This window comes from Ectobacillus antri (assembly GCF_003852715.1).
Lineage (GTDB): Bacteria > Bacillota > Bacilli > Bacillales > Bacillaceae_G > Ectobacillus > Ectobacillus antri.
In genome coordinates this window covers 1-113,394 of the sequence record NZ_RIAV01000008.1, presented here as the reverse complement: position 1 = coordinate 113,394, position 113,394 = coordinate 1, and the positions used below count along the sequence as shown (strand labels likewise).

Here is a 113,394-nt window from a genome sequence, read left to right as displayed (position 1 = left end):
GAAAATGACATCATCGCTTCTGTCACATCTGCACCACTAGAAGGCTGTACAAGTTTGAAAACACCATCTTCTTCAACGATACGAATCGTTTCACGTGGGGTCCCTAGCCCGATCTCCACTTCTGGGCACACGGGGATGAAATGAACATGCGACATAAGACTTTTAACGACTATATCGGAAATTAAGTCACCGTTGTAACGACATGCATCAAATTCCAAACATTTGCTGACTATAACTGTCGGCTTAGTGAACGTTCTCATAAATTCCTCCGTGCTCTTAAAAGTGATAGAAGTTAGATGTAAAATTTCACATAACTTTATTATATTCTCTCAGGTACTTTACACGCAAATGTATCACCGTGTTAGGACCAAACAAGAAAAATAGAATATGAAAAACGCATCCATACTGGATGCGTTTTTCGTATGTATTATTTTACCGCTTCTTTAAGCTCTTTTCCTGCCTTAAATGCTGGTGCTTTTGTCGCAGCGATTGTGATCTCTGCGCCCGTTTGTGGGTTGCGGCCTGTACGAGCTGCACGTTCGCGAACTTCAAATGTTCCGAAACCAATCAACTGTACTTTTTCTCCTTGCGCCAATGCGTTTGTTACTGCTTCGAATACTGCATTTACAGCTGCAGACGCATCTTTTTGAGATAGTTCAGCTTTTGCTGCCACTTGTTTTACTAATTCTGTTTTGTTCATGTTTTTCACCTCTAATTAAACTGCTAATGCGGGTTTATTATACCTTACTCTCATATACTTATACAAGTCTTACACGTTATTTTCATATAAGATTTGTATTGTAAAGTACAAGAAATACGAAATAATAGGAAAAGAGTGCTCTTTTAACACGTTGAAATTTTCTAAAAATTGAAGTATAATGTGTTACATCTCAGACTTTTTCTGTTACATGTGAATGTTTCATTATCCGACCGGGCATACTATACAAGGTATAAGAGTACTGCTTCATGTAACGTATATTTTATGAAGTGATGCAAGAAACAACCGTAACCCTAAAGGGAAATGCGTGCCAAACCGTAAAAAAGCTGTTAACGGTACAGTTAACAGCCTTTCTTTTTTGGACGTACCACATAAAGGAGTGATTGTATGCACTGGAATAAGAAAAAAGATGCTTTCCAGCAAGAAAAAAAACAAGAGGACGTTGCGGTATGGGAATGCAAATCTGACAACTGCCTTGGTTGGATGCGCAAGGAATTTTCCTTTACTGATGAACCAGATTGTCCTTTATGCGGTACGAAAATGCAAGACGGTACTCGTCTTCTGTATGTGTTGTCAGAGTGATAAAAAGCTCTTGCATATTGCAAGAGCTTTTTACTTTGTTTTCGTTATAATACCATAAGCATCATACATGACGTTTAAGATTGTTTGTCTTTCTTTAACATGTGGTAATACGTAAATAGTAAACACCCAACTGCTGATGCAGAACATGCATATTGAAAAAATTTCAGCATTGTTCCCCTCCTTATAGAATTGTTATCTCTCATAGCATCCCACATTTTTATTCTCTTATTCTCTCGACGTGTAAGACACAATTTTGTAACAGTTCTATTCGTGTTATTGCTCATTTTTGTTTATAATAGAATATAATCATTATAAACTGGAGGTATATATGCTTACATCTGCTGTTGGACGCCTTCGCATCATAGGATTTATTGAAGGTATTTCTTATTTGTTGTTACTAGGAATCGCTATGCCCTTAAAATATTTAGCAGACATGCCAATGGCTGTAACGATTGTAGGAGCTTTGCATGGCTTGCTGTTTGTGTTATTCATATTAGCGTTGTTTCATGCTATGCTTGTCCACCGTTGGTCTATTTTCAAAGGTTTTATGGCTTTTGTATCCTCCGTTATTCCGTTCGGGACATTTTATCTAGATGCACAATTAAAAAAAGAATACTTCTAAAAAAGAGCGCAAATGCGCTCTTTTTTAGAAGATAAAAGATAAAATATAAAGGCTAAATCAAAATGAAAGACTGTTTAGTACAGATTTTTTACTTTAAAATAAATCTTGTTTTGCTACTACCATCGCGAAGTTTACTTACTTCTAAGGAAGCCGGCAAAGCATTTTTTAATTCTTGTACGTGCGAGATTACACCGATTAGTCGACCAGATTGCTGCAAGTCAATTAATGTATCAATTGCTTTTGTTAATGATTCTTCGTCAAGCGAGCCGAATCCTTCATCAATAAACATCGTCTCAATTGAGATACCACCCTCATATGCCTGAATCATATCAGCCATGCCAAGCGCGAGTGCAAGAGATGCGTTGAACTTTTCTCCCCCTGATAATGTTTTTACATCGCGTGTTTGCCCGGTATAAGCATCATATACATCCAATCCCAAACCACTTTGACGATTTCTTTTTTCAACGCGTTCACTACGCTTTAAGAAAAATTGCCCATTTGATAATTTGCGAAGTCGTTCATTTGCAGCTTGTACAATTTGTTCTAAATATTCAATGAGAATGTATCGCTCAAAGGATAGTCTGCTTTCGTTATCACCTTTGATCACTTCATATAAATCTACGAGCTCTTGATAAACTGTCTCTTCTTCTTGAATTGCATCGTTTATCTTTTGAATATGAGACTGTAAATCAGAAATGTGAGCTAACATGTGGCGCAAAGATTGACGTTGTTCTGTTAGTTTTGTAAGAATTTGATTGCCATATTCTATGTCAGTCTGCATCTCGTTCAATTCAGTATATTGCTTACCGCTTAGTTGTTCTCTCAGTTCGTCAATACGCTTTTGTGCCGCTTTTACATCTGCATAATAGGATTGAGTTTGCTGTCGCAATTCTTGTATCTGTACCTGTGACAATTTAGATCTCGTATAATCTTCTTGCGACGCAAATCCTGCTTGTTGCAATTGTATTGAAAAAACTTCTTGTTTTTCAGCTTGCTTTTTCATCGCTTTTTCATATTCCGTTTGCAGATTTTCATACATGGATTGGGTGCGCACCAAATGTCCGGCGCTTTGTTCATACTGCTTTTGTACATCCTGCCATATCTGTTCTGCTTCTTTATACGCTTGCTTGGCCTTTTCCATATACTGATTCCACATAGCAAAAGAAGTAATCTCGTCTGGTAATTTACTGCGATCACTCTCATACAGCATACGCTGTTGCAACTCATCCATTTGTAAACGCTGCAATTCTATTTCTATACTACGCTTTTCATCTGCAAGTTGCTTTCCTTTGGCTTCCAAAGCTTCTATTTGGGGCTGTAACGTTTTACGAATTTGCTCTTTGTTTTGCAAATCTTTTACATATGCGTCTAGTTCTTTTCCTCTCGCGACAAGTTGTTGGTATGCTGTATCAATATCTGTATAGCCCTTACTTCCTATCTCTTGTTGATATTCTGCATGCTGCACCATGTATAATTCGTACGTATTCTTTGCTTCAATATAAGCAACCTCTGCTTCTTTCTGCGCTTCACGAAGTTGCTGTAAATGTTGCTCGGCAACAGTCGTTTGCTGCGCTGATGCTTTATGAGGATGATGTGTACTCCCACACACTGGACAAGGAGAGCCAGGTTGCAGATGAAGTGCTAGTTGCGCAGCTTGCTCTGCAGCCCAACTTTGTTCCACCTCTTCGCATGCTTTTTGCGCTGCTAGGAAAGCATCTTTCGCTTGTTGATATTTCGCTTGGCTTGCTGCTACCACGCCACTTAGTTTTTTATATTGTGTGAGTAGTTTCGCCTCTTCCCGTAGTCTATGCAATTCTGTTACTTTATCTACATAGTCACGTAACTCTCCTTCTAGCTCTCGATATTGCTTTATCAGCAATTCCTTACTCTTTACTTCTTCAACTTCTTGCGTTTCTATACACAACAAGCGGTTTTTGCCATTTTGGATTTCCTGTGTCAGCTGTACAAGGTTCTTTTCTCTATCGGATAACGTTTGTGCAATAAGTTCTAGTTCTTCTAATACACGCATCTGTTGTTTTAATTCTTCGCGAATGGACTCACGTTCTTTTTCTTCACGCAAACGGAAAGCTGCTTTCTCATATTGCTTTTGTATATGTGCATACTGTTCTTTTATTTGACGTAATTGTTCTTCTACCTGTTTGGTATATGCAATGGCTTCTTCATAAGTCTGCTCAAATATTACAATACGAGCTGCTTCTTCACCACTTCGTAAGCGCTGTTCTTGTTCTTGTACAAATTCATTTTTTGTTAACAGTGTTGCAAATTCAGCTTCCTTTACTCGAAGTGTATCAAACTGTTCATTAATAGACTGTGCTTGCTGAAAAAAACGCTGCATATCATGTAGTTTTTGCCGCTGTATATTTTCTTCTTTCGTAATATAATTTGACTGCCTCTCGTAAAATTCATATTCTTCGTTAAGTACGTCAAGGATCTGATAAGTATTATATTGTTCCTGCTGTTGTAGCTGTTCTAAAGCGCTGTCTGGTCTTACCGGTAATTGTTTTACAGTACGAAAATAAATGTCACGCTCTTTTTGCTTTTCCTGCAACACGTCTTTTAGTGCCTTGCGCTTTTCATCTAACTTATCTCGCATTCGTTTATAACGTTCAGTTTTAAAGATACGGCGTAAAATCTCTTCTTTATTTTCCGTTTCAGAGGTTAATAGTTTTCTAAACTCTCCTTGCGGGAGCATTACAATTTGACTGAATTGATGCTTTGTTAAACCAATAATTTCTTCAATTTTACGATTGACGTCTGTAACGTGAAAACGATCTACGCATGGAACCATTTGATCTTCAATCATTTCATGAAACTCTACTGCAGCACCTGTAGCTGTTTTGTTTCCTTTTTTTCGATGTCCCATTTGACGCATCACTTCATATGTCTTATCCTTGATCTGGAAAACCAATCTTACGCCGGTATAGACATCATCTGCTGCAAAATGACTTCGAAGCATGTTCACATCACTTCGCTCTTCACCGCTAGCTTCTCCGTAAAGCGCATAACAAATTGCGTCAAAAATAGTTGTTTTTCCAGCCCCAGTGTTACCAGAAATAGAAAATAAGCGATGAGGACCCAGTTCGGTAAAATCAATTGTTTCTTGGTTTTTATAAGGACCAAATGCGGTCATGGTTAATCGAATCGGCTTCACATTCGCTCCTCCTCATTCACTTCTTCTAATACTTGTATAAATAATTGACGCTGTGCTTCTGATAACTCGTTTCCTTTCATTTCCCTAAAAAATGCTTGCAATAATGTTATGTCGTCCACTTTATGTTTTTGTACAGTGACTTCATTAATTGTTGCGGTATACTGGGTAATTCGCTCCACATGCATCGCATTTGGATACACCGAACGAATTTTCTCCATAGGCTGCATAACAGGTGTAGCATCATGCAATTGTACAAATACATAATCCTCGTTGCGATCATGCTGTAAAATTTCATCTAAAGTGCCTTTAACCGTTCTCATATCACGTCTCGGTGTAAGCTCTCGTTTTGACAACGTTACATCACCAGATGCATCTAACTCTACAATATAGAAACCTTTGTTGTGTTTTTCTTCAGAAATAGAATACTTCATAGGGGAACCCGCATAACGAATTCGTTCAGAGCGGACATAGTGACCTTGATGCAGATGACCAAGTGCTGTATAGTGAAACTCTTCAAAATAAGAGCTGTTCACGTGTTCTGCACCTCCAATGGCAAGCGGTCTTTCAGATTCACTTGTATTTTCTTTTGCCTCTCCCATTGGTGTAACAAAGGCATGTCCGACACATACATGACGCACATTTTGATTTTTTTGTTCATGAATATGATTCAAAAACATACGCATTGCATCATCGTGATTTCGTATATCCTCATTATTCAACACACCACGTACAATACCCGGATCTGCATATGGAATTAAATGAAAATGAACTTCTCCATGTTCGTCTTTTAACACCACAGGCTCATGAGGATACTGTAAACGTCCCACAATGTAAAGTCCTTGTGATCGCATTAACTCGCTTCCAAAATGAACACGATCAGGACTGTCATGATTACCTGCGATTGCTAAGACTGGTGTTTTCAAGTCAATTACAATGCGCTTTAAAGTTTGATTTAGCAAATCAACCGCTTCCGTTGGCGGAATAGCTCGGTCATATAAATCTCCTGCTATAATAACCGCATCTGGCTTCTCTTGTTCGACAGCTTCTACGAATTGATTCAGTATGTATCTTTGCTCTTCTGTCATATATACGCCGTGAATTAATTTTCCTAAATGCCAATCGGCAGTGTGAAATAATTTCATTGTTTCTCATCTCCTTTCTATTAGTTAACAGAATGTAGAGATATTAAGCGATACCATAGAATTGTTTGTCCTGCTTCCCAAGAAATCTTTTCAGGCACGGCTTGTCCGATTGGTTCTTTATCAAATTTCCAAAGTGTCATCGTCTCTTGAAGCGGATAGAGGTGATAACCATCCAACTTCAACTCAAATGTATTGCTAGCAATGTCAACTCGCGTCTCTTTACCATAAGTTACAATGTTCGTATGCATTTCAAATTTCATAACATCATCTCCTTTTATCTTTTCTTTTATAGTAAATGCTAAAGTCGTAATTTACAAGATAACCCAAGGTCCATATATGTACGAGTAGGAAAAATAATATTCTTTCCAAAGCAGATAATGTGTAGCTACATCGCACTTCATCGCTATTATGATAAAATTTTCATAAATATATATAAGGATAAATAGTTTTTTAACATAGAAACAGCAAGAAAATCACAGGTCCAGAACGCTTCTCTACGTATGTATCTTCTTACTTGACACATGTCTCTTAAGCTCTGACCGCAACCTGAAATTTCCCGTTCCTCTTTCTTACTCGAAAACAGAATGTCGGTTTTTCTAGTTATACTTATATAGATGAAACATGTGGATAGGAGAGAAATACGTACGATGCTGGGGACAGCTCTTGAGCAGTTGTCTATAATATCTTATACTTGTTGTTCAAACGTGTGGTATGGTAACATACACATAGTTGGTATTCAGAAATAAGGAGAGAAAATACATGATTCCAATTAGCACTGAAGAACAATTTCGTGAAGTGATTGGCGGAGAGCAACCTGTAGTTGTAAAATTTTATACAACATGGTGTCCAGACTGTGTGCGCATGGACAATTTCATTGGTGATGTGATGAAGGAATTCAATAAATTCGAATGGTATGACATCAACAAAGACGAATTTCCAGAAATTGCAGAAGAATATCAAGTCATGGGGATTCCAAGTTTACTTATTTTCCAAAACGGACAAAAATTAGGCCATCTACATAGTGCGAACGCTAAAACGGAAGCGCAAGTAACAGAATTTTTAGAAGCATACTGATTTTATTTTTCGAAAAAGCCTTGCCCATGAGCAAGGCTTTTTTACACTTATGGACATACTACTAAGTAGTCTACATGATTAAACTCGTTAGAAATATGTTTTTGTATACGTACAACAATCTTACCTTATGTTCAAAAAGCTATCTCAAAACAAAAATGTTTGTATAGACCCACTCAATATTGATTTGATAAGCTATAGAAAGTGTTTAAGAGTGGAGTGATATGGATGGATACCCTTTCTAGAAAAGCCCAATATGGTGCACTTATTAGCATCGGTGCTTACATATTTTTATCATTAACGAAGATTGGATTTAGCTTTTTAACCTCATCAAGTGCTTTACGTGCGGATGGGTTAAACAATTTAACTGACATTGGTGCTTCTTTAGCGGTTTATATCGGCCTGCGTATTTCCAAAAAGCCCCGTGATCCAGATCATCCGTACGGTCATTCGCGTGCAGAGCAAATCGCTTCTTTGGTTGCTTCATTTATTATGATAAGCGTAGGGCTACAAGTTATTTTTCAGGCAGCCAAATCATTTTTTACAGAACGAACAACTGCACCAGATCCCATTGCAGCAGGTATTTCCTTATGTTCTGCACTATTTATGTATATGATTTATAGATACAATCACAAACTTGCACATGAAACAAAAAGTAAATCTCTTGAAGCAGCAGCGAAAGATAATCTTTCGGATGCACTCGTTAGTATAGCAACAAGTGCTGGTATTGTTGCTTCGCAATTCGGTATGCCAATTATTGATCCTATTTTTGCGGTAGTTGTGGGGGGGGTAATTTGTAAAACAGCATGGGAAATTTTTTCGGAAACTTCACATATGCTAACGGATGGTATTGATCCTAATCATATGAAAGAATTCAAAAAAACAGTTCAGTCCGTCGAAGGTGTTGTTTCAGTTGTAGATATAAGAGCCAGAATGTACGGTAACGATACGTTTGTGGATGTTACAATTCAAGTCGACAGCAGGATGAAAGTTTGGGAAAGCCATTGCATTGCGGATTCTGTAGAAGAGAGACTGTTTCATACACACGGTGTGGCAAATTCCCATGTGCATATTGAACCAAGCGATACATTAGTACATTAAAAAATCCCCTGCTACGGGGATTTTTTAATGTACTACAAAAGTCTATTTCCACAAAGGATTGGTAAATCTTTTACTGTGTAAATCGTTGATGAAATAAAACACATAATAATAACCAAGCAATCCCTGCTGCACTTCCTGCTATAATATCGGTTGGATAATGAACCCCAAGATACACACGACTAATACTAATGGAAAGAATCATCAGCGTAGTGAACATGAGCAATATCATTTTCTGCCACAAGCGCAATTGATGCTCTGTTATAATGAGATATGCTATAAATCCTAAAAAAGCTGCGGCATTCATAGCGTGGCCACTTGGAAAACTATACCCCGTCGCAGTTGTTAAGGTATGAATATCAGGTCTTGGTCTTTGATACCATAATTTGAGCAATTGATTGAGGTAACGAGATCCCCATAAGTTTAATAGCAATAAGTATATATTGAGAAACTTTTTTCGCATAGCAAAGTAAACAGACACAATACATAACAAAGGCACATACATACGAATAGATCCTACATAAGTCATACATTGAAAGAAATAAATGCCTAATCTTGTACGAAAGTGTTGAATATACGAGCTAATCACTGCATCAAACGTACCCATTTTTGCATAGGACAGCGAAAGTAGTATGAATAGAGTGAGACAAACAATAAGAATAATTATGATACTTAATTTATTCATTTCTGCACCTCAAAATAACAAAATGGAGAGGAATTATAGTTTTCCTCTCCATTTCCATTATTATGCGCAGAAATGCTTTTCTTTTTCTAAGATTGTGTCTACTTTTGCTGCTTCGATTCCAACACTTGCTAAAAACTTTTGCAACATGTTTCTCGCTCCTTCAGCATGGATTGAATCTGATTACATAGCTCGTCTATTTCTTCATAAGGCTGTTCTATCTGTAGCATTCTTTTTATGATATGCTTACCCTCTTTTGTTAGTATCAACTCTTCAAACCAAGGACGTTCTTCTTTCATTGTAGGCTTATATCCTGCATACAGTAAAAACAATAGAAAATGACCGAGTGCATAAAAGTCGCTTCGATAGTGCACTTCTCGCATAAGTTTTTTCTCATCAGTAAATGCTTCAGCCCGCTCATCTTGTTCTCCTATATAACGAGCCAAGCCAAAATCAATAATATGAACTTGCCCTGCGTGCCACAATAAATTGGGTGTTCGTAAATCGCGATGAACAATTCCTAAACGATGAAAGTAAGCTACCGTTTGTAGAATAGAAAGCAAAATAGTAAATGCTTCATGCTCTGTGAATGTTTGTCCATGTTTAAAAATTAAATCTTCAAACGTAACACCTTGCACATAATCCATCGTAAAAAACAACTGTTTCCCCTGTGAAAAAGCTGCGTGTTTCTTCGGTATCAGCGGATGTTTAAGACGCTCTAATATACTTTGCTCGTACTGAAAAGATTTTCTTCCTGATGCAGTGCGACGCTTGCTGGTTCTTAATTGTTTAATAACAATTTCTTCTTGTGTTTGTAAAGATACAGCAAGGTACGTAAAGCCATAGCTGCCCATACCAAGCGTGTGCTTAATTTGATAATTATTCACAATAGATCCTTGGCGAAGCGGCCTATCAAACCAAGCAAATAAATAGTTCCAATTAATCATTAACTGCTGAAGAAGCTGGATAAGAAGCTACTTTTATGCTTTTTCTTATAATATCCATGACCATGATGGCGATGTACATGACGATCGCTGCTGGAATAACGTTTATAGCTAGGGCGACGATGATAATCACTGCTGGAATAACGTTTATGACTATGACCTAGTAATGCTTTTAAGATTTTTTTTAACACTTCTTTCACCTCTTTTTGAAAGATTCAGTTTTATTATACCAAGAATTTAAATAACATAATGTTACATTTTTATAACTAATTACACGGTATATTAATTGTTTCCATGCTCTACGATAATGAGATATAGACTAATAACTTGCCAAGTAAGTAAAGACGACGAGTTGCCTCGCCGTCACTCTTCTATCATTCCTCTTCAAAAATCTCATCGATCATGCATTTTTCTAAGAGATAGTCGAATGTGATGTCCGCTAACTCTTCCATTTCTTCAAGTGCAGGCACATACCCGCGCTGGACTAGCTGCTTGTAAAAAAACTCCGCAATCTCTTCTGTATCAATGACCACTTCGATTTCTTTCACATTCATCACCCCTTTATTTCTGTTTTATGAGAAAAAGCAAAAATTATGAACACTTATCCTATACATTTTTCTTATCTTTTTTTCTATACGCAGGTCTATGCTACATTGCATATTCATATGTATATAGTACAAGTTGTATCAAGGGGGATTTATATATGAAAAACGTAAAATATATGCAGACAGAAGAAAAGCCGCTTTTGACTAGTTTCGAAAGCGAGCAGTTCGACACTATAATGGACAAGCTGATTTCTATCTTACTTTTATTCTTAACAATCGTGGGCATACCTTACACTGTGTATTTATTACTAGAGCTCATCTTAATTTATTTGTAAGATTTCATGCAATCCGTTACTACTTCTTTTCTGATAACTTTGTTAAGTAATGCATCACTAAATTCATTACTATCATGTACTCTTCATCTTTAAATGTTTCGTACAATTCTCGATAATCATTATAAATATCAAGTAGTCCATCAATAATTTCTTGGCGGTTTGTCTTTGCACCACTTCGTTTTGAATCATTCATAGACTTTAACTTTTCTAAATCCAGTTTATTTATCCCTGTTTTATCGTTTTTTAACTTTTTCAAAATTGAGTTTGCAGTTTGTGCATTTGCAAGTAAGGTTAAATCAGATTCATCCGCTTCTAACCATTCACCATCAGTAATACGTGATAATTCATAAATAGTATCTTCCCAAGCGTCATTTTTATATCTCCATACCTCAGTACGATAGCCGACAACACGAAACACATCTTTTTCATAGCCGGTTACCTGTACAAGATCTCCAAAGGTAAACTTGTAGTTAAGTTCAATCCATTCTTTTTCCACATTACGTCCCTCGTAATCTGTAATTAATTGCAATGTATTTTCTACATAAAGACCATCGTGATTATTTACTTCATATACATAAACACCATCTAGAATTTTTGTGTTTGTAATCTTTCCAACTGTTCCGTATAGCGTAATCACGACTATATCACCAACATTATATTTCGGTTGTTTTTTTCTGGTCATGTTGTTCCCTCCTTTGTAAGTCGTGATTGAAAAATGGCACTTTGACGATATCAGTATATGCCGTAGAAAAGAAAACGCTTATTAGAGACGCGCCTGTTGTAAAAAGAATTTGCAACCAAAAAAGACCTTTATATAAAGGTCTTTTTTGGTTGCGTATTTTTTACCTATACAGCTTGCAGATAATATTCCCAGGCGCTGTCAAATACAGACATATTAGGAAGTATTCCACTTAACTCCAAGTAAGAGCTGATTTCTTCATAATCATTAGATTGCTTCGGAAAGCTATGGTCTTCATATATGATTTGTGCCAAATCACTTAAATCGTCGCGTTGAAATGTATCCCGATATTTCATCATGTAGTGATAAAAAGACTTTGTCATACTTCTATATCCCCTTTTTATAGCGTTAACTTTTTTGTAGTTATTACTTATCCCTACAATATAAGGAGATGTTATATATTTTGCAACATATTTATTTTTTTATTATGGTGCGTGAAATTTAAAACCACAATAAAAGAACGCCGGACAAGACAGCGTCTCACTTTTAGCCTTGTGTAAAGTCAAAATAATTCCGCTTTAATAACCGCGGTTTTGCAATAAGTTCTTCATATGTTAACAACTTTTCCAACTGCTTTGTATTGATTAGAAACAACTGGTCTTCAATATTTTTCACAATCTCCGTTGTTTGATACTCCATGCCGCACTCACCACAGCATATACACGGCGTATCGATAATGCCAATCGTTTTTGTACCATCTGGTAATTCCCAAAACACTGTATTGCTACTCGCTTTTACATGTGTTGAACCACACCATTCACACATTAACATGTTTAAACCTCCTTATCAACACCTTCATGTAACTTCTTCAATTGAGATTGAAACTTCTTTTCCTTCAGCTCATCACGTTTTTCACGTTTGTTTTTCAAAGAAACGTGCTCAGGATTGCTTTCATATTGCTTACGACGATTAATGCGCTGTAGTTCTTCCGGCACCATGTTTTGTTTAATATCGTTCATCAAGCCGGACACACCAATATTCGATTTCTTAGTAGAATAACTCGGATAAACTGTACTAAAATAGTCTTCTGCACGACCTGCTATATAGTTTTCAGGCTCAGGATATGTGGTAATTACGCCTTCAAAATTACGAAGTACTACTTTATCCGGACTTTGAGAAAGCAGATAATTGGGCTGTAGGGTAATTTTCCCACCGCCACCCGGTGCATCGACAACAAATTGTGGATTTGCATAACCCGATGTGTGACCGCGCAACCCCTCAATGATTTCTAAGCCTTTTGAAACTGGTGCTCGAAAATGGCTGATTCCTTCAGACAAATCACATTGATAAATATAGTAAGGTCGGACACGAATTTTTACTAAATCATGCATCAATTTCTTCATAATTGGCACGCTATCGTTAATGCCCGCTAAAATAACAGCTTGGTTCCCCAACGGAACACCTGCGTCTGCTAACATTTCACAAGCCTTTTTTGATTCTTCAGTAATTTCAATGGAAGTGTTGAAATGTGTGTTAAGCCAGATTGGATGATATCTTCTTAAAATAGTGCACAAATTCTCAGTAATACGCTGCGGAAACACGACTGGTGCTCTTGTGCCAATTCGAATAATTTCCACATGAGGAATAGCACGTAAATGTTTTAAAATATATTCTAAAATATTATCATTAATTAACAATCCGTCTCCTCCTGAAATCAGTACATCTCGTACTTCAGGTGTACGAGCAATATAAGATATGGCATCATCAAGCTGTTTTTTGGGTACACCCATACCAATTTGCCCACTGAAACGCCGGCGTGTACAATAGCGACAATACATAGAGCATTGGTTTGTAACTAAAAACAATACACGATCTGGATATCGATGTGTTAAACCCGGCGTTGGCGAATCTTCATCCTCATGAAGCGGATCTTCTTGATCATATTTTGTTTTGTACAGTTCCTTTGAAACAGGTACAGATTGCATGCGAACCGGACAGCGAGGGTCATCTGGATTCATGAGCCAGGCATAATAAGGTGTTATATTTAGAGGAATGGTTTTCGTAGAAATTTTAACACCTTCTTCTTCATCTGGTGTAAGGTGTATCACTTTCTTTAAATCTTCTACTGTTTTAATTGTGTTGGTAAGTTGCCAAATCCAATCGTTCCATTGTGCTTCTGTTACATCTTTCCATAACTCAATATCTTTCCAACGCCTGTTCGGCTTATATAAATCATAATGCATACCATTCTCCTCCTTTGACTTTCATCTATACATAAGCAAAAGTTATGCCACTTGCTCTTTCGCAATTCTCTAAACATCTGCCTACTTCTTTTATATGAACGAGCGCAACAGTCGGTGAAACAGAGACAACATAAAAAGAACTGCTGACTTTTCAGCAGTTCTTTTTCACTTCTTTCGTTTCGTGCCCATGCTTTGGCAGCTTGCTTCACTCGCGTACGAACTGTATAAACATCTTCCATAAGTACCCTACTCATTTATCATGAGTTCTTTGTTTGTCTGTACATAGTATGCACACCATCTCGTTTTCTTTCCACTATACTACAAAACAGCAGCTTCTCTAATTGGTGTTTCTATTTTCTTTACAATATCACGCGCAATCCATACACCGCACGCACTTGCTTGCGCCAACCCACGTGTAACCCCTGCACCGTCACCGCCTAAATACAGGCCGCCGATTTCTGATTCAAAATACTCATTTAGCTTCGGACGCGCTGAATAAAATTTTGCTTCTACACCATAAAATAAAGTATGCTCTGATGCGATACCAGGCGTCACTTTATCTAGAGCTTCTGTCATCTCAATCAAACTTTTCATTGTGTTATATGGCAAAACAAGCCCTAGATCCCCTGGTACTGCCTCTTTTAACGTTGGCTCAAGGAATCCTTCTCGAATTCGTTTTTCAGTTGAACGTCTTCCTTTTAAGATATCACCGTACTTTTGTACAATCACACCGCCCATGGAAATGCGGTTTGCCAATCTTGACACCTCATGTGCATATTCATTCGGTTGATCAAATGGCTCTGAGAATTGATGTGATACAAGCAAAGCAAAGTTCGTATTCTCACTTCCTAATGTTGGATCTTTATACGCATGTCCGTTTGCCGTCATAATGCCAGAGTGATTTTCCACTACAACGTGTCCGGAAGGATTGCTGCAAAATGTACGTACCCTTGTTCCAACAGATGTATTAAACACAAATTTCCCCTCATACAAATGCTTATTGATTTCTTCCATAACCACGTTTGATGTTTCAACACGAACACCAATATCCACTTGATTCGTACTCATTTTTAAACGGCGCTTTTTCATCACTTTCGTTAACCAAGCAGATCCGTCACGTCCCGGTACAATCACTACCTTTTGTGCCGAAATTTCTGTGCCATCTTTCAATAATATCCCACGAACCGCAAGTGTATTCTCAATCTTTTCCGTAATAAGCTCTTCTACTTCCGTTTTGAATTGCATATCAATTTTCGTCTTTAAGTATTCAAATATACTTTGCAAAATCTCTAGGTTTTGCTCTGTTCCTAAATGACGAACTTGAGCGCGTAGCAGCTTTAGGCCAGCAGCATATCCTCTCCGTTCAATATCACGTACTTCTTCCGTTAATGGGTCGGTAATAGACGTTGTAGCCCCGTGTGCTAAATTAATTTCATCCACATAGCGAATAAGCTCCATAACAGTTGAAGGTGATAGATAATCTGTCATCCATCCGCCAAACTCGCTCGTAATATTAAATTTTCCGTCCGAGTATGCACCTGCTCCTCCAAACCCATTTGTAATAGAACAAGCCGGTAAACAGCCTGCAAATTCTTTTTTACCTGCTGCTGGCGGACATTTCGTAATCTTCTTTTGTAAAATAGGACAATTTCTGCGATAAATATCATGTCCTTTATCAATTAACAGTATGTTAGCTTGTGGTATTTTCAATGTAAGTTCATAACAAGTGAAAATCCCGGCAGGACCTGCTCCTACAACAATCACATCATAATCTCGTTTCATTTACGTATCCCCCAGTTCACTTATCTTTCATACTTTCATGTAGTTCTTTCAAAAAAGTCTTTTTTAAAATTACCATACTTGTATTTAAAAGTCAATAAATTAACGAATTATAAAAATAAAAAAACAAAAAATGTTCGTATTAATTTTATAAAATCTCGTTCTTTATAGTTTTTAATCACTCTATAATCTATAAAAAACGAAAAATACCGATCACTGTAGTGTGATCGGTTTAAAAAGAAACAGCGCCCTTTCAAATTACCTCAGTGATACCATGCTGCTCCGATAATTACTAATAAAATAAATAATACAATCAATAAAGCAAAGCCATAGCCGCCGCCGTAACCACAACCGGCTCCATAACCTCCATAACCCCACATAGTTTTCACTCCTTACATACAAAAGTTCTTACATCTACAAGGTATGTCGTACAGCTATACATGCGTTTGTGCATTTGCCCATATCATGAAAAAATCCCTCAATAAATTGAGGGATTTTTTTCATATACACCTATCATCTTCTTACCGTATACCCTAATCATAGTTTTTATTCGTTAATAATTCCAGCTCTTTCCGCATATACATACAACGGAATTATATCAAAGCAAAGGATGTGATATATTTTTATGTATCGTTCTGCTACTCCTGCAAAAGTACGCATTTTACACGCATTTCCCAAATCCCCTATTTATGATATAAACGTAAATTACCAGCCTGTAATGCAAAAAATTGCCTTTAAACAATGTAGCGAGTTCATTTCCTTACCGCCAGGGCAATATCGATTTGATGTAATGGAAGGTGTAAAAACAGCCCTTTCTGCTATCGTTCCTATACACAATGGCATGAGTTATTTACTTATTATTACAGGAAAAAGTACCCCGCGCATTCTTCAGTATACAGAAGATACTTTTTTACCATTTGGTCAAGCTAAAATTCGTTTAGGACATCTTTCTTCTGATGCTCCCCCCGTTGATTTATTTCTTAAGACCGGTGAGCCGTTATTTTCAAATGTGGCATTTACAGAATTGACTGCATACTTACAAGTAAGTCCAGGTATCGCAGATTTTGAAGTTCGTGCATTAGACAGTGAAAAAGTGTTGTTAACATCACCACGTTTGCACATTGAAGCAAACCGAGTTTACACTTTTTATATAGTTGATTTCTTATCTAAATTGGAACTTTTATATGTAACGAATTAAAGTTGCGTTATCATTATGAGCTTGTTACGCTAGGATTTGCTTGCTTTTGAAATGTCATGCAGAATCGTGTCCATTCAGGTGAAGATTCACATGAAATATGACCATCATGCTTTTCGACAATTTGCTTACAAACAAACAAGCCAATACCTGTTCCCAGTTTTTTTGTCGTCACAAACGGTTCAAATATGGTTTCGATTTTATCAACTGGTATCATAGGGCCGTTATTTTTAATAATGATGTGAATATCTTGCTCATCTTCAAATGTATCAATTATAATTTGACGATTTTTCACGTGTGCCTCTAAAGCATCAATAGAATTTAATAAAATGTTTAAAAGCACTTGGCGCACTTCGCTTCTATATCCATATAAATCTATTGGATAAAACATATTTTTTTCAATGGATACATTTGAGTTTACTAAACTAGGGTATAGAAAATGAATAATCTCATGAAATAGCTCATTTAAGCTAAACATCTCTTTTTCATTCCACATTTCTTTTCGGGATACGAGTAAAAATTGCGAAATGCGAAAGTTTAGCTGATCAAGTTCATGAGAAATAATATCAAGATACGGTAACATTGGATTATCTGCTCGAAGCAACTTTACAAATCCCATGATTGAGGTCAAGGGATTGCGAAATTCATGAACAAAGCTCGCTGACATTTGTCCTAAAATAGTAAGTCGCTCTTTATGTGTTTCATCAATAAATTGCTGTTTTTCTTCTAACGTTTTTGTGATGATTTCAGAATACTTGAGTACTGTATGATAAATCATCGCATCAAAACAGTGATGAACCTTTGTGATAAGTGGTTTGAGCTCACTTGCTTTAACATCTAGTCCATACATGGCCTCAAACAACTCGTTTCTCCCAACATTTACATTATATACAAACTCACCAATGTTTACATCTGCTTGCGCACGTTCCGATGCAATCTTATGACAAATTGGTTGAATATCTTCAATAACCGTTTCACCTTTTAACAGTGAAATAATAAACTGAAATAGTTTCTCTCCATTTTCTATAATCTCTTTTTGAAATGGATCATGTTTTGAGACAATGATTTTACTTTGCCATGTCGCCACAAATCTTTTACTATTCTCTATCAAATATGTACAAAATTGCTGTTCAATTTGGCTAATAATGTTAAAAACCTCCCGTTCCTCCACTAAATCTTGCCGGGTATCTATATGTTGTATCGTAGCACAAGAAGATACATTCGCCCACAATTTATTGTAAATTATTCTTTTACATCTTTCGAAGACGACATCTATATTTCCTGCTTTTTAGACAAAAATTTTTAATTTGGATGTGCACCGACATTTTGACATAAATTATATAGAGAAGGAGGACTGTTATGAACAAAAAACTAGATGATTACTTACAAGAAGGGATATATGGTGCGAAAGAGCAACACCCTGAAGAGCGTCGCTTGTTTTTAGGGACTTTGCGAGAAAGAGTTGAACTTGCATTGACAAAAGGACAAGTTATAAGACAAACACCTTATGAAATTAACATGGCTTTGCAGAAAAACGTAAAAATGCTGCTGAACGGCGATGTTGCATACTCTTATTTATCACCGTATATTAAATTTGCAAACGAAAAAAACATTTCATTTACAATTGTTCAGAATGAAAAAGGAAATTCTCCATTTGGTCTCGTCCTTACACATGACCAAGCAGTCGATACAACGGATATTTACATACGCGATGAAATTTTCCATGCAGAAATACCCACCACTCTTCAATAAATTTATGTAGCAATTTGACAAATTCCTGAGAGAGTCTCAGGAATTTTCACTTTCTTTGACGATTCCTCACTTCTTTTGTCACACTTGCAGGTAATTATATTCTCAACGAGAAATCGTATTCTAATCAGAATATAGGAGGGATTAAAATGGAATATAAAACTCCCATGATCGCTCGAAAATTAGGTGTTAGTCCAAAAGTTATAATGCGGATTGTCAGTCAACTACAGATGGACGTTGAAAAAAATAAATTTGGTCATTATATATTCAACGAAGCAGATGTAAATCGAATTATAGATTATTATACAAAAGAAGTTGCCAATACTGAAGTAGCCGCTACAGTTGCCCATGAAGCTACATTTAAACCTGCTCAAGTTCTTATGGAACCAACTACAATAATGCCTGTCATGCAAGATGAACGCTCCCTAAAAGAAAAGATATCCAACGCAGAACTTGCCTTACGCTTAGATCGTATGGAAGAAAAACTAGACACCAAGGCTGATGAAGTGGTAGCTTATCAACTTTTGCAGCATCGCAATGAAATTGAAGAACTTCGATTACAAATTCAATTGTTGCAGGTTCACTTACAAAAATTAGAGGTGACAAAACCACTTGCTCCCGTTCGAGAAATTACAGCGAAAAAAAAGCGACGTCGTATGATTTTGAGCATTTTTGGACTTTAACATGCTTGCCGAAAAAATTCCCCTTCTTCAATTTTGTGAAGGGTAAAACCAAGAATAAGGAGGGGATGAATTTCGGTTAGGCGATAGCCTAAAGGCTTTTTATTTATACCTCTCTCTGTTCAGTCGTATAATGAAATATAGAAGTGAAAAAAGTGAAACTAGATATAAATAATCATTCAGTATTCAAACTGAATTACCACCTTATTATAGAATTATGCAAGTTCTCAGCTATGTTCTAATTGTGGCTATAAAAACAAAGATGTGAAAAACCTAAACCTTCGTGAGTGGAATTGCCCTTCTTGTAACAGCCATCACGACAGGGATGTAAACGCAAGCATCAGCTTGCTAAAACCATGTAATTGGTATCTTTCGTAGGGACAGGGACTGTCCTTATAGCTTCGTAAATATAGATAGCTAGTAAAAGTATCTGGTTTCCAAGAAGCCCCCACTTCAAACGACACGTAAGGGTGTTAAGTGGGGGAGTTCACCAAGTTTTTTATTTTTATACATTACATGAAATTTCAAGACTTACTGCACCCATTCCGTAATAATGCGCGTTAATTCTTTTTGTCCCATAAGATGTTCTACCTCTTTTTTGATATACGGATAAAACTGCAAAAAGATACCGCACCCAGCCTCAATTTTTTTTGCGTGCATTTGGCTACCTGGATATACACAAATCACTTCATGAATTGCTCTTCTATGAAATACATTTCGTCCATCTTGCTGTTCAACATATTTAATGGACCAATACTTATACATCTGTTCTGTGGCTTTCGTATTCCCTATTGGTTGAAAGATATTATACATAGGGCTATATTTAACCTCAATAATGATAGATGACTGATACATCCAAACCTCATTCTGCTTGCGAAAATAATCAATTCGTACATCCGGTTTTTTTGTGTCTTCCCCATTATAAAAGTTACTCCCTTTGCTGAGCGCAATCAGGTGATGTGTCTCAATCAATTCATTAAAAACGATGCGGAGGCGAATGTCTTCTTTCTCTGTTACAACTGCGGTTCCATCCTGTAAACCGTCTAAGTAAAAATAAGATTTTATTTGTTCAGACACAGATGGCATTGCTATAAACCCCATATCCTCTAAGGTAGTAACAACAGCAAAAAAGACATAATACTCATAAATTAAAAACGTCGGTTTATAAACAAATAAATATATAGGTTCATCATATACTTCTTCTCTTGTTTTCCAAAGCTTACGCATAAAATGACAAAACTCTCGATATGCAGGAGCCATAGGCGGTTTGGCATCACTTATCTTTATTTCATTCCAAAAACTTGCGTGCAACCTTCCTCGCATGTCACACATAAGTCTGTTTATGAGACTGTATAACACTTTATACTCCTGCAATTTGACAGATACTTTCCGTAAGTCTGTCTCTTTTAACAGTTGTATATTCTTATACTTTTGTTTATCACGCTCTGTTACAGATCCATTTTTCTCAATGTTTTGTACAATATTTTGAACAGCATGTTTTTCTTGTTTGCCACTTTGTTCAATGACTTGTAATTTCTGAATATTATTAGCAAGGAATTCATTCAGTTCTTCTAATAAGCCTAAAAACGCCACAGATTGCACTTTTACATATTGTAAATCCGTTCTCTGTTTTGCCTCTATCAGACGTCTATTCCAGTATTTATCCTTCCCTTTAGCTGCATATAGCGCATTTTTTCGTACAGTCGCGCTGATGGGTTTTCGATAACACCTTTCCTGATGCAATATATATTTATACCCTACGTCTCTCTCGATCTTCTTATACATCCGTGTGATTTGTGCCACCCGTTGAGAAAGCCAGCGAATTGTCTTTAATTGGGAATGCTCCTCTAGGTCTTGAAACACAGAAAATGTTTTTTTATAGTAACCGCGATCTGCAATCAAACTACCCATTATGGATTTAACTTTGTTTTGAATTAAAGTTAATTGCTCATCATAAAAATTTTTAGGGCAAATACGAAAGGCACCGTAATATACGTTTTGATTGTAGATGACTTCAAAGTGATATATTCCGCATCGCCATGGATATACGTAATCCGTTTTACCATGTTCATAAAGCAGTATGATAGGTTGTTTTTTCGTTAATATATGGCGATTCTCTCGTTCTTTTTTTCCTTCGTAGATTTTGTTCCATAAAAAAGTCACTGCGACACTTCCGAAAAGTTGCAAGCGTAATGGCTTTAACTCTGGTACATCGTATACGCACATATGAATCTGGCTAGGTGAGGAACATAAACGTGACAATGACACCTTTTCTCCTTTGTCCGTCGATCCAATAATCAGTTGAACCAAAAAAGGCAAATTCTCCCCATCCATTACTTCTGTATATGGTTCATTTAACATATCCATACAGCTCCAGCTCTTTAGCCTTTTTATTCATATAGGCAATACTGTGCTCGAAATTAGACACTTGTTGTGCCAATGGAGATCGCAGGATATGTTGTAGCGCGCTATCTTTTTTTATGTCGAGTAAATGACCAATTGCAGTATCAATACCTCGTATTTTCGTTAATACACGCTGCTTGATTTGCAAATCAAAAGCTTCTTCTCTTGTAATGAGCGTTAATTGATTTTCATCCTTTGGAATATTGTACAAATAGAATGATATGCCTGCTACACAGCGAAACGAGATTCCCTTTGTTGGATCATTGGCATGTAAAGCATCGTGTAAGGCATCTAATAATTCAAGTTCTGCTTCTGTAAAAACAGATAATACATCCCTAGTGTGTGTCCATTTCTCACGAAAATCAGATGTGGAAACATGAATTTCTGCTGGCTTTTTCGCACTCTTCATATGAAGAGATTCCCGAAATGATAGTTTTTCGAGTTGTATGATGTTGACTCTGTCCAACAAGCGGTCAGATAAATCTTTTGCGGTTTCATCAAAATTAACTGTACCAACAAAAATAAGATTGGAACCTAAGGCAATTGTAGGTGGAATGTCCCGTTCTATACCATCAGGCTCATATAGAGTGAGTATACGCTGTGAAGCTTCTAGCTCAAGCAAAGATAAAAACGATGTGAACCAATGTTCAATATGTGACATATTCATTTCATCAAATACAATCATATATAGTTGCCCAGGGTTTTTAGCAGCTGCAAGAAGTGTTCGTACTACTCCTGTTTCACTCGCTACATACATACCATCTGGATGCAAATAGCCTAGTATATCTTGAGGGTCTTGAAATGCTGGTGAACAAGGAACCCATAAAAGCTCCGCACCATAGCGCAACCCTAAGGCGGACGCATATGCTCCAACTAATTGTGATTTACCTATACCTGACATACCGCCCATAATTGTAATAGGGGAACTTTTTATACATACATGAATATTGTAAAAATCAGTTTCTTCAAAAAATAATCTTCTATTGTAAGCAATTTGTTTAAACGTTCGTAAAAACATGCGTTCCTTCTCTGGAGTAACAGGGGTACGCACTTTTTCTTCTACACTGTTGACTATCAGTTCACTTCCATGTTCTTCTATTTTTTTTATGAGATGATCATAGGTACTTTGTGTGACAAAACATAATTGCTCTTCAACCAAAATACCTTTCCAATCGTAAATATCATCTATTTCTACATACTTTACTTGTCTTTTCTTTTCTACATATAAAAATGGACTAAACGTAGCGTTTATACTTAGATTTCCATATAAACGTCCTCCATGTAAAAGCAATTTAGGAGTAGGTAAATCGCTGGGATACCGTCCTAGTAAAAACGAGATGTAACCGTTTGTTAACTTACGTTCAAAGACTTCCCGTTCTTGCCCTTTTTGGAGCTGAGGAATCGGAATCATTTGATATGGTTCATCTGTTGTATAAGGTTCTATTCGAACTGTTTCTGCATAAAAAGTACGATGTGTGTACTTTAATCTAAAAAATAAAAGTACTTCTCTACCTTGCTCATTTAACAACTTTTGATTTCCTTTATACGTATATAACCCCTTAAACACAGGCTCTTTTTCTTCAGCTACGCTTGTCATCACATTCGGAACGGGTGATAAGCATCTTGTCAGAAAATAATTTTCGTTTTTATGCTCATACGTACCGACAAAAATCATGCGCTGTAGTCGCTTGATAGTATGCGAGTCAAGAGCTTGCCGTAATTTCATTTGTCTCTCTCCCCCTCTGTTAAGCTTTTATCATTATATGAAGAAGACAAACTCGATAGAAATAAAAAGAGGCTGCGACAAAAGGTTTTTAGCCAAAGAAAAATCCGAACTATTAGTCGGAATTCTCTACACAGAATTCGATTGAGTTCGGATTTTTCCTTTATGAGTGTTCGTTATTCTCTATTCTTTCGGCTTTAGAGTTACATGATGCCGTTATGTCCCGGCCTCAGGCTAGGTTCTTTTTGGTTTCTTTTTCATGCTGCATAGCATTTCGTGCAATTCGCATTTTAGTAATTGTATATCGTAATGTATCCTGTACATTCGCATCTTGATCTAATTGAATTTTTGTTAATGCATCAACCGTATTGGCTAAATGCTCTACCGAATCTCTTAAGTAAGAACTGCGATTAAACAGTGATTCTTGCAACAATGTCTCTATAATCTCTCGGGCCAGCTCTTGAATGCGTTGTAATTGCTCTTTTTCATTCATTGTTTACACGCCCCCTTATGTATCTGTTCTTGTACCTATGTAAAATAGTATTCGCCTCACATATACGAAATTCCTGTTACATACTGATTTTCCCTGCTATTAACATGAAAACACAGATACCGGCACACAATAAGATACTTAACATAATCAATCGTTCCCATTTGGTAAATATATTGATTTTGCTGTTTACAAGCTATGATATATACCAAAATTCCTATACCGTATACAATCGATACAAGCAATAAAATAATAATAAATAAAAATTGTGCAACACCACTAGATATCTATAACGCTGCATACATATTACACCTCCGCGTGCGGAGGTGTAATATAGAACGTTATTTGAGCTACTGATCAAATAACCATGTTTTTAAAATTGCAATGTATTCGCGCACATACGACTTAGGTTTCGCTTTCCACGGTGTAGGTGCTGCGAGGCTTTCAGTCTCCATACCAAGGCGCTTAGCTATCAACTTGGCACGATACATATGAAAATCATTTGATACAAGTACAACCTTATTTACTGAAAATTTATCCATTGTATACTTAATATTCTCATACGTACTTGTAGCACGATCTTCTACTAAGATCCGTTCTTGTGACACGCCTTTCTCAAGTAAATAACGTTCCATCGCCACACCTTCCGCTATTGTTTCATTATGCCCTTGTCCTCCTGAAACAATGACTTTAGTGTTTGTGTTCCTATATAAATATGTAAGCGCCTTGTCCATTCTCGCTTTTAAAGCAAGCGATAGACGATCATCGTAGACTCTTGCTCCCAATATTAATATATATTCTGCATTTTGTTTTGGCTTTTGCTTCGCTGCAGATACCATTAAAGATGTTGCTATGATAAAGTATATCAAAATCATTATGATACATATTTGTAATAAACGCTTCATCGTCTCTCCTTATGCAATGGCTTGTGCTATAATGAAATATTATTTTTTACTACATACAACGCTGCTTGTGTTCGATCTTCTAAATTAAGTTTCATAAGAATGTTTGAAACATGTGTTTTTACAGTTTGCTCTGTAATATGTAATACAGCACCAATTTCTTTATTGCTTTTCCCACATGCCAACTCGCGAAGCACTTCCTTTTCTCTACGTGTGAGCTTTACTACGTCCTGCTGAGCAGTATGCTGCCAAATCACTGGCGATACTTTTTGATGCAATGATATTGTACCTTCGTATACTGCTTGAATGGCAGCAACTAATTGTGTTGGTTCTACATCTTTTAACTGATAGCCATCTGCTCCCGCTTGCAAGGCAGGACGTACATATTCCTGTTCAGAAAAGCTGGTCAATATTAGAATTTTTATGGTATAATCCCATTCCTTTATTTTCTTTGTTGCTTCAATCCCATCCATAACAGGCATTGCTAAATCCATAAGTATAACATCAGGTCTCTCTTTTTGAACCATCTCATATGCTTCTTTTCCGTTGTTTGCTTGGTGGATAAAAGAAATCCCTGGTTGGCTTTCTAAAAAGAATACTAATCCTTTTCGAACAATTGGATGGTCATCTACAATTAATACTCTCATGCTATGTCCTCCCATGGAATGGTGACAGTGATTGTGGTACCATTGTTGTCTTGAATTTGAAATGTTCCCTTCATTAATTCCGCTCTTTCTTTCATGCTCTTTAGCCCAAAGCCATCCTTCTCTGTACGAGTACTTTCAAATCCAACTCCATCATCTTGTATCACCATTTTGATTTCTCCTTTAGAACGATGTAAGGAAAGGAGAATTATTACTTTGTTACACTTTGCATACTTTTTACAATTATTTAATGCTTCTTGTCCAATACGCCAAAGTGCCTCTTCAATTTCACTTGGCAACGTCAGTACGAAAGAAACACGACAATCAACTTCCAGTCCTAATATTTCACCATAGCGCGTCAATGCCGTAGCAATTCCCTCTTCTAGCCCTTCAGGACGCAATTGCCATATCAAAGTATGCATTTCTTGCAGGGCAGCTGTTGAAAGTTCACTGATATGAGCAAGCATTTCTCCAAATTCTGTATCCTTAGTTCGATTTTGCATCCCTTTAGCTGTTAAGGAAATTGTAAACAATAACTGTTTAACAGAGTCATGCAAATCACGTGCCAAGCGATTTCGTTCAGAAATAATATCATACTTGCGCTCTTGTTCAACAAGTTTCATACGCTTAATCGTTGTTCCGATTTGCAACGCTATTGCTTCAAGCAATGCTAATTCCTCATTTGTAAATGTTTGCTTTCCAGCTGCAGCTACGTTCAGAACACCTAACCTCTCTTCACCAGCACGTAGTGGGACACTTGCATGATGTGTAATTCCACCTGTTCCGTTCCATTCTAAGTCCAATGCTTCTTCAATTCGTTTACATTCAATAATGTTTGTAGCCTTTTGCAGACGACCTGAAACAAAACGCTCTGTACACCAACATGCTCCTGTACACATCAGCCTTTTTTGTTCATGTTGTAATGCGGCCGGTAAGTTTACATCGGCAATTAATTCATGTTTGCCGGTCTCATTTACAAATAAAATCCAACCGGTTTCTAACTTCATTACTTCAAGAAGACGGTGCAATACATTCTCTAGCATCTCATTCATTTCAGTTGCTTCATTTAAATGTTCGGCTATCTCTTTAAGTGCTTGTAGTCGATGTATGTCCATAGTTCTCTCCTTTGTTATATGTCGCATGAGGTAGTATTTATTAACGTTTCATGAGAAACAAGAGAAAACGACGTTTTTCCCTTTCTTCTCTTTCTAAACTATACTTTTTCGACATATTGTGATAATACTCCTTTTAGCTCTTTCTTTCTATCCAGTTCATAAGAATAAATGTGTATGACTTTAGGCAATCTAATGGCAACAAAGCTGTTAGGAGGCATTCATGGAACATAATGTAAAGTTGTCATCCGCAGAAACTTCCCAAATATGGTCCTCTTACATGAATGATAGTGCTGTTATATGTATGCTGCGATCACTTTTGGTACATGCAGAAGATAAGGAAATTCATGCTGTTTTAGAATATGCTCTAGAAATTTCACAGCAACACATCAAAAAGCTAACTACTTTTTTTCAAGAAGCTGACTACCCGTTGCCTCATGGATTTACAGAAGCTGAAGATTTAAACTTAGATGCACCCAAACTATTTTCTGATACATACTGCATTAATTTTATTTCACAGCTTGGTAAAACGGGCTTAAACGCATATGGCATGGCAGTTTCATTGGCAACCAAAGATGATATTTTCAACTACTTTCAAGCATGTCTAATGGAGTCTGTTGAACTAATAAAGCGTGCTAATACTATTATGCTTCATAAGGGCCTATACGTGAGACCTCCATTTTTACCTATCCCGGCAACAATTGATTTTGTAAAAAAACAAAAATTTTTAACGGGATTTTTAGGAGAAAAGCGATCTTTAACCGCTTTAGAAATTACGCACCTTTATGCAAACATCCAACGCAATGCATTAGGTGTGGCAACTATGATAGCCTTTAGTCAAGCTGCAGAAGCAGAAGGTGTTAGACATTTGATGGTTCGTGGAAAAGAAATTGCCTCTAAACATATTGATATTTTCACTACTTTGATGAGAAAAGATGATGTACCAGCTCCGATGCGATGGGATACAGAAGTATCCGCTTCCACAGTAGCCCCGTTTTCTGATAAACTAATGACATTTCAAACTACAGCATTAATTTCATTGGGAATGGGCTATTACGGAGCAAGTATTGCATCAAGTCCAAGAAGGGATATAGCGGTTATGTACACACGGTTGATGACTGAAATCGGGAGTTTTGCAGAAGATGGAGCGAATTTGATGATTAAACACGGATGGGTAGAAGAACCCCCTATGTCACCTAACCGTGACGAACTCGCAAAAGGCTAGAGGCATGTGGGAAAACTACAGGCAGTGTTATGGAGTGTTGCTCTTCCCGGTTTTGGACAATTATTAAATGGTAAGTATCTTAAAGGTATTTTATTTATTTTTTTAGAATTTCTCATCAATGTACAGGCTAACTTTAATGAAATTATTTTATTAAGCTTTAATGGTGAAATTGAAAAAGCAATCCAGCAAACCAACTATCAATGGTTAATGTTTTATCCCTGTGTATATTCGTTTGCCATTTGGGATGCCTTTCGAGACGCCGGTGGAGGAAAATGTGCTTTTTCGGCTATTCCGCTTGCCACATCAGCCTATAGTACAACTATAGGACTCATGTATTCTGCACGTTTAAAGCTGTTCGGAGTATTATTAGGTCCGATTTGGTTGCCTATTTTATCATTTTTTATTGGTTTATTTATCGGCTATCTAATTTTACGAACCTGTATATATATACAGCAGCGCGAACATACTTAGCCCCCACTATAAAAATGGGGGCTGTTGCGTGTCCTGACATTAGTCACATCTTAGCCAGTTTACCAGAAATATGTAGGTTTGATAATGTAAAACCTTAATAAAAAATAAAAACAACAAAAAAAGAGCACCGGTAGCGCTGTAAATAATACCGAATTTTAAGCAAAGTGATACAGAAGGTGATAGTACCATGAGACGCAGTATAGCATACAACGACAGTAACATAATCCCAAATAAAGGTAAATGCTGCCATTCAAAGGGAGCACCTACCTGACGCAATACGCGTGCCAAACGTATATGAATCCACTCAGCCATCAATAAACAAATGACGCCGCACATGATACTTAAAACTGTCACCTACCCCTTTCTTATAAGAGTAACTCGTAAAACATAACATCTTGCCATTTTCCAAATTTATATCCTACTTCACGAAATGTCCCAACATGTGTAAAACCAAATTGTTCATGAAGACGCACACTTGCATCATTTCCCTTTGTAATTCCCGCCATAATGACATGATATCCAGCTTCTTTTGCCATATCAATGATACGTGCAACAAGCTGCTTAGCAACCCCCATTCCTCGTGCTTCTTTATGAACATAGACAGATATTTCAACTGTTTGCTTATACGCCTCTTTCTCACGAAATGGAGATAAACATGCGTAGCCAATTACATTCCCTAGCCTTTCCGCGACAAGCAAGGGATATCTATCATTATATTTTGAAAACCAAATCATACGTTCTTCTATCGATTTTACTCCTAAATCAAAGGTAGCAGTTGTATGCAGAACTGCATCATTATATATATTGGTAATTTCTTGTATATCTCTCTCTTCTCCTCTTCGAAGAACAACAGGAGCAGAAAAACTCTTTTCTAAGCAATCAACGGTAATCCCTCTTGTAGACTGCTTTTGTGCATAAAAAGAAAAACCAAGACGTTCCCAAAAGCGTTTTGCCTGCTCATGCTCTCTTATTACCGCTAAACGTACAGACGATACTCCTTGCTGTTTCCACATGTCCTCTAGCATATAATACGCATTGGTTCCATAGCCGTAGCCTTGATAATCACGATGAATCATCAATAGCCCCAACCATGTACAGCCATCTTTTTCATTTCGCTTCATATATTCAACCAAACCAACATATGTTTCGTCAGCTTTGATAAAATAGGTCACACGATTATTGTCATTATGGAAAAATTCTTCCTGAATTTCATCATTTGTGCGAAACCCGCACCCATTCTCTAACGTATTATATACATCGTTTGAATTTACAATCTCTTTTACAACCTCAAAATACTCTTCTGTTACTGGTTCAAAAGTAAACATATGTCCTCCATAGGTGTTTTCTTATCATGTTAATATAAATGTATCACAAAGAACAAGCATTTATGATTGAATTATGGACTAGTTTCTATAAGCAGTTATATATAGTTTTATAAAAAAATTTTTTTAATTTAAAATTTTATTACAGTACATGAAATTTACAAATATGTATAAATAAAAAGTGTGCCCAAGAATGAAAAAAATCGTTCTTGGACACACTCCCCTTTATACGTTCATATACGCGTGTTTTGTTGCTTCTTGAAAACTGCTTGTGTCATACTTGTGTTCAACATAAATCTGATGCCACACCATGAATGATAAAACCGTCCAGATTTTACGACTGTAATCAGCTGTTCCAGCACAATGTGCATCCAATAGATTTAAAACGTACTGCTTATCAATTAAATGATCTGTAGCACTCTCTTTAATAATTGTCGTTGCCCAATCTCGCATTTCATTTTTTAACCAATGACGAATTGGTACAGGGAAACCGAGCTTTTTGCGATTCAATACATGATCTGGTACAATTCCTTCCACTGCTTCACGCAATATCGCTTTTGTTGTACCGTTTGCAATTTTCAGCTCTGTTGGCAATTTAGATGCTACATCAAACACTTCTTTGTCTAAGAACGGGACACGCAATTCTAGTGAATGTGCCATCGTCATTTTATCTGCTTTTACTAAAATATCACCGCGAAGCCAAGTAAACATATCAATATATTGCATTTTGCTTACATCGTCATACATTTCGATTTCATTGTAAAGTGGTTTAGTAATATCAGTATATCGAATTGCGTTATTGTAAGAACGCATTAACTGTTGCTTTTCTTCTTCTCGGAAGATTTTCGCATTTCCATAATAGCGTTCTTCGATTGGTGTACATCCGCGCTCTAAAAAGCTCTTTCCTTTAAATCCTTCCTGTAAAGCGCCACTTAGTGCCTTTAGCACACGTTTACCAGGTTCTGGAATGTATTGAAACATCTTTAATGAATTTGGCTCACGATAAATATTATATCCGCCAAATAATTCGTCAGAACCTTCACCAGATAATACAACCGTCACATGCTTACGCGCTTCTTTCGCGACAAAGTACAATGGCACTGCAGCTGGATCTGCAAGTGGATCGTCCATGTGCCACATAATTTTAGGGAACTCGTTCATAAATTCTTCTGGCGTAACAAGGACACTATGATTTTTAACGTTTAATTTCTCTGCTGTTTCTTTTGCAACATCTACCTCACTAAAACCCTCGCGCTCAAAACCGACAGAGAACGTAAGTAAGTTTGGATTAAATTCTTTTGCAATAGATACCACAATGGACGAATCAATACCGCCTGATAAGAAAGAACCAACCGGTACATCGCTGCGCATATGCATTTTAACAGAATCATACAATACGTCACGAATATTTGCGATATGTTGCTCTTTTGTCTCACCAGATGGCTTGAAATACGGTTTCCAGTAACGATGAGTTGTTAATGGTTTGCCAGGCTCCTTCACAAAGTAATGACCTGGTTCAATCTTATTAATATCTGTTGTCAAGGAAGCAGGCTCCGGTGCGTATTGATACGTAAAGTAATGCTGCAAGGACGCAACATTTACACCCTTATCCTGTAAGGCGTGAACAATGCTTTTCTTTTCAGAAGCAAAATAGATTGCATCGCTTTCTTCCGCAACAAATAACGGCTTAATACCAAAATGATCACGAGCACCAAATAAACGCTTTTCTTCGCGATCCCAAATCATAAACGCAAACATGCCGCGCAAATAGTCTACACATTTTTCTTTCATGTGCGCGTATAACGCAATAATTACTTCCGTATCGGAATGCGTCGCGAACGTTGCTCCTTTTTCTAGCAGCATTTCCCGCAACTCCACGTAGTTGTAAATTTCACCATTAAAAATAATCACATAGCGTTCATTTTCATATGTTAACGGTTGATGTCCCGCTTCAATATCAATGATACTTAAGCGACGGAATCCGAATTGAACATGCTCGTCCCTAAAGTATCCCTCATCATCCGGTCCGCGGTGAAAAATAATTGAATTCATCGTTTCAAACTGCTGCATTTCTTCAGTTGAAAGTTCTCTAGGCTTCTCGTATAAGCAACCTACAAAGCCACACATAGCCTTACCTTCTTTCTATAATAAAATCCATATCAACCTTATTTATACTAGCATAAGAATGACAATCAAGCGAGAAAAACCAAAAATGTTGTTTAAAAAATGTATCACGTTTAGGCCTCTTCATCATATGATATTGCAGATTCACTTGAGGGAGGTATTACGATGAGCGAAGAAAATAAAAATCACCCGTCTCGTTCACAAATTAAAAATTACTTAAAGCAAATTGATGAGTTTTTTGAGCAAACCCCATTGCGCGGTCTTATCGCTGAAATGAATCACTTTTTCCAAAAAGGCAATCGCCTGCTTACATTTCCAGTGGACTTATATGAATCAGGAAATGATCTTGTTATAAAAGCTGAGCTTCCGGGTATTGCTAAAAATCAAATCAAACTTGAGATTCAAGGAGAGTATTTACAGATCTCCGTGCAAGACGATATTGCAGAAGAAGTAGACGGTAACAACTATTATCGAAGAGAACGCTCTATTACAGAAGCGACCCGCATTATTAAATTACCTTACCCTATCCAAAAGAAAGCTGCAAAAGCATCCTACTATAATGGTGTTTTGGAAGTGCGTGCACCGAAAGTCGTTGTACAATCTGATATCTTGACAATTGAATAATAGTATAGTAAGGGATGCCATGTATGGCATCCCTTACTGCGTCAAGCGCTCTATATCACGCAATATTTCTTCATACGGTGTGTTTTCCACAGCACTGTACTTTTTCATGACAACTCCATCGCTGACAAGAAAAAAGGAGGTCTGATGAATAACTTGATCTTCCCCTTCTGGTTTTTTAATAAATGATTGAAAATTTTTCTTTGCAAAAGACTCGATTTCTTGTTGTGTGTAGCCGGTCAAAAAGTTCCAATTGCTATAATCAGCCGCAAATTTATCACCAAATGATCGCATCGCCTCGGGTGTATCAACCGTAGGATCTACACTGAACGAAACAAACTCAACATCTAAGTTTTTTTCAGCAGTCATTTTTTGCAAACGGGCCACATTTGCTGTCATTGGCGGACAAACAGTGGTGCAGCTGGTAAAGATAAAGCTGGCAATCCAAACCTTGCCTTTTAAATCTTTAGAGCCAAATGGTTTTCCCTCTTGATTTATGTATTGAAACGATTCTGTTTTCCAATTTAATGGATCACGAATTTTCGCACCTGTACATCCTGTTATGACAAGCAGAATAGCAAGCACCCCTAATATCCTTGTACGCATCATGTTGATTCTCCTTTTTTGCAACTTCTCTTACAGTGTATCAAAAACATCTAGCATTCCCAACCTATTCACTTCCTTGACACAATTTTGTCAATTCCTTTATCGCTTCTGCCTTATCAAATGTACTATACCATCGATAATCATCATCATCTAAAATACGATAATGTTGACTGATTATGTTTTGTTGCAATCGAAACGAACTCATTCTTTGAATCTCTTTCCACCACACTTTACCGCCCATTGTTCGTTCTTTTCTATACTCTACATGTTGCCGTGCAAGATTTGTTAAGGTATCAAGTGCATCATCACCAAATTGAATGCGTAAAATCTCGCTGTCGCGAAATAATGCACAAATAGTTACAACCGTATACCACGCCGGTGATATACGGCCTTTTTCAATTTGTACAAGGGTTTTCTTAGAAATCCCTAAAATTTCAGCCATTTTTTCTTGTGTATAACCACTTTCAAGTCGTACCAACTTGATATATTGTGCCATATGCGTAATAACTTCCTCTTTATTCATTTCTACACCTCGATACGTTTGTAAATACAAGCTAATTGTAATTTTATACTTTTTGAATAGTAATTTAAAGGATTTTGCTATTTGTCTCGTATTACTCGTATGCAATAAACTGAAAAGCAATAAGGTTTCACTTCTTATCCGCACAGCATTAGATACGCTGTACACCTTTTGATTTAAATCACTCACACTGGGGCTGGGTAATGAAAAACGAGTCCGAAACCGTTTTATTTTGGTGAGGATACTGCATATTTTCGGAGTTTTCGTGATAGACGTGAGCAGTTTCAAATTGCTATTGTTTTAATGAACCTTGGTGCTTATGAACCAGAGTTTATGAAGTATATTTATATGACTTCTAAAACGTTAGTATGTGCCTACAAAGATCTTGATGCAACCCATTTTATCCCTATCGGTGCATTTGCGCTTGCTGACAAAACGTCACAAGAAGCTTAGAACAATTGACTACTGCCTTGTGAAAGCCACTAGTTACCTCCTAAATGCTTACACGCCTTGTTACAGGGTCAAACACGTGCTATGACGAGATTAAGATTACACAAAATTTGTTCCACACGTATAACAATACACTCCTCCTGAACATTCTATATAGAAAAAGCTTCAGGAGGGATTTTATGTCATATCTACAAAAACGTTTTATGTACAGCACAGCCGCTTTTCTTACACTCATTATTTATTATCTTATTAGTTAAGAACACCTGATCTTGCGATTGTTAGCTTGAGTTTAATATTAAATTTTGTTTTTGGATATAAATCGCTATACCATTGCTTCTCACGTAAAGTCAAGTGCCGTACGGAAGCGTCATAAACGGCTCCAAACCCTATTGGATCTACTTTCATGTTTTGCATCTTTTCAATTTCCTTTAAAAAATGCTGCTCCATTTTTTTGCCAAGCTCTTTTTCAAATACTTTATATACACCGGGCTTACCAAGGTCAATAGGCTGACTTAAAGCAGCTATATTGGCAGTCATTTTGACATCCACATCGAAAATTGGATCGTTTTGTTGTACTAATTTCAATTTCGGCTTTACTTTTACCTGTTGCAAGTTAACAAGTAAAGGAAATTCGTCTCCTTTCTCACCGTAAAATTTTTTAAATGGCTCAGTCGGCAATTTCACATCAATAGAGCCAAATCCTTTGTATCCTTCTCGTAACGCTTTTATATAAAATGTTTCTGCAGCAGTAATATGACCCGCTAATCTCCCACGGTACATCAATGCCGAACCGTCAATTAACACAAAATCCTTTCTTTTTTCTAAAAGTGGCAAAACTGGATCTCTCCCCACTTGATAATAATCCCGCAAGAATTCTTGGACCGTGCAAGAAATAACACTGTCGTCTTCAATGTTTTGTTGAATCATTTTGTATAAATACGTACCCATATTTTTAGAATGCTCTTGCTCTTGTGGCTGATATAAAATATCTTTAGCTGTTGTTTTGCTGATTGCCAGGTACATGTTAGTTTGTGTGGCTGCATCACGTTTTAAAGTTTCTACTTGCCGTACAATCTCCCTCTTTTCTGCATATTCCTTTCCATATATAGCCACACGAAGCTGCCCAGTCACAAGTCGATCACTAGTTTCTAAATTCATATATTTAAATAATCCTTTGCTCGTGTCAGCTATACTTGTTAACTGCTGCGCTACATCTTCTGGTTTAGAACCAAAATGATGTAAAACAATTGTTCCACGCACTTTGTCATTCTCTTCCCTATCAAGGCCAATTGCAGTAGCCAGCCCCAATGTTTCTAACGCTCGTTTTTTGATAATACAACCGGAAAGGATGATTGTGCAGCAAACTAAAACAATAATCAATCTTTTCAAATTGCCCTCCTCCTTCTAATGGCTTGTATAAGCAATGTTGCAACGAACAATACAACCGGATATATAAACGAAGCAATGAAGGTTACTGTATTAAAAAACTCTGTATAGTCGCCAATTTGAGCTCGAGATTTAAAGAAAAGCGTGATGAAAAACATAACGATACCAACTATATATAAAGCTGTTGTTTGTTTTATTGTAAAAATTTCTTTAAGCCCTTTTGTTACTACCCATACCAAAGTACTCATATTGGGTAATAGCACTAGCATCATCATACAAATAAGAACTACTTCAAATTGCTCTAAAAAGGGAAAGTTAACAGACTTAAAAAGATTTAATGTTGGCCAAATTGTTCTTAGCAAACTTTCATCTGAATAAAAGCCAATAGTAATTGTAATAGTGTACAAATAAACCACATTTGTTAAAAAAATAGCGAACTGCGCATAACGATGAACTGTTTTCTTTGTTCCTGCATACGGATAGAGAAAATACAATAGTTCAAATCCTGTTAGGGAAAATGACATTTCATACATACCCTGCAACAGATTGTGCGGACTCGCTTCAAAAATCGGTAGAAAATGCAACCAATCAAAATATTGTAATGTTTGTAAAGCTACAAAAAAAAGCCAAAACGTAAGTAAAAACGTGGTGAGACTAATACCAATTACAACTCGTATGCCACCTTTGACTGCGTAAATAGTCAGAATGATCATAATTGTAGAAATAAACCATATTGGTATATCCTGCATTAAATATTCACCCACAAAAGAGTAATAATTCGTGATATATGTTACTCCATAACCAAATAAATATAAAATATAAACAAAATTAAGTATATTCCCAACCCATTTACCAAATAAATCTATATGGATTTCAAACAAACCTTTCCCTTGAAATCGCTTTAGGGTTTGTACAATGATAAACACAACAACATGCGCTACTAAACCTGCCAATAGTACAGATATCCAGGCGTCTTGTTTTGCATACCGGAATACGAAACGTGAAAAACTCGTAACGCCAATACCAATCTGCAAGGTATGAATTACGATAACCAAAAGACCACTCGAAAACATTAAATGCTTTGGAATTGTTTTTTCCATGTTATTCCCTACTCATCAATATCTTTTTTCTGCTTCTTGCGATTTTCTTTTAATTTTACTTTATCTTGGGGATTGTTATAACTAGACCGCTCTGTACTATACAAATGCGGAATTCGAATGATGCTCTTTGTTAAATCCCGAAAGCGCCATGGATAAATCGGGGCCAGATATGGCCGATTTAAACTGGTCACCTTTAATAAGTGAATGAGCAAAAAGGTAAGACCAAAAGTGAGACCAACTCCCCCGGCGATACCGGCTAAAATAATAAGCGGAAATCGAATTACTCGGATTACTGTACCCATGACATAATTTGGTGATGTAAATGAAGCCAGTGCACTTAGAGCTACCGCAATAATGAGAATGTTACTTGTCAGTCCCGCTTGTACCGCCGCTTGCCCAATAACAATACCTCCTACGATACCAATTGTTTGGCCTACTTTTGTTGGCAAACGTGCACCCGCTTCCCTAAGGAGTTCAATAGCCCCCTCTAATATAAGTGCCTCCATGACAGGTGGAAAAGGGACGTTAGCACGTGATTGTCCTAGTGAAACTAACAATGCAGAAGGAATAACTTCATAGTGATAGGTTAAGGCTGCGACATATACAGGTGTAAACGCCATGGAAATAAATACTGCTACGAAACGAAGTAGTCGAAAAAATGTGCTCACATTCCAGCGAAAATATAGGTCTTCTGTCGATTCAAAAAAACTAAAGAATGTTACCGGTCCCAATACAGCCATTGGGCTTCCATTCACTAGAACGCCAATCCGTCCGCCCAAAACAGAATATGCAAAACGTTGTGGTTGTTCTGTCATAATAAACTGCGGAAACAATGAGTATACATTTTCTTCAATCAGCTGAATCAAGACTGAGCTATCTAATATGTCATCAACGTCTATACTCTGAATTCGTTCCCGAAAGGTTTTTACATTTTCTTCATCTGCAATACCTTTCATATAGGTAATTCGAACTTCTTTTGGAGCACGTCGCCCCAGCGTATAGGATTCCATTACCAAGTCTTCATCTTTAATTAATTGTCTTAGTACTTGTGCATTCGTTTCCAATGATTCTGTAAACTCAAGCTTCGGCCCTAAAACATTTGCTTCGTTCATAGATTGAAATAACGGTCGATATTGCGGTTGCGACAAATTAAACAGCAAACCATCTTGTTCATCTTGAATATGAATAAAAATCCAACCATCCATTAAATTACTACAAATTTCTGTAACTTGATGACTCACTTGTATACGACTAATGGGAATGTTACTCTTTAACTCTTCATTTGTAATATGTTGTGCTGACAATTTCATAATAATAGCTAGTACATCTTCATGAAGTGCCTGTTCGTTAATTGCACCCTTCATAAAAAAGATGGTAATGAGGCGACTTTCTTTGTAAAGGCTGCGAATTTGCAGGTCTGGACTTTCATTCATTGCCTTTTTAATTTGCTTGCTCAACTCTCCATTGTCTATCTCCACTTGCGCTTCATTGCTATTTGTATCTATAGATTGTTTCGCGCGCTCTGTTTTCCCATGATCTATCACATAATCTTGCGTAGGTTTTACTTCAAACATTTCTACCTGATTATGCTTTTGTAATGATTTTTGCTTTTTGCGTCGCTTTCGAAAAAACATAATCAATCCCTCTTTTGTTTTTTTCTTATATTTCCCACACTTTGCCTTGTTAACCATTTTTGACAAAAAAAAAGAGAGGTTTCCCTCCCTTACTCAGCAAAATACGTAAAGCCGATTGCTCCTACACCTGTATGTGTACTGATAACCGGTGTTGTATAAAAGATTTGTGTATTCTGAAATCCTGTTACTTTTTCAATTGCTTCTTTTAAACTTTGTGCAAGTGGCAAAGCTTCCGCATGCGGAATACTTACCGCCTTAATCGTTTTACCAGCTGTATCTTCTGCTAATATTTTCACCAAAGTTTTTACTACTTGTCCATGACTGCGCACTTTTGTAACAGGCGTATACACACCATCTGCTAAATTTGCAATTGGTTTAATATTTAACAATGAACCAAGAAAAGCCTTACCTTTTCCAATACGTCCGCCCTTCACTAGATTCTCAAGTGTATCAACTACAACATATAAATGTGAATTCTTGCGTACTTCTTCCACACGCTCTAAAATTTCTTCAAGCGTTTTGTCTTGCTGAATCATTTTAGCGGCTTCAATCACTTGATAAGCCATCGCATGCGTCATAAATGTAGAATCAACCACTGTAACTTTTGTATCTGTCATCGCCGCTGCGCTTTTCGCCGTATTAAAAGTTCCACTCATACCGCTCGTCATATGGATTGCCAATACTTCACTACCATCTTCACCCAACCGATCATACAACTCTACAAACGCACCGATAGCCGGCTGGGAACTTTTTGGCAACTCCTTTGATACTTGCATCTTTTCAATGAATTGCTGTGGTGTCAAGTCAACACGGTCTAAGTATGTCTCATTATTTATAGTAATGGATAAAGGAATCACATGGATATCATATTGTTTAATTACATCATCAGATAAATCTACTGTGGAATCTGTCACAAGCTTAATTTTTGTCATTATTCTTCGTTCCTTTCCGGTACACTCTCCTTGTTATTATACTAGTATTTGCACCGCTTTCAACAATTACTTACCAAATTCCTCAAAATATACTTATCCATTTATGAACTGCATTCTCTTTTATAAGTAGCACCTATATACAAAAAGAGGCTGGGACATAACTGAATCATGTAACTATAAAGCCAAAAGAATAGAGAATAAATAACACTCATAAAGGAAAAATCCGAGCTAAATCGAATTCTGTGTAGAGAATTTCGAATAATAGTTCGGATTTTCCTTTGGCTGAAAACCTGTTGTCTCAACCTCTTTTTACGTCTAGGCATTTTTCTCTAGGGTGTTCACCTCATATACACGCGAATATTCTGACCATTTCATCGAATTACGCAAGTACTCACGAAAAGAATAACTAAAATTTGGATTTTTTTGTTTTTGAATTTTAGAAATAAATAATTGAAGACGCGCATTAATTTGAAACGCAAAAGGATGTTGTGATTCTAAGACGGGGATTTCTACAATTTTAACACACATGCCTGTAAGGTGAGTGAAATAGAAACTTTTCATAATCACGATATCAATCCTCTTTTTTGTGGAGTTATATTTAGTATAAATAAAGACAAGTGCAAAGTTTGTCTAAATTTAGCAGGAAATTATTTTTTCTATCCACTATATTGTATGCGTTTTCATAGATAGTATAACAAAAAAAGTGGAAAACGCCTACTAATTAGGCATTTTCCACTATATCTTGTGCTGCTTTTTTTATTTTCCGTCTATACACATAAGCTGACAATGCTATACTTAACTCATAGATAAGCAATAAAGGTACTGAAACAAGAAAGTCAGATAAAAAATCGGGTGGCGTAATGCATACCGCAATAACAATCAAAACAAAGTATGCATACTTCCTAATTTTCTGTAATGCAATTGGATTTAATAAACCAATGCTTGTTAAAAACATTGCTACCGCTGGCAATTCAAATAACACTGCAAACGGCAGAGTCATATTCATGACAAATTCAAAGTATTTTTCTGTTGTAAACATCTCTTGAAACATATCGGTTCCTAAGCTTAGTAAAAAGGAAAATACAGTTGGCATAATAATGAAGTAACCAAAACAAAGGCCACCCACAAAAAGGATAAATAACGCAGGTATGTAAAGAAGCGTCATTTTTTGCTCATGCGGCAATAATGCCGGCTTTACAAATAACCACACTTGTACTGCGGCAATCGGAATGGTACATATAAAGGCAAATACAGCAGCAATTATGAAATAAATCCATAAAATGTCACCTGGTCCCAACACTACGAGTGGAACATCCAAATCTTTTACTAAAAAGCTATATATATCTTTTGTATATGTAAATCCAATTGCCATAAATACTATAAAAGTTAGCGCTGTAATAATTAAACGCTTTCTTAGCTCACTTAAATGTTCTACAACACTCATTTCTTCCTGCATGTGTCTCACCCGCTCATTTCTGAAAAAAGGATGCAAGAAAACGTCTCCTACATCCCTTTACCACATTATTGTTTTTCTTTTGCTTCTATCGCGTCTTCTCGTAAATCTTTTGTTGAACGCTTGAACTCCTTCAAAGTTTCACCGAAAGCCCTTCCAATCTCCGGCAGCTTTTTCGGCCCAAATACAACTAATGCAATTAGCAAGATTAAAATCAGGCCTGGAAATCCGATATTTGGCATAATAATCCCCCTTAAGTTGGCTGCCTTCTCAGACAAACCCCTTCTTACTCTTTTATTTTGGCAAAAAAGCGTGCACTCGTCAATGAATTGTAATGTTTTCTCACAAAAATTTGAAAATTATTATTCAAACGTTCCTTTCACGATGGCTTGACCATCAAATACCATCATGTTTCCCTTAGCAAACACAGTATGTATGGTTAGGGTATCCTTTTCTAAAAGTACGATGTCTGCATCCTTTCCTTTGGCGATTGTACCTTTTTGTGATAGCTTTAATACAGTTGCCGGCGTGGATGTAATCGTCTGTAACGCTACTTCAAGAGGAATTTGCTCCTCTAATACAGCCTCTCTCACCGCTTTAAATAATGAGGATATACGTCCAACCTGCAACCCTAAAAATTCACCATCGCTGCTAAAAGAGGGCAAACTCGCTTGTGCATCTGAAGAAAATGTAATCGCTCCAATTGGTACACCAGCTTCGAGCATCAACTTAAGACCTCGCGAACATTTTACTTCACCCTCCTCTAGAAACTGAGGAATTGTGCTTGTTGTAAAGTCAACATAACCTCCGCGCAATGCATAGCGAATACCTGCTTCAAATAACTCTTTATTTCTATTAATATGTGTAGGATGAAACTGCCTTATGGGAATGGACGTTTGCTCTACAATCGTTTCTAGCAATTGAAGCTTGTCTTCACCATCACCAACATGTATCTCAAGTATGCCGGCTTTTCCTGATAAGATACCGCCATTGCGAGCCGCGACAGCCACCTTAATTAGTTCTTCAACAGTCGGCTGAGAAGAGCGGTGATCTGCAATTGCAATTTCACCAACTCCAATAATCTTATCAATTAAAATAATATCGTTCTGAATTTTATTCGTTAGTGTCCGAACAGGGATGTGATAGGAACCAGTATGAATATAGCATGTAATGCCTTCTTCTTCTAACGCTCGAGCTTTAGCCAATAAACTTTCCATAGAACGTGTCGTTCCGTCTGTTCCTAAAACTCCAACCAAGGTGGTGACTCCTGCAGTTGTCGCATCAGTTAACATAATTTCTGGCGTTCTTGTTTTAAAACCGCCCTCTCCACCTCCACCAATAATATGTACATGCGCATCAATAAATCCTGGTACAATCAACTTGTTTGTTGCATCAATCACTTGCATAGGAGCAAAGCTATCCGGTATGAATATTTCGTCCGCAATATAACAAATTTGCTCTCCCGCCAACAATAGATCTTTTTTTCCTATGTAATGAGGCGCATACACTTCTCCATTTTTTAAAACCGTCAACATGTGTTCAACCTCTTTTCCAGTCAATCTCGTATGATACTCATATTAGGTTAGAACACCTCGTGTTTCAAGAGTATTTTCCATTCGTTTATATATGAATACAGAAAACAACCAATATTTTTAGAAAAGACGACGTACGACTACGGTGAGTACCTAAAAGAAGGGTGCATTGAGTTAGAACCATACACATTCGTCCTTGTGTGTTCGTGTACGATTGCTTTTATGCTAGATGTACGGTTTTCTACATATAATAAGGCTCTTTTCTAAAAGATTGTTATTTTTAGATAGGTTTGGTTGGAGCGGAAGGTACGAGACTCCTGCGGGAGCAGCGGGTCAGGTGAGACCCCACAGGCTGTAAGCCGAGGAGGCTCACCGCACGCCCCGCGGAAAGCGAGCAACCCCGAGCGGAAATCAACCACTCCCGACTACTTGTTACATCGCAACAAAGTTTGCAAAAACAGCCTATAATAAAAAAGCCGACAATGTCGACTTTTTATAGTTTAGACGCAATAATATGTTGTGTATATGCCGCTAATTCTGTTAAATCCATATCCTTATACTGCTCTTCATAAATCGGTTCTGAGATGGTAAGCGTAACGTGAGCAGGTTTAATTTTATTATCATTTGCTTCTAATATATTATATGTTCCATTCACTGTTACAGGTAAAATAGGTACACCGGACTTCACAGCCAAATGAAAACTCCCTGTTTTAAATTCTCCCATTTCCTTTCCTTTACTTCTTGTCCCTTCAGGAAAGATAACTAGCGAATGGCCATTTTTTAATAACTCAATACCGTCTTTAATTGCCTGCAATGACTGACGTCGATTGCTTCGATCCATAAATACACAATTCATTAGTTCCATCCAAGTAGACACAATTGGCAATTTCTTAATTTCCACTTTAGAAATGAATCCGATTGGCTTGTTTAGATATCCCATTAATACTGGAATATCAAAGTTGCTTTGATGATTACACACAACCAGGACTGCGCGTTCAGGCACATGTTCCAATCCTTTTACCTCTACAGTAGAACCGGAGGCCTTTATCATTCCTTTGCCAAATGAATCCGGTGTTTTATGTACAAGACGATCTTTTTCTTCCGGCGATAACGTTGGGGCTAACTTTTTCATACGAAATAAGCGGGGCAACGTTCCCAGTACCAATAATACGATATAAATCACAGCAAACACAGTTCTTACCATTTATAAGTCCTCCTCATATCCATTCGTCTACATTATACAAGACAATAGACGGAAAAAGAAGAACAAGAAAAGAGAAACACATCCTTTTAAGCTACAAAAACAACTCATAACATACAACAGTGATGCAAATTAATGACCTGACTTAGAACGAAGGCGCTTAAGCAAGCTTTATAACATTTCTTCATCCGCTCCTATTTCTATACAAAAAAGAAACTTACACATTTTCTCCATAAAAAAGAGGAAGTACCCATAGTTCATAGGTACCTCCTCTTTTTTCATTAGCCTCTGTTAAAGTTCTTTATTGATCTCCAATGCAAAAATTCTCTTTCGACGAGTAACTAGGGATCCTCTCCACCCCAAAAATGCGGCAATTATCAACTTTACACTTTAACACAGTGTTTCATTAAAATTGCGCAGCAGCTTCTTTTGCTGCTGCAATTGCAGCTTCTTTAATTTCCCCAGCTTTATCTGGTGCTGCTCCCATTCCTTCTACAGGTAGATATGTTGTATCTGTTACCCCAAAGAATGCAAGTGCAGCTTGTAAGTGGTTACGTCCAAAGTCCATGCTTGCTGCTGGTCCTTCAGAGTAAATACCGCCTGTTGCTTGAATGTGCAACGCTTTTTTACCTTCTAATAGACCCACTGGACCATTTTCTGTGTATTTGAATGTTTTACCTGCAACAGCCAAGTTATCAATATAAGCTTTTACAACTGGCGGATAGCTAAAGTTCCACATTGGTGTTGCAAAAACATAACGATCTGCAGACATAAATTGTTCTAGGTTTGCATTCATTGCCGCAATTTTTTGTTGTTGTGATTCTGTTAAATCTGTAAATGCGACACCTGCAGCTAATTTACCCCAAGCGTCCATTACTTCACCATCAATCATTGGTACATTTGTATGGAACAAATCTACTGCAATCACTTCATCTTGTGGATTTTTTGCTTGATACGCTTCAATAAACGCATCTCCTACTGCTTTGCTGAATGATACCTCTGCTGTATTGGGATTAGCTGTAATGTACAATACTTTTTTCATGATTCTTTTTCTCCTTTATAACTTGATTTAAATTATTTTTAATTAAAGATAGTTTATAAAAAAATTACTTACTTACATTACATAAGTAAGTATATAAAAGTAGAATCAAACTGTCAACAATCTTCTTTTAATTTTTATTACACATATATAACAAATTGTTTTTGCGACACTATTTTCCGACAATTTACATCTTTCTTCACACTCAGAATCTTTTGTTGTATTACAGTTATGTATCTTTACTAACAACAACATAACAGTTTGGTGACTTCACTTGTTCCTTTATGTTACAGCGAATATCATTAGAATACGTTAAAGCCCGTAAATTTAAATAAAAGGTGATGCTAATTGCGTATTGTAAAACGATTTATGTCGATTCAGATGATCCCACCGCTTCTAGTGGCAGCGGGGTTCGGAGGAACAACAGTAAGCGTTCATAATCAATATCAGAAAGCAAAGCAGCAGCACCAAGAAGTGCAAACAGACATGCAAACAAAGAACGAAGCACTCCAAACGAAAGTGAAAGAACTGGAGCAACAAACACAACAAATGCAAAGAACAGTGCAGCAGAAGGATGCACTGTTACAGCAAACGCAACAAAAATTGCAGGAAACTGAACAAAAGATGACCGAAGCAGGTGCTGCAGTTCCTTCACGAAGCAATGATGAAGTGGCAGCGGCTCGCACAATTCAAGTAAGAGCAACTGCCTATTCAGCAGATCCTGCTGAAAACGGCGGTACTTACAACGGAAAAGTCTTAACCAAAACTGGATTCAGTTTAACAGACAATCCCACCGCAAAAGTAATTGCGGTAGACCCAAGGGTTATTCCGCTTGGAAGCACTGTTTGGATTGAGGGCTATGGATATGCGAAAGCACTGGATACGGGCAGTGCGATTAAAGGAAACAAAATCGATGTATTCATACATGATAAAAACAAGGTGCGCCAATGGGGCGTACGAACAATTGAAGTACGTATTATTAAAGAAGGACCTTAAGTGTTCTATTTGCAGTCTATACTTTGCTTATGAAAAGATTTGCTAATCTTTTCGAATAAAAAACACACGCAGCATAATGCTACGTGTCAGGCTGATGCCAAAGTCATCAGCCTAAGAACCAATAATTTGGTTCTTTTTTTCATAAATCGAAAAATAATATGCATGTGGATTTTTTTCGTCACGTATTCCGGGCTCTCGAGATATTTCTTGCCAATCGTCAATACAAGGAAACCAAGCGTCTCCTGAGAATTCATCTTCAATATGTGTAATATATAGACGGTTTCCTACAGACAATGCCTCTTTATAAAGTTCAGCTCCGCCGATAACAAAGGCCTCTTTATCAGAAGAAGCAAACCGCGTCAGCAATTCGTCTAAAGAATGCACAACAACACATCCTTCCGCTTTGTATGCAGGGTTACGAGTTACAATTATATTTTCCCGCCCTGGTAATGGTCTACCTATTGATTCATATGTTTTACGTCCCATAATAACGGGATGTCCCATTGTAACACGTTTAAAATAAGCCAAATCCGCAGGCAATCGCCATGGCAGTTCATTATTTGTTCCAATTAAGCGATTGCGATCCATCGCTGCAATGAGTGAAATCATATACACCCCCCCTTTTCTACATTGTAGCATAAGAGGACCTTTGTTTACCTCTCTATCTTATAATGTAACTCCACAATTTCCTTATACGTCTTCACATTTTGAAGTTGTAAATTTGTTTTTTCATAGCCGCCATGAAATAAAGGAATACCTTTTCCAAGTAAAATGGGAATATACGTAATACGTAATTCATCTACCGTGTTCGATTTCATAAAAGCGTTTAACACACCTGCACCTCCGACCAACCAAATACGCCGATCTCCCTGTAAGCGATCTAAGAACGTTTTAGGGTCACTGTTAATAAATTCGACATGTTCATCTTTGCCTGTTTTCGTACGTGAAAATACATAGGAAGGTTTACCTTCATACGGAAACGGAATATCAAATCCTAGGACTTGTTCATATGTCGCATTTCCCATTACAATCGTATCAACTGTCTCGTAAAAAACACTGTATCCGTTGTCGCCTTCGCCTTTTTGTGCTGCCTCTTCTAGCCATTCGATACCACCAAACTCATCAGCGATATATCCATCCACACTAACTGCAATATACAATACGACTTTTTTCTCTTCCATTACAATTCCTCCTTGTGCTTGTGGTAAGATAATCTTACGATCTAATTACTACAAAACACAATCCTAAAAACATTTTTTGAAGGGTGAGAACGTACCATGTGTAGCGGTTCTCAAAACTTAAGAAGTGTAAAACTATAGGTACTAACAGAACTGTATTACTTAAGACAACATTTCGTTATTTCGTATAGATCGAATTTTTGATATAGAGATCATAGAGGAAGACCCAAGAACTTATATGACACTCAGAGAATGGCTATCGAATTAAGAAACAAAAGAACCGATAAAACTTAAAGTGCACCTTACAAGAGAAGGTATTCGGCAATGTCTAACCAATCCCTGGCTTGAGCAATATGTAGCATCAGATAACGAAGCAGGGTATATGGAGATGATGATTGAAACAAGTGAAGTCCGTTTTACAGGGGACTTCTTTTTTTCACTAGGTAGCGATGCTATAGTGGAAGAGCCTGCTGAAATGGTATCTTATATATGTGAAAAGGCACAAAGTATATTGAAGCTGTACCAAAATGAAAACAAATAAAACGCACAGATAAAATCTGTGCGCTTTATTTAAAAGTCAGTACTTGGCGCGTTTCAGCCTATTTGCTGACATTATTTATTTGCTTTTCTTAGCGCTATCTAAATAATAATGGCTTTTGCGCCAGATATACCTACCGCATTATAGAGCAAGTTCCTAGCCAAGAAGGATTGTAGAGCTCCATAAACCTTTATACTGCAACCGGTGCTTTGATAGACGGATGCGATTCATACCCTTCCACTACAATATCATCCATCTCAAAGTCAAATACAGAGCGTTTATCCGGATTTAATTTTAACGTTGGTAAAGGTTTAGGTTCGCGCTGCAGCTGTGTCTCTATCTGTTCAATGTGATTGATATAAATATGCGCGTCACCAAGAGTATGAATAAATTCTCCTACTTCAAGACCGCATTCATGTGCAATCAGATGTGTAAGCAAAGCATAACTAGCAATGTTAAAAGGAATACCAAGAAAAATATCTGCACTTCTTTGATAGAGCTGACAAGATAACTTGCCCTCTGATACGTAAAATTGAAACAATGTATGACAAGGTGGAAGAGCCATAGTTGGCACATCTTCCGGATTCCAAGCAGACACAATAAGTCTTCTAGATTCAGGATTGACTTTAATTGTTGCAATGACGTCTTTTAGCTGATCGATTGTGTCACCAGTGGACGTTGTCCAAGCGCGCCATTGCTTGCCATACACATCTCCGAGCTCCCCATATTTTTTAGCAAAAGCTTCATCTGTTAAAATGCTCTCTTTAAAAAACACCATTTGCTTTTCATATTGTGCAGCAAAAGCTTCATCTATCTGCGCACGAAGTCCAAAATTTGTCATATCAGGACCTGTATAATCAGAGCTTTCCACCCATCTCTTAAAAGCCCACTCATTCCATATATTATTGTTGTGCTGCAGTAAATAGCGGATATTTGTATCACCCTTTATAAACCAAAGCAGTTCACTTGCAATCAATCGAAATGGAATGCGTTTCGTTGTTAATAAAGGAAAACCCTCGTTCAAATCAAAGCGCATTTGATATCCAAATAAAGAGCGAGTTCCCGTTCCTGTACGATCTTCTTTATTCGTTCCATGCTTTAAAACATACTCACATAAATCTAAATATGTACGTTCGTTTTTACTCATGTTTATTTCCTCCTCTTCTCAAGATGAAGTGCCATCCAAATATCGTCGGCATATGTACCGTCTTCAAAACGCACTTGTTTGCGTTGGCGACCTTCTTCCTGAAAACCAAGCTTGTGATATACGTGCAGTGCCCGTTCATTGTTAGATAGTACGCCTAGGCATATTTTTTCTAATCCTTCTTGTACCAATGCCCATGCAATAAGATAGGCAAGCATACTTGTTCCTATGCCAACGCCGCGATGCTCCTTCTGAATCCCCATACCGAATGACCCCGTATGATTGAGGCGTTGCATCGGATTTCGTTTGAATTCCAAAAATCCTACTACTTCTTCATTTACTTCGGCAACTAATATCAAATTCCCCTTTATTTTTGATTCCTCAATTCTTAGTTTCTCTCGTTGTACATCTTTTGGTATTTCTTCCGGCGCGGATACAAAAAAGGAGGTTGTTGTAATAATTTCTTGTTTAATTGCTACAATTTGCATAGCATCATGTAAAAGTGCTTCTCGAATTCTCATATCCGCCCCCTAGTTCAGTCATTTCTACCTATTTTATCATCTTAGCTTCTGTTTGTTTATTACATCTTTAAGAAATTTTCGCTTTGATATAAACTTAAAATATCATAAAATTTAGAAAAAATGGGTATTCTAATAGTAAAAGGAGTGATTATACTGAGTATTGATACACTATTTTTTATTACTAGCTTTGCGGTATTAGCTTTTTTCGTATATGAAAGCATTACTGATTAAAAGGGAGTTGCTGTCAATTCCCTTTTTGTTTGCTTGCAAAAAATACATATGGAATACATAAGACTACGAGAAGAATAACTAACGCAAGAGCTACCCATATATATGTAACAGCAACAATCGCAATCATGTATAACATAAGTGCCGGCACTAATACAAGCAGACGTGGTGCAGCCATTAGCAGAACTTCTCCTTCAGCGCAATATAAACGAATCATTGGCTTATCTTTAAACACTTTCCATTGTTCTCCTGATTGCTTAAATAACGCAAAAGACGCAAACGCTATTACAATAGAAGCAATCCACCAAGGCGTTATCCATAGAGATAGTGCACTATACGACATCGTCATGAAATAAAATTGGCGATTTGTATCTGTACGCGCATACTCTTTACAGAATAACTCAGCAATCTTCCACTCTTTATTTCTTGTTCGTAACAACCGCTTAGATTGCGGAAAAATACGAGGCTTTTTAGTCTCGACGGGCTTTGGCAGATGTCCACCACCAATCATCACAGTAGACGTCCATTTCATTGCTTCTTTTTGCTCTCGCTCTACCTCTCTTAAAAAAGCAAAGCGATAACGCAGTTTTAGCTGTAAACATCTCCAGATGATAATGAGTAGTATGCTATAAAACAAAAGAAACACAGGTTTATGTAAGAGAAGCCATACGCCACCACTTGTTAACAAAATGATGACCACTCGTGTTACAAATCCGTAAAGCAAGCGTTCCCACCATAGATCTGAGTAGATAAGATCTTGAAGACAACGCTGCAATATTGTCATATACACCATAAAAAGCCATATCCCCATCACCTGCTGTACACTAAGTTCATAGCCATTTTGCAGTAATGGCAGTCCATACAACGTGAAAACGGTCATCCAAATAGCCACTGTTAAAAATGTGTACCCTATCCCCTTTTTGACTACTGATTGCAAATGAGGCGACTGTATTAAAAATAGACTGTCCGCCGCTTCTAAAAAGGAGCGCACACCGCCGAGAGATAACAGCGATAATACGGGCACGCATAGAATAGGAAGTGGAATTGTATGAACCCATGTTGGTGTTTGATCCCATAATGATGCATGATAGATACCGGCAAACACTAGAACTGGCACTACAAAATACAAAGCAATCGTCCAGTCCACCACTGAGCGAAGCACCTTCCATTTTTGCCTCCACTCGTATAACAGTCGCTGATAAAACAGATTACGCATAGTTCCTCCTCACAATGCTATCAAAGCATTCTAATAAGGATTCTCCCGGTTTATCTGCTGCCTGTTGAATTGCGGTTATGTCACCACTTGCAAGCAATGTACCTTTGGAAACCAATAAAAAGCGTTCGCAGATTCGTTCTGCTGTATCAAGTACATGGGTACAAAGCAACACGCCTGCGCCTCTTTTCCGCTCTTTTTCAAGTAACTTTAGAAAATCTCGTACCGCTGTCGGATCAAGTCCGATAAATGGCTCATCCACAATATATATAGAAGGTTTTGCTAAAAAAGCAAGCATTAGCATTGCTTTTTGCTTCATGCCTTTTGAAAACTGTCCCAAGTATTCATGTTGACTTTCTTCCATTTGAAATACATGCAAAAGTTTTAATGCCTCATCCTTCCACGTCTCTGACAATTCCTTTGTAGCGGCAAGCAATTCCATATGCTCCCATAATGTAAGATAATCGTAGTATACAGGCTGCTCTGGAACATAGGCATAGTTACTCACTGTAACTTCTCCATCCATATGTGGGAGCATACCTAAAATCCCTTTAATGGTTGTACTTTTTCCAGCACCATTTGCACCTATTAACGCGACTAATTCTCCTGCTTGTACGGAGAAATCTACATTTGTAATGATTGTCTCTGCTTCCTTGTAGCCAGCAGAGCGAATATGTACCTCAAGCATATACATCTCCCCTTTGGATGATTTTACCACTTCATTATAGCATAAAGACTATATGAACCTTATAATTTTATAAATATTTATAATAAAAAGACAAAATAAAAAAGAATGACTTACGCCACTCTTTTTATTTCACTAGTTTGGTTGTTACATATCGTACCAAAACTGATTTACCGGCGCCTCCCAGCACACCGACAGCTTTTTGTCCGGCACCTGTGCTATATAGAAACTTCCGTAAAAAGCTGGGACCAGTTAAACAAAAAAACATGAAACCAAATCCTATAATAAAATCTTTTAAATCTGCTGCATCTCCAATTGTATTAAGCGCAAGCCAAAGCGTCATCATTTGTAAGCTTTGTGTAAAGATGGTCGCAATGGTTTCTCGCCACCATACGCTCCATATATTCATATCTTCATTGACAATTGACCAAGCTGCCAATGGGCTCATAATTAATATAATGAGTAATTCCACCGTACGAATAATATACTGAATAGCTAGCAGTAAGAAAATAATCGCCATCGCTAAGCCCGAAAATAAAATCGCCGTTGATACAGTACCAGGCACGCCAACAAATTTGGAAAAGGCATCAATCGTAACACCTTTATCTAAAAAAATTTGTACAATTGCATTATTAAACGGCAGCAATACTTCTTGCAAAATAAACGGTGCCAATACAGCTAACACGCCTCCTAAAAAAGTACGCACGATAATGGTTTGTACCCCTCTTTGACTGTAGCCGCCTACCTTCTCAATGATAAGCTTGAACATATTGAATGTGAAAAATACACCGCCAAGTGTAACAGAAATCATAAAGATGATATCATACGCCTCTGATACATACGTATATTTTGATAGATCTGTCGGAGCGAACAAATAGATTTTCAACCAACTAAAGGCAGCATTCGCAATATCATTCATCAATTCATGTAATAGTTCCTTTATATATTCAATTGGACTTTTCAGCATCATTGCCTGCCCCTTTACAATTGCTTTTTACTTTGGAATATCAGCGATTATGCGTACCTCATCTACTAGCCACACCTTCTCCTTGCGCATAGATAACTCCAAATAATGGGTTGTATCAATAGATTTGCCTTTTACTTCAATCGTACGCTCCACCACTGCAATACTTTTTGTCGCTCCTTCTCGCTGCTTACTGATAAAAACAGAAATATTATGAATGTGTACATTAGCCTCTTTTTTCACTTCTCCCGGCGGTGTTACAGAAGCAACCGCTCGCTCCGTTCCATAGGTAGATAACGTTTTATAATCTTTATTGTACAAAGCTTCACTGAATAAGCGAGCCGTGTCTTCTATACTTGGTATTTGTTTTACAGCCACTTTCTCTTCATTTAGGTAAAGATAAGAGACCCAAGCGGATATAATACAAATGAGTGGTACAGTGAAAATTAACCATGTAAGCCATCTCACTGCTTTCCCCCTGCCCTTCCGTACGCGTAGATTTTTTCACGCCAAACCGCTTTATGTAAATCACTATATTCTACGCCCTCGCTATTGCTGTTATACATCATACCGTTGCCTACGTAAATACCGACATGACTGATAAACGCATGGTCGCTTGTACCAGTAAAGAATACCAAATCTCCCGGCCTAAGCTCCTGTTCGGAAATACGTTTTGTATATTGAAATTGCTCTTGTGCTGTTCGTGGCAAATAAATGCCAGCCGCCGCAAAGGCCCATTTTGTAAGACCGCTACAATCAAAGCTCGTATCCGGTGTTGCACCTCCCCAGCTATAAGGCCAGCCTTTATATTTGAGCGCTTCTGCCATCACTGCTTGAAATGTGTCTCCCGGCCCTTGCAAATATTGCATAACCTTTTTAGCATACGTATAATCGCCATAACAATGAGGTGTCCGCCAGCCACAGCTCGCTGATGTGGCATGTGATAGGGAAAAATGCTTGCGTAACTCTTCCGTACCAATACGGCCCTGTTCCTTCACATAATAAAGCCAACCCGGTCCGTAGTTGTAGCTTTGTATGATAGTGGCAAGGTCTGTAATACCAAGCTTTTGAGCTGTATCAAGCATACTTTTCCAATGCTTTACCCCTTGCCGAATGCTCACCTCAGGGTCAGTTATGGCGCCGGGAGGTAAACCGGCTGATTCACTGCTTTGCATAATATCTGCCAATTTTCCGCCGCTTTCTTGTATCATAATCGCAAGTAATATAGCTACATGTTGTTCTTCAAGTCCGGCATCTTGTACAGCACTTCGCATCACCGGTTCCCATACCGACACACTGGTTGTCTGTGGCTTATGTTCCGATAGTTCGCTACCGCCAAACAGTAAAATAAAGCCAAGCATACAAGTGAAAATCCCACCTACCAATAGTTCTTTCCAGTATTTCAAAACAATAAAACCCTTAATCATGCATGACTCCCAAACCGTTCTGCATATTGTTGCGGATCTATGACACGTAGCTCTTCCGGTGTGACATCAACTCTCATGTACACACGATGATTGCCGGCAACATAAATGCCTTCTCCTTGTTTCCGCCGACCAATAATCGCTTCCTCTTCTTCCGAAAGCGGCAGTACATCATGCTCTTTTAAATCACGGATATCATTATCTTGTAGTCCTAAGAGCAGCATACCAATGCTGTTGTTTAAAATTGCCTTTCCGGCTGCTGCACCTAGAAAATCAATCGGTTGCTGCGAAGCAACGATAGCTTCTCCTTCATATTTACGGATACGTTTATATACATCTAGTAAAAATAACGCACTTTTCTCACTGCGCATCAGCAAATGTGCTTCATCTACATACAGCTTTTTAGGTGTTGTCGTATCACGGGTAATTTCCTCCCATAAAAACGACAATACGTGAAACATGACAACCGGTTGACTATCGCCGTCCTGTTGCAAATCACGAATGTCAAAACAAATCAGCGAATTATGCAAGTTAACGTTCGTTGCACCATTAAAAAGCTTGGCGTTCGTTCCTTCTGTATACGTTCGTAAAATTTCCCGAAAATCCCGCAAGCGCTCATACCCTTCTCCAATATGATGATACAGGTCGCTCAGCGTTGGAAAATCCTTAGCATTCCTTCCTGCAAACCGCGTATGTTCAGTAATATCATATTGTTTATACACAGCAAACAAAGCTCTCTCCAAAAGTGCACTTTCGAGTACACTCATATTTGGGTAAATAAGCTTAAAAAATATTTTTAATCGCTGCATCTTTAAAAATAAAACACTACCACGCATATCATCGTCAGTTATATCATGTAAGATATGAAACGGATTAATAACATGCTCGGTATTATTGCTAAGCCGAATAACTTGACCGCCAATTTGTTTTACAACACGCGCAAATTCACGTTCAGGATCAATAAGAAAAAAGCGGGTATCTTCTCGCTCAAGTACCCATTGCCGCAGCAGATGCTTTTGCATGAAAAAGCTTTTGCCCATTCCTGTCGTCCCTAAAATAAGCATATTCCGAGACGGAAACATTTTTTTATCATTCATATCAACTAACACAACGTTATCGGTATGCATGTTTTGCCCCATAATGATACCGCTTTGCATAAATAATTCGCTCTCATCAAAAGGAAGCATAGAAGAAACGGCTGCGGCATGCATATTTTGATGTGTATAATGTGGCAAAGTAATGTCACAAATTGGGAGTACGCTTTTAAACGCATGCATCATATTGTCTCTAGCCGGTGCTACTGAAAGACCTGTTTGCCAAATGATGCTCTGCAGCCGCTCTGTCAATCGCTCTAGCTCTTCCAAACTCATCGCCTGCAAGTGGATATATGTATGCACGAGGAAAATCGTTTTATGATTATGTGCAAGTAATATATCCAGCATATGTTCTGCGCTTGTCTTCTTCTTTTCCGTTTCCTTACGCCGAACTGGGGAAAGTGGTTGATCCAGCCTTGCTTCATACTCTTCTATAGATTGATTTAAATGACGAATCATCTTATCGCTGGCAATTGGTACAATATGTGTACTAATATTCATATTTCCTGAAAAGCGATATAATTTGGTAAGCCAATTGCCACGAACACTTCCAGGGTAATCAACAACAAGTAAAGTGCGTGCATAATTGTTGCCAAGTATAATATAATCCCGTTGCTCTTCAGCAACCCCAGGCGCGATTTTATTTTTTAAATCTGTGCATGTTCCTATATATAACTCAAGCTCTGACAACTTCTTGCCCGAAAAAACCATATGTGCTCCCCCCTGTTGTATACGGATGAAAGATATGTTCAATCGGACTGTGCTGTGACCCTTCGTAATTAAACAAGGTATGAAGATATCTTGCAATTTCTAAGTCATTGGCTTCTCGTGCCATAAGACCTATCTCTTCTAAGCCCGTCTTCACATGCTTTTTCTTTTGCTCAAGTACAAGCATCCCCTTCTCATAGCACTCCTTCGTTGTACCCTCTATGCATTCGCTCATCATTACGTAGCGCTGTCTTTGAATAATAGCTGCACTCGTTTCCATTCCCTTTGCATATGCGATATATCCCTGTAATAACTCCTGCTTGATTGTACTCTCAGCTTGTTTACCTTCTAGTGATTTAATATATCCTCCCATATCCACTGGCTGTGAAACAATGGCTGTTTGCAGAGGAAATGATAAACTCCTTAAAAACAACTCATACTTTTGCATGGTCTCATTTAATTCACGATGACTCATTAAATCTAAGTTGAAAGAAGAAACGCGAAGGAGTTGAACAAGACGAAAATCCTCAGTTACAATAACGCCCCCATCAAGCGCCCGAACCGGAATGAGATTTTGGACGCTCTCTTCCTTTCCGCGTTGTTTCCACCGTTTCCACATATACACTCTCCTTTCGATAGTAATACACTCGTTGTCTATTAAAAAAACGTAAACACTCCCGTGCATGATGCCAAAACGGAATGTTCTCCCGAACGGGTCTTACATATACAAGAACGGCTGAAACCATAAGTGTAATTGTAATAATCGGAATTTTAATGTACATAGAGATTGGCATCAAAAATATTGGGATATCCAATAAGAGAGATGGTACAAAACAAAGTAAATCTCGTAATGTCACATGTGGTAACACTTCAAATTGGCCATTTACATTTCCAGGAATGGTATACTCTTGTTTCTCTTCCATTCTGTCACCCAAGTAAACTTAAGAACCACTTCATAATGACACCAGCACTCATCACAACAGCAACAATAATCAACGTATCTTTCATTCCTTTTTTGTACTCCCCTTTTTTTCCAGAAGAAGTGGACATCGTGTACATCACACCCATTGCCATAATAGCTGCTGTTCCAATAGATGGAGCAACCACCATAAAGAAATTAATAAGACCATTCGCAACATTTTTTACAATTGTGGTAGGATCATCTGCAGCCCATACCGACTGAGGAACCAATGCAATACAAAATAAAACTATAAACACTAGTAAACGCAGATACGTATTCATTGCTGTTCTCCTTTCGGCAGGGTATGCTTATCCAAATACTCCTCCAAAGCACGGGCTACAACATGATAAATAAAGCGATCATGCAAACTGCAATACACATCAAGCCGTTTTTTCAGCTCAATTGGGATTTCCGCATTCAATTTTTTCGTTTCCTCCTGTTTCATGCGTGTTCACCCTTCTTTATAAGAAATCTTCCTTTCTTCCTCTATGTATATCCATGTCAGTCCACAAAGACAACTTTTATAGCACAGCTTCTTTTCGTAAAATCTCGACATAACTTTCTATGATAGAAAACTAGTAACATCTTTATTCAATAATATTATTATGTTAACTGTATTCGAATAGACAGAAGCAAGTATGGTATGTTTAACAAACGAGTGTTCGTATCTTATAAAACTGTACATATTAAGCGAATTGTCCTTCCTCTTTCTTACGCTTATAATAGAAGGCTCATTTCTAAAAGATTGTTATTTTCATATAGGTTTCTTTGTTTCAGGTTGGTTGGAGCGGAAGGTGCGAGACTCCCGCGGAAAGCGAGCAACCCCGAGCGGAAATCAACCACTCCCGACTACTTGTTACATCGCAACAAAGTTTGCGAAAACAGCCTAATAGAAAAACCGCCTCCTGTTACGAGGCGGTTAGTTACTATAAGTCACGGCGAAGCGCAGCCAGTACGTTAATGCGTGTTGCCTTTAGGGCCGGACGGAATCCGGAAACCAGCGCAACAAATAAACTAATTCCTACTGCAATTAAAACAAGACTCATTGGAATATAAGATAACGTAAAATCAATTTCTCCTTGTGCTTCACCGAGCTGTCGTAACACGATGGGTAAAAGTGTATTCACGCTCCAGCTTACCGCATACGCAATCAAAATACCAAATAATGATCCAACGATACCGATAAACGCACTTTCCATTAAAAATAATCTACGAATTAAACCAGGATCAGCACCCAAAGACTTCATAATTCCAATTTCTTGCGTTCTTTCAGTAACGGCCATTGTCATTGTATTGAAAATGCCGATAGAAGCAATTAAAACAGCAATGGTACCAATAAAAATCAGACCGATTTTAAAAATAGTGAAATACAGGTTCATTTGATCCAGCTCTTCACTGACAGAGTATACATAAAAGCCCTTTTCCTTTAAGCTCTCCGTAATGCCCTGCACCTTATCCACAGATGTTGCATACAGCTTATAGTTCGGCATAAATAACTCTTGTTCTGTAACTCCTTTGCTTTGGAGAAACGATAGAATATCAGTTTTTGCTGTATCAGGTAACAAGATTGCATCATCCTGCATCCAATCTTTGGCTGGTTTTTTTCCTATCCCTACAACACGTAGCTTATATTCTTTTTTATCTTCAGTACCTTCTTTTGGATTCTTTATAGTCAGAGTAAAACTTTTATTGAGCAACTCACCTGTATACCCCTCAGGCTGTACAGGCTTTTCTGACATAGGAGTTTCTAACGCTTTTCGTTCCTCTTCGCTTAATAAAGCTTTGCCAAAATTGTATCCAACAATTACTTCATCTGCTGCTTCTGGCAGCCTTCCTTGTGAAAGCTCGAGATTGGATTTTTTTTCTTCTTTCATATCCGAAAATCGAACGGGCATAAAACCAGTACGACTTTCCCATTGCACTTCTGTTGCCCCCATAAATTCTTCTCTAAATACAGTTGCTTTTATATTTTCTGTAGCTCGTAATACATCCAAATCTGCCTGCGTAAACGTACCACCATCTTGTTTACCATGTATACTAACTTCTGTTAAGGTTTGCGTTGAAAGCATTTCCTGTGTGGCACTCTTTTGAATCCCGAATCCGATGGATGCTAGCACAACTAAAAAAGCACATCCAATAGTTGTCGCAAAAATCGTCATAAATAAACGTAATTTGTTTTTCTTCATATTTTTACCGGCAAATGCTAACTGATCTTTAAGCTTCAAGAAGAACACCCTCCTTTACAAGCTGACCGTCAGCCAAATGCAACTTGCGATGTCCAATAGACGCTACTTCTTCATCATGAGTAATCATGACAAATGTAATGTCTTGTTCTTCATTTAACTCGCGAATGAGCTTTAAAATCTCTTTCTCCGTTTCAGAGTCCAAACTGCCCGTCGGTTCATCTGCAAAAATGATAGATGGCTTTGTCACAAGTGCACGAGCAATACTAACACGCTGTTGCTGTCCGCCTGAAAGTTCGTTTGGAAAATGATCTTGTACCTCCGTCAAACCGACACGTTCTAAAATTTCGGTTACACGTTCCTTTCGATTTGTCATCCCTTTTAATGTAAGCGGTAATTCAATATTTTCATAGGCGGTTAAACCAGGGATCAACTGAAAATTTTGAAAGATAAAACCAAAATGGTCCAAACGAAACTTGGCCCACTGCTTTTCATTAAACTTCGTCACATCTGTCCCGTCAATGCGAATAGAACCCGTATCAGGAGAAATAAATCCGGAAAGTAAATTTAGCAGGGTCGATTTCCCCGATCCACTTTTGCCGACAATCGTCACAACTTCACCTTTATGTATCGTTAACGAAACCTCTCGTAATACAGAAATGATTTGTTCTTTTCCTTTTCTTCCAATGCGAAAAGAATGTGATATATGTTTCATTTCAATCATGCATACTACTCCCTTCTATTTACGACAATGTCTTTAACATATTTAAACTTGCTACTTCAAAACCAAGGCTTTCATACAAATTACGAGCAACCGTGTTATAAGAAAACACATGTAGCGCTAAATGCATCATACCTTGTTCTTTTACCCATTCTTCTAGCAAAGTCATGGTCATGCGGCCATAACCTTTTCCCCGTTCTTCTTCTACTAATCGAATGTTGTATAAAAACGCTCTTTTTTTCTCTTGATCCAGAAAAACCCATACATTCCCAACCTGTTTTTCACCCACTACATCAAATAAATAATGATGCTTTGTCAGGTGGCCATCTGGTAATAACTTATTGATTTGTTCTTTCGAGCGCTGCAAAGCTTGCTCCTCCGTCAACAACATGCTTTTGGCAATACTTTGGGCGTAGCTTTGAATTTCTTCCTGTAAAAATACTTGAAATGTCTCTTTCGTCATAGGTTGCAGCGATAATTGCATAGATAATTTCTCCCTTCTTTTTTCGACAACCTATCTTTAATTCTCCATATTTTGCTAAACACCTCTTTCTAGAACAGCACATTATTAATTGTGTATCACGCGTCGCTATCAAGTTACTTTTAAAGCAACACCATGTATGTAGTGTAAGAGATAAATCTTAATATCTATTTAGGGAATTTCTTAAGAGTTTCTTAAGGAAAGGCTCCGTTAAAGCTTGCTGCTGATTTCCGTTACAGATGCTCGCTTTCCGCGGGGAGTCAGGGACCTCCTCAGCGCTATGCGCCTGCGGGGTCTCCCTTTGACTCATTTTGTCCGCAGGAGTCTCGACCCCTTTACTCCCATCAACAAGTGAAAATAATCAACATTAGGCTTTAGCACAGTCTAAGAAAAAAGAAACATTTAAAACCTGAAATTTGTTTACATACCTGTTTTACTGCTAAACTGTAGCTAATTATATTGTGTACACGAGGTGAAGTTTGTGAAAAAATGGTTGATTGGATTGTGTCTCTTACTGATGGTAGGCTGTAAAACACCGCCTTCCACTCCTAGCATCAAACAACCCCCGGAAACCTTTAGGATAGAAGAGAAAATGATGGACATTGATGGACAAACGATTTACTTTAAGAAAATTGGGGACGACAAGCCGCCGCTTTTAATGCTTCATGGCTACGGAGGCTCATCTGACGGCTTCAAAAAAATTTACCCCGCTTTGGCAAAGCGTTTTACCATTATTTCTGTTGATATATTAGGGTTTGGAAGATCTTCTAAGCCAATTGACTTCCGCTACTCCTTTCCTGCACAAGCAAATATATATTATAAACTTATGTTTAAATTAGGGTACGTGAAATTTTCAACTCTTGGACACTCTATGGGCGGTGAGATTGTTATGAATTTAAGCTACCTTTATCCAGAAGCGGTAACTCATCTGATTTTATCTGATGCACCAGGAGTCGAAACACTTACTACAGGAAAAGGCAGTAAAAAACCGAATCTCAGCACCGAGCTTACTACTGTTTCTGATATGAAAGCATATGATTTGAATCAGGTTCGCAATAATCGTAACGATAATGCCCATCATATCGAGCTTCATAAACAACGTTCCCGCCGTCTGCAAATTCCCGCAAAAGAGCTTACTGTTCCAACCCTCATTGTTTGGGGGCGAAAAGACAGCAGCGTGCCATGGCAGGATGGCGAAACATATGATCGCTTGCTTCCAAACAGCGAGCTGCGCATTATTGAAGAAGGCTTTCATGCACCATTTCGTCAAAAACCTGATGAATTCATTGCTTATATAGATGAGTTTTTTGCAATGTATCCAAATACAAAATAAAAAAGCCAAACGATGGCTTTTTTATTTTGTAGCAAACAACCTGCTCACATTTGTTTTTCAAATAAGGTATTTCGATTGTTGTACTTGGCAATTTTATTTAATACAAAGATATTTCCGACCAATAAAACCACTCCTATAATGAATAATATGACGGGATTCAATAGTAATAGTCCAGTCGCCTGTGCAACAACTAAAGCAATGATCGGAATGACAACAGTACTACCGAGCTGCTGTGCTGCCTGAAAACTTTGTACACGTGCCGATATTAATACGTTAATTAAAATTGTTAGCAAAGCAACAAGGGGTGCTACCCAAAATACAAGGAGCAGCCAATTTGCATTTGGAAAGATACGCGATTCAAACATACCTATCGTCGCCAATGTAATGACTATACCGAATAACAGAAAGCTTACAAAGGAAATCAAAACTGCCGGAATGAATGCAGACAACACTTTTCCGATAAATAGCTCCTTTATTCTAATTGGCGCAAACAAAAGACTCTCTAGTGTACGACGTTCCTTTTCGCCTACAAAGCTGTTGGCGGCGACCATCATGGCGTTAAGACACGGAATCAACAAAAACAAGGAACCAAGCATATAATTTGTCATCACATATACAATTTGATGATTCATACTCGGTAATTCTTCTAGCATCTGCCTTGTTTCACCTTGCGGTAAAGCGCCCATAATCGTTTTCACAAACATTTCAATATCTTTATCAATGGGTGCGTATTTCGCCGTTAGGGTTAATACAAGCGGCAAAATGACGCATACAATAAGCGGCAACAGAACCATCCCCAGCCAAATCTGACTATTGGACGTAATGGCCTTCATGTCTTTTTTTGCAATCGTCCAGATTACCGTCCTATTCATGTTTTCCCCTCCTGATTGCAAAATACAACGATTCTAAATCACGATTTTCAATTTCCACCTGATGTACCCATGTTTCCTTTGTCAAAGCAGCAAGCAAGTTCGTAATTGCATCTTTACTTGGTAACTCGAAACGCACTGTTTCATGATTTACTCTTTCGTACGAATAGCCAGCATATTGTCCTGATCCAGCCAAGCCAGTTTCAACTTTAACGCTAATTTGCTGCACATGACGTGCTTCCAGCTCAGATTTTGTACCACTTTCCAAAATGCGTCCTTGCTCCAAGAATAAATATGTATCGCACACCGTCTCCATTTGATGCAAAATATGTGAACAAATCAAAATAGTCGTTCCCTCTTCCTTGCTAAGCCTACGAATATACTGCATAACAAGCTGAATGCCTTCTGGGTCCAATCCATTTGTTGGTTCATCTAAAAACAATAAAGATGGTCTATGCAAAATGGATTTAATCATCCCGAGGCGCCGCTTCATCCCGGTGCTGTATGTTCCGACCTTTTTATGCTGATGATTCGCTAACTGAAATTCTTCTAATAGCATTTGTATTCTTCTTTCGTCATACATTCCGTATAGCTTTGCAAAAAATTTCAAGTTTTCAAGTCCACTCAGCTCGTAATATAAGCCCGCACTTTCCGTTAAAATACCACTCATGCGCCGAATTTCATGTCCGTTTGTAACAGGATTCCAATTTCCAACAAGGATGCTGCCTCCATCTGCATCAATAACGCCATTTAACAATCGAATAATGGTCGTTTTACCAGAACCATTCGGTCCAAGTAACCCAACAGTCTCTCCCTCTTTCACAGCAAAACTAACATCTTGTAAAACAAGCTGCTCTCCATAGCTTTTCCTTATGTGTTCAGCTGTAATAAACAAACCTCTCAACCTCCCGCGTCTTGCTTCATTCATCTTTCATATACGATGTTAATGAGTATTTCTCGTGTTATTTCCAACCTAATTATACCATTAAATGACAAATATTTGTCACAAACATCATCTTTTTCCAATATAAAACATTCACTTTACAGTATATACTATAAATATAGTGAGAATACACGTAAGGAGGTACACTATGACAAGCTCTTTATCTATAAAAAAACTATGTTGGTTCGCAGCGTTCACGGTTCTCATTGTTAGCTCTAACATTCTCGTTTATCAATTAGAAGCGCTTCAACCTGTTACACCCGCAGTTGCCGTTGGTTCTCTCCTTGACTTTATTGTTGTTATCCCTTTACTCACGTACTTCTTTGTTATACGAAAACGATATTCGTTAAAATATATTCCCCTTGTTGCAATTGTTGGCTATGGTATCGCTCATCTTATTATTCCTGCTCATCACCTTACATCTTATTCTTTTCTCAGGTATATTTTATTTGCAGGAGAGGGCGCGTTTCTCCTAGTAGAACTATACATTTTATACAAAATTATTACCAAAATCCCTCGTGTTATAAGGAGTTTTAAGTCACAAACGAATACATTAACATTTGAGCAACGACTAGAATCCTCCTCTGCCGCACACTTAAAATCTTCTCGGATACTAGATGTGTATTACGCAGAATTAGCTATGGTGTATTATAGTTTATTTTCTTGGCGAAAAGCTGTATCGCCAGCACCGCTTCAATTTACGTATCATCAAAAAACCAGTATGATTGCACTATATGTTATGCTAATTCATGCGATGGTAATTGAAACAGTTGGACTGCACTTTATCCTTCACAGCATCAGTCCTGTTCTATCTATCGTAACGTTAGTACTAAATGTATACACCGTTTTGTTTTTCCTAGCACACATACAAGCTACGCGTTTGTGCCCGTTTACGATTACACAACATACACTTCACCTGCAGGTGGGTCTAACTAAAAGGCTGACTGTTCCCCTTTCTGAAATCAAACAAATCGTGCGTTACGACGGACCGGAACGTTTGTCCAAGCAAGAAGAAAAAACAGTATTTGATGGCTTAGCACCTGATTTTATTCGTGAGAAACCCGCATTCGAAATTGAATTTTATACACCACAACAGGCTAAGCTCATGTATGGCTTTACAAAAGCAATAACGAAGGCACATATTCGCCCTGACGATCCGGAAGCCTTTTACACAGCTCTTACTAAAAAACTTAAAGAATTTCAAAATCTATAAAATTCGGGGATTCTGTATAGGATCCCCTTACTTAATTTGGAGGTATATGTATGAAGCGTAACAGATTGTACTACAGCTTATTTCTGTTTCTCACAATGGGACTGGGTTTGCTTGTCCGAAAGTCCAGCTTTGCTTTGCCTGCTCTTGTGAATACCTACGCTGGCGATTTGTTATGGGCTTTACTGGTTTTCATTGGATTTGGTATTTTGTTTCCACACTACCGAACGAAAACGATTATGCTGATAAGTATATTGTTTTGCTATGGCATTGAGCTGAGTCAATTGTATCAAGCGGACTGGATTCGAGAACTGCGACAAACACCGCTGGCTCTTGTGTTAGGCCACGGCTTTCTATGGAGTGATTTGCTTGCGTATACTCTGGGAGTTGCACTGGGTAGTATCCTAGAAAAAAATCATATACAAGTAAATTTCTAAACCAAGCATAACTTTACATTACCTTTCCTTCTCTCCTAGCAAAAAATAGTTTTACTTGTACTCCGCCTCCTTGTTTTTCATAATGCGATAGTTAACGGTTAGAAAGCGAATACCACATATATGCATGTCATGTTGCGCAGATAAACGCATATCATCTTCTGCTATCACGACAAATGTTTCATCAATAGGTAAGCGTACGGTCATGTATTTAATATATAGATAGGTGCCCTCATCTCCTTGGCCATCTGTTCGTAGACGACTTGTCAGTATCAGTCTTTGTTCATCATTATATAAACGAAGAATGCCAGTCATATTGGAAAATGGTAGTGGCAAGGCTACATTCATATATGTTTCGCCTTGAAATGTGTGCTGTGCGTATAGTGCAATGAAAATTGCTTCGCCTTTCTCATTACTCCTCAACCACGCCCTCACATTATCTCGCCCGTCAGCAGCTGAACGTATGCCCACAATTTTCCCATACATTTCCTCCCATCTACCTGTATCTTTTAAATAGATTTGACCTATATATTTACTTGTTTGTTCGTAAACCATTCCTAATGGTTTAAACCATGTAGACCATTGAACACGTGCCTGCAAGGAATACGTTTCGGTTCTCTCATAAAAATCTGTAATGGTTGGAGAAAGTAAATGTGCTGATTTATATATCCTCATATCATCGACTAATCCATCATACGCATCTGATGATAACAGGTTACGACGAGACAAAAATGATGTACCAACTCTACTTGTACCAGTAATGCGACTACATGGCTTACCATAGTGAACATACCTTGGTTTGGTTCCCTCAAGAAACCAACCGATGATCGCAGGTGTGACCACACCAATTGTATTCATAAGCCCATGAAAGAAAATCATAGCATCAATAGATATAGTAACTTGATGCATAGCTCTCCCATAAGCATACAGCAACGATAGAGAAATTGTAAAAATTAAAACAAGTGCTGAAATTGACACAAGCACCTTTGCAACATTTCTTTGAAACGGCGTACGAAGCACCATAATGCTGTACATATACAAGCCGAACATATATGCTAGTACTGCAATAAACTCAAAAACCCTTGAATATGTAATACCAACTGCGATTGTCATAGGCGATACAATAACACTCCAGGCGGTATATGTATACAAATTTGAACTCGTATGAAACTTACGCCCCAAAAAGCCCGTGAAAATTGGTATAAGGAGCGCTGAATAATGAAAATGAATAGCTGTTAACAGCACAATAATGCTTGTGAAATGCATCACTTGTATATTTGCAATGTATGCATAAAACCAAAACCCTCCCAACACTAGATATAACAAGCCAATGTCAATTGCAAATTCCTGAAGAGGCCTAATTCCCCTTTGAATTAATCTATGTACGCCAAAATAACCTACCATAATTGTATATCCAAACCATATGGATGCAAATACTGGCATATTTGTTACAAACGCTAGCGCAGCACTAATTACTGCGATTGGATAACTCAGTATAAGGATTTTAAAAACGCTAAACATTCTTCCATTTCTCATTTTAGAATCTACTAGGGTTAAAATACTTGGGACAAATACACATATTGACAGTAGAACAAGCGCTTCTACTGCGTATACATCTAACCCTTCTGTAACCATGTATATTATATAAACTAGAGCACCAAAGATTATATTATACTTCATTTGTAATCACTCTCGATTTCTCTGAACGTTCCTTTGTATGAAAATAACTCCCCTAGTATAGGGTTGCTGACACGAACAATAATGATAAAACACTGTAGAGATTCATCAAATGTTTCTTCAATTTCCGCATGACCGTACAACTTCTTTGCAAGTTGGATATTCCATTTTCCAATTCGGATCCATTGCTTCTTTGTAGTAATACACATAGCTCCCAATTCGTTAACTCGAAAGAACAAGGTTGATACAAGCAGAGGTGGTTTACCAAAATAATCAACAACCTCATTATCCTGAAGGAACATATATGCATCAAAATATCGTTTTACATGTGGAAATAGAAACGTTCGCTCCCATCTCACAATTCTATAACCATCTCGATTTTCACAGAAATTGCAAATACGAAACGGTGTGTTTCTACCTCGTTCTGCAAAAAATAGTCTAAGAGGTGCGCCAATCCTTAATAAAATCCTAACAAGAAATGATCCCCCTGTAATATACTCCATCTTACCTTCTGCAATGAATGGTCGATTCTCTATTATGGCATAACGCCTTTGCAACTGCGGATGTAGCTTTTTATATGATTCTCCTAATACCTCTTCGTATATAGAATGCATAAATCTACTCCCTTCTGCTTCTTTTGCAGTTGGCGGCACGGGGCAAATTATGAGCGCATAAAAACCCAATTAACGAGGTTGCTAGCAAAGAAATGTTAAACACGATTGGATTGAAAGGATGTATTATACTGGTTGTATCAACAACAACTGCTGATATAGTAAGAATTCCAAGCATCATTGCATGTAGTACAAACAGTCTGCGCTTATTAAATGGTACTAACCATATTAACCCAAATAAAACTTCACATATACCGATCACTCGCAGTAGGCTTGTATTTGCAATTTCTCCAAACAAAGCATGCATCATATACAATTCCTTCGGATGCATTGATAATAGTTTTGGCACTACTCCTTGATACACCCATACAAACGAAAATAAAAGACAAACGATCCAATATACCACTGCATGCCGAAGTAACTGTTTTGGATGTAACCCTTTTTCCAACCAAATTTTTAAAGCATCAAAACTCCAGGCTGTGGCCCATCCCATTAACGGTCGAAACACGTAGCCATCTAACAAGCGCCCGAGTAATCCAAAACGAGGTTCATAGTCATATTGTGTTTCAAAACGAATAGAGCCCCCGCACGGTGTATATTTCCAATACCCTCGTCCTACTCGAATTAAAGATAAAGGATTGTCGGTCCAAAACTTTAGCGAAGATACACGTTCACCACTATTTTGATAAAGATCTCCTACCGCCTCTCCCTCACCAGCGATTTCCCAACCAAACCCCATCTTTGTTCTGTATAAAAATCGTTGTGGTGCGTCATCTTCTTTTGGTAGGTATAAAATTTCTGTAAATCGTATATCCCATTCTGTATGTAACGTTGGATTCTGTGTATATTCCCATAACTTTTCCATAGGTGTTGCTATTTCAGTTCCTACATAAATCGCTTTTCCTTTCAATATCAGCCCTCCTCTTTATTCCTCCAAAAAGGTTAAAAACCACTGCGCATATTCATATGTATCCTTCCAGCCTAAACTATTTTCTTCTACACTCCAGCAGGTATACAGAATTGCCATCGCAAATCCGGCCTTCAATATCCGCTCTCGATTCAACTGCAGCTCTTCGCTCAGCATCGAAACACGGTCGTTCAGCACGGCTTTGGCATTGCTCACATCCTTTAACTCGTTTACCAAAAAGGATGTAACATCAAAATAACGACTTCCTGCCAAACCCTTTGGATCAATTGCTTTCCAGCCTTCGTTTGTATATAAAATATTTTGATGATGGAGGTCACCGTGCAATAGCTCTTCAGGCTCTGATGAAATAATTTCTCCAAAAAACATCTTGGCTTTGTAAACAAGTTCTACTAAAATAGTAGCGTCTCCTGTTTGATTTTGTAAAAAACGATCCAACCCCTTCATCCAATCAGCTACTTTTGGAACTAACATATGTGATGGTAACGGACGGCGTAAAGCCTTCCACACCTCTGCATAATGTAAAAGGGCTGTTCTTTCATCCTTCTCCTCTCGCAGCATTACGCCCGGTTCCAAACATTCTAAAAGCATCGCACCACCCGCTGCATCTACCTGAAGCAGCAGAGCGCATCCTTTGCCGTCATAGGTTTGTAGCGTCTGAACCTCGTTATTAAATTCATGACCAGGGATACCTAGCTTTAAAATGACCGGTGTTCCGCCGTGTATCTGTGCGCGCAATACATAGTTATAAGACAAATTTGATATTGGTTCACCTATATAAAGGCTCCATTTTTCCTCGTACGTATGAACCGTATCATCTAGATGCATCAGCCATTGTGTGCCCTTCTCCCCAAAGCATGCCGTAATTTTTTTACAAAAGGCATATGGAACCGATGACGGAACAGATGTAAAATCTAGCAACGCTTGTAGCTCTCTATTCTGATACATACGGAGCACAGTTTGTGCTGTTTTCTCTGCACAATCATATTGCTTTTTTGTGATGAGATTTGCGTCTAACGCATCACATAATTCATCTTCATCTAGTAACACCGCTTCTCCATCAGGAAAACACACCACATCCAAATACAAATCATCGTACCACGGTACACCATCTGCACGAATACCGTGAGATTCGCAAATATCAATATACCACTGTACAACTTTTCGATTAGCATCCAGCATAGTAGTAATTGTGTAGGGCTTTCCTTTTGGAAAATACTGCAGCCACGTATAACCCTTATCTGCCACGCATATCTTTCGATTTCCCTGCAGCATCCAAAGCGGCTCTTGTACTTCTCTGATAAACAGTTCACAAACTACACCGGTGAATACACTGGTATTTCGCTCATACACTCGGTAATCTTTACCAATAATGCGTGACCAACCTGCTCGATCTCCATACTTTCGCTTCATGCTCTCTCCTTTAAAGACCATTCCTGAATTATTGGTGCTGCTACTATTTTTCCGTTTGCTTTCTCAGTGCGAATGAGCGCCAGCTTTGTTAGAAAAGCGTTCTGTACAGGTAGCTTATTTGTACAATACAGCACTGCCTCCGCCAATTTGTCCGCTGTTAGCCTGTTGGCAATCGTACAGTGCGGCACCCAGCATCCAGGTTCATATAGAGAAGGTCCCTCAGCAGCGAAACCGCTCAGCAAATCATGATGCCTTTCATGAAAGTCCAGGAGCTCCTTCGTCGGTGCCGGTGCCCAAAACAGTGCTCCAGAGGATATAAATGTACCAATTGTACACAGTGTAATCGGTATACGTTGTGTCGCTTGGTAACACATATCCATTCTTTCTATGAATGAGATCTCTTCTAACTTGTCATAGCTTGCAAGTGTAATATGCGGCTGTCTGTTTTCTATCTCCTTTGCATAGTGAGAAATCCGTAAATCAGCCAATTCATTCCAAATACGTATTACTTGTTGATGTGTTTCTTCATCAAATAATGCAATGATAGCGTACATACGAACTCCTTTTATATTAGTTTATATTCTCCGTCCTTTATACAAATAAGAGGTTGAAACATTTCAAGCTCATCCTGTAAGTGCTCATAACGGTTGCTATGAGGGAGAATATGTGCTGAAATTAGCTTTAACCCCTCCAAAGAATGCATGCCCTCTCTCCAGTCAGGGTGTAAATGCGCCGCATGCGCAAGACTTTCACCAAGAACAGCCGCACCAGCACTCGTTCCAATTAGAAAAACTCCTTGCGCATAAAGACGTCTCAATTGTTGATCCGCTTGACTTTTTCTTAGTTGCTTCAAGAAGTAAAACGGACTGCCTCCATTTAGATATATGATGGGATACTCACACAACGCCTGTACCTGTTGGAACTCAATATCTATGTAAACTGCTTCAAACCCATTCTCCTGTAATATCTCCATCGTGTGCACAGCATGATAATTTCTTTCCTTGTATACTGCATCGGCCGTAGGAATCAGAGCGACTTTTTTAGGTATATGGTGGATACGCACTACTTCTAAAAATGCATGAATTACTTTTTCATCTTGAAAGCCATTTGCCGTTAGCAGAATTGGTTTCATATTCTTTACCTCGTATTTGTTTTATATAAACGAAAAAGGTCCTCATTCTCATCAGAAGACCTTTTCCATACTAAGCTTTAAAATACTGTATAACAGTTCCTTTTCCCTTGCTTACCTGTACTTCGGCGTAAGCGCCGTTTACAAATGTGATCTGCGGCGGCACATGACCGCAATCTACATCATAGACAATCGGAATCTGCAGTTCATCTTGTAAATCACGATACACGTCCTCAATAGTGTATCCGCCAACTTCTTTGTTCGCAGCGCTTCTGCCAAACAAAATACCACTGCAGTTCTCAAACCATCCCGCTAGCTTCATCTGTACAAGCGTTCGGCGTACATCAGTCGTAGTCAATTCACAGTTTTCAAAATACCACACAATCGGTTCATCATGAATATGCTCTTTTTGAAATTTGGCTATATCACCAAAAGGCGTACCAATGATATGACGAATCACATCAATACAGCCTCCAAGCAAGCGACCTTCTATATGTACATCGTCTCCTGTGATTGTTTTCCATTCAGTTTGCTCAGTTAAATGAAATACACAAGGTGAAGGATTTTCATGATTCCATTCTTTTTGATAACGTTTCGATGAATGTTGTACAATTGATGCGCCAGTTGTTGTCGTAACAACCTGCTCCCACATCGCTGTTGTTTCATCAACGAACTCACCACGCAAATCGACGAGGTTTGTACCATGCGCTGTTGCTATACCCGTCTGTAGCGTAAGCGCCAGCAACAATAAGCTCGTATCAGAATAGCCTAGCACCCATTTTGGCTGCAGTCCTTTAAAATCAACGTACTCTAGCATTTCTATAAGTAATTCCCCGCCCCAAGGGGGTATAATAATTGTAGTCTCTTGATCTCGTATCATACGATTAAACTCGTCAGCACGCTGTTTAGCATCAGCGGATTTCGCTTTATACTGCGTCCACACTGTATCACCGCACACAACTCGAAAACCTCGCTCCTCCATACGCTGGCATGCAAGTCGAAACATTTCATGTAGCACTTTTGGTACACCTGAAGAAGGCGCAGTAACACCAAGCGTCCGATGTCTTAAAGCTGGATATTGTATCATATGTATCCCTCCAAATCTTTACATGATTTTACCAGAGAAGAAACAGATATACAATGAATTTTTCAAAAAAACTGATTTTTCAACCCCTACTTTTACGCAAAATACTTCCAATACGCTGCGATAACATAGAAAAGTGATAGTATCGTATACACAATAGAACCAATGAACACCGCATTCGCTCGAAATTCATATTCCTCCTCATCCACCTTAATCCCGCTCTGTGCCTGCGCCTGTAAGCGCAGACTATTACTAGAAAAACCACCCTTACTGCTGAAGAAATACGCAATAACAATAAACAGAAGCCCCACAAAAAAGGCAAGATCTTCATATTTCCAGCCGACTACCTTCGTTAAACCATATACAAGCACTGCCTCAATGAAAATAGTAAAAATAATTCCTAGAAATTTTTTCATGATGCCTCCTTACGCAATCTTTTATACATATTATAACACAAGAAAAGAAGGAAAATTCAGTCATTATCTTAACCAAAGCATAGTTTGTAGTAACAAAAAACACCCCAGCTCACTATACCTATCAGTAGGGAGAACGACAAAGAAACATGCTTTAATAAAAGGGCACAAGCACCTTTCTCTTTGAAAGATGGCGAGTTGTATGGCGTTTATTGTAGGAACTCTCCTATTTCAGCAGGCAAAACCTCTTGCTCCCATGGCATCCAGTAGTATTGATCCTGACTTTGAAACACGGAGTAGGTATAAGCAACTGGCTCATTTGTATAGAAGCTAACTTCATATTCCTTAGCCTCCTCACTGATCGCAACCTCCTGCACATGCCCTTCCTCTAGCAATCTAAACATTCTCTCTATTTCACTTGGATCTGTAATCTCACGAATTAACTGTATGTTTGCGTTATCACGTGCGTGCACCGTTATTTTCTTTACTTCCTGCTTTGGCATATCTTTATAATGCCACTTATAGTTTTCTAGAGACTTATCTTTATAATATATATAATATCCATTCACTTTTTTAGTGTCCTTTACTGCAAGCAATTCCGGATGACCCTTTACCTGATGCAGCACCGTACCCGCTTCTAAAAAGGCTGCGTCTCCATTTTTGGCTTTATATTCAGGGTCGTAAATATTGTCATTGATGCGGAATTTTATTTTTCCCACTTCCTCACCTATTAAACTTGTATCAGCCAGCGTTCCTGTTGAAATCCCTTGATATTTCGCATTGTTCCACTTAATAAAGTCTACCCATTCAATTATGGCATGACGTTGCTCTCCGCAGGCCGTCAACAGCAACAAACATAGCATCATGACCCATATATTTTTCATCTATTTCTCTCCTATTTGTCTACAGTCAATTATTCTACACCTATAACATAATTGCTTAATTTGTTACCTTATTTATCATATCTGTAATTGTTCCTCCACTATATTCATCATTTGAAATGCACCTGAAGATTTATTTGAAAGCACCGATAGTATAGTTTGAGACGCAGGGTACACAACAGAGTGAAAACTAACACCCGGATCATATCCCATAATATGATACTTTTTCACATGCTGGTTTTGTATCTTCATCCAAATCCCATACCCGTAATACACATGCTCTTTCACCTGCACATGCGGCTTTAAAAGTAGCTTCGTATATGCCTCGCTAAGTATTTGATAACGAAGCAAAGCTCTCCAAAATTTCGTCATATCCGGTGCCGTTACATAAGCTCCTCCATCGGCACCACTTTGAATGGGAATGGAGTATGTATTCGTACGCCACGCACCGCCATCTTCATCAATATACCCAAACGCAGTATTTTTCGGCAGACAATCTAGTGAAAAATACCCGGAATCCACCATATCACAGCGCCGTAACACATGTTCTTCTATATACGTAGAAAAAGGCGCTCCGGTCACCTGCTCAATAATCATTCCAAGCACAATGAAGCCAGCGTTGTTGTAATGAAATTGTTCACCTGGTTCAAACATCATGCGCCATGCTGAAACATCGGTAAAAAGTCTGAAGGACGCTTCAAGGTATACATCGGGTATTCCTTCCATAAATCCTCAAAATCGCTCATTGTTGCTTCATCAAAATAATCAGGAATCCCTGAGGTGTGCGTTAGTAAATGATGAATTGTCAAATCACCGTTTATATGGGGAAACGCTATAGGTAAGCAATCCTTTAATTTTGTGTCAAATGCTAGTAAGTCCTGTTCAATCAAGCGGCATATGGCAATCGCAGTAAACAATTTACATCCGGAAGCGATACCAAAGCGAGTTTGCAGGGTATTGCGCAGCCCTTCGGAACGATTGTAATAGCCCTGTGCGTGCTCAAATAAATTGCTTCCTGCCTGTTCAATTGCAATCACGCCAGAAAACTCAGGGTGTGATGCAACTTGCTGCTGCAGTTGTGTAATATTTAGAACTTTCATATAAATCCCCTCCAAACAATAGTACAACTCATCACGAAAACAACCTCTCTTTGTATTCTCGTTTTGGTGCTTAATTCCTGCAAACAAGGTTGACAGTGCATAAGGTAATTGCGTTATGAGTAAAGTATTCATAAAAAATAATAAACCCATAAAATATGGCGTCACAAGTGTAATGTATACATAAAATCTGAACAAACTAACTGAAAAACGTCATGGAGGAAACAGATGTATTATTTCATTTTTATATTGGGATGTTCGCTCATTCCTATCATATATCCTTATCCAGCTCATGCAGACAGTGCTGTCCCTTTACCTTGCACCACCATTCTAAATGCTGTTGATAAAACAGATAGGAACGCAAAAGGAGCTGCATTGGTTTATAAAGTAAAACTAACCCCCGGTTTTGACAAATAAGATTTCCAACTGTAAACCTTAAACTACGCACATCTATACCAGACACTTTATCACGATTTAAAAAGGGGAGCTCACACTTGTGAGAGCTCCCCTTTTTTCTAATCTTAGTCTCCTATTGTTGTGCATCATCTCATAATATGTGTCTCTGCTTTAACTTGATACATTGGATAAAAGTAGCTCCATTCTCTTGTAACCGTCATGCTTAGGAAATATGCTATTACACACCTCTTACTCCAGTTCTATTCGCTTTAAAGGCTTTTCCGCTGGTCCCTCAATTACATCCCCATCCACTGAAAACCTAGAACCATGACAAGGACAGTCCCATGTACGATCTCCGCTGTTCCATGCAAGCTCACAGCCCATGTGAGTACAAGCAGAGTCGACAATATGTAGGTGCCCGCTCTCATCGCGATATCCGCACGCTCTTTTTCCGTTTACATTAACAATGGCTCCTTCGTCGCTATACAAATCACCAGGACTTCTACGCACAATTCCTATCTTGTCGCCAATCAAATGTTTCGCCACATCAACATTTATCGTAATGAAGGCTTTAATATTCGGATCAGCATGAAATCTTGATGGACTATACAGTTCTTGATAAGGATTGTCTCTTCCTACTATCAAATCCCTTAATAACAAAGCCGCTGCAGTTCCGTTTGTCATCCCCCATTTTCTGTAGCCTGTCGCAACAAAAATATTCGACTCATCAGCTGAAAGACGACCAATGTAAGGGACTTTATCCAGGGTAATTAAATCTTGAGCGGACCATCTATAAGGAATCTCTGTAATGCCGAATGATTCCTCACCAAAGGCCTCTAGTGCTTCGTAATGCTTGATTGTACATATTCCTTGCCCCGTTTTATGGCTTTCTCCTCCAATTAAAACAAGGTTTTCTCCGTTGACATTCGTATATCGAAGCGAACGCTTCGGAGAGTCCGCACTCAAATACATACCACCTGGGAAGGCTTTTTCTGTCTTTACCCCTAGCACGTATGAACGTTCTGCATACATGCGTGTAAAGTATAAATTAGGCATTTCATAAAAAGGAAAATGAGAGCAGGATACTATATGTTTGCAAGTGACCCGGTAACCATCTCTTGTGATAACGCTCGGCCGCTCCCCTTTTTCAATATTGACAGCTGTTGTATTCTCATAAATGATGCCTGATTTTCCTACAAAAGCTTGAACAAGCTGAAGTAAAAATTTCAAGGGGTGGAACTGCGCCTGTTGCTTCATCACAATGGCTGCCTGCATTTCAAGTGGCAGCGGCATACTTTGTACATATTCACTCACAATGCCAAGCTTCTTATAAGCTTCATACTCCACCTGTATTTGTTTAACACCTTCACCTGTATTGGCATAAATATAAGCATCTTCTTCCGTAAAATCACATTCAATCTGATGTTCGTTAACCATATCTTTAATAAACTGCAAAGCATCGCTGTTAGCTTGATAATATAGCCTAGCTTTTTCTTCCCCAAAATGATGAATCAGTTCGTCATAAATTAAATCATGCTGCGCAGTAATTTTCGCGGTAGTATGACCGGTTGTTCCGTTCAATATAGTACTTGCTTCTAAAAGAACCACTTTTAGTCCTTCTTGCGCAAGCAAGTATGCAGTTGTAATTCCAGAAATTCCTGCACCAACTATTGCTACATCGGCTTCTATATCCCGATCTAGTTTAGGGAAAGATGGAATATCCAAACCAACTCTCCAATAGGGCTCAGGGTATTGTGGCATTTTACTAGTTCCTGTTTGATTCTTCTCCATGATTGTACCTCCACTTATGGTTGTCTTTTCCATATAATGTGTCCAAGCATAGAGAATACATGTATACATTTCCTATTTCATTTTCCTACGGTTAGATTGATAATTTGTGAATGTAAATGTGATGCGTATGACTAAAACCCTCCCCCTAACATGTAGGAAGAGGGTTTATATCGTTCTATCCTTAACTGCGTTGTCGCAATATAAAATCATGTAAACTCTCTAGAGACACTATGTTTTGATTACATACTATGCTATCTTGACAGATATAATTTCCTCGCTTCGTGTAGGTTCCCATAACCGATCCTTTTACTTCAGAGATGAACATCCCGATCTCCGCATGACGTTTACAGATCGTACATATTCCCTTCTGATGTGAGCTTGTAAATACGCCTTTCACCCCAACAAGTCCATCCTCATTCATAGCGATGATATATCTTTGGCTAGATCCTTTGTCATCCCAGCTAATGTACGAAGTTTCTTGTAAATTCCACCCTGCCAGGTCGGGCTTTTTAAGACGCTTCACCTTTGGAAATACCCTTTTTAACGCCTGTTCTGTCAATTCTGGAAATGATTTCACATAAGGTGCAAGTTGCAGGAAAAATCGTTCTGCATCCTCTTTATCACGAATCTCTTCAATCGTATGCAGCAGCTTCATCTGTTCTTCGTTGAAGTCATGACAAACATCTAAAACGCGCTCTTTTACTAGAGACACAAGTGCTTGCAAAACATCCTTATCACTTGACGCTGCATATCCATTTACAATATTACGTATTTGCATTTTAATAAAATTAAACTCATCACTTCTAATACATGTATTCATTACTTTCACTCCTTTTACAGCCGGCTTTCTACTTTATATTATAGGAAATCCTTTCGCCTCTGCGCTAATGCAAATACGATTTATAAATAAATTTAACACAAAAAGCGACAACTCATACACGAGTTATCGCTATCTTGGTTACTGTGCATATACAATTCGTTTGATTGTATCGACTGATAAAAAATATTCCTGTGATAATTGCGTTATATGCTTACCGCCCTTATAAGCCAGTCGAATCGCTTCATTTCTTTCATCCAATTGCTTGCGCCCCCCTGAGCGCGAGCCCCATTGTTCATGATTTTCTTTTCTTTTTGGGATATACAGTAATTCCCCTTGTACGTACTTTTGCAGTTCTTGCAGTAACTCTTCAGGTAATACCGCCGCAGCTTTTACATATTTCATCGGTTTGCCCGCTCCTTATTGTAAGATAAATAATAAGGTGCAAAGCCTGCGTTAATACCTAAGGCGATCTAAATTCTTTATTCTTACCCATGCAAAAGGATCGCCCTTTTAACATCAGACTTTGCATGGGACACTGAAGTTTCTGGCAATAAAATATTTGCCATCATGACACCCCCCTTTTTATATAAAGAGTAAGAAAGAATCCTATATTTGTCAATGTTACAATCGTCAACATCTTGCACAATAATTGTAAGCGCACTATTTTTATAACTTTCAGTTTACATAATAAAATTATTTGTTTATAAAAAAATCACTCGGATGATTTCTAAGAGCGAATTTCTTTATAAAATACGATTTCCGGATCACCTTCATCTAAATTGTCAATATAACCACTTTGTTTATAATGAAGCGCATCAAACACATGTTGCATACTTTCATTAGATTTGTTTGTTGATGAGAAAATCTTCTTTGATGTACAATTATTTTCCACATACTCTATTAAAGCCTTTGCAACACCTTTTCTTCCTAACGCCGGATGTACAATAAGCAAATCAATAAACAACTGTTCAAAAAAATATGTATGATATATTAAAAAACCTGCATTCTGATTTTCTACTTGTGCCAAAATACATCTTTGATATTGATAGAAGCATTCCAGTCCCTGTCTGCCACAAAACCACAATCACAGCGGAATGTGCGCGCAGAAAGAGATAGAGATTCCTTTACTTTACCGCAACAGGAACAGGTTTTAGATGACGGAAACCACTTATCTATTTTGATGAGCTTTTTCACTTGCGGAAAATTCTTTTTGATAAGTCGAGAACTTGCACTTTTATAAGCATTGATGAACTTTGACATCTCAGTATTCGGATGCGCTTTGAACAAAATATGTACATGGTCAATATCGTGATTCCATTCGACTAAGGAAATATTGTAGTTTTCGCCTAATCTAACAAACATATCTTTTGCATAGTCAGACATAGTGTCATCAAACACTTTTCTACGATATTTCACGATCAAAACAAGGTGATAATATAATAAGAATACTGAATGATTATTATTGTCTAATTCCATTGATATAGCAGCTTTTCTTTTATCTAAGACTGATTATATCACAGCAAAAAAGAGAAACAACTTTAGGCTACGCCTAACCGAAATTCATCCCCCACTTTCATTAGTGCTGTCGCACCTTCACATTTAGAAGTGGGAGACTTCTTTCGGAATGAGTTAAACTAATCCATCTTAAACAAGGCATTAGATGATTCAAAATTAACATTAAAGATTAACAGAGCTAAGATAAAAAAATGATTATCACCCACCCCATAAAATGGTAAAATTGTATTTGGAGGTGGAATTATGAAAAAATTTAGTATATTGTCAATAACCCTTATGTTTATAGGACTATTACTGTTCGGTTTAAATTGGATAATAGATGGCTATTCTGAACCAATTGTCCTTTTAGGCTTTATTTCTTCTTTAGCAGGAATTGTACTAAGTTTTATAGCAATTGCTAAAAGGGAAGTGGGAACCATAAAATTCATATCACTTGTTTCTTTCTTTGTGGTTATGTTTCTAATTACTTGGTTTGAACCGTTTCAGGTGCTTCGTATTATTACTTGGCTAAAAAATATCTCTTAATATCGAAAATATAGGAATTAATGGGAAACCTTTACGGCTAGGTTTCCCATTAATTAAAAATCAACATTAACATTTAATAAAGCCTTTACTAAAAGAAAACTCCCTCTTTTTAACTTTATTAATCTTTAGGAACTGTAAACAATAGCTCAGTATCTGTGATTGCGCCGCAACCTTCTAAAATATAATCAATTGAATTGGCATGTTCTACTTTTGTAATAGACTTGCATTGTGTATGAGAAATTTCTTCGCCATCCCTCCCTTTTTCACTTGTGAGTGAATAATCTACATCATAATAAATACGGTGAGGTTTGGCATCTTTGTTAATCGTCAAATCTTTGATGACTGGCTCATTGTTTTCATCAAACTGTGTGAATCGAACGAAACCATCTTTGTACTTATGGATAAATGCATCCATATCCCTAGTGTTATATACATCGCCCCCCCTGAAGATCACATCTCCGTTCTTTTTTGCTGTTTCGAAACTATATTCCTTTTTATGAATTGCTTTGTTAGTTTCTTTGGAACAAGCTGTCATGCTTACAAACAACATGGGTATGAACCTAGCGGTAACAAGTAAAGCTTTCATATCCCCCTCCTTCTCTCCGTTATATGCCTACAATTACTACTTTTACCCACACTGCATTTACGTCCTTTTTCACACACGATTTGTGCGTTAGATTGTGCAAAACGGTCGACTTGACGATGAATTTCTTTCCATACAACATCGCTCATCCGTTTCGGATCTAAAAAACTCGCCTTTACGCGGATTGCAAACGGTGTTACGTCCCGATTGCTTTTAGCTATCTCTGTTGCTGCCCATTGGATGCGGCGAATTTGAAACGCAATCACCGTTTGTCCTACTGTTTGCAAGTAGACCTCTGTTTTCGGAAGATGATATAAGGGAAACGCAAGGCGTATGGAGTTTGTGCCATTTTCATCAGACGTGTTTTTGTAATCCTTATGGGCTTTTCGGCCTGCAAAAGCTGTTTTACTGCATGCTGTAATTGACGCACCAGATGCTCATCTCTTTCTTGCCAATTCCGCCGTTTGTATTCCTAAGGGTACTTAAGTTTTTAACCGCATGAAGAGAGTAACTATGCCATGCGTAAACATAAATGGTCATACTTTTTGGAAGCTCGTTTGTATTACTGATTAGCGCCGTTTCATCTGAAATGTTTCTTTTACTCCATTCCATTCTACGGTTACATCGTATGGCTCATCCTTACCTTGCATCGCACACCCCGTACAGCTACCGCTTATTCTGATAGTTCCATCCGTCAAATAATCGTTGCCCCCGCGTTCTCCGTGCATGCCTTGCACTTTCCATATCACGCGTTTGACTTCCTGTTTGTCTTTTCCTTTGTATACGATGGTCCCCTCTTCAACTTCTTTACCACCTGATTGCGTAAGATGGAGTGTCCCTTTCCAATGCTCGCTTTCTCCTACATACGAATGGGTCTCATTGCAGCCCGAAACCAAACTAACAGACCACACAATCATCATAAGCATAAGTAAGCATAATGATTTTTTCATCTTCTGCGCACCTTTCTCCCTGTGAAAACCTCTATACTGATGTATATTTCGATTCAAAAAGAAAAATGTCCTTTGCCAAATATGCAACATAAAAGAGCGCAACCTGTTAAATATGACTAACAGGCTGCGCTCTTTTCCTTACAAGTTGTTTTATTTACATCTTACCATCACTGGGTTTACAAACTTCGTCCGTGATATTCATCCACCACTTCCTGCAACAAGGCATTAATTTCCGGAGAAATGATGCGGCATTTGGACAACTGTCTCACAATAGACTTTTTTACAATATCTCCGTTTTTAAAAAGATGCTTTGCACCCCATCGAATGTGCCTTTCTTCGAATTACATACTCGTTTCTATAATGACCTTACCATCTAGACGTTTATATAACTTCCAACCATTTTCTACTCAATTTATATTCTTTTATCACTTATCTTACATCTCAGACGGGGAATCTACCCCAAGCAATCTTAGCCCCTCCTGCAGCACTACTGTCACTGCATACACAAGCGCCAAACGTGCTGACTTTTCAGCATCCTCTTCTAGAATGCGCACATGACCATAATACTTATTAAAGGCCTGTGCCAGATCTAGCACATATTTAGCAATATGCGAGGGTTCATAGCGTGCAAATGCTGTAGCGACAACGTTTGGAAAAGCCTCCAGCAGCTTGATGATGCTCCAGCTATTATCATCTGTGAGCGCACTAGCTTCCTGCGGTTCATATGCAGCTTTTCTCAGCAAAGAACATGCACGCGCGTACGTGTACTGCACATACGGCCCTGTTTCTCCTTCAAATTTTAGCATTTGCTCAAGAGAAAACTCGATATTGTGAATACGCTCGTTTTTCAGATCGTGAAATAAAATAGCACCCACACCAACTTGTCTGGCTACCTCGTCTTTATTAGCAAGCGCTGGGTTTTTCTCCTCAATGTTTTTTTTCGCCAACGCAATTGCTTCTGCAATCACTTCTTCCAATAAAATGACCCTTCCTTTTCGCGTTGACATCTTTTTACCATCCTTTAAAATGAGCCCGAACGGTACATGAGTCATTCCATCTACCCACTTATAGCCCATTTTGCGTAGCACAGAGAATATCTGCTGAAAATGAAGACTTTGTTCGCCGCCGACGACATAAAGGGCACGGTCAAACTTATACATACCTTGGCGATACATAGCCGCTGCCAAGTCTCTTGTTGCATATAGTGTGGCGCCGTCAGACTTACGAATTAAGCACGGCGGCATCTGTTCATCCTCTAGCATAACAACCTGGGCGCCTTCTGATTCTGTTAAAAGACCTTTTTGTTCTAGAAACTCCGCCATTTTATCCATCTTATCATTGTAAAAAGCCTCGCCGTTAAAACTGTCAAACTTTACACCCAGCAAGTCATAAATACGTGAGAATTCCTGCAAAGATTCGCTGCGGAACCATGTCCATAGCTTCAATGCCTCTTTATCGCCATCCTCCAGTTTTTTAAACCATGCTCTCCCTTCATTTTCAAGCTCAGGATGCTCCTTTACTTCCTCATGAAAGCGTACATACAAGCGAAACAACTCTTTTATTGGATGTTGTTTTACCTTATCCTCTTCGCCCCACTTGTGATATGCGGTAATCAACTTACCAAACTGCGTGCCCCAGTCGCCAATGTAGTTAATGCCAACGACTTGATAGCCGCACTTTTCTCCAATTTGCTTTAAAGAATTGCCGATAACGGTAGAGCGCAAATGCCCCATGGAAAATGGTTTGGCAATGTTTGGCGATGAATAATCAATTACCATTGTTTTGCCGATGCCGTTTGTATGACTTCCATAGGCTTCTTTTTCTTCTAAAACGATAGCAATAATGTCTTTACTCACAATATTACGGTTTAAAAAGAAATTGACATACGGACCAACAGCCTCTGTTTTGGTGAATATGTCAGCATCTAAGTTTTCTGCCAGCGCCGCAGCGATTTGCGCCGGCGCCTTGCGCATCGTTTTTGCAAGCTCAAAACAAGGAAACGCAAGGTCTCCGTGCTGTTCATGCTTCGGTTTCTCTAATAGAGACTCAATTGTTTCAATTGATAACTCCGGTAATACGCTGTGTAATTGTTTGGCAACTTCACTTTTATATCTCATCACAATCCTCCTTTAAAATAAAAAAAAGCTCGTCTCTTTGTTAAGAGACGAGCTTTGCCCGCGGTACCACCCTTTTGGTTCTGTGAACCCCTTTCCGTTTCATAACGGGGGATCGGATCCCCGGCTCGCCCTACTTTCTTTCAGACAAGCATCTCCGAAGTGCGCTTTATCACCGCTTCGCATCAGGCTCACACCGTCCCTGACTCGCTTTGGCTATCACTGATGACTACTCTCTTCATCCTTGATTTTCCTAAATTTTCTTATAGCTTATTATATACAACTTTTTTTGTTTTGCAAGCTGTAACAATCATTTTTCTATATTTCTCGCACACCAAAATGAAACTTGGCCGTTTTGCGGCGTATTGGTGTAAATCCGTATTTTGTAAAACGCTCACTGCGAAAGTGATCTTTCAGCACAACGCGTTGCTTTGCGACCCGGAATGCCTCTTCTATCGTGTCAGCGATGATATCGTCGTATAAGGCATAATGCTTCAACCCTTTGAGCCCATCCGATTCTAGAATACTTTCTTCAAACATTGGATCAAAGTACACAATATCAAAGCTATCTGTCTCACAGGTTTGCAGATAGGTAAGGTGTTCTGTATGCAAGACGGTAACGCGGCGCATCGCTTCGTTAATTTCTGGAATATCCGATTGCCATGACCGCAAGCCTTGTTCCACAATATAAGCCATATAGCGGTTGGCCTCTGTTCCCACAACTCGGCCTGCTTCTTTGGTTATATAGCTCGCAACAATACTATCGGATGCCATACCGAGTGTACAGTCAAGAAATGTCATACCAGCTTGCAAACCAGTTGCCTGCACAAATGGATCGTGTTCACCGCGCATCAGACGCTTAATACGAAAGCTTGCGGAGTTTGGGTGAAAAAAGAAGGAGCTGTCACCGCCCCGCGGATACATTTCCAGCCGGTTCTTTCCTGCTACCAATATATCCTCTTCATACTTCGTATGCATATCATGAATGGTTGCATCGTTTCGTTTCACAAATGTACCATTTAGCTCATCAGCAACCCGCCTCGCATATGTTGTCATCTCCTTGTTCGTACGTCCTGCTGTCGTTATAATCATATCATCACCTCAAAACAAAAAGGGAGACATCTCTCCCTTTTAGCAGTGCTGCTCAAATGCTTCTAGAAGGTTGTTCATAATACCTTCTAGACTGTTTCCTTCGATTTCGTGACGATGGATAAAATGAACCACTTCTTTGCCCTTTAGTAAAGCCATGGACGGGGAAGATGGCGGAATTTCTTCAAAATAAGAACGCATCATTGCAGTCGCATCTTTATCCTGTCCAGCAAATACTGTCACAAGATGATCTGGGCGCTTGTCTTCTGCACGTAGCAACGCTTGTGCCACCGCCGGGCGAGCCAACCCTGCTGCACAGCCACACACCGAGTTGATCACAACAAGCGTTGTGCCAGTTGCTTGCTCAAGGTAATTTTCTACTTCTTCTGCAGTAGTTAACTCATTAAAGCCAGCACGAACAAGTTCTTGACGCATCGGCATAACAATTTGTTTCATATATTCTTCGTAAGCGTTTACCATGATTACTCTCTCCTTAAACCTTTATACTTCTTTATCATACCATGAGAAAGAAAGGCAATGCTAGTGCTTTGCCTTTCCGATTGGACATACACCTTCTTGGCAATGACCTGTCGGGACAATAGAGCGGCGCGATGCAATATAATCATATACTCGTTGTCCAAAGCCAAAGGTAATGGCGAGCTGTATAAATGGAATAAGCAACCAGTACGTAGGCACTTCTTTTGCCAAGCGTTTTACCGCGTAAATGCCTTCTTGCCACTCTCCGTCATATACGAATAGACGTTGTTCCATTTTGCGTAGCATATCTTCTGACAGTTGATATGACTTCACTACGTTTTCATCTCGAAAAGAGATGAAAACAACACGCTGTCTGCGATCTAGGCGCCGCGTCTGCTCCGTCACCCCGTTGCATAGCGGACACCAGCTATCATAAAATACAGTAAGCATGGCAGATCACCTGATTCTTCCTATATAAGTTTGGATAGCTTTGAGTAAGCAAAAGGCAAGACCAACTCGACAAGTATATACGGTTTTAGACACTTCTTAGTCCCTAACCGCAACTACACATCGTTTGTTTTTCTCTCCTATCTAATATACGCTCCTTATCTATCTTATTCCTGCATTCGTGATTCGGTCATTTGCTTCCACACCGAACCCTTCGCCTCTTCGCCACCTTCAATACGCTCGATTGCTAAGCGTGCCTGCATCGCCACTTCAAATTCAGGATCATTCTGCGCTACTTTTAATGCCGGCAATGCGCTTTCGTCTCCTTCTTCAAATAAAAACATCGCTGCACGCCAGCGGACAAGCTTACTCGTATCCTGCAGGGACGCAATCATTGCTGGCATGGCTTCTTTATCACCAATATCCGATAAACAATCTCCCGCTGTTCTTCGTACACTAACAGCTTTATCCTGGAGCGCCTGGTATAAAAGTGGCATAACAACCTTTCCTTTCACCATGCCTAGATACGCTGTTGCCAAGCGACGAATGGACACTTTTTCATCACCTAATGCTTTTTCAAGCACCGGCAAATCAGCCTCCGTCGGCTCCATTTGCTCCAGTGCCGCATAGCGATTTTTCCAATCGCTGTCCTCCATCATTTCTAGTGTAACCTGATACGGTACACGTTTTTTCACAACCAACTCCTTCGCTCCGCCTTGCTTCAATAAATCGTTCATCAAAGTTTGCACGCGTTCTTCTGGATAAGCAGCTGTAATTTCATCAACCACTTCTTTTCCAATATCCGCAAGTTCACCGTAGCGTGTACCTTGCTCGGCCCATTTACGCTCTTGCACCACGTTCGGTGCCGTCATTTGTAGCTTCATAATGGCTTCCTTAAAGTATGGAGGTAAACCGAAACGCTCTTCCGCTTCACCGTCTGTTAACTTAACTTGCATTGGAATGCCGTAAAACATTTGAATAAACACCTTAACTTCACCGTAATGAGCATTAGCAGCTTGTACATCTGTCGCTTCTGCTTCGCCAAATACAGCACGCACGTTTTGTAAAATGGGCTTCCAATCATATCTCGCATTGCGCTCAACCGCTAAAAAATCGGCAACATGATATACACCTTTTACGCCTTCAACTGCCAAAATAGCACGAATTTTTTCAGGCGCTTCACCATTGTTATCTTTTGTATAGTTATTTCGTTTCCCTGCCGGTAATGCTTCATCTAGAATCACCTTCATTGTGTTCGGACTTGGGGTCGGTTCAATTGCTGTAATTCTCATCTAACTCTCTCCTTCGCGATTTCCTACCTCTAGTGTAGCACGATGCAAAGGTTTCATGCTAACGAGACGTTTGTATCTTTTTTCGCTCTAGAAATGATAAGTTTTCTGCGGTAATCTCCGTTCGGTACATGCGTTTCCCTTGCTCATTTTCAAAAGAACTTGTTCGAATGCGGCCGCTAATACCGATTAAAGCACCTTTTTTGCAGTACAACGATACATTCTCCGCCATCTTGCGCCATACATTGCAATCAATGAAATCTGTCTCCTGCTCTCCTTGGCTATTGCGGTACCCACGAGACACCGCAATACGCACCTTCATGTATGCAATCCCCTGCTTTGTATATAGTAGTTCCGGGTCCTTTGTAAGACGACCAATTAACACAACACGATTCATCATATTTATCTCACTCCTATCCTGTTTTCTACATTGTAAATAACAGATAGAAGTTTGAAAAACGCTTGAAAGCATGTATTTAAATAAGCTTATTTGCAAGTCGCAGGGTAAAAAATAGACTTTCTTCTAATAGAAAGATGTGTATTGCATATATTTTGTCGTTACATGGGCGGGTTGTCCATACCATTTTGTCAGAACTTGTATATATTAGCAGTAGATTGCTTGAAGGAGTGAAAAAATGGCTGCGAATCATAAACGGCGCAACATGCCGTACGTTTCTAATAAATTAGGATATCAATATACAAGTGATGATTTACATTGTATTAGTGAGTACTTTAAACGCAATTTTCCTGAATTATGCGGCGTGACCCACAACCAGCAGGAGGATGATGTCTTTTCTGACTTTATGGACGATACATTTGATGATTTTTTTGATGATTTCTCTGATAATGGTCGTAATACCAATGCAAATCGAGCCGGAACATTCACACTTCCGGATTCCATCATCCCTGTCCGGAACCAAAATAATCTCCCCGCTCAAAACATTGTTAGTACGAATACAATTCGAAACCGCAATAACACTTCTGTGACAACAAAAGACGTTTCTAGACTAGCAAATACAACTGTTACGAAGAAACATGAAAATCATTCTCATAGTAGACAAGATCGCAAAACACTGCTTGCGTTAATTATCCTTGTTTTAATTGCCCTGATTATTGCGCGCAGATAATTTACAGCTAGTTTGGAAGAGGGACAATTAGCTCTTTTGCATGATAAATTGCTTTCTATGCAAAAGAGCTGTACATATTACAATGCACATGCGTAAACAGAAGTCTATATAAAAAAGCACCTCTCTAGAGGCGCTTTTTTAGTCATTTCTGACAAAGTACGAAACAAGACGCAAAATTTCAAGATACAGCCATACAAGTGTAAGCATCAGACCTAACGCGCCGTACCATTCCATATATTTTGGTGCACCGGAGCGCGCGCCGTTTTCAATGAAATCAAAATCCAATACAAGATTTAATGCTGCAATGACAATAACAACAGCACTTACAATAATTGCAATGGTTCCGCCATCATGCAAAAATGGTACCGATGCCCCAAATAATTGCATCACGGCCACAATTAAATACATAAACAAAACGCCAAGCGTAGCGGAAAGGACACCCATACGAAACTTGTTTGTTACCTTAATAACACGGGTTGCATACAAAAGCAGCATGGCAAACATAACTGAAATTGTCAGTAGTACCGCATATAATACGACCTGATCTCCAAAGCGCTGCATATACATAGCTGAAATCGTCCCAAGTACAATTCCTTCTACTGCCGCATACACTGGTGCGGTAACAGGAGAAATTTTAGGGACAAACGCCGTAGCAAACGCTAAAATCATTGCGATTAAGAGTGCACCAATCATAACACCCATACTCATTTTATTTTGTACTACCTGCATATAAGCGTATACAGCTGTTCCAAGAAGCAGGGCTAACATAATAAAGGCTTTCCCAGCCGTACCGCCTACCGTCATCGTCCCGCTGCTCGCAGGGGCTTTGCGAAACGCTTCTTCTTTTAACATCGGGTTGTTTGTTCTCATATCGTGCCTCCTTTGTAGTAAGTGTACAGAGTTTTTGTCCTCATTTCAATATATGAGGATTTACTTCAAACCTTCCACAATTTCTGAAAGCTCTTCCCAGCGCATCATAGCTTGCTCTAATTCCGCTTCTACTTGCTCTTGTTCATTTGTAAGCTGTTGTGCGCGCTCAAAATCAGCTCCTACCTTTTCAAGTGCAGCACCAATTTCCTCAAGTTTCTCTTCCAGCGTAGCAATTTTATCTTCAATACCATCCCATTCACGCTGCTCTTGGTACGATAGTTTGCGTTTTTTCTGTTTCGGCTGTTCCGCTACTTTTCTCTCTTTAACAGCGTCCGCTTTCTTCAACGCTTCTACCTGCTTTTTCTCCTCCAAATATTCACTGTAGCTACCAAAGAATACACGAACATTGCCTTCTCCCTCAAAGACAAACAACTCTTCTGCTGTCTTATCTAAGAAGTAACGGTCATGCGATACAGTAATAACGACACCCGGAAAGTCCTCCAGATAATCTTCCAATACAGTGAGGGTTTGTGTATCCAAATCGTTCGTTGGCTCATCCAAAAGCAATACATTCGGCTCGCCCATTAAAATGCGCAGCAAATACAATCGTCTGCGCTCACCGCCAGACAGTTTTCCAATTGGTGTACCATGCGTGCTTGGCGGAAATAAAAAACGCTCTAGCATTTGCGAAGCACTGATAACTTTGCCATCTAATGTATGAATCACTTCCGCGCCTTCCTTGATATACTCAATCATGCGCTGATTTAAATTCATACCTTCATTTTCTTGTGTATAATAAGCAATTTTCACCGTTTGCCCTATTTCAATCTCACCGTGATCCGGTTCTAATTGCCCGGTCAGCATATTTAAAAGCGTAGACTTTCCGCTTCCATTGGCACCAATAATCCCGATTCGATCACCTGGCTTAACAATATAGCTAAAATGATTTAGCACCACCTTTTCGCCAAAAGATTTGGTAACATCCTTTAGCTCCAATACTTTTTTGCCAAGACGACTGCCGCCTATGGAAATATCCACTTGTCCTTTCACTGCGGGCCCGTCCTTTTTCTCTAGCTCTTCAAATCGCTGAATACGCGCTTTTTGCTTGGTCGTACGAGCTTTTGCACCGCGGCGCATCCAAGCGAGCTCACGGCGATATAAATTTTGTCGCTTCTCTTCTTGCGCGATTTCATTTTCTTCTCGAACAGCCTTTGCTTCCAAAAAAGCACCGTAGTTGCCTTCATAGCTGTATAACTTGCCATTATCAATCTCCAAGATACGATTTGTAACACGGTCTAGGAAATAACGGTCATGCGTTACGAGTAATAAAGAACCGTTATAGCGTGATAAATATTCTTCCAGCCACTCAACTGTCTCATGATCCAAATGGTTCGTTGGCTCATCCAATATCAACAAGTCTGGTGTTTGAATAAAGCACTGCGCCATTGCAACGCGCTTCTTTTGACCGCCTGATAGCGCACCAACTTTGGCAGTAAAGTCATGAATACCTAGCTTTGTAAGCAAAGCCTTGGCATTTGCGTTCGCTTCCCACGCATTCATTGCATCCATTCGTTGCTGTAGGGTAAACAAATTCTGTTGAACGGATTCATTTGCAGGTTCCTTCTCAAGCTGCAGTAACACTGTTTCATACTCACGTAGCAAGCGAATGAGCGGTGTATCTCCGTAAAACACTTGTTCAAGCACCGTTAGATTTTCATCAAAGTCCGGTTGCTGTGCCAGATAGCTAATTGTATATCCGCGTGTATGACTGATATCCCCTGCATCTGCTTGCTCAGCACCGGCGATAATTTTTAGCATAGTTGATTTTCCTGTGCCATTAACACCAATCACGCCAATACGCTGCCCTTCTGTAATACTAAAAGTTAAGTCTGTGAATAAAGGTTTTTCTCCATATGATTTTGCTAGATTTTCTACTTGTAACATCTTCATGCTTTTGCATTCCACTCTTTCATAAATTGTTGTATAAAGGCTTCCATATAGGCATGGCGTTCTCCTGCCATTCTTTTAGCTGTTTCTGTATTCATTAAAGATTTCAGCTTCAAGAGCTTTTCATAAAAATGATTTAGTGTCGGCTCGTTAGCATTCCGATACTCCTCTTTTGTTATATGCTCACGCGGAGGTATATTTGGGTCATACATTAAACGTCCCTTTGCTCCGCCGTACGCAAACGTCCGTGCGATGCCGATAGCACCGATTGCATCCAGCCGGTCTGCATCCTGCACAATTTTCCCTTCTATTGTATTCACTTTGCCCCCATGTCCACCTTTAAAGGACATGTTTGCAATGATGGCTATGATATGAGAATGGTCTTCCTTATGTACTTCTAAACAATCGAGCCAGTTCACAACCCTTTGTAAACCAGCCTCTTCGCTTTCATTTAGCTTCTCATCGGCTACATCATGAAGAAGTGCCGCCATTTCTATTACAAAACGATTCCCTCCTTCTTTTTCATGCAGCACGAGGGCTAGCTTATGTACACGTTCAATATGGTACCAATCATGTCCTGTCGCATCTTTACCCAATATGTCTTTTACAAAAGCAATGGTTTTCTCAATATATATATTCATCTCTATCACCCAGTTTCTTATTGTACCATAACGCCTTAGGATACACATCTTTTCTCTATAACTCATACTTTGGTAGGAGAAAAAATCGCTACTTGTGGAATACTTTAACAATAGAGAGATAACATACAATAAAAGTACCAAATCGTATAAAGGAGAATGAACATGACACATTATATTGGTGAAACATGCGGCGTTCCATACGCAGAAAGTGAGAATAATCAGGAACCTGCAAAATTTGTAGCGAAGAGCGACAGTATGGGAGAAGAAATGGACAAACTTGGACTACACTGAAGAAATGAACGGAGTTTGATCGTTTATATAATACATTTCATAGAGTTATAGAAACCGCTGCACACCCTGCCGTACAGCGGTCTGCACAGCGCTATATTAGCCCTATAAACAGTTCACTGTTTCACACATAAGAGAGATTGCTCTCTTTTTTTATGCACATTTTTCAAAAGTCGTGACAAGGAAACAAGCCGTTTTCAACGACAAGCATCTTATATGATATAACTACTCTCTGAAGGAGGAATATGAATGGTTTCTATCCCTCGTCCCACAGATCTCGTGCTCATCACCTTCGAACGAAATCCACTGGATCCAAGCGCTCCTATTACAATTGTCACAGCAAATGTAGTTGGTAATGCCTCTCCTTGCACGACCAGATTGCGTCCCGGTCGCTCAGCTCAGCGTGCAGTCGACTGCTTACTCGCAAACGGCTTTGTCGTGGAATGCGCCGGTCCATCTAATGATGTGAGCGGGTATATCTTGCTACAGCGCGGATAAATATGTCTATGCTACTAAAACTGAGACCGAGACATAACTGAATCATGTAACTCTAAAACCGAAAGAATAGAGAATAACTAACACTCATAAAGGAAAAGTCCGAACTAAATCGAATTCTGTGTAGAGGATTCCGACTAATAGTTCGGATTTTTCTTTGGCTGAAACCTTTTGTCCCAACCTATTTTGGTGTTAATATTCTTTGAAATTGTTCTGTAAACACGGCTTGACTTTGATTACAAGTGCTTTTCAATTGCTGACTTTAAATCCTCCGGTGCTGTTTGCGGCGCAAAACGCTCAATAACATTTCCATCTCTGTCTACGAGAAACTTTGTAAAATTCCATTTCACTGCCTTTAGTCCTAACATACCAGGAGCTTGCTCACATAAGTACTTAAACAACGGATGTGCATGGTCTCCGTTCACATCTACTTTAGCAAACATCGGGAATGTAACACCGTAATTCAGTTCACAAAAGCTGGCAATTTCCGCTTCATCACCTGGCTCTTGAGCCATAAATTGATTACATGGAAATCCAAGTACTTCAAATCCTTGTTCCTTGTATTGTTCATATAGTGCTTGTAATCCTTTATATTGCGGTGTAAATCCACATTTACTAGCCACATTTACAATTAATAACACTTTTCCTGCATAATCCTGCAATGTTTTTGTTTCTCCGGTTATTGTTTTAACTTCAAATTGATATACAGACATACATAATGCCTCCTTTTACTTTATATCTGTATGATAAATGTTTTCAAACACAATGTCTAAAAAAACGAACCTTAAATAGTTTGAATATTCTAACTAAAATAGACTTTCTCTTTATTTTGCCTTATACTGTAAATATATATCAACAAATCAGAGGAAAACCCTGTTTTCTTCCGATTCTTTTGTGACCGTTGAAGGGAGAGAATACACATGACAATACCGAAACAAGTTGGAGAACAACTATACTTGATTGATGATTATGATTTAAATCGACTAGGTCGTACAGGCACGTATGTGTTACTCGGCGAGTATATTACGCTGATTGAAACATGCGCAAGCCCCTCTGTTCCGCATATTGAGCAAGGATTAAGTGCACTTGGTATTAATAAAAATGATATCGCTTACATAATTGTAACACATGTACACTTAGACCATGCCGGAGCAGCGGGGCTTATGATAGAGCGCTGTCCAAATGCCAAACTGCTTGTGCATCCACGTGGAGCCAGACATCTTATTGATCCGACAAAGTTAATTGCGGGCGCTAAAGCCGTGTATGGGGACCAATTTGACGCATTGTTCTCACCTATTCTGCCCGTTCCTTCTGATCGTGTGATAACAATGGAAAACCATGCTACTTTGCGTATTTCACCGAAACGACTTCTCACATTTTATGATACACCAGGGCATGCCAATCATCATATCAGCATTCACGACTCTTTAACGAACGGTATTTTTACAGGTGACACAATCGGTATTTATTACAGCGAATTGATGGACTGTGGTGTAGAGTTTTATTTGCCTTCTACCTCTCCTACTCAGTTTAATCCAGAGGCGATGCTTCAATCGTTGCATCGCATTCATAAGCTTGGTGTGCATCATATCTACTTCAGTCATTTTGGTGTGTCTTCTCACGTTCGGGGTGTATGTCGTCAAATTGAAACATGGCTACCTCACTTTGTAGAAACAGGTAAAGACGTACTCCGAAATGAACCGAATCCAGAACGTGCGGCAAATAAAATATCCGCAAAGTTGCTTACAGATATACGAACCTATCTAACTGCGCAGGGTGTGCCCGCTTCTCATACTGTATATGAAATTTTACAATTAGATATAAATGTCTGTGCAATGGGAATTGTACATTACCTTCTAACTGCTGAAGCAACAGAAAAAGCCTAGGATTACCTAGGCTTTTTGCGCGCTGTAAACGCAGGTCGCTTCTTCTTAGCTGGGGTTGGTTTTTTCTCAATAAGAGCGCCCTTGTAAATTTCTAATTTTTCAAACTGAATACCGAGCTTTTTTGCAAATTGCAATAGCTTTTTCTCTTCGTTTGGTGTAACCAGCGATATTACCGTTCCTTCGTTGCCCATTCGGCCTGTTCGACCAGAGCGGTGAATATATTGATCCACCGTCTCCGGCAAATCTAGATGAAGTACATGTGTTAAACCTTCAATATCAAGACCTCTTGCTGCTACATCTGTCGCTAGCACAACTTGAATTTTCCCTTGACGAAATGCTCTTAGTGTTGCTGCACGTTCTTGTTTTTTTGCATCAGAATGAATAACACCTGCCGCCACTTTTCTAAATTGCAACTTGGATGCCATATCGTCAAGTCGAAATGGATCATTCATAAATGCAACAGCCTTTACGTTATCCATCTTCACGATTTTGCGAACATTATCCAATTTCTCACGCAGTTCACCAACTACATACAAATGCTTCACACGACTCGTTTCTTCGCTACGTTTAATACGAATTATTGTCGGCTCATTTGCTATCTCTCGCGCTGCATCTTCTGCGATTTTTGGCATTGTCGCTGAGTAAAACAACAATTGTCGATCTCGCATTGTCGTTTTTACTACATCTTCCAGTAAACTCTTCATATTTTGTTTAATCATTTGATCAAACTCATCAAATACAATGGTTTTCACTTCGTGCATTTTTAACTTTTTCATGCGAATCAATTCTAAAATACGTCCGGGTGAACCAACAATAATTTGTGGATGTTTTTTTAAACGCTCTACTTGTCGCTTAATATCTGCACCTCCAATTAAAGATGCACCAGATAAAGCGCTTCCTTCAGTAAACTTTTGTACTTCACTATGAATTTGCATCACTAGCTCACGTGTTGGCGATACAATAACAATTTGTGGGTTTGTAATGGCTTCATCCGCTTTTTGTAGCAAAGGCAACAAATACGCAAGTGTTTTTCCCGTTCCCGTCGGCGATTCAGCAATTACATCTTTTCCCTCAAGTACAAGCGGCAAACTCTGTGTTTGAACATCAGTAAACGCTTGAAATCCTGCCTTTTCCCAGGCATTTTGTAAAAATGGCTTGAAATCCTTCATCCCTTTATCTCCTTCATCTTTATTTTCCAATAATATCCTTGAGCATATGTAATGTGGTGATCATATACTCTACGACAATAGACAAATCATCCGCATGATCCTCTGTAATTTGCTTTTGGAACGCTACTGATATCTCATTTGTATATACCGGTTGTTTATATTGGTATGAAATTCGTTGTACAATCATGCGCTCTTGACCCCAAATTTTCTCAACCACTGCCTGTATATTTTCGCATACGGCAACAGACGATAACACGCAGGTAAAGGTTACTTCTAAGCGACAGCCTGGCATAGCTTGCTGTTCTAAAATTTCTCCTACCAGATTTTTCGCGTCTACCGTCAACAAAAGCTTAGCTTGTATAGTATCTGTCGGCAAACAAAACGAAATATGGTACGCGCGGCTCATCGTAGCTAAGTCAACGCAGTCACTACGATTTATAACACAAATGTCTCCATCTAAGTCTTTATCGTATATAGCACCTTCTGCGATTACTTTTAAATTATCAAACACAGTCGGATCAAACATGCGAGCCTCCCAAAAAACGGAACGCCTTTCATAATGAAAGGCGTTCCTTTGTCACTATACAGTTTACAAAGAACAGCGCATAAAAGCAACCTTTACTGCTAAGACACCTTTATTACTGTTAGCAATTGGGAGCCTGCTTAAGAGCTTGTCACTGCAATCAGTTTACTATCAGTTCAAGTCCATACATTTGGATTGCTGCATTCACTAAGTTTTGCTTGTTCCACTTTTACTATTTACTTTCATTCCCATTACCCCTAACTTTAATGTCATCACTACAGCATTCTTACTTGCTAGGGTGCCTTCCGCCCCAACAATGTCTCTATACGCTCGTTGAAATATGAAGGTGATGTGGAATTCACGTCTGTTGGAATCGGTATCAGTACATTACCTTTCATATACGTCCCCTTAACTCTATTTTTTCGTAAAAATCCGCAATAGTTTATTTCTTGTCCAACACACCTTATGCAAGACAAGCATAAGATATATTACATGAAAGGGGTGAAAAAATATGGGTTGTTTCGGTTACAATAATTACAGAACTGGCAATCGCAATGTCAATAACGTTGCAGGCGCTTCTGATGAAAACAGTATCGCTAGATTCTTAAGAACTTTAAGCCCTGGTACACCTGTTGTAATTCAATACGACGATCAAAAACCAGCTCACGGTATCTTTGAAGGGTTCCAAAACGGCAACTTGATTCTATCAAGATTCAACGGTTTCCCTGGCCTAACACGTGTTAATGTGAACAGTGTTAATGCTGTATCTGTAGGTGGACGTTGCCACGACTAATCGTCTCTAAAAAAACAGAGGGTTGAATCCCTCTGTTTTTCATTGCTTTTCTAACATGAATAACCATAAAAAGCTTAAAGCTTGTTGTAGTTCTTCTGGCAGTTGATTTACTTCTTTCTCTAACACGCCACGCTTATATACACCTTGTCCTGCTAACACATCAAAACCGTTTTCCTGCGCCAATTTTTTAAACTCCCAGGGCATCATTGTATTGCATACCACATGATCACCGTACAAACGACGATAGCTATGTGAACGTGGTGCTGCAGTTGGACCCAGTATCGCTATACACACTTTACCATGCGGCTTTAAAACACGTGTTATTTCAAGTAATGCCTGCCATGGATTCTCTGTCCATTCCAAAACGTTCACAACCATAACTGCATCAAAATTGTTATCTGCAAAAGGGAGTGCTTTTAAATCAGCTTGCTGAAAAGAGAGCTTTTCATCTTTTGCCCGTTTTTTCGCAAATGCAATCATACGCTCCGATAAATCTATGCCAACTGCTGCATAACCTGCCCGATGTAACTTATATGTACCATACCCATCACCACATCCCACATCTAATACATAAGATCCAACAGGAACAAATTGCTGCATTAATGGAATGATTGTACTTCTACTTCCAGTTTCCCACATGCTTTTGCTACTTTTATGCCAATTCTCTGCACCTTTATCCCATGTTTGTTGTGCTTGCTCATGCCATTTGAACATATCTGTCACCACTTTCCTTTTCTTCTGTATATATTCCATGAGAATGCTGGATTTACCTTTGGGAAAATCCGGAACGCATTTTTCTTCGTCACAAACACAACATACTAATACCTCTACACTAAAGAAGGAGGAATGACTTTTGAAAATAAAACGAGGCATAAAACACTATCATATTCGCCGTCATGATGAAGAATATGCAGCTGAAATTACACCGCATGATTCTGTAAACTTACTTACATCCAAGACTAATAAGAGTGTTATACTGGGGTACATTGCTCTATTCATTTCCTTATTTTCTATTGCTTTTTATCCTATTTTTCTTGGATCAATCGGTATTGTAGCCGGTTTAATTGCTTTACGTTACGGGGCAAAAACATTAGCTTTTACTGCCATTGGATTCAGCGCGTTTTCTATTGTATTTAGCTTGTTTTTTCGTATAGCTATGTAAAAGAACACACCGTACGCGGTGTGTTCTTTTACATGTGGATGATAAAAAAGCTTTACAATCATTCCATCTATTCCGTTTCCCATTTCCATTCTTGTTCTTTTTTATCAAAAATAAGCCACGCACGATCTTGCGCCTGTGCCCTTAGCTCTTCCAGATTTTCCATTACATCATCTGCGTTCGTGTAAGAACCAACTACATACAAAGGTATCTCCAATCCTCTTTTCGTTTCCTGTTTATTTTCAAGGTCAATGAGAAGACCATCTTCTGTCCAAGGTAACATATGTTCCATTACTGCTCTAGTAATGGCAGGATATATTTTGTTTTTTTGAAACAGTACAAATCTTTTTTTTCCGAATGCACCTAACTTATACGGAATCACTTTACTGAGAAGACCTGCAAAATCTTGTAGTCTTCTGAAGTACACTTTGTTTAACCAGCCATCATCCGGAGATAGATACACGTATTTATTTTTGAGCAGTGCAAAGAAAGGTTTTCCCATTGGCTCTTTTTTATGAGCTAAGTATAATAACTCTGCAATCTCAATGGGTTCCATCTCTTCTAAATCATTTACATCGTCAAAGTCAATCCAGCAAAATTCACGAAACTGTTTAACATCAGCTGAAATAAGCCTTTGTATATTTTCTTCTTCAACATATTCAAACAGCGTATGATAATTATAATCTGTCCATTCGAAATCGTGCTTTAGCAGAAGAACATTGCGAAGCGGTGATGGAATATTGTTAGCAAACTCATGGAAACTGATGCCCGATGTGAGAAAACACTGATTGCGACGGTCTCCATTAATATAAATAGCATTTATTTGGTCAGATCCTCCAGACAAAGCACCTAGCCACCTTTTTATAAATTCATTACGATTCATTCTATCATGAATTTTATCAGAAACATAGAGGAACGCTCAGGAATAGTATTTTTTTACCATTACATTTTCAATACTAATGTAACAAATTCGTTACAAAAAAGACTTATCATCTATGATGTTCTTTATCTATAAACAGAAAATTCAATATTCTTTTTAGACAGAAAAGAAAAATGGCTAATGTGTAGATACAAGACACATTTAAGAAGCAGTTCTAGTACTTTCTTATAGCTTTTGTTGCTACGTTGGAATAGCTACGTATCATGGATATAATGTCGTTCTTGATTAACAGGTAGATGGTATTAAGAATTGTATAATACAAAAAACCTGTGCTAGCACAGGTTTTAGACAAGATCATTCGGGTTTGTTTTCATGTGGTTCGTATAATGATCAGTATGTTCATTTTGCTTATTAGATCCAAACATATTTTGTAGCTTATCGATTGTCTGCGGAGCCAAATCAATCACCTTTTCCACTAAATGTGTTGTGTTTTGCAAGTGCATAATGTTAATACCTTCATCATTTACCACTAAAAAGGCAACTGGCGTAATAGATACTCCTCCGGCACTTCCTCCACCAAACGCATGATCATCCTCTGCTCTTCTTTCGGCCGAAAAATCACTGCCGCCTGCTCCAAAACCGAAAGCTACTTTAGATACCGTTAATACTACTCCGCCATCTGCCGTTTGCACAGGCTCTCCAATGATTGTATTTACATCAACCATTTCCTTGAGGTTTTCCATCGCCGCTCGCATTAAACCCTGAATTGGATGTTCCATCATACATTCCCTCCTATTCTGTTTCTTTCCTAGTTTTTCCGAAAAGTCTTGAAGTAAACATAAAATATAAGGAGGTTCGTACTTTATTAGCAGATTGGCTGTGCTAAAACCTGATATAGCTAATCAAACAGGGTCTTTAACAGAGACAAAAGAATAAAATTTAAAATTCTTTACCGAATGAATAGCTTTTCTTTATATACCCTTCTCTTTCATAGAAGCGATGAGCATCAATACGCTGAAATCCGGATGTTAAGTCTACACCAGTACATCCCTGCGTTTTTCCCCACTCTTCAATATACTTTAACACCACCAAGAAGTCAGATCCTGTAAACACGATAAAAGAGCCTGCATGACAGGATCTTACGACTTCTCTTTAAAAATCTCCCCTATGGCTCCGATGCTACCTAACGTCTCGATAGCACCAGTCGGTAGAAATACTTTCGTAGCAGATCCATTTGCAATTGTCTCCAAGGCCTCAAAAGACTTATAAGCAAGTACCTGCTCTGTTAATCCAGCCTCCTTTAGCAATTGAATGCGGCGCTGTTCAGCTACTGCAACAGCCTCAATCGCTTTTGCCTCACCAAGTGCTTCTAATTCCTTTGCTTGTCGAATTCCTTCTGCTTCCCGAATACGCGCTTCTCGGTCTCCTTCTGCAATTAAAATTTTACTTTGCTTGTCACCCTCCGCGCGAAGAACCATATCTTGCTTTGCCGCCTCTGCTTCTAAAATGATGGCACGCTTGTTTCGTTCCGCCTTCATTTGCTTTTCCATGGATACTTGTACGTCCTTTGGTGGATTGATATCCACAACCTCCACACGTTCAATACGCACACCCCACTTTTCTGTCGCTTCATCAAGTGCCAAGCGAATATCGGTAGAAATTTTCTCCCGACCAGACAAAGTTTCATCAAGCTCCATATTTCCAAGAATTTGCCGCATTGTCGCAGTCGTAATGTTTCGTACTCCGTTCGCATAATTAGAGATACCATATGTTGCTTGCTCAGGATCGATAACCTGATAAAAAATGATAGTATCAATTTCTACCTGCACGTTGTCTTTTGTGATTACTTTTTGCGGAGGTACACTCGTTTGTTGGATACGTAAATCATGATAGACACGTACACGGTCTAAAATCGGCACAAGAATGTTTAATCCCGCATGCATCGTACGATGAAATTTACCTAAGCGCTCTACAACCGCTACCTGCTGCTGTGGTATGATTTTCACTGTTAATGCAGCAAATACAACAACAAGGATAATCAGTAATACAGATAAAATCGTTCCGACCATTAATTCGCCCTCCTAACAGTAAGAACTGTATTTTGCCTGCTCACAACGACTACTTTTTCACCTATTACAATGTCCTCATTCGCTGTAGCGCTCCACGTATCCCCCCCGACCTTGACAATTCCATTTTGTTTCGGTCTGATATCTTGTGTCACTACAGCTTCCCTTCCAACAATTGTGTCAACAGCATCCTTAAACCCTTTACCAATGCGAAATTTTCCTACGATACGTTTTGAAAAAATCGTTAATATCAGACTCGCAACTGATGCACAAACAACTTGTATCCACAGACTCGGCACCATGAACGCAACTGTGGCACCGACTACAGCCCCTAGTCCGAGCCACAGCAGATAAAATGTAAGTGTAAACATCTCAGCTAAGAGCAAACTGCCGCCCAATAAAAGCCATACTACCCACGTCGCCACAACCTCACCCTCTTTCCTTCACAAAATGCATTTACAGATTCATATTATATATATGTCTATCAACAGCATTTCAGAAAAGGTATATACGCAAGTTAATTTTCTAAGCTCAGAGTAAAAGCAAAACAAAGGGCGAGAACTTCTCCCTGATCGAGCCTTTGTTAGCCCCTGACCACAATTGCACACGGCCGGTTCGTCCTTCCCACCTATATCAGTCTACATAGTTTTTTCAACATATAAACAGCAAGAAAATCACAGCGCCAGAACGCCTTGCTACGTGTGTATGTTCTTATTTGACACGCGTCTCTCTTAGGCACTGACCACAACTATACATTGCCCATTCTTCTTTCCCACCCCTAAAAAGAATGTCGGTTTTTCTACTTGTATATATTTCTGTCTTCCATTTAAAAGATTATCTCTCCTTATTTCTACATCACTTCCTCAAGCGTTAAACGTCTTTCATAAAGATATCTAGCATGCGGTTCACCCACGTACCGAATATGCCATGGCTCATATGTATATCCTGTAATTTCCTCCTTATGCTCAGGATAACGAATAATAAAACCAAATTTATGTGCATTCTCCTGCAACCATTGCCCTTCCTTAGTTGTTGCGAACGATACATCTAATAAAAAGCGCGTTGACTGTGCCGAAATATCCACAGCCAAGCCCGTTTGATGCTCACTTGTACCAGCGACTGCACTTGAAGCAGCCGCGATTTCTTTTCCTTCTTTTTGCTGATACATAGTATAGAGTGATTTTTGTCTATCATAAGAACGGTAGGCTGAAACTACAAATAGATAAATGCCTTGTTTTTCTCCTGCTTGAAACAATGCTGCGAGTTCTTTAGCAGCTTCTTTGCGCAATTTCATCTTTTCCTTATCTCCATTAAAAGAGAATCGCACATTAGGGATTACCAAATCAGGTGGCACATAAGAACTCGGCAAACGGCGCTGTTTATTAACCAACACTAATAAAGATTCCGGATTGCGGACAATACCTTCTTTTGTGACTGTTGTCTGTGTATCTGGAAACAGTATTTCTCCTTCGTATTGCATACTTTCACGGCCTGGATGCGTGATATAAAACAGTTCATTGCTCCAAACAAATATACTCACCGCAACAACAACGATTCCCATTGCTATACCGGTAACTAATTTCATATTTCACCCTCTTTGTATCTTAGTCACTTTCTATATAAGTCTACATAATTTTTTCGACGTATAAACAGCAAGAAAATCACAGCGCTAGAACGCCTCGCTACGTGTGTATGTTCTTACTTGACATGCGTATCTCTTAGACCTGACCGCAACCATACATTGCCCGCTCTTCTTTCCCGCCCCCAAAAAATGTCGGTTTTTCTAGTTGTACTTATATAACATTGTACTTATACGATACACATTCGCTATTAAAGTAAATGATTCCTTGTTTATTACCCATTAACGCGTTCGGCCTGCCAAAAATATTCACTAAATACTTCTGCAAGCACATCTATACTGCGATTCAGTTCTTCTACTGTATTATCCACACCGCCTAATTCAATTAAAATCGCTTGTCCAGATAAATCCTGGTTGTAAATCCCATTTCCCGTTCGAAAATCTTTACGACCTACACCCCGGCTTACCCCTGGATATTTATTCTGTATCATATCATGCAGCGCTTGAGCTAGCTTCTCATTTTGTGCGTAATTTTTATTACCTGCCCCTATAATAAAGTAAAATTTTGCGTAGGACTTGCCATTCAGTACTTTAGTTGTAACGGGCTTTCTTGCACTGTCACGATGAATATCAAAGAAATATTGCAGGTCCTTGTTTCCAGTCATAGCTGTTTGTACAACTTGCCTAGAGACTTTATATGAACTATTTGAATTCAAACCTTTTGAGATTAACAGTTTTCCAATATCTGTTTTATCATTTGTTGTTCCGATTCCGTAACCCTCCAGCTGTTCACGCAACCGATCTCCAAAGATAGAGATGTTAGAAACAGAACTCGAGGCCTTATTCGCATTTGGATCATTGTTAAGATTGAGCATCGGTAAATATGATTCCCAGCTATGACTATGATAAATAAAAACAACCTTTTTGCTTCCCGTAGAACTAGGAGGTTTTTGTTTTGGAGCTTCCACAGGCGGGACGGCTTCTCCTTTTCTTTCTTTTGTTAACTCTTCCAGCGGCACGCTAGATTCAATTGGAAGGTTAGAGTAATTTGTTCCTTCCCCCGCTATTAAAATTTCTGTATCATACTTTGTAAATCCAGGAAGCTCAGTTCCAATCAAACTTCGCACATCATTAAAACGAATATTTGTTACAGTTGACAAAAATAGAGTTGATAGAGAGGATTCTTTATTTAAACTTCGATATTCCTGCGTAAAATAATGGTTTTCCATACCAAACGCGTACATATATCCGTTCATTGAAAGCTCTCCCAAGAAGCTATATAAATAAGTAGACTTGGCATGCTTTAAAGATGTTACCATCATGCTTGTAAACAAAAACATTGATATAATTGCCACTAGAATAAACAAAAACAGCTTAGAGACTCTTGTCTTTTGCACATAAAAATAGCTTCGCTTCATTCTATCACCCTTTCTCTAGCAATATATGTACAGGTAGTGAGGAATAGAACACGCAATCTTTGTCTATATATAGAGATAGAAAAAATAAGGTGGTCTTTAGATAGGTGAACTGAAAAGACAATGTACAGTTAGAGATTAAGAAGCGCTCGTTCTGAGGAAATTCATAGGCACACAGCAATTGTACAATGCTTTCGCTTTACTGTTATGTTAAGAAGGTTACTTGTGCTTATATTATGTAGAATGAGGTGAGATCGTGAAACTATTAATTATATGTGCTCCTATCATTGTTTCTGTTGTACTTTATTTCATAACCCGGTACATAAAAATCAAGTTGCTACTAGATATTATTTCATATATAGCACTTTATACGTTCGGGTGTATCTTATCACTGTCCATTTGTGATGTTCTACAAAAAGATGCTGTGTTCATGACGACCATTCATAAAGTGCTGTTAAATAGCTATTTTCTAAGTGCAGGTGCGTATCTTGGGGTATATCTGCTTTATCTCCTCCTTCACACAATTATTAAGGATATAAAAGAAAACAGAGCTCGCGAATAACAGCTCTGTTTTCTTTTTTCAATTATGAAGGTTGATTTGTATGAAACAATTGCTTAACAGCGTGTAACGCTTCCTCTTCATCGTCACCAAATACACAAATTGTAACACGTTCTCCCTCTTGTAAAAGTAAACTGCAAAGCCCAAGTAAACTTTTCATATTGATTGTTTTATCCTTCGTTTTTAATAGAAAGTCGGCTTCATATAAACCTAATTCTGCAACAAGTTCTTGACAATAGCGCAAGGTCCATTCTTTTTGTAGCGTTGTTTCCCATACCCGCATCAGCTTCGCTCCTTCCTTTTATCGTATCCTTATTACAAAAACAAGAAAAACACAACAACTTTTATACTTTTTAATGCGACAAAATACGCTATGTATAACCTCTATTCCGCATTTTTGTTAACGAATACAAATAAAAAAATCACAACCGAATCGTAAGTCTTGTTACGAAACATCTGCATAAAAGCTGCATGATAAGCACATTTCTTGTGAACAGTTTCTAATACGCAAAAAGGTATCTGTTTTCCAATCGCTAACACTTTCAAGAGTGTCAGAAAGAATCTATGCTAGAAACGATAGATATTAGGTTTGCGCGTTCTCTTTCATTTGCCTGTCGACATTCTTCTGCGCCTCATGTATTCTTAACTTGTAGGATATAGTTAGAAAGGAGACGGTGCTAGTGACAGCCATCTTTTGGGTTTTGATTGTTGTTTGCTTTGCGCTCGCATTTGTCGGACTCGTGTACCCCATTATTCCTGGCGTGCTTGTACTGTGGGGCGGCTTTCTTATTTATCAATTTGGGATAAATCACCTAGAGCTGACATGGACATTTTGGGGGCTACAGATTTTATTTACAGTTATTTTGTTTGTTGCTGATTTTATCGCAAATAGCTATTTCCTTAAAAAATACGGCAGTACAAAATGGGGAGAGCGAATTGGTGTTATATCAATTCTAGTAGGTTCATTTGTTTTTCCTCCGTTTGGTTTATTGATTGTCCCGTTTTTCTCAGTGTTCATTACAGAGCTATTACATAAGAAAAGCGGCAAGGAAGCCTTTGCTGTTGCATTTGCTACGGTTATCAGCTTTTTAAGCAGTTCTGTCGCAAAAGCTGTTATTCAAATACTAATGATTGCAGTATTTATACTTTACATTGTTTTGTAAGAGGGTGAGCTAAAAAGTCAGCCTCTTTTAATATGCAATTCCTACTCGCTTCCTGTTATATTTGCTAGAAGTTAGCTGCTGATATGTAAATAAAGCTGTATCCCCTACTGTAATTTGCTTGCCATGTTCCGGTAGCATATGAGCTTCTGTGCGAAAACCTCCTCGTGCCTCACCATCAATCAAATGCGTTGGACAAACAATTGTCCAATCTAAATCAGATTGCGCAAGCTCTAAATAAGCTCGTAAGTGATCCTCTGCTGCATGCGTCGATTTTCGTTTTGACTCTCCAGATTGGAAACGATATATTTTGGGATTTGTTCGCGCCTGCAAAATTCCTGCAGTGCCAACCGTTACAATACGTGAAATGCCTTCTTGTTTCATTGCTTCTATAATAAACGGCATGCTTTGGGATAAAACAGCGACCCCGTCCGTACCGAGTGCACTTATGACCACGTCACTTCCACATACAGCTCTTTGAATATCTTCTCGATTGCAGGCATCTCCTGTTATACATGTAACTTGCTCTTTCATCTGTATGTTTCCTCTTACTAAAGCTGTTATCTGATGATGATCTTGCAGAGAAAGGCGCATAATCTCTTTCCCTGTTCGCCCCGTTGCTCCAAATATACAAATACGCATATGTTATACTCCTTATTTTTTATATAATACGCACTTATTATAGAGTACACCGTCCAAAAAAGTCATGAAATAAGCAACTAAAACAGTTACACTTTGATTGTAGGAAAAGACAAAAAAACTCCCCCGCAATGCGGAGGAGTTTTTTTATTCTTTCTTTGTATCATCTTTAGACTGTGTACTTGTTTCTGTATCTTGTTCTTGTTTTGTATCATCTTTTGTTTCTTCCTCATTGCTACAACCCACTACCAGTAAAGAGCTCATTAATGCAAGTGCCGTCAAAGATTTCGTAAACTTGTTCATCTTGATCGTCTCCTTTGGGTAAAATATGTACATTCTTATCTTAGCGATAATATATAAAGGAAATATAAGAGAACGGTTAAATACAGGTAAATTATTGTAAATTTACCTGTAGAATACCTGTACTCTTACGGTATACTGAACATGTAGAATCATTTGCTGTATACATTCTATATGTTAGATAAAGGAGGAATTCAAATGGATTTAAACTTACAAGGTAAAAGCGCACTTGTATCCGCCTCCAGTCAAGGACTAGGCAAAGCAATTGCAATACAACTTGTACGTGAAGGCACCAATGTTATGTTGATGAGTAGAAATGAAGAGAAGCTTCAAGAAGTACAGCAGGAATTACAAAAAATTGGGACAGGCCGGGTTATGTATAACGTTTGCGATGTCACCAATTCAAAACAAATCACAGCTGCTGTTGCTGCAACTGTAGAAGCATTCGGCTCTCTGGATATTCTGATTAACAATGCAGGCGGACCAAAGCTCGGCACATTTGAGCAACTTTCCGATGAAGATTGGCAAGGCGCGTTTGAGCTCAATCTACTGAGTCATATCCGTTTGATTCGGGCAGCTCTACCCTATTTAAAAGAAAAAGGCGGTAAAATTATCAACATCGCCTCTTCATCTGTAAAAGAACCGATTCCCGGCTTACTCCTCTCTAACACTTTTAGAGTAGGCATTACAGGTTTAACCAAAACATTAGCAAGCGAACTCGCACCATACGGTATTTTAATTAATACTGTTGCACCTGGGCGTATCGCCACGGATCGCGTTGCAGTATTAGACGAAATGAATGCTGCCAAGCATGGTCTAAGCAAAGATGAAATGAGGGCAAACTTTGAGCGTAACATCCCTCTTGGACGCTACGGACAGCCACAAGAGTTCGCAAATGTCGTTACATTTTTAGTATCAGACGCTAACACTTATATGACAGGAAATTCCCTTCTCGTCGACGGCGGCTTAGTAAAAGGATTATAATATCGGATGTCGTTTACATCCGAAAGATGAGAGGAGCCTGAAACCAGGTAGCGAATCTTTTCAGATACAAATGGGATTGTTATGGAGATTTACGCGGCGTCATTCAAAAGCTAGATTATATAAAAAGAACTTAGCGCAAATATTATATGGCTAAATCCTATTTATGAATCACCTGATTTTGATAATGGATACGACATTTTAAATTACGAAGATATTATGAAAAAAGCAGGAACAATGGAAAATTTGTTGGAGTTGATTACCGAAACCCATGCGCGTTCAAAACAGTACTGTTCTATTAAGCAATTACGATAATGTACAAACCAATCTGCTTCGCCCACACGAAGCGCGTATTTACCAGTTATAAAAAATCCGCACTCGCCTATCTGTCAAAATCCTGATTTCTACATATTGTATAGTGTAAAAGCCATAAAGGGGGAAGACACATGGGCTACGGATATAACAATGGTTTCGCTTTGCTTGTTGTTCTGTTTATTCTTTTAATTATCGTTGGAGCCGCTTGCTTCTGCTAACATTGAAACACTATCGAAAAGGCATTGCATTGGCAATGCTTTTTCTATACATATACTAGCTCATTTTAGTCACACTATACACAATATAGCAATGACGATAAAACGCATATAGGGTTAGAATACATACCGATTCGCCCCATGAATGCCCGAGCTTTCATCAATCACATACGTTCCTTGCGCTTAATAGATAATAAATCTCACTTGTTGTAAACCATGAATTTGAAGCTCTTGGTGCTCGCACTGCAGCAGCTTATGCGGGATCCCGCTTTGGTGTTGCTATTAAAGTTTCACAAGACGGCGATGTTCTCTTTACATAACCATGAGACTTTAATTGAGATTTAAAAGAGGCTGCCTTTTGGGACAGCCTCTTTTAGTCTGTTTATAAACGCAAACACATGATGACAACTATCCCTGTAACTACTGTCCAAAGCAGGCTTCTTGTCAAATATGCAACTCCGAGGGACACAGCTGCAGCAATCCACTCTGCGCTCTCTCCTTGCTGTAAAACAAGGGTCTGCGTTAATAAAGCACTCAAAACTGCAATAGGAATATAACGTAGCCATTTTTGTACCTTTGACGACAAAGACACCTTGCTCAGCAAAACAAGAGGCAATACTCTTGGTAGTGCAGTAACAATAGCCGCTCCTAAAATGATGATGATGACTTCCCATCTGATTTCCATTGTTCTATCCCCACTCCCACAGTTGCTGCTCCTATAACCGCTAATATGACCGCAACATTTTCAGACCATTGTCCAACGAACCACGTAATAACAATTGCTACAAGCGCTACAACATAATCTGTTTTTATTTTTCTTGATGTGATTTGCAATACAAAAAGTCCTATAAACATGGCAGTCAAAGCAAAATCCATACCAAATTTTTCTGGATCATGAATCCAACTTCCAAATAATGCTCCCAATATATTGGCTATAATCCAATTAAGATAGGCTACAATATTTAATCCCAATATCCAATAATAGTCACCTTGCTTTTGCTTTTCCAAATATGTTGTAGCTACACCAAAGGTTTCATCTGTTAGCAATAAACCTGTCGCCGTATTATGTAACCAAGATACGTGGCGAAAGTAAGGTGCCAGCGCTGCGCTCATTAAAAGATGTCGAATATTAACAAAAAACACAGTAATAATAATTGCAATTGCTGGTGCTCCAACGGCAAACATTCCGGCAGCAATGAATTGCGCTGATCCCGCATACACTAAAATAGAGAGAAGAATTATTTCAAGTAAACTAAAACCCGACGCTTTTTCAATAACTCCGGCAGCAAATCCTATACTTAAATACCCAAATATAGTAGGTATACATGCCTTCATTCCAGCGATGAACATATCTTTTCTCGTCAGTTTATATACAGCGTTTTCGCTAAGCATCCTTACCCCCCTATTTACAAAAGTGCATACTAGTAATATATCGCTTTTACATATAAGGCACTTTTTAGAATAAATAGTCTTATGCACATATGAAAAAACCGCCGTAATACGCGGTTTTTAAAAATATCTTTTTTTCCAAAAGATAAAAGCTGTTGTGCAAGAAAGGATAGCAGCAATGATCATAATAATTCCAAACGCATGCTTATATCCTTCAAATGGAATATGTACATTCATTCCAAAAAAGCTTGCTACCATTGTTGGTAATGACAGAATAATGGTAATAGAAGTCAATAATTTCATAACACTGTTGAGATTGTTACTGATTACAGAGCCAAATGTATTCATCATACCATTTAAAATTACGCTGTATATCTCAGCCATCTCAATTGCCTGCTTATTTTCAATCATGACGTCCTCAAGCAAGTCTTGGTCATCCTCATACATTTTCAAATATTCACTGCGCATAAGCTTTTGAATAACAATTTTATTTGCCTTAAGAGATGTTGTGAAGTAGACTAAGCTTTTTTCTAATGCAAGTAAAGTAAAAATCTCTTTATTTTTCATCGACTTATTGAGTACATGCTCTAAATCATCTGTTTTTCGATTAATCTGTTTTAAGTAGCGCAAGTAATATGTAGAAATGATATATAAAAGCTGCAGGACAAACCTCGTTTTCTTAAAGGTATAAAACCCTTTTATTTTTTGATGGATAAAACGCTCAAACACAGGATTTTCTTCAAGACAAATGGTCACAAAACAATCTGGCATAACAATCATACCAATTGGAATCGTATCATAAATAGAGTTCCCTTCTTCATCATGCCGAACAGTCGGAATATCTACGATAATTAGTGTATTATCATCTTCCTTTTCAATACGAGAACGTTCTTCATCATCAAGTGGATCTTTAATGAAATCCAAATCAACCTGCAAGGATTCTACCAAAAATTGAATTTCTTCTTCTGTTGGGTGCAATGCATTGATCCAGCAGCCTTTTTGAATCTCTTCAATTTCTTGTAACTTTCCGTTTTCATCGGTTAAATAAATATTTAACATACTTTCACCCCGATTCACTCACATATCTTTACCTTCTCAAGCATATGCAACTATGAGTAAAATTTCAATAGAAAAAATATATGATATACCATTGCTAAAACATGAAAAAACAGAGCATGCCACTCTGCTATCTCATTGGGTTTATATTACTTTTTCCGATGTTACAATATAATAACCATACATTAAAAAGAACTGAAAAACTATAACCGGCATATGTCGCGATAATAGAACCCACATAGTCAAAATGGGGTACAAGATACCAATTTAAAAATATCTTAATAACAATACCAATTCCTAAACCAATAATGGTTTTGCGCTGTTGGTTAATTCCCTGCAGCATTGCAGCAGTAACAGAAAAAAGTGAAAATAAAATGCAGGCCGACGCATAATAGCGAAGAATCTGTCCGCCCAGCATAGGGTCATTTTTTGTACTAAATAATAGTGTATATACAGGTTCAGCCAACCATATCATCCCCAGCGCTGCAGGAACAGTGACTGCTACCACCATCATATTTGTGCGAATAAAATGTTTATATAACAAGTCTCTATTTTCTGCTGTAAATGCTTTTGTCATCTCTGGCACAAGTGACATGCTAAAAGCAGTCGCAAGTGAAACTGGAATAAGAACAACCATTTGTGCAAGGCCAATAACTGCATTCACTTTTTCAGCATCTTTATATAGATAGCCAATCTTTACAAGAAGATGATTCATTGTATAGGTATCAATGGTTTGATAAATCGGAATGGCTAAGCCTACTACTACAAATGGAATAGAAGATGTAAACAATTCTTTATATAATTTAAAAAATGAAAGGTGCACCGTATGTGTCGTTTTTTTGGCTTGCAGATAAGGGCGGCGCTTCATATAAAAGAATAGTAATACCCCTATTCCACCGCATGCTCCAACAAAAGCACCAAAAGTAGCTACCCCAACAGCGAGCCCCGTTGCTTCTTGATAAAAGAATAAAACAGTAAATGTACCAATTAAAATCGTCAGTACACGAAATAATTGTTCAATTACTACACTAATTGCAGATGGTCCCATGGATTGAAAGCCTTGGAAAAATCCACGTAATAAGCTCATAACAGGTACAAGCAACAAAGCAAAACTTACAATACGAATGTTATACGTTACCACCTGCATACTGTTTCCTGTACCACTATCTTCTGTAACGATTAAAGAGGCAAGGATTGGAGCAAACGCATAAAGAAATAAGAATGATGCCGTCCCCATAATAAGCATGAATACGATGCCACTTCGTAATATTCTTTTGACTGTATAATAGTCCCCCATTTGATTATACTTTGAAACCATTTTAGAAACCGCAAGAGGTAGTCCCATGGTCGCTACACTTAACATAAGTGTATACGGTCGGTAAGCGTATTGGTAGAGCGCATACCCACTAGCTCCAACCATTGCCGTAAATGGAATAACATACGCAAAGCCCAACAATTTTGAAATGATTGTGGACAATGTTAAAAATAACGTTCCTCTTATAAACTGTGATTTCATGTACGCCTCCACTGTCCTTTTTTAATACAATTTACGGACAACCTCCCCTATTTAGAACAAAAAGCTACCGAATAGGCAGCTTAATGAGATGTTCTTTTTTTCTTCATTTTATATGCAATATAGATAGCTACAAATACGAGTGCGCCCGCTATGAAATAGGGTGTATATGGTGCAGCATATTCTTTAATGTGGCGCCAGTTCGCACCTAATTTTTCGCCGAGATAAATAAAGAAAATAGACCATGGGATTACAGCAAGAACTGTGTACAACGTAAATTTCCACAATGACATTTTAGCAAGCCCTGCCGGAATAGAAATTGCGTGTCTTACAACCGGAATAAAACGGGCGGAGAAAATAACACCTACACCATATTTATTAAACCAACTCTCTGCAATATCTAAATGATGCTTATTGATAAGTACATATTTACCATATTTCTCTACAAAAGGACGACCGCCGTAATAGCCAAGCCAATATAAAAAGATTTGTGCAAGCGTTCCTCCTATTGTGCCAGCAATGACTGCTTCTATAAAATTAATTTTACCTTGTGACACCATATAGCCTGCATATGAAAGTACAATTTCACTCGGAATGATTTCAATCATTAAACCGAGAGCGATACCAAAATAGCCAAGACTCATAAAAAACTCTAATAGTTGATTAATTACATCTCCAATCATGTGCAGCCCCTCATTTTCTTCTGATTTTCACATCTTCCATTATTCCATGAAATTCAGGACTTGCCAAGGGTTGGATATTATAATATTTTGTTGAAATCCTAGTAAGAAGCCCTTTTTTATATACTGTGTTAAAGTCCAAGGTTGATAATAGGCACTTGTGTATTGAAGTCAAGGTGATACGGCTCCTGCGGGAAAAGTAAGTCAAAGAGAAACCCCGCAGTGCGGTAGTTCTGAGGAGGCTCCCTGATCGCCTGTGAAAAGCAAACTCCGTAACGGGAACTTTAATAAAGCCATTCAACTAAGAAAGAGCCTTCCTTAAAAATAAACAGGAGCGGCTCTTTTATATATAATGCTATATACTTACTTATTTGCAAGTAATGCTTCTAACATAACACCAACAAAAAAGAACCTCTCGTTACATGCTATTGTGTTTCCTGAGCACGCATTCATCGTAAATGTTGACAACAATTGCACATAGCTCCGTCTTCTTTGCCAGCAAAAAACGTTAGCTTCTTTATTTGTATTTATATTAGAGAATTTCTTTTAAATGCTGTTGTAAGAAGCTACTTCTTTTTTCAATAAACTCATACATAACTTGTGGCTCTCCATCAAATACAGCAATATCTGATACGTATGGATCACGTAGCACATGTGGTCGTAGCAAAGCGTGAAGTGCTTCAATCTTAGGTTTCATATAAGAAACCGTAAACTGATGTGCTAGCGTTTCTTTCATTATTTCCCCATAACGTTTACGGAATGACGGTACATCTAACAGTCTCGCGCTCAATGTATTATAACCTTGGATACGAATATAATCGTGCTCTAACAATCTTCCATGCACATCCCGGCCCCAAGTCGCATCGTAGTCCCAGGGAATGATCTCATATAGTCCAGTTTCATCATTACGATATAATGCATAATTATGAACGAATCCATCAAAGTTTGATGTACATACAATAGCTGTAAGCCACCTCAAATACTTCTCAACATCTATATATTTCACAATCTCTTTTTCATATTCAGCACGTGAAATCGTATTAATATTGTAAACAAGATCACACAAGTGTTCCTCGCTATATTCATCGCCATACTTCAATTCATATCCTGCTGATAATGTCGTTTTTATATCTTCATCTAATTCACTAATAAGGGAAAAGTTAGCATCATCGTCTACCGCATACGAAATAGAACCATTTGGAAGATTACGATTTCGTAAAAAGTCTTGATCAACAGATTCTAGTTGCAAATAAACCCCCTGAAATCTACCATTAATTGTAACAAGTACATGCTTAGAATTTGGAGAAAGCACACCTAAATCATGAAAAAAGTCAAGAGATAGCTTATTCCTCATTAAAGATGGGTCTTTAAACTCGGAATTTAAATGTATTTCATGAGCGCCTTGAAAAAACTTTGGCTTATGAAACATCACATGATACGACTTCTTTTCAAATTTTCGAATGTGAGAACCGCGATATACCACATCAATATCGTATTTGCGCTTCTGATACGTTAATTTAGCCGGAACCGGTTCATCACTCCACACATCTTTACGAAGTTCTACAAGATACATAGGATGAATGAATAGGTCATAGGAAGGGAACATGTTTGTCTTCCTTTCTTTATACACTTTTCTTTCTACACTTAATGTATGCTTTTCCTTTCTATTTGACACCTTAGGTATTTACCCATTTTCTAAAAAATCAACGCTTGTCTATTTCATAATCTTTTATATTTCATATTGTAATAGAGAAAAGAGAAGACGAGCTTCTCTGATTAATAAGGAGGGAATTAGATTGAAACGTGATATTCGTAAAGCTGTTGAAGAAGTAAAGTCTGCTGGTATGGAACACTTTATGCACCAGGAGCCACGCTCTTACGACAAAAGAAGCAAATGCTCTCATAAATGTCCTAAGACAAAGTGCAAACACGTGAAAAAGTGTACGTATGTAACAAAATGTACACGTTGGACGAAGAAATACTACTGGACAAAGAAATACTACTGTACAAAACGTTCTTACTACAAGCATTCCTGTGGCTATAAAGGTCACGGAAAATACGACTACTTTTCTAAGAAATCAAAAGGTAGACGTTCTAAATTTTCCGGCGGAAAAAAAGGGAAACATGATTATTTCTCTAAGAAATCAAAAGGTAAGCGCTCTAAGTTTACTGGCGGAAAAAGAAGTAAAAAAGGTTACCGTTAAAAAACAGGCCGCACTTGCGGCCTGTTTTTATATAGACAAACATACATTTTCACAAAACAATAAACAACCTGTCTCTCTATATCATACATTATGGTATAAGCTCTTTTTTAGCATAGGCTTTAGGAAAAAACTTATGTTACACCTTATTCATTTACAATATAATTATTTGGAGGGTTTTTCTTATGAAACGCTATGACCGCGAACAGATTGATAAAGCAGCTAAAAACTTGCGCTCAGCTGGCATGGAGGATTTTATGAAACAAGGACCAAAGCGTCGTCATCATAAATGTTCATGCTTCTCTAAACGCTCTCACTTCTCTAAACGCTCTCACTTCTCTAAACGCTCTCACTTCTCTAAACGCTCT

The 113,394-nt window shown here is 38.4% G+C and carries 130 protein-coding genes, 5 pseudogenes and 1 other annotated feature (1 of these 136 only partly in view); of the genes and pseudogenes, 31 read left to right on the top strand and 104 right to left on the bottom strand.

The genetic code is table 11. The annotated features are described in order from the left end of the window. Positions 1-260, bottom strand: partial view of a YbgA family protein gene (locus EEJ45_RS10065; RefSeq protein ID WP_124564672.1) — the 5' end (the start) only. The gene continues 700 nt to the left of window position 1, outside the view; 260 of the gene's 960 nt are visible here — the first part of the coding sequence; the start codon lies at positions 258-260; the stop codon falls past the left edge of the window. Between the two features lie 167 nt (positions 261-427). Continuing rightward, positions 428-700: an HU family DNA-binding protein gene (locus EEJ45_RS10060; protein ID WP_124564671.1), complete on the bottom strand. Its 273-nt coding sequence runs from the start codon at positions 698-700 to the stop codon at positions 428-430. A 405-nt stretch (positions 701-1,105) separates the two neighbouring features. Here EEJ45_RS10060 and EEJ45_RS10055 point away from each other — a divergent pair, with 405 nt between their 5' ends. Together EEJ45_RS10055 and EEJ45_RS10050 are read left to right on the top strand one after the other, a co-directional pair. Further along, positions 1,106-1,300 (top strand): cold-inducible protein YdjO-related protein, encoded by a 195-nt coding sequence (locus EEJ45_RS10055; RefSeq protein WP_124564670.1) that lies wholly within the window; start codon positions 1,106-1,108, stop codon positions 1,298-1,300. A gap of 328 nt (positions 1,301-1,628) precedes the next feature. After that, complete coding sequence (locus tag EEJ45_RS10050; protein WP_124564669.1) at positions 1,629-1,922, top strand: DUF3817 domain-containing protein; 294 nt, start codon at positions 1,629-1,631, stop codon at positions 1,920-1,922. An 88-nt stretch (positions 1,923-2,010) separates the two neighbouring features. Here EEJ45_RS10050 and EEJ45_RS10045 read toward each other — a convergent pair whose 3' ends face one another. Genes EEJ45_RS10045 through EEJ45_RS10035 form a run of 3 tightly spaced genes read right to left on the bottom strand, consistent with a single transcriptional unit; the run spans position 2,011 to position 6,496 of the window. Then, a complete protein-coding gene (locus tag EEJ45_RS10045; RefSeq protein ID WP_124564668.1) occupies positions 2,011-5,094 on the bottom strand; it encodes an AAA family ATPase in 3,084 nt (1,027 codons plus the stop codon). Further along, complete coding sequence (locus tag EEJ45_RS10040) at positions 5,091-6,236, bottom strand: exonuclease SbcCD subunit D (RefSeq protein ID WP_124564667.1); 1,146 nt, start codon at positions 6,234-6,236, stop codon at positions 5,091-5,093. Before EEJ45_RS10040 ends, EEJ45_RS10045 begins: the two co-directional genes overlap by 4 nt. A gap of 20 nt (positions 6,237-6,256) precedes the next feature. Further along, positions 6,257-6,496 carry a DUF2584 family protein gene (locus EEJ45_RS10035; RefSeq protein ID WP_124564666.1) on the bottom strand — a complete coding sequence of 80 codons (240 nt, stop codon included), beginning with the start codon at positions 6,494-6,496 and terminating at the stop codon, positions 6,257-6,259. Positions 6,497-6,995: 499 nt separating this feature from the next. On the opposite strand from EEJ45_RS10035, the gene EEJ45_RS10030 reads away from it, so the two are divergent. Both EEJ45_RS10030 and EEJ45_RS10025 read left to right on the top strand, forming a co-directional pair. Further along, positions 6,996-7,310, top strand: coding sequence for a thioredoxin family protein (locus tag EEJ45_RS10030; RefSeq protein ID WP_124564665.1), 315 nt, complete (start codon positions 6,996-6,998; stop codon positions 7,308-7,310). 225 nt (positions 7,311-7,535) lie between these two features. Continuing rightward, positions 7,536-8,408: a cation diffusion facilitator family transporter gene (locus tag EEJ45_RS10025; protein WP_124564664.1), complete on the top strand. Its 873-nt coding sequence runs from the start codon at positions 7,536-7,538 to the stop codon at positions 8,406-8,408. A gap of 70 nt (positions 8,409-8,478) precedes the next feature. On the opposite strand, the gene EEJ45_RS10020 is transcribed toward EEJ45_RS10025, so the two are convergent. From EEJ45_RS10020 to EEJ45_RS10000, 3 genes are all read right to left on the bottom strand, one after another. After that, the gene (locus EEJ45_RS10020) at positions 8,479-9,090 is read right to left on the bottom strand and encodes a phosphatase PAP2 family protein (RefSeq protein WP_124564663.1); all 612 of its coding nucleotides are present in this window, start codon (positions 9,088-9,090) and stop codon (positions 8,479-8,481) included. A 128-nt stretch (positions 9,091-9,218) separates the two neighbouring features. Continuing rightward, entirely contained in the window at positions 9,219-10,031 is an 813-nt protein-coding gene (locus tag EEJ45_RS10010) for a serine/threonine protein kinase (RefSeq protein WP_124564694.1), read from the bottom strand. Between the two features lie 374 nt (positions 10,032-10,405). Beyond that, positions 10,406-10,579: a YozD family protein gene (locus tag EEJ45_RS10000; protein ID WP_124564661.1), complete on the bottom strand. Its 174-nt coding sequence runs from the start codon at positions 10,577-10,579 to the stop codon at positions 10,406-10,408. Between the two features lie 155 nt (positions 10,580-10,734). Between EEJ45_RS10000 and EEJ45_RS09995 the strand changes: the two genes are divergently transcribed. Further along, positions 10,735-10,911: a DUF3930 family protein gene (locus EEJ45_RS09995; protein ID WP_245999872.1), complete on the top strand. Its 177-nt coding sequence runs from the start codon at positions 10,735-10,737 to the stop codon at positions 10,909-10,911. A 19-nt stretch (positions 10,912-10,930) separates the two neighbouring features. Here EEJ45_RS09995 and EEJ45_RS09990 read toward each other — a convergent pair whose 3' ends face one another. The 6 genes from EEJ45_RS09990 to EEJ45_RS09965 form a co-directional block, all read right to left on the bottom strand. Continuing rightward, the gene (locus EEJ45_RS09990) at positions 10,931-11,593 is read right to left on the bottom strand and encodes a hypothetical protein (protein WP_124564660.1); all 663 of its coding nucleotides are present in this window, start codon (positions 11,591-11,593) and stop codon (positions 10,931-10,933) included. Positions 11,594-11,757: 164 nt separating this feature from the next. Continuing rightward, complete coding sequence (locus EEJ45_RS09985) at positions 11,758-11,973, bottom strand: YozE family protein (protein WP_124564659.1); 216 nt, start codon at positions 11,971-11,973, stop codon at positions 11,758-11,760. A 163-nt stretch (positions 11,974-12,136) separates the two neighbouring features. After that, complete coding sequence (locus EEJ45_RS09980) at positions 12,137-12,421, bottom strand: YokU family protein (protein WP_124564658.1); 285 nt, start codon at positions 12,419-12,421, stop codon at positions 12,137-12,139. Positions 12,422-12,423: 2 nt separating this feature from the next. After that, the gene (gene kamA, locus EEJ45_RS09975; protein ID WP_124564657.1) at positions 12,424-13,833 is read right to left on the bottom strand and encodes a lysine 2,3-aminomutase; all 1,410 of its coding nucleotides are present in this window, start codon (positions 13,831-13,833) and stop codon (positions 12,424-12,426) included. A 318-nt stretch (positions 13,834-14,151) separates the two neighbouring features. Then, positions 14,152-15,615, bottom strand: coding sequence for an NAD(P)/FAD-dependent oxidoreductase (locus tag EEJ45_RS09970; protein WP_124564656.1), 1,464 nt, complete (start codon positions 15,613-15,615; stop codon positions 14,152-14,154). A 260-nt stretch (positions 15,616-15,875) separates the two neighbouring features. Then, the gene (locus EEJ45_RS09965; RefSeq protein WP_124564655.1) at positions 15,876-15,992 is read right to left on the bottom strand and encodes a YjcZ family sporulation protein; all 117 of its coding nucleotides are present in this window, start codon (positions 15,990-15,992) and stop codon (positions 15,876-15,878) included. Positions 15,993-16,237: 245 nt separating this feature from the next. On the opposite strand from EEJ45_RS09965, the gene EEJ45_RS09960 reads away from it, so the two are divergent. Next, on the top strand, positions 16,238-16,810 hold the full coding sequence (locus tag EEJ45_RS09960; protein WP_124564654.1) for a DUF4397 domain-containing protein: 573 nt from the start codon (positions 16,238-16,240) through the stop codon (positions 16,808-16,810). A 13-nt stretch (positions 16,811-16,823) separates the two neighbouring features. Here the strand turns inward: EEJ45_RS09960 and EEJ45_RS09955 are convergent, their stop codons facing one another. Next, entirely contained in the window at positions 16,824-17,978 is a 1,155-nt protein-coding gene (locus EEJ45_RS09955; protein WP_124564653.1) for a histidine kinase N-terminal domain-containing protein, read from the bottom strand. 188 nt (positions 17,979-18,166) lie between these two features. Between EEJ45_RS09955 and EEJ45_RS09950 the strand changes: the two genes are divergently transcribed. The 3 genes and pseudogenes from EEJ45_RS09950 to EEJ45_RS09940 all read left to right on the top strand — a co-directional run. Further along, positions 18,167-18,559, top strand: coding sequence for a YueI family protein (locus tag EEJ45_RS09950; protein WP_124564652.1), 393 nt, complete (start codon positions 18,167-18,169; stop codon positions 18,557-18,559). A 146-nt stretch (positions 18,560-18,705) separates the two neighbouring features. Further along, entirely contained in the window at positions 18,706-19,239 is a 534-nt protein-coding gene (locus tag EEJ45_RS09945) for a chromosome segregation protein (RefSeq protein WP_124564651.1), read from the top strand. Between the two features lie 213 nt (positions 19,240-19,452). After that, a pseudogene (locus EEJ45_RS09940) lies at positions 19,453-19,614 on the top strand (zinc ribbon domain-containing protein); the annotation flags it as partial. A 153-nt stretch (positions 19,615-19,767) separates the two neighbouring features. On the opposite strand, the gene EEJ45_RS09935 reads toward EEJ45_RS09940, so the two are convergent. The 6 genes from EEJ45_RS09935 to EEJ45_RS09910 form a co-directional block, all read right to left on the bottom strand. Beyond that, the gene (locus EEJ45_RS09935; protein WP_124564650.1) at positions 19,768-21,597 is read right to left on the bottom strand and encodes a hypothetical protein; all 1,830 of its coding nucleotides are present in this window, start codon (positions 21,595-21,597) and stop codon (positions 19,768-19,770) included. Then, complete coding sequence (locus EEJ45_RS09930) at positions 21,587-23,365, bottom strand: AAA family ATPase (RefSeq protein ID WP_124564649.1); 1,779 nt, start codon at positions 23,363-23,365, stop codon at positions 21,587-21,589. Before EEJ45_RS09930 ends, EEJ45_RS09935 begins: the two co-directional genes overlap by 11 nt. A gap of 226 nt (positions 23,366-23,591) precedes the next feature. Further along, a complete protein-coding gene (locus EEJ45_RS09925) occupies positions 23,592-23,855 on the bottom strand; it encodes a LemA domain protein (protein WP_124564648.1) in 264 nt (87 codons plus the stop codon). A 347-nt stretch (positions 23,856-24,202) separates the two neighbouring features. After that, positions 24,203-24,757 carry a YdcF family protein gene (locus EEJ45_RS09920; RefSeq protein ID WP_245999871.1) on the bottom strand — a complete coding sequence of 185 codons (555 nt, stop codon included), beginning with the start codon at positions 24,755-24,757 and terminating at the stop codon, positions 24,203-24,205. Between the two features lie 26 nt (positions 24,758-24,783). Continuing rightward, a complete protein-coding gene (locus EEJ45_RS09915) occupies positions 24,784-25,401 on the bottom strand; it encodes a response regulator (protein WP_164464245.1) in 618 nt (205 codons plus the stop codon). Continuing rightward, entirely contained in the window at positions 25,398-26,540 is a 1,143-nt protein-coding gene (locus EEJ45_RS09910; RefSeq protein WP_124564646.1) for a GAF domain-containing sensor histidine kinase, read from the bottom strand. The genes EEJ45_RS09915 and EEJ45_RS09910 overlap by 4 nt, the downstream gene beginning before the upstream one ends. 193 nt (positions 26,541-26,733) lie before the next feature. On the opposite strand from EEJ45_RS09910, the gene EEJ45_RS09905 reads away from it, so the two are divergent. Next, entirely contained in the window at positions 26,734-27,735 is a 1,002-nt protein-coding gene (locus EEJ45_RS09905) for a DUF3231 family protein (protein WP_124564645.1), read from the top strand. A gap of 6 nt (positions 27,736-27,741) precedes the next feature. Beyond that, positions 27,742-28,206, top strand: coding sequence for a hypothetical protein (locus EEJ45_RS09900; protein ID WP_124564644.1), 465 nt, complete (start codon positions 27,742-27,744; stop codon positions 28,204-28,206). Between the two features lie 39 nt (positions 28,207-28,245). Here EEJ45_RS09900 and EEJ45_RS09895 read toward each other — a convergent pair whose 3' ends face one another. The 3 genes from EEJ45_RS09895 to asnB all read right to left on the bottom strand — a co-directional run bounded on the left by EEJ45_RS09895 (position 28,246) and on the right by asnB (position 31,655). Continuing rightward, positions 28,246-28,560, bottom strand: coding sequence for a hypothetical protein (locus tag EEJ45_RS09895; protein WP_124564643.1), 315 nt, complete (start codon positions 28,558-28,560; stop codon positions 28,246-28,248). 11 nt (positions 28,561-28,571) lie between these two features. After that, the gene (locus tag EEJ45_RS09890; RefSeq protein ID WP_124564642.1) at positions 28,572-29,531 is read right to left on the bottom strand and encodes a GNAT family N-acetyltransferase; all 960 of its coding nucleotides are present in this window, start codon (positions 29,529-29,531) and stop codon (positions 28,572-28,574) included. Positions 29,532-29,753: 222 nt separating this feature from the next. Beyond that, positions 29,754-31,655 (bottom strand): asparagine synthase (glutamine-hydrolyzing), encoded by a 1,902-nt coding sequence (asnB, locus tag EEJ45_RS09885; protein ID WP_124564641.1) that lies wholly within the window; start codon positions 31,653-31,655, stop codon positions 29,754-29,756. A 162-nt stretch (positions 31,656-31,817) separates the two neighbouring features. On the opposite strand from asnB, the gene EEJ45_RS09880 reads away from it, so the two are divergent. Then, the gene (locus tag EEJ45_RS09880) at positions 31,818-32,276 is read left to right on the top strand and encodes an Hsp20/alpha crystallin family protein (protein WP_124564640.1); all 459 of its coding nucleotides are present in this window, start codon (positions 31,818-31,820) and stop codon (positions 32,274-32,276) included. A gap of 33 nt (positions 32,277-32,309) precedes the next feature. Here EEJ45_RS09880 and EEJ45_RS09875 read toward each other — a convergent pair whose 3' ends face one another. The 12 genes from EEJ45_RS09875 to EEJ45_RS09820 form a co-directional block, all read right to left on the bottom strand. Continuing rightward, positions 32,310-32,882 carry an SCO family protein gene (locus tag EEJ45_RS09875; protein ID WP_124564639.1) on the bottom strand — a complete coding sequence of 191 codons (573 nt, stop codon included), beginning with the start codon at positions 32,880-32,882 and terminating at the stop codon, positions 32,310-32,312. 61 nt (positions 32,883-32,943) lie between these two features. Then, positions 32,944-33,402, bottom strand: a complete 459-nt coding sequence (locus EEJ45_RS09870; protein ID WP_124564638.1) for a helix-turn-helix transcriptional regulator — start codon at positions 33,400-33,402, stop codon at positions 32,944-32,946. A gap of 696 nt (positions 33,403-34,098) precedes the next feature. Then, positions 34,099-35,238: a Ger(x)C family spore germination protein gene (locus EEJ45_RS09865; RefSeq protein ID WP_124564637.1), complete on the bottom strand. Its 1,140-nt coding sequence runs from the start codon at positions 35,236-35,238 to the stop codon at positions 34,099-34,101. Beyond that, the gene (locus tag EEJ45_RS09860) at positions 35,235-36,335 is read right to left on the bottom strand and encodes a GerAB/ArcD/ProY family transporter (protein WP_124564636.1); all 1,101 of its coding nucleotides are present in this window, start codon (positions 36,333-36,335) and stop codon (positions 35,235-35,237) included. Before EEJ45_RS09860 ends, EEJ45_RS09865 begins: the two co-directional genes overlap by 4 nt. 8 nt (positions 36,336-36,343) lie before the next feature. Next, on the bottom strand, positions 36,344-37,969 hold the full coding sequence (locus EEJ45_RS09855; RefSeq protein ID WP_245999870.1) for a spore germination protein: 1,626 nt from the start codon (positions 37,967-37,969) through the stop codon (positions 36,344-36,346). A gap of 89 nt (positions 37,970-38,058) precedes the next feature. After that, complete coding sequence (locus EEJ45_RS09850) at positions 38,059-38,901, bottom strand: DegV family protein (RefSeq protein ID WP_124564635.1); 843 nt, start codon at positions 38,899-38,901, stop codon at positions 38,059-38,061. Between the two features lie 315 nt (positions 38,902-39,216). Further along, positions 39,217-39,468 (bottom strand): DUF2535 family protein, encoded by a 252-nt coding sequence (locus EEJ45_RS09845; RefSeq protein ID WP_124564634.1) that lies wholly within the window; start codon positions 39,466-39,468, stop codon positions 39,217-39,219. Between the two features lie 154 nt (positions 39,469-39,622). After that, a complete protein-coding gene (gene tatC, locus EEJ45_RS09840; RefSeq protein ID WP_245999869.1) occupies positions 39,623-40,357 on the bottom strand; it encodes a twin-arginine translocase subunit TatC in 735 nt (244 codons plus the stop codon). A 65-nt stretch (positions 40,358-40,422) separates the two neighbouring features. After that, positions 40,423-40,599, bottom strand: coding sequence for a twin-arginine translocase TatA/TatE family subunit (locus EEJ45_RS09835; protein ID WP_124564689.1), 177 nt, complete (start codon positions 40,597-40,599; stop codon positions 40,423-40,425). A 117-nt stretch (positions 40,600-40,716) separates the two neighbouring features. Beyond that, positions 40,717-41,889 (bottom strand): beta-aspartyl-peptidase, encoded by a 1,173-nt coding sequence (gene iadA, locus EEJ45_RS09830; RefSeq protein ID WP_124564633.1) that lies wholly within the window; start codon positions 41,887-41,889, stop codon positions 40,717-40,719. A 490-nt stretch (positions 41,890-42,379) separates the two neighbouring features. After that, positions 42,380-43,090: a lysophospholipid acyltransferase family protein gene (locus tag EEJ45_RS09825; RefSeq protein ID WP_124564632.1), complete on the bottom strand. Its 711-nt coding sequence runs from the start codon at positions 43,088-43,090 to the stop codon at positions 42,380-42,382. Between the two features lie 403 nt (positions 43,091-43,493). Beyond that, the gene (locus EEJ45_RS09820; RefSeq protein WP_124564631.1) at positions 43,494-44,129 is read right to left on the bottom strand and encodes an FMN-dependent NADH-azoreductase; all 636 of its coding nucleotides are present in this window, start codon (positions 44,127-44,129) and stop codon (positions 43,494-43,496) included. 345 nt (positions 44,130-44,474) lie between these two features. On the opposite strand from EEJ45_RS09820, the gene EEJ45_RS09815 reads away from it, so the two are divergent. After that, positions 44,475-45,122 carry a 3D domain-containing protein gene (locus EEJ45_RS09815; protein ID WP_222928028.1) on the top strand — a complete coding sequence of 216 codons (648 nt, stop codon included), beginning with the start codon at positions 44,475-44,477 and terminating at the stop codon, positions 45,120-45,122. A gap of 111 nt (positions 45,123-45,233) precedes the next feature. Here EEJ45_RS09815 and EEJ45_RS09810 read toward each other — a convergent pair whose 3' ends face one another. Continuing rightward, positions 45,234-45,731 carry a dihydrofolate reductase gene (locus EEJ45_RS09810; protein ID WP_124564630.1) on the bottom strand — a complete coding sequence of 166 codons (498 nt, stop codon included), beginning with the start codon at positions 45,729-45,731 and terminating at the stop codon, positions 45,234-45,236. A gap of 44 nt (positions 45,732-45,775) precedes the next feature. Beyond that, on the bottom strand, positions 45,776-46,303 hold the full coding sequence (locus EEJ45_RS09805) for a dihydrofolate reductase family protein (protein WP_124564629.1): 528 nt from the start codon (positions 46,301-46,303) through the stop codon (positions 45,776-45,778). 385 nt (positions 46,304-46,688) lie between these two features. Between EEJ45_RS09805 and EEJ45_RS19170 the strand changes: the two genes are divergently transcribed. After that, positions 46,689-46,841, top strand: coding sequence for a hypothetical protein (locus EEJ45_RS19170; protein WP_465251909.1), 153 nt, complete (start codon positions 46,689-46,691; stop codon positions 46,839-46,841). Between the two features lie 187 nt (positions 46,842-47,028). Here EEJ45_RS19170 and EEJ45_RS09795 read toward each other — a convergent pair whose 3' ends face one another. The 15 genes from EEJ45_RS09795 to EEJ45_RS09730 all read right to left on the bottom strand — a co-directional run bounded on the left by EEJ45_RS09795 (position 47,029) and on the right by EEJ45_RS09730 (position 59,168). Next, the gene (locus EEJ45_RS09795) at positions 47,029-47,985 is read right to left on the bottom strand and encodes a thymidylate synthase (protein WP_124564627.1); all 957 of its coding nucleotides are present in this window, start codon (positions 47,983-47,985) and stop codon (positions 47,029-47,031) included. Positions 47,986-47,987: 2 nt separating this feature from the next. Next, positions 47,988-48,503 (bottom strand): GNAT family N-acetyltransferase, encoded by a 516-nt coding sequence (locus EEJ45_RS09790; protein WP_124564626.1) that lies wholly within the window; start codon positions 48,501-48,503, stop codon positions 47,988-47,990. A 244-nt stretch (positions 48,504-48,747) separates the two neighbouring features. Continuing rightward, the gene (locus tag EEJ45_RS09785) at positions 48,748-49,947 is read right to left on the bottom strand and encodes an ABC transporter permease (protein ID WP_124564625.1); all 1,200 of its coding nucleotides are present in this window, start codon (positions 49,945-49,947) and stop codon (positions 48,748-48,750) included. Continuing rightward, positions 49,940-50,632, bottom strand: a complete 693-nt coding sequence (locus EEJ45_RS09780) for an ABC transporter ATP-binding protein (RefSeq protein WP_124564624.1) — start codon at positions 50,630-50,632, stop codon at positions 49,940-49,942. Before EEJ45_RS09780 ends, EEJ45_RS09785 begins: the two co-directional genes overlap by 8 nt. A gap of 124 nt (positions 50,633-50,756) precedes the next feature. After that, entirely contained in the window at positions 50,757-51,599 is an 843-nt protein-coding gene (locus EEJ45_RS09775) for a conjugal transfer protein TrbL family protein (RefSeq protein WP_124564623.1), read from the bottom strand. 24 nt (positions 51,600-51,623) lie between these two features. Then, a complete protein-coding gene (locus tag EEJ45_RS09770) occupies positions 51,624-52,061 on the bottom strand; it encodes a hypothetical protein (protein WP_124564622.1) in 438 nt (145 codons plus the stop codon). After that, positions 52,058-53,020: a bifunctional lytic transglycosylase/C40 family peptidase gene (locus EEJ45_RS09765; protein ID WP_124564621.1), complete on the bottom strand. Its 963-nt coding sequence runs from the start codon at positions 53,018-53,020 to the stop codon at positions 52,058-52,060. The genes EEJ45_RS09770 and EEJ45_RS09765 overlap by 4 nt, the downstream gene beginning before the upstream one ends. Continuing rightward, complete coding sequence (locus EEJ45_RS09760; protein ID WP_124564620.1) at positions 53,017-54,822, bottom strand: VirB4 family type IV secretion system protein; 1,806 nt, start codon at positions 54,820-54,822, stop codon at positions 53,017-53,019. Before EEJ45_RS09760 ends, EEJ45_RS09765 begins: the two co-directional genes overlap by 4 nt. Further along, on the bottom strand, positions 54,788-55,438 hold the full coding sequence (locus EEJ45_RS09755; RefSeq protein ID WP_124564619.1) for a hypothetical protein: 651 nt from the start codon (positions 55,436-55,438) through the stop codon (positions 54,788-54,790). Before EEJ45_RS09755 ends, EEJ45_RS09760 begins: the two co-directional genes overlap by 35 nt. After that, a complete protein-coding gene (locus EEJ45_RS09750; RefSeq protein WP_124564618.1) occupies positions 55,368-55,742 on the bottom strand; it encodes a hypothetical protein in 375 nt (124 codons plus the stop codon). Before EEJ45_RS09750 ends, EEJ45_RS09755 begins: the two co-directional genes overlap by 71 nt. Positions 55,743-55,746: 4 nt before the next feature. Further along, positions 55,747-56,061: a pilin gene (locus EEJ45_RS09745; protein ID WP_124564617.1), complete on the bottom strand. Its 315-nt coding sequence runs from the start codon at positions 56,059-56,061 to the stop codon at positions 55,747-55,749. Then, the gene (locus EEJ45_RS18390; RefSeq protein WP_164464243.1) at positions 56,058-56,225 is read right to left on the bottom strand and encodes a hypothetical protein; all 168 of its coding nucleotides are present in this window, start codon (positions 56,223-56,225) and stop codon (positions 56,058-56,060) included. The genes EEJ45_RS09745 and EEJ45_RS18390 overlap by 4 nt, the downstream gene beginning before the upstream one ends. 481 nt (positions 56,226-56,706) lie before the next feature. After that, positions 56,707-58,005 carry an ABC transporter permease gene (locus EEJ45_RS09740; protein WP_124564616.1) on the bottom strand — a complete coding sequence of 433 codons (1,299 nt, stop codon included), beginning with the start codon at positions 58,003-58,005 and terminating at the stop codon, positions 56,707-56,709. Next, positions 57,995-58,687: an ABC transporter ATP-binding protein gene (locus tag EEJ45_RS09735; RefSeq protein WP_124564615.1), complete on the bottom strand. Its 693-nt coding sequence runs from the start codon at positions 58,685-58,687 to the stop codon at positions 57,995-57,997. The genes EEJ45_RS09740 and EEJ45_RS09735 overlap by 11 nt, the downstream gene beginning before the upstream one ends. A 19-nt stretch (positions 58,688-58,706) precedes the next feature. Next, positions 58,707-59,168 carry a GNAT family N-acetyltransferase gene (locus tag EEJ45_RS09730; RefSeq protein ID WP_124564614.1) on the bottom strand — a complete coding sequence of 154 codons (462 nt, stop codon included), beginning with the start codon at positions 59,166-59,168 and terminating at the stop codon, positions 58,707-58,709. A gap of 469 nt (positions 59,169-59,637) precedes the next feature. Here EEJ45_RS09730 and EEJ45_RS09725 point away from each other — a divergent pair, with 469 nt between their 5' ends. Further along, positions 59,638-60,498: an alpha/beta fold hydrolase gene (locus EEJ45_RS09725; protein WP_380017790.1), complete on the top strand. Its 861-nt coding sequence runs from the start codon at positions 59,638-59,640 to the stop codon at positions 60,496-60,498. Between the two features lie 44 nt (positions 60,499-60,542). Here the strand turns inward: EEJ45_RS09725 and EEJ45_RS09720 are convergent, their stop codons facing one another. Both EEJ45_RS09720 and EEJ45_RS09715 read right to left on the bottom strand, forming a co-directional pair. Next, positions 60,543-61,370 (bottom strand): ABC transporter permease subunit, encoded by an 828-nt coding sequence (locus EEJ45_RS09720; RefSeq protein WP_124564613.1) that lies wholly within the window; start codon positions 61,368-61,370, stop codon positions 60,543-60,545. Continuing rightward, a complete protein-coding gene (locus EEJ45_RS09715; RefSeq protein WP_245999868.1) occupies positions 61,363-62,262 on the bottom strand; it encodes an ABC transporter ATP-binding protein in 900 nt (299 codons plus the stop codon). The genes EEJ45_RS09720 and EEJ45_RS09715 overlap by 8 nt, the downstream gene beginning before the upstream one ends. Positions 62,263-62,458: 196 nt before the next feature. Here EEJ45_RS09715 and EEJ45_RS09710 point away from each other — a divergent pair, with 196 nt between their 5' ends. Next, positions 62,459-63,523, top strand: a complete 1,065-nt coding sequence (locus EEJ45_RS09710; protein WP_124564611.1) for a hypothetical protein — start codon at positions 62,459-62,461, stop codon at positions 63,521-63,523. Between the two features lie 50 nt (positions 63,524-63,573). Continuing rightward, positions 63,574-63,957: a ribosomal maturation YjgA family protein gene (locus EEJ45_RS09705; protein WP_380017787.1), complete on the top strand. Its 384-nt coding sequence runs from the start codon at positions 63,574-63,576 to the stop codon at positions 63,955-63,957. A 51-nt stretch (positions 63,958-64,008) separates the two neighbouring features. Here EEJ45_RS09705 and EEJ45_RS09700 read toward each other — a convergent pair whose 3' ends face one another. From EEJ45_RS09700 to EEJ45_RS09655, 10 genes and pseudogenes are all read right to left on the bottom strand, one after another. After that, positions 64,009-65,634 carry a YndJ family protein gene (locus EEJ45_RS09700; RefSeq protein WP_124564609.1) on the bottom strand — a complete coding sequence of 542 codons (1,626 nt, stop codon included), beginning with the start codon at positions 65,632-65,634 and terminating at the stop codon, positions 64,009-64,011. Beyond that, positions 65,631-66,245, bottom strand: a complete 615-nt coding sequence (locus EEJ45_RS09695) for a DUF4166 domain-containing protein (protein WP_124564608.1) — start codon at positions 66,243-66,245, stop codon at positions 65,631-65,633. Before EEJ45_RS09695 ends, EEJ45_RS09700 begins: the two co-directional genes overlap by 4 nt. Before the next feature lie 4 nt (positions 66,246-66,249). Then, positions 66,250-67,152: a DoxX-like family protein gene (locus EEJ45_RS09690; protein WP_380017785.1), complete on the bottom strand. Its 903-nt coding sequence runs from the start codon at positions 67,150-67,152 to the stop codon at positions 66,250-66,252. 15 nt (positions 67,153-67,167) lie between these two features. Continuing rightward, a complete protein-coding gene (locus EEJ45_RS09685; RefSeq protein ID WP_164464242.1) occupies positions 67,168-68,580 on the bottom strand; it encodes an aminoglycoside phosphotransferase family protein in 1,413 nt (470 codons plus the stop codon). After that, positions 68,577-69,134, bottom strand: a complete 558-nt coding sequence (locus EEJ45_RS09680) for a 2'-5' RNA ligase family protein (RefSeq protein ID WP_124564605.1) — start codon at positions 69,132-69,134, stop codon at positions 68,577-68,579. The genes EEJ45_RS09685 and EEJ45_RS09680 overlap by 4 nt, the downstream gene beginning before the upstream one ends. A gap of 11 nt (positions 69,135-69,145) precedes the next feature. Then, positions 69,146-69,712, bottom strand: a complete 567-nt coding sequence (locus tag EEJ45_RS09675) for a Type 1 glutamine amidotransferase-like domain-containing protein (RefSeq protein ID WP_124564604.1) — start codon at positions 69,710-69,712, stop codon at positions 69,146-69,148. Between the two features lie 70 nt (positions 69,713-69,782). After that, the gene (locus EEJ45_RS09670) at positions 69,783-70,796 is read right to left on the bottom strand and encodes a S66 family peptidase (protein ID WP_124564603.1); all 1,014 of its coding nucleotides are present in this window, start codon (positions 70,794-70,796) and stop codon (positions 69,783-69,785) included. Positions 70,797-70,888: 92 nt separating this feature from the next. Further along, the gene (locus EEJ45_RS09665; protein ID WP_124564602.1) at positions 70,889-71,209 is read right to left on the bottom strand and encodes a hypothetical protein; all 321 of its coding nucleotides are present in this window, start codon (positions 71,207-71,209) and stop codon (positions 70,889-70,891) included. 206 nt (positions 71,210-71,415) lie between these two features. Beyond that, complete coding sequence (locus EEJ45_RS09660) at positions 71,416-72,090, bottom strand: ligand-gated ion channel (RefSeq protein WP_124564601.1); 675 nt, start codon at positions 72,088-72,090, stop codon at positions 71,416-71,418. Between the two features lie 75 nt (positions 72,091-72,165). Beyond that, positions 72,166-73,187: pseudogene (locus EEJ45_RS09655) on the bottom strand (serine hydrolase domain-containing protein). A gap of 225 nt (positions 73,188-73,412) precedes the next feature. On the opposite strand from EEJ45_RS09655, the gene EEJ45_RS09650 reads away from it, so the two are divergent. Continuing rightward, the gene (locus EEJ45_RS09650; protein ID WP_124564600.1) at positions 73,413-73,601 is read left to right on the top strand and encodes a YoqH family protein; all 189 of its coding nucleotides are present in this window, start codon (positions 73,413-73,415) and stop codon (positions 73,599-73,601) included. A gap of 228 nt (positions 73,602-73,829) precedes the next feature. Here the strand turns inward: EEJ45_RS09650 and EEJ45_RS09645 are convergent, their stop codons facing one another. From EEJ45_RS09645 to tnpA, 6 genes and pseudogenes are all read right to left on the bottom strand, one after another. Continuing rightward, the gene (locus tag EEJ45_RS09645) at positions 73,830-75,371 is read right to left on the bottom strand and encodes an FAD-dependent oxidoreductase (protein WP_380017782.1); all 1,542 of its coding nucleotides are present in this window, start codon (positions 75,369-75,371) and stop codon (positions 73,830-73,832) included. 181 nt (positions 75,372-75,552) lie between these two features. Continuing rightward, positions 75,553-76,191: a FusB/FusC family EF-G-binding protein gene (locus EEJ45_RS09640; RefSeq protein WP_124564599.1), complete on the bottom strand. Its 639-nt coding sequence runs from the start codon at positions 76,189-76,191 to the stop codon at positions 75,553-75,555. Between the two features lie 138 nt (positions 76,192-76,329). After that, positions 76,330-76,593, bottom strand: a complete 264-nt coding sequence (locus tag EEJ45_RS09635) for a CD3324 family protein (RefSeq protein WP_124564598.1) — start codon at positions 76,591-76,593, stop codon at positions 76,330-76,332. Between the two features lie 325 nt (positions 76,594-76,918). Then, positions 76,919-77,218: a GNAT family N-acetyltransferase gene (locus EEJ45_RS09630; RefSeq protein ID WP_164464241.1), complete on the bottom strand. Its 300-nt coding sequence runs from the start codon at positions 77,216-77,218 to the stop codon at positions 76,919-76,921. After that, the gene (locus EEJ45_RS19065) at positions 77,206-77,385 is read right to left on the bottom strand and encodes a transposase (RefSeq protein WP_245999873.1); all 180 of its coding nucleotides are present in this window, start codon (positions 77,383-77,385) and stop codon (positions 77,206-77,208) included. The genes EEJ45_RS09630 and EEJ45_RS19065 overlap by 13 nt, the downstream gene beginning before the upstream one ends. Next, positions 77,371-77,667, bottom strand: a pseudogene (gene tnpA, locus EEJ45_RS19060) (IS200/IS605 family transposase); the annotation flags it as partial. The gene EEJ45_RS19065 and the pseudogene tnpA, both read right to left, overlap by 15 nt. A 282-nt stretch (positions 77,668-77,949) precedes the next feature. Between tnpA and EEJ45_RS09620 the strand changes: the two are divergent. Further along, positions 77,950-78,231, top strand: coding sequence for a hypothetical protein (locus EEJ45_RS09620; RefSeq protein WP_124564595.1), 282 nt, complete (start codon positions 77,950-77,952; stop codon positions 78,229-78,231). A gap of 118 nt (positions 78,232-78,349) precedes the next feature. Here EEJ45_RS09620 and EEJ45_RS09615 read toward each other — a convergent pair whose 3' ends face one another. The 10 genes and pseudogenes from EEJ45_RS09615 to ssb all read right to left on the bottom strand — a co-directional run bounded on the left by EEJ45_RS09615 (position 78,350) and on the right by ssb (position 85,580). Beyond that, the gene (locus tag EEJ45_RS09615; RefSeq protein ID WP_124564594.1) at positions 78,350-78,817 is read right to left on the bottom strand and encodes a hypothetical protein; all 468 of its coding nucleotides are present in this window, start codon (positions 78,815-78,817) and stop codon (positions 78,350-78,352) included. Continuing rightward, a complete protein-coding gene (locus EEJ45_RS09610) occupies positions 78,814-79,101 on the bottom strand; it encodes a hypothetical protein (protein WP_124564593.1) in 288 nt (95 codons plus the stop codon). The genes EEJ45_RS09615 and EEJ45_RS09610 overlap by 4 nt, the downstream gene beginning before the upstream one ends. Continuing rightward, positions 79,089-79,268, bottom strand: a pseudogene (locus tag EEJ45_RS19055) (hypothetical protein); the annotation flags it as partial. The gene EEJ45_RS09610 and the pseudogene EEJ45_RS19055, both read right to left, overlap by 13 nt. A 115-nt stretch (positions 79,269-79,383) precedes the next feature. Beyond that, positions 79,384-79,764: a hypothetical protein gene (locus EEJ45_RS09600; RefSeq protein WP_124564592.1), complete on the bottom strand. Its 381-nt coding sequence runs from the start codon at positions 79,762-79,764 to the stop codon at positions 79,384-79,386. A gap of 434 nt (positions 79,765-80,198) precedes the next feature. Further along, positions 80,199-81,881, bottom strand: coding sequence for an arginine--tRNA ligase (gene argS / locus EEJ45_RS09595; protein WP_124564591.1), 1,683 nt, complete (start codon positions 81,879-81,881; stop codon positions 80,199-80,201). A gap of 40 nt (positions 81,882-81,921) precedes the next feature. Next, positions 81,922-82,132 (bottom strand) — a binding site (T-box leader). 64 nt (positions 82,133-82,196) lie between these two features. Continuing rightward, complete coding sequence (locus tag EEJ45_RS09590) at positions 82,197-82,970, bottom strand: class I SAM-dependent methyltransferase (protein WP_124564590.1); 774 nt, start codon at positions 82,968-82,970, stop codon at positions 82,197-82,199. Between the two features lie 39 nt (positions 82,971-83,009). After that, complete coding sequence (locus EEJ45_RS09585) at positions 83,010-83,447, bottom strand: BrxA/BrxB family bacilliredoxin (protein WP_124564589.1); 438 nt, start codon at positions 83,445-83,447, stop codon at positions 83,010-83,012. 60 nt (positions 83,448-83,507) lie between these two features. Beyond that, positions 83,508-83,894 (bottom strand): thiol-disulfide oxidoreductase DCC family protein, encoded by a 387-nt coding sequence (locus EEJ45_RS09580; protein WP_124564588.1) that lies wholly within the window; start codon positions 83,892-83,894, stop codon positions 83,508-83,510. A gap of 164 nt (positions 83,895-84,058) precedes the next feature. After that, complete coding sequence (locus EEJ45_RS09575; RefSeq protein ID WP_124564587.1) at positions 84,059-85,183, bottom strand: conserved virulence factor C family protein; 1,125 nt, start codon at positions 85,181-85,183, stop codon at positions 84,059-84,061. A 58-nt stretch (positions 85,184-85,241) separates the two neighbouring features. Next, positions 85,242-85,580 carry a single-stranded DNA-binding protein gene (gene ssb / locus EEJ45_RS09570; protein ID WP_124564586.1) on the bottom strand — a complete coding sequence of 113 codons (339 nt, stop codon included), beginning with the start codon at positions 85,578-85,580 and terminating at the stop codon, positions 85,242-85,244. Between the two features lie 235 nt (positions 85,581-85,815). On the opposite strand from ssb, the gene EEJ45_RS09565 reads away from it, so the two are divergent. Then, positions 85,816-86,307 (top strand): hypothetical protein, encoded by a 492-nt coding sequence (locus tag EEJ45_RS09565; protein ID WP_124564585.1) that lies wholly within the window; start codon positions 85,816-85,818, stop codon positions 86,305-86,307. A gap of 138 nt (positions 86,308-86,445) precedes the next feature. Here the strand turns inward: EEJ45_RS09565 and EEJ45_RS09560 are convergent, their stop codons facing one another. From EEJ45_RS09560 to EEJ45_RS09550, 3 genes are read right to left on the bottom strand one after another with little or no spacing between them, the layout of a single operon-like run. Further along, positions 86,446-87,177, bottom strand: coding sequence for a Bax inhibitor-1/YccA family protein (locus tag EEJ45_RS09560; protein WP_124564584.1), 732 nt, complete (start codon positions 87,175-87,177; stop codon positions 86,446-86,448). Between the two features lie 60 nt (positions 87,178-87,237). After that, the gene (locus tag EEJ45_RS09555; protein WP_124564583.1) at positions 87,238-89,127 is read right to left on the bottom strand and encodes an ABC-F family ATP-binding cassette domain-containing protein; all 1,890 of its coding nucleotides are present in this window, start codon (positions 89,125-89,127) and stop codon (positions 87,238-87,240) included. Beyond that, positions 89,124-89,765 (bottom strand): HD domain-containing protein, encoded by a 642-nt coding sequence (locus EEJ45_RS09550; protein ID WP_124564582.1) that lies wholly within the window; start codon positions 89,763-89,765, stop codon positions 89,124-89,126. Before EEJ45_RS09550 ends, EEJ45_RS09555 begins: the two co-directional genes overlap by 4 nt. A 162-nt stretch (positions 89,766-89,927) precedes the next feature. On the opposite strand from EEJ45_RS09550, the gene EEJ45_RS18855 reads away from it, so the two are divergent. Together EEJ45_RS18855 and EEJ45_RS09545 are read left to right on the top strand one after the other, a co-directional pair. Continuing rightward, positions 89,928-90,056 (top strand): hypothetical protein, encoded by a 129-nt coding sequence (locus EEJ45_RS18855; protein WP_278017952.1) that lies wholly within the window; start codon positions 89,928-89,930, stop codon positions 90,054-90,056. Between the two features lie 246 nt (positions 90,057-90,302). After that, on the top strand, positions 90,303-90,551 hold the full coding sequence (locus EEJ45_RS09545; protein ID WP_124564581.1) for a hypothetical protein: 249 nt from the start codon (positions 90,303-90,305) through the stop codon (positions 90,549-90,551). A 233-nt stretch (positions 90,552-90,784) separates the two neighbouring features. On the opposite strand, the gene EEJ45_RS09540 is transcribed toward EEJ45_RS09545, so the two are convergent. Then, positions 90,785-91,261 carry a glutathione peroxidase gene (locus EEJ45_RS09540; protein ID WP_124564580.1) on the bottom strand — a complete coding sequence of 159 codons (477 nt, stop codon included), beginning with the start codon at positions 91,259-91,261 and terminating at the stop codon, positions 90,785-90,787. 207 nt (positions 91,262-91,468) lie between these two features. Here EEJ45_RS09540 and EEJ45_RS09535 point away from each other — a divergent pair, with 207 nt between their 5' ends. Continuing rightward, positions 91,469-92,434: an MBL fold metallo-hydrolase gene (locus tag EEJ45_RS09535; RefSeq protein WP_124564579.1), complete on the top strand. Its 966-nt coding sequence runs from the start codon at positions 91,469-91,471 to the stop codon at positions 92,432-92,434. Between the two features lie 2 nt (positions 92,435-92,436). Here the strand turns inward: EEJ45_RS09535 and EEJ45_RS09530 are convergent, their stop codons facing one another. Further along, positions 92,437-93,603 (bottom strand): DEAD/DEAH box helicase, encoded by a 1,167-nt coding sequence (locus EEJ45_RS09530; protein WP_124564578.1) that lies wholly within the window; start codon positions 93,601-93,603, stop codon positions 92,437-92,439. A 19-nt stretch (positions 93,604-93,622) separates the two neighbouring features. Then, positions 93,623-94,129 (bottom strand): hypothetical protein, encoded by a 507-nt coding sequence (locus EEJ45_RS09525; RefSeq protein WP_124564577.1) that lies wholly within the window; start codon positions 94,127-94,129, stop codon positions 93,623-93,625. 508 nt (positions 94,130-94,637) lie between these two features. On the opposite strand from EEJ45_RS09525, the gene EEJ45_RS09520 reads away from it, so the two are divergent. Next, complete coding sequence (locus tag EEJ45_RS09520) at positions 94,638-94,919, top strand: hypothetical protein (protein ID WP_124564576.1); 282 nt, start codon at positions 94,638-94,640, stop codon at positions 94,917-94,919. Between the two features lie 39 nt (positions 94,920-94,958). On the opposite strand, the gene EEJ45_RS09515 is transcribed toward EEJ45_RS09520, so the two are convergent. After that, complete coding sequence (locus EEJ45_RS09515) at positions 94,959-95,633, bottom strand: class I SAM-dependent methyltransferase (RefSeq protein ID WP_245999867.1); 675 nt, start codon at positions 95,631-95,633, stop codon at positions 94,959-94,961. Between the two features lie 139 nt (positions 95,634-95,772). On the opposite strand from EEJ45_RS09515, the gene EEJ45_RS09510 reads away from it, so the two are divergent. Further along, positions 95,773-96,081, top strand: a complete 309-nt coding sequence (locus EEJ45_RS09510) for a permease (RefSeq protein ID WP_245999866.1) — start codon at positions 95,773-95,775, stop codon at positions 96,079-96,081. Positions 96,082-96,148: 67 nt separating this feature from the next. Here EEJ45_RS09510 and EEJ45_RS09505 read toward each other — a convergent pair whose 3' ends face one another. The 8 genes and pseudogenes from EEJ45_RS09505 to EEJ45_RS09465 form a co-directional block, all read right to left on the bottom strand. After that, positions 96,149-96,922: an oxalate:formate antiporter gene (locus EEJ45_RS09505; RefSeq protein ID WP_124564574.1), complete on the bottom strand. Its 774-nt coding sequence runs from the start codon at positions 96,920-96,922 to the stop codon at positions 96,149-96,151. Between the two features lie 380 nt (positions 96,923-97,302). Beyond that, positions 97,303-97,737: a GerW family sporulation protein gene (ytfJ, locus tag EEJ45_RS09500; protein WP_124564683.1), complete on the bottom strand. Its 435-nt coding sequence runs from the start codon at positions 97,735-97,737 to the stop codon at positions 97,303-97,305. Between the two features lie 160 nt (positions 97,738-97,897). Continuing rightward, positions 97,898-98,047: pseudogene (locus tag EEJ45_RS09495) on the bottom strand (GNAT family N-acetyltransferase); the annotation flags it as partial. A gap of 50 nt (positions 98,048-98,097) precedes the next feature. Then, a complete protein-coding gene (locus EEJ45_RS09490; protein ID WP_124564573.1) occupies positions 98,098-99,027 on the bottom strand; it encodes an SPFH domain-containing protein in 930 nt (309 codons plus the stop codon). Further along, a complete protein-coding gene (locus EEJ45_RS09485; protein ID WP_124564572.1) occupies positions 99,027-99,449 on the bottom strand; it encodes an NfeD family protein in 423 nt (140 codons plus the stop codon). The genes EEJ45_RS09490 and EEJ45_RS09485 overlap by 1 nt, the downstream gene beginning before the upstream one ends. A 425-nt stretch (positions 99,450-99,874) precedes the next feature. Beyond that, complete coding sequence (locus EEJ45_RS09480) at positions 99,875-100,609, bottom strand: M15 family metallopeptidase (protein WP_124564571.1); 735 nt, start codon at positions 100,607-100,609, stop codon at positions 99,875-99,877. A 269-nt stretch (positions 100,610-100,878) separates the two neighbouring features. Next, on the bottom strand, positions 100,879-102,021 hold the full coding sequence (spoIIP, locus tag EEJ45_RS09475; RefSeq protein WP_124564570.1) for a stage II sporulation protein P: 1,143 nt from the start codon (positions 102,019-102,021) through the stop codon (positions 100,879-100,881). Between the two features lie 581 nt (positions 102,022-102,602). Then, positions 102,603-102,860, bottom strand: a complete 258-nt coding sequence (locus EEJ45_RS09465) for an HPr family phosphocarrier protein (protein ID WP_124564568.1) — start codon at positions 102,858-102,860, stop codon at positions 102,603-102,605. A 397-nt stretch (positions 102,861-103,257) separates the two neighbouring features. On the opposite strand from EEJ45_RS09465, the gene EEJ45_RS09460 reads away from it, so the two are divergent. Continuing rightward, entirely contained in the window at positions 103,258-103,740 is a 483-nt protein-coding gene (locus EEJ45_RS09460; RefSeq protein ID WP_124564567.1) for a DUF456 domain-containing protein, read from the top strand. Positions 103,741-103,767: 27 nt separating this feature from the next. Here the strand turns inward: EEJ45_RS09460 and EEJ45_RS09455 are convergent, their stop codons facing one another. Both EEJ45_RS09455 and EEJ45_RS18385 read right to left on the bottom strand, forming a co-directional pair. Then, positions 103,768-104,379, bottom strand: a complete 612-nt coding sequence (locus EEJ45_RS09455; RefSeq protein WP_124564566.1) for an NAD(P)-dependent oxidoreductase — start codon at positions 104,377-104,379, stop codon at positions 103,768-103,770. 144 nt (positions 104,380-104,523) lie between these two features. Beyond that, positions 104,524-104,679, bottom strand: coding sequence for a hypothetical protein (locus tag EEJ45_RS18385; RefSeq protein ID WP_164464239.1), 156 nt, complete (start codon positions 104,677-104,679; stop codon positions 104,524-104,526). A gap of 195 nt (positions 104,680-104,874) precedes the next feature. On the opposite strand from EEJ45_RS18385, the gene EEJ45_RS09450 reads away from it, so the two are divergent. The 3 genes from EEJ45_RS09450 (at position 104,875) to EEJ45_RS09440 (ending at position 106,190) form a co-directional block, all read left to right on the top strand. Next, positions 104,875-105,660: an SDR family oxidoreductase gene (locus tag EEJ45_RS09450; RefSeq protein ID WP_124564565.1), complete on the top strand. Its 786-nt coding sequence runs from the start codon at positions 104,875-104,877 to the stop codon at positions 105,658-105,660. Positions 105,661-105,801: 141 nt separating this feature from the next. Continuing rightward, positions 105,802-105,972 (top strand): alpha-amylase family glycosyl hydrolase, encoded by a 171-nt coding sequence (locus EEJ45_RS09445; RefSeq protein WP_380017814.1) that lies wholly within the window; start codon positions 105,802-105,804, stop codon positions 105,970-105,972. Positions 105,973-106,103: 131 nt separating this feature from the next. After that, entirely contained in the window at positions 106,104-106,190 is an 87-nt protein-coding gene (locus tag EEJ45_RS09440) for a YjcZ family sporulation protein (RefSeq protein ID WP_124564682.1), read from the top strand. 379 nt (positions 106,191-106,569) lie between these two features. On the opposite strand, the gene EEJ45_RS09435 is transcribed toward EEJ45_RS09440, so the two are convergent. The 6 genes from EEJ45_RS09435 to EEJ45_RS09410 form a co-directional block, all read right to left on the bottom strand. Beyond that, the gene (locus EEJ45_RS09435; RefSeq protein WP_124564564.1) at positions 106,570-106,872 is read right to left on the bottom strand and encodes an AzlD domain-containing protein; all 303 of its coding nucleotides are present in this window, start codon (positions 106,870-106,872) and stop codon (positions 106,570-106,572) included. Further along, the gene (locus EEJ45_RS09430) at positions 106,836-107,579 is read right to left on the bottom strand and encodes an AzlC family ABC transporter permease (RefSeq protein ID WP_124564563.1); all 744 of its coding nucleotides are present in this window, start codon (positions 107,577-107,579) and stop codon (positions 106,836-106,838) included. The genes EEJ45_RS09435 and EEJ45_RS09430 overlap by 37 nt, the downstream gene beginning before the upstream one ends. A 117-nt stretch (positions 107,580-107,696) precedes the next feature. After that, positions 107,697-108,635 (bottom strand): magnesium transporter CorA family protein, encoded by a 939-nt coding sequence (locus tag EEJ45_RS09425; RefSeq protein WP_124564562.1) that lies wholly within the window; start codon positions 108,633-108,635, stop codon positions 107,697-107,699. 127 nt (positions 108,636-108,762) lie between these two features. Beyond that, positions 108,763-110,148: a putative polysaccharide biosynthesis protein gene (locus EEJ45_RS09420; protein WP_124564561.1), complete on the bottom strand. Its 1,386-nt coding sequence runs from the start codon at positions 110,146-110,148 to the stop codon at positions 108,763-108,765. A gap of 80 nt (positions 110,149-110,228) precedes the next feature. Then, positions 110,229-110,828, bottom strand: coding sequence for an undecaprenyl phosphate transporter UptA (gene uptA / locus EEJ45_RS09415; RefSeq protein WP_124564560.1), 600 nt, complete (start codon positions 110,826-110,828; stop codon positions 110,229-110,231). Positions 110,829-111,357: 529 nt separating this feature from the next. Further along, positions 111,358-112,431, bottom strand: a complete 1,074-nt coding sequence (locus EEJ45_RS09410) for a CotH kinase family protein (protein ID WP_124564559.1) — start codon at positions 112,429-112,431, stop codon at positions 111,358-111,360. Between the two features lie 190 nt (positions 112,432-112,621). Here EEJ45_RS09410 and EEJ45_RS09405 point away from each other — a divergent pair, with 190 nt between their 5' ends. Both EEJ45_RS09405 and EEJ45_RS09400 read left to right on the top strand, forming a co-directional pair. Continuing rightward, positions 112,622-113,029 (top strand): CotG/ExsB N-terminal domain-containing protein, encoded by a 408-nt coding sequence (locus tag EEJ45_RS09405; protein WP_124564558.1) that lies wholly within the window; start codon positions 112,622-112,624, stop codon positions 113,027-113,029. A 182-nt stretch (positions 113,030-113,211) separates the two neighbouring features. Further along, on the top strand, positions 113,212-113,394 hold a 183-nt coding region (locus tag EEJ45_RS09400; protein WP_164464238.1), incomplete at its 3' end, for a hypothetical protein.

What these genes read in the sequence shown, in the direction of transcription:
- EEJ45_RS10060 (WP_124564671.1), bottom strand. Translation starts at nt 700, where the DNA reads ATGAACAAAACAGAATTAGTAAAACAAGTGGCAGCAAAAGCTGAACTA.
- EEJ45_RS10055 (WP_124564670.1), top strand. Translation starts at nt 1,106, where the DNA reads ATGCACTGGAATAAGAAAAAAGATGCTTTCCAGCAAGAAAAAAAACAA.
- EEJ45_RS10050 (WP_124564669.1), top strand. Translation starts at nt 1,629, where the DNA reads ATGCTTACATCTGCTGTTGGACGCCTTCGCATCATAGGATTTATTGAA.
- EEJ45_RS10040 (WP_124564667.1), bottom strand. Translation starts at nt 6,236, where the DNA reads ATGAAATTATTTCACACTGCCGATTGGCATTTAGGAAAATTAATTCAC.
- EEJ45_RS10035 (WP_124564666.1), bottom strand. Translation starts at nt 6,496, where the DNA reads ATGAAATTTGAAATGCATACGAACATTGTAACTTATGGTAAAGAGACG.
- EEJ45_RS10030 (WP_124564665.1), top strand. Translation starts at nt 6,996, where the DNA reads ATGATTCCAATTAGCACTGAAGAACAATTTCGTGAAGTGATTGGCGGA.
- EEJ45_RS10025 (WP_124564664.1), top strand. Translation starts at nt 7,536, where the DNA reads ATGGATACCCTTTCTAGAAAAGCCCAATATGGTGCACTTATTAGCATC.
- EEJ45_RS10020 (WP_124564663.1), bottom strand. Translation starts at nt 9,090, where the DNA reads ATGAATAAATTAAGTATCATAATTATTCTTATTGTTTGTCTCACTCTA.
- EEJ45_RS09995 (WP_245999872.1), top strand. Translation starts at nt 10,735, where the DNA reads ATGAAAAACGTAAAATATATGCAGACAGAAGAAAAGCCGCTTTTGACT.
- EEJ45_RS09990 (WP_124564660.1), bottom strand. Translation starts at nt 11,593, where the DNA reads ATGACCAGAAAAAAACAACCGAAATATAATGTTGGTGATATAGTCGTG.
- EEJ45_RS09985 (WP_124564659.1), bottom strand. Translation starts at nt 11,973, where the DNA reads ATGACAAAGTCTTTTTATCACTACATGATGAAATATCGGGATACATTT.
- EEJ45_RS09980 (WP_124564658.1), bottom strand. Translation starts at nt 12,421, where the DNA reads ATGTTAATGTGTGAATGGTGTGGTTCAACACATGTAAAAGCGAGTAGC.
- kamA (WP_124564657.1), bottom strand. Translation starts at nt 13,833, where the DNA reads ATGCATTATGATTTATATAAGCCGAACAGGCGTTGGAAAGATATTGAG.
- EEJ45_RS09970 (WP_124564656.1), bottom strand. Translation starts at nt 15,615, where the DNA reads ATGAAACGAGATTATGATGTGATTGTTGTAGGAGCAGGTCCTGCCGGG.
- EEJ45_RS09965 (WP_124564655.1), bottom strand. Translation starts at nt 15,992, where the DNA reads ATGTGGGGTTATGGAGGTTATGGAGCCGGTTGTGGTTACGGCGGCGGC.
- EEJ45_RS09960 (WP_124564654.1), top strand. Translation starts at nt 16,238, where the DNA reads ATGTATCGTTCTGCTACTCCTGCAAAAGTACGCATTTTACACGCATTT.
- EEJ45_RS09950 (WP_124564652.1), top strand. Translation starts at nt 18,167, where the DNA reads ATGAACAAAAAACTAGATGATTACTTACAAGAAGGGATATATGGTGCG.
- EEJ45_RS09945 (WP_124564651.1), top strand. Translation starts at nt 18,706, where the DNA reads ATGGAATATAAAACTCCCATGATCGCTCGAAAATTAGGTGTTAGTCCA.
- EEJ45_RS09935 (WP_124564650.1), bottom strand. Translation starts at nt 21,597, where the DNA reads ATGTTAAATGAACCATATACAGAAGTAATGGATGGGGAGAATTTGCCT.
- EEJ45_RS09930 (WP_124564649.1), bottom strand. Translation starts at nt 23,365, where the DNA reads ATGAAATTACGGCAAGCTCTTGACTCGCATACTATCAAGCGACTACAG.
- EEJ45_RS09925 (WP_124564648.1), bottom strand. Translation starts at nt 23,855, where the DNA reads ATGAATGAAAAAGAGCAATTACAACGCATTCAAGAGCTGGCCCGAGAG.
- EEJ45_RS09920 (WP_245999871.1), bottom strand. Translation starts at nt 24,757, where the DNA reads ATGAAGCGTTTATTACAAATATGTATCATAATGATTTTGATATACTTT.
- EEJ45_RS09915 (WP_164464245.1), bottom strand. Translation starts at nt 25,401, where the DNA reads ATGAGAGTATTAATTGTAGATGACCATCCAATTGTTCGAAAAGGATTA.
- EEJ45_RS09910 (WP_124564646.1), bottom strand. Translation starts at nt 26,540, where the DNA reads ATGCGACATATAACAAAGGAGAGAACTATGGACATACATCGACTACAA.
- EEJ45_RS09905 (WP_124564645.1), top strand. Translation starts at nt 26,734, where the DNA reads ATGGAACATAATGTAAAGTTGTCATCCGCAGAAACTTCCCAAATATGG.
- EEJ45_RS09890 (WP_124564642.1), bottom strand. Translation starts at nt 29,531, where the DNA reads ATGTTTACTTTTGAACCAGTAACAGAAGAGTATTTTGAGGTTGTAAAA.
- asnB (WP_124564641.1), bottom strand. Translation starts at nt 31,655, where the DNA reads ATGTGTGGCTTTGTAGGTTGCTTATACGAGAAGCCTAGAGAACTTTCA.
- EEJ45_RS09880 (WP_124564640.1), top strand. Translation starts at nt 31,818, where the DNA reads ATGAGCGAAGAAAATAAAAATCACCCGTCTCGTTCACAAATTAAAAAT.
- EEJ45_RS09875 (WP_124564639.1), bottom strand. Translation starts at nt 32,882, where the DNA reads ATGATGCGTACAAGGATATTAGGGGTGCTTGCTATTCTGCTTGTCATA.
- EEJ45_RS09870 (WP_124564638.1), bottom strand. Translation starts at nt 33,402, where the DNA reads ATGAATAAAGAGGAAGTTATTACGCATATGGCACAATATATCAAGTTG.
- EEJ45_RS09860 (WP_124564636.1), bottom strand. Translation starts at nt 36,335, where the DNA reads ATGGAAAAAACAATTCCAAAGCATTTAATGTTTTCGAGTGGTCTTTTG.
- EEJ45_RS09855 (WP_245999870.1), bottom strand. Translation starts at nt 37,969, where the DNA reads ATGTTTTTTCGAAAGCGACGCAAAAAGCAAAAATCATTACAAAAGCAT.
- EEJ45_RS09850 (WP_124564635.1), bottom strand. Translation starts at nt 38,901, where the DNA reads ATGACAAAAATTAAGCTTGTGACAGATTCCACAGTAGATTTATCTGAT.
- tatC (WP_245999869.1), bottom strand. Translation starts at nt 40,357, where the DNA reads ATGCAGGAAGAAATGAGTGTTGTAGAACATTTAAGTGAGCTAAGAAAG.
- iadA (WP_124564633.1), bottom strand. Translation starts at nt 41,889, where the DNA reads ATGTTGACGGTTTTAAAAAATGGAGAAGTGTATGCGCCTCATTACATA.
- EEJ45_RS09825 (WP_124564632.1), bottom strand. Translation starts at nt 43,090, where the DNA reads ATGGTAAGAACTGTGTTTGCTGTGATTTATATCGTATTATTGGTACTG.
- EEJ45_RS09820 (WP_124564631.1), bottom strand. Translation starts at nt 44,129, where the DNA reads ATGAAAAAAGTATTGTACATTACAGCTAATCCCAATACAGCAGAGGTA.
- EEJ45_RS09810 (WP_124564630.1), bottom strand. Translation starts at nt 45,731, where the DNA reads ATGATTTCACTCATTGCAGCGATGGATCGCAATCGCTTAATTGGAACA.
- EEJ45_RS09805 (WP_124564629.1), bottom strand. Translation starts at nt 46,303, where the DNA reads ATGGAAGAGAAAAAAGTCGTATTGTATATTGCAGTTAGTGTGGATGGA.
- EEJ45_RS19170 (WP_465251909.1), top strand. Translation starts at nt 46,689, where the DNA reads ATGATGATTGAAACAAGTGAAGTCCGTTTTACAGGGGACTTCTTTTTT.
- EEJ45_RS09795 (WP_124564627.1), bottom strand. Translation starts at nt 47,985, where the DNA reads ATGAGTAAAAACGAACGTACATATTTAGATTTATGTGAGTATGTTTTA.
- EEJ45_RS09790 (WP_124564626.1), bottom strand. Translation starts at nt 48,503, where the DNA reads ATGAGAATTCGAGAAGCACTTTTACATGATGCTATGCAAATTGTAGCA.
- EEJ45_RS09785 (WP_124564625.1), bottom strand. Translation starts at nt 49,947, where the DNA reads ATGCGTAATCTGTTTTATCAGCGACTGTTATACGAGTGGAGGCAAAAA.
- EEJ45_RS09780 (WP_124564624.1), bottom strand. Translation starts at nt 50,632, where the DNA reads ATGCTTGAGGTACATATTCGCTCTGCTGGCTACAAGGAAGCAGAGACA.
- EEJ45_RS09775 (WP_124564623.1), bottom strand. Translation starts at nt 51,599, where the DNA reads ATGATGCTGAAAAGTCCAATTGAATATATAAAGGAACTATTACATGAA.
- EEJ45_RS09765 (WP_124564621.1), bottom strand. Translation starts at nt 53,020, where the DNA reads ATGATTAAGGGTTTTATTGTTTTGAAATACTGGAAAGAACTATTGGTA.
- EEJ45_RS09760 (WP_124564620.1), bottom strand. Translation starts at nt 54,822, where the DNA reads ATGGTTTTTTCGGGCAAGAAGTTGTCAGAGCTTGAGTTATATATAGGA.
- EEJ45_RS09755 (WP_124564619.1), bottom strand. Translation starts at nt 55,438, where the DNA reads ATGTGGAAACGGTGGAAACAACGCGGAAAGGAAGAGAGCGTCCAAAAT.
- EEJ45_RS09750 (WP_124564618.1), bottom strand. Translation starts at nt 55,742, where the DNA reads ATGGAAGAGAAACAAGAGTATACCATTCCTGGAAATGTAAATGGCCAA.
- EEJ45_RS09745 (WP_124564617.1), bottom strand. Translation starts at nt 56,061, where the DNA reads ATGAATACGTATCTGCGTTTACTAGTGTTTATAGTTTTATTTTGTATT.
- EEJ45_RS18390 (WP_164464243.1), bottom strand. Translation starts at nt 56,225, where the DNA reads ATGAAACAGGAGGAAACGAAAAAATTGAATGCGGAAATCCCAATTGAG.
- EEJ45_RS09735 (WP_124564615.1), bottom strand. Translation starts at nt 58,687, where the DNA reads ATGATTGAAATGAAACATATATCACATTCTTTTCGCATTGGAAGAAAA.
- EEJ45_RS09730 (WP_124564614.1), bottom strand. Translation starts at nt 59,168, where the DNA reads ATGCAATTATCGCTGCAACCTATGACGAAAGAGACATTTCAAGTATTT.
- EEJ45_RS09720 (WP_124564613.1), bottom strand. Translation starts at nt 61,370, where the DNA reads ATGAATAGGACGGTAATCTGGACGATTGCAAAAAAAGACATGAAGGCC.
- EEJ45_RS09710 (WP_124564611.1), top strand. Translation starts at nt 62,459, where the DNA reads ATGACAAGCTCTTTATCTATAAAAAAACTATGTTGGTTCGCAGCGTTC.
- EEJ45_RS09705 (WP_380017787.1), top strand. Translation starts at nt 63,574, where the DNA reads ATGAAGCGTAACAGATTGTACTACAGCTTATTTCTGTTTCTCACAATG.
- EEJ45_RS09700 (WP_124564609.1), bottom strand. Translation starts at nt 65,634, where the DNA reads ATGAAGTATAATATAATCTTTGGTGCTCTAGTTTATATAATATACATG.
- EEJ45_RS09695 (WP_124564608.1), bottom strand. Translation starts at nt 66,245, where the DNA reads ATGCATTCTATATACGAAGAGGTATTAGGAGAATCATATAAAAAGCTA.
- EEJ45_RS09685 (WP_164464242.1), bottom strand. Translation starts at nt 68,580, where the DNA reads ATGAAGCGAAAGTATGGAGATCGAGCAGGTTGGTCACGCATTATTGGT.
- EEJ45_RS09680 (WP_124564605.1), bottom strand. Translation starts at nt 69,134, where the DNA reads ATGTACGCTATCATTGCATTATTTGATGAAGAAACACATCAACAAGTA.
- EEJ45_RS09675 (WP_124564604.1), bottom strand. Translation starts at nt 69,712, where the DNA reads ATGAAACCAATTCTGCTAACGGCAAATGGCTTTCAAGATGAAAAAGTA.
- EEJ45_RS09670 (WP_124564603.1), bottom strand. Translation starts at nt 70,796, where the DNA reads ATGATACAATATCCAGCTTTAAGACATCGGACGCTTGGTGTTACTGCG.
- EEJ45_RS09665 (WP_124564602.1), bottom strand. Translation starts at nt 71,209, where the DNA reads ATGAAAAAATTTCTAGGAATTATTTTTACTATTTTCATTGAGGCAGTG.
- EEJ45_RS09660 (WP_124564601.1), bottom strand. Translation starts at nt 72,090, where the DNA reads ATGAAAAATATATGGGTCATGATGCTATGTTTGTTGCTGTTGACGGCC.
- EEJ45_RS09650 (WP_124564600.1), top strand. Translation starts at nt 73,413, where the DNA reads ATGTATTATTTCATTTTTATATTGGGATGTTCGCTCATTCCTATCATA.
- EEJ45_RS09645 (WP_380017782.1), bottom strand. Translation starts at nt 75,371, where the DNA reads ATGGAGAAGAATCAAACAGGAACTAGTAAAATGCCACAATACCCTGAG.
- EEJ45_RS09640 (WP_124564599.1), bottom strand. Translation starts at nt 76,191, where the DNA reads ATGAATACATGTATTAGAAGTGATGAGTTTAATTTTATTAAAATGCAA.
- EEJ45_RS09635 (WP_124564598.1), bottom strand. Translation starts at nt 76,593, where the DNA reads ATGAAATATGTAAAAGCTGCGGCGGTATTACCTGAAGAGTTACTGCAA.
- EEJ45_RS09620 (WP_124564595.1), top strand. Translation starts at nt 77,950, where the DNA reads ATGAAAAAATTTAGTATATTGTCAATAACCCTTATGTTTATAGGACTA.
- EEJ45_RS09615 (WP_124564594.1), bottom strand. Translation starts at nt 78,817, where the DNA reads ATGAAAGCTTTACTTGTTACCGCTAGGTTCATACCCATGTTGTTTGTA.
- EEJ45_RS09600 (WP_124564592.1), bottom strand. Translation starts at nt 79,764, where the DNA reads ATGAAAAAATCATTATGCTTACTTATGCTTATGATGATTGTGTGGTCT.
- argS (WP_124564591.1), bottom strand. Translation starts at nt 81,881, where the DNA reads ATGAGATATAAAAGTGAAGTTGCCAAACAATTACACAGCGTATTACCG.
- EEJ45_RS09590 (WP_124564590.1), bottom strand. Translation starts at nt 82,970, where the DNA reads ATGATTATAACGACAGCAGGACGTACGAACAAGGAGATGACAACATAT.
- EEJ45_RS09585 (WP_124564589.1), bottom strand. Translation starts at nt 83,447, where the DNA reads ATGGTAAACGCTTACGAAGAATATATGAAACAAATTGTTATGCCGATG.
- EEJ45_RS09580 (WP_124564588.1), bottom strand. Translation starts at nt 83,894, where the DNA reads ATGCTTACTGTATTTTATGATAGCTGGTGTCCGCTATGCAACGGGGTG.
- EEJ45_RS09575 (WP_124564587.1), bottom strand. Translation starts at nt 85,183, where the DNA reads ATGAGAATTACAGCAATTGAACCGACCCCAAGTCCGAACACAATGAAG.
- ssb (WP_124564586.1), bottom strand. Translation starts at nt 85,580, where the DNA reads ATGATGAATCGTGTTGTGTTAATTGGTCGTCTTACAAAGGACCCGGAA.
- EEJ45_RS09565 (WP_124564585.1), top strand. Translation starts at nt 85,816, where the DNA reads ATGGCTGCGAATCATAAACGGCGCAACATGCCGTACGTTTCTAATAAA.
- EEJ45_RS09560 (WP_124564584.1), bottom strand. Translation starts at nt 87,177, where the DNA reads ATGAGAACAAACAACCCGATGTTAAAAGAAGAAGCGTTTCGCAAAGCC.
- EEJ45_RS09555 (WP_124564583.1), bottom strand. Translation starts at nt 89,127, where the DNA reads ATGAAGATGTTACAAGTAGAAAATCTAGCAAAATCATATGGAGAAAAA.
- EEJ45_RS09550 (WP_124564582.1), bottom strand. Translation starts at nt 89,765, where the DNA reads ATGAATATATATATTGAGAAAACCATTGCTTTTGTAAAAGACATATTG.
- EEJ45_RS18855 (WP_278017952.1), top strand. Translation starts at nt 89,928, where the DNA reads ATGACACATTATATTGGTGAAACATGCGGCGTTCCATACGCAGAAAGT.
- EEJ45_RS09545 (WP_124564581.1), top strand. Translation starts at nt 90,303, where the DNA reads ATGGTTTCTATCCCTCGTCCCACAGATCTCGTGCTCATCACCTTCGAA.
- EEJ45_RS09540 (WP_124564580.1), bottom strand. Translation starts at nt 91,261, where the DNA reads ATGTCTGTATATCAATTTGAAGTTAAAACAATAACCGGAGAAACAAAA.
- EEJ45_RS09535 (WP_124564579.1), top strand. Translation starts at nt 91,469, where the DNA reads ATGACAATACCGAAACAAGTTGGAGAACAACTATACTTGATTGATGAT.
- EEJ45_RS09530 (WP_124564578.1), bottom strand. Translation starts at nt 93,603, where the DNA reads ATGAAGGATTTCAAGCCATTTTTACAAAATGCCTGGGAAAAGGCAGGA.
- EEJ45_RS09525 (WP_124564577.1), bottom strand. Translation starts at nt 94,129, where the DNA reads ATGTTTGATCCGACTGTGTTTGATAATTTAAAAGTAATCGCAGAAGGT.
- EEJ45_RS09520 (WP_124564576.1), top strand. Translation starts at nt 94,638, where the DNA reads ATGGGTTGTTTCGGTTACAATAATTACAGAACTGGCAATCGCAATGTC.
- EEJ45_RS09515 (WP_245999867.1), bottom strand. Translation starts at nt 95,633, where the DNA reads ATGTTCAAATGGCATGAGCAAGCACAACAAACATGGGATAAAGGTGCA.
- ytfJ (WP_124564683.1), bottom strand. Translation starts at nt 97,737, where the DNA reads ATGGAACATCCAATTCAGGGTTTAATGCGAGCGGCGATGGAAAACCTC.
- EEJ45_RS09490 (WP_124564573.1), bottom strand. Translation starts at nt 99,027, where the DNA reads ATGGTCGGAACGATTTTATCTGTATTACTGATTATCCTTGTTGTTGTA.
- EEJ45_RS09480 (WP_124564571.1), bottom strand. Translation starts at nt 100,609, where the DNA reads ATGAAATTAGTTACCGGTATAGCAATGGGAATCGTTGTTGTTGCGGTG.
- spoIIP (WP_124564570.1), bottom strand. Translation starts at nt 102,021, where the DNA reads ATGAAGCGAAGCTATTTTTATGTGCAAAAGACAAGAGTCTCTAAGCTG.
- EEJ45_RS09465 (WP_124564568.1), bottom strand. Translation starts at nt 102,860, where the DNA reads ATGCGGGTATGGGAAACAACGCTACAAAAAGAATGGACCTTGCGCTAT.
- EEJ45_RS09455 (WP_124564566.1), bottom strand. Translation starts at nt 104,379, where the DNA reads ATGCGTATTTGTATATTTGGAGCAACGGGGCGAACAGGGAAAGAGATT.
- EEJ45_RS18385 (WP_164464239.1), bottom strand. Translation starts at nt 104,679, where the DNA reads ATGAACAAGTTTACGAAATCTTTGACGGCACTTGCATTAATGAGCTCT.
- EEJ45_RS09450 (WP_124564565.1), top strand. Translation starts at nt 104,875, where the DNA reads ATGGATTTAAACTTACAAGGTAAAAGCGCACTTGTATCCGCCTCCAGT.
- EEJ45_RS09440 (WP_124564682.1), top strand. Translation starts at nt 106,104, where the DNA reads ATGGGCTACGGATATAACAATGGTTTCGCTTTGCTTGTTGTTCTGTTT.
- EEJ45_RS09435 (WP_124564564.1), bottom strand. Translation starts at nt 106,872, where the DNA reads ATGGAAATCAGATGGGAAGTCATCATCATCATTTTAGGAGCGGCTATT.
- EEJ45_RS09430 (WP_124564563.1), bottom strand. Translation starts at nt 107,579, where the DNA reads ATGCTTAGCGAAAACGCTGTATATAAACTGACGAGAAAAGATATGTTC.
- EEJ45_RS09425 (WP_124564562.1), bottom strand. Translation starts at nt 108,635, where the DNA reads ATGTTAAATATTTATTTAACCGATGAAAACGGAAAGTTACAAGAAATT.
- EEJ45_RS09420 (WP_124564561.1), bottom strand. Translation starts at nt 110,148, where the DNA reads ATGAAATCACAGTTTATAAGAGGAACGTTATTTTTAACATTGTCCACA.
- uptA (WP_124564560.1), bottom strand. Translation starts at nt 110,828, where the DNA reads ATGATTGGAGATGTAATTAATCAACTATTAGAGTTTTTTATGAGTCTT.
- EEJ45_RS09410 (WP_124564559.1), bottom strand. Translation starts at nt 112,431, where the DNA reads ATGTTCCCTTCCTATGACCTATTCATTCATCCTATGTATCTTGTAGAA.